This is a genomic window from Acidithiobacillus sp. YTS05, assembly GCF_024396695.1.
In the GTDB taxonomy this organism is placed as follows: domain Bacteria; phylum Pseudomonadota; class Gammaproteobacteria; order Acidithiobacillales; family Acidithiobacillaceae; genus Igneacidithiobacillus; species Igneacidithiobacillus copahuensis.
In genome coordinates this window covers 2,466,740-2,576,882 of record NZ_CP094359.1, presented here as the reverse complement: position 1 = coordinate 2,576,882, position 110,143 = coordinate 2,466,740, and the positions used below count along the sequence as shown (strand labels likewise).

Here is a 110,143-nt window from a genome sequence, read left to right as displayed (position 1 = left end):
TTCAATGATCCTGTGCTACCCGACAATGGCCATGCTGGCCACAACTGGCGCGACGATTTCCAGATGGCGCTGCACATCCAGGACGACGTGCGCATCGTCCGCCCGACCGGCAACCTGTTTCTGACAAACATTCATCGCGTCTATCTCGCCGAGGTGACCGAGCCTTCGCTGGAGGATGATGATCTGCGCGACTATTTCCTCGCACCGTTCGGGGCCAAGCCGGTGGGCAAGACCACTGACAGCAACACCGACCTGGGCGAGATGGTGCGCGAGATCGATGAACTCGCCGTGTTCAATGACGAGGCGCACCACATCCACGACAGCCGCCTGGCGTGGTTCCAGTGCATCCAGGACATCCACCACAAGCTGTTGCAAAAGGACCTGCAGCTATCCATTCAGGTGGACGTGACGGCCACGCCCCGTCACGACAACGGTGCGATCTTCGTGCAGACCGTCAGCGACTATCCGCTGGTCGAGGCCATCGCCCAGAACGTGGTCAAACATCCGGTATTACCGGATGCCGCCAGCCGCGCCAAGCTTGCCGAGCACCAAAGCCCGATCATCTCCGAGAAATACGCCGATTACCTCAATCTGGGCGTCGAGGAATGGCGCAAGAGCTACGCCGAACACGAGAAGCTGGGCAAGAAGGCGGTGTTGTTCGTCATGGTGGACGACACCAAAAACTGCGACGAGGTGGGCAGCCACCTGGCAAGGATTTGCCCCGAACTGCAAGGGGCGGTGCTGGTGATCCACACCAAGAACAACGGCGAGATTTCCGAGGCAGCCTCCGGCAAGAGCAAGGAGGAACTGGAGCTGTTGCGCAAGCAGTCGAATGAAATCGACACCTGGAAATCGCCCTACAAGGCGATTGTCTCGGTACTGATGCTCAAGGAGGGCTGGGACGTGCGCAACGTCACCACCATCGTCGGCCTGCGCGCCTATGCCGCCAAGAGCAACATCCTGCCGGAGCAAACCCTCGGGCGCGGCCTGCGCCGCATGTATTTTGGCAGTGACCAGCGCGAAACCGTCTCGGTCATGGGCACGCCAGCCTTCATGGATTTCGTGGAATCCATCCAGAACGAAGGCGTCACGTTCGACCGTGTACCGATGGGCGGCATCGGTGGGCGCGAGCGCCAGGATTCTCTGGTCGTCGAAGTCGAAACCGAATCCCCAGACAAAAACATCGACGAACTCGACATCGCGGTGCCGCGTCTGACCCGGCGCTACAACCGGGAATTCAAAGACCTGACCGAGCTGGAGCCCGAACACTTCGGCAACAAGAAGCTGCCGATCAAGGCCTTTTCCCCGGAAGAGACCCGCGAGATTGTCTTCAAGACCATGCTCGAAGGAGAGGTCGATCACACCATGCAACTTGATGGTGTGGGGCTGGGCGATTACCGCTCCGTGGTGGCGTTTTTTGCGCGTCAGTTGCTCAAGGATTTGCGGCTCGTCGGTGGCTACGACCAGCTCTACCCAAAGGTCAAGACCTTTCTCCGCGACCATCTCTTCACCAGCCCCGTCGATCTGGAAGACCCGGTAATCCTGCGCAACCTGTCCGAGCCGGAAGTCGGCAAGGTGGTGTTTGACCACTTCCGTGCCGCGATCAACGCGCTGACGATCTACGAAGGCGGCAGCTCGCGGATCGATGGGCACATCAGGCTGCGCGACACCCGGCCATTCCGAACCGAGCCACGCGGCTTTGTCCAAGCGAAAAAATCGGTGTTCAACCGCATCGTCGGCGAGGCCAATGCCGACAGCCTGGAACTGGCTTTTGCTGCCTTCCTGGAGGCCGCGCCCGACGTGCAGGCTTTCGGCAAGAACTACATGGCCGTGGGCTTCAAGATCGAATACGTCAAAGCCAACGGCGATCTGTCCACCTACACGCCGGATTTCATCGTGCGCACCACGGACGGCAAGGTCTGGATTGTCGAGACCAAGGGCCGCGAGGAGATCGACTTGCCGCAGAAAATGGCCCGGCTGCGCCAATGGTGCGAGGACGCCACCGAGGCAACCAAGGACGATGGGGGGCCGAGTTACCACTTCGTCTATGTCGATCAGGAGGGATTCGAGCAGCACAAGCCATCGTCGTTCGCGGGCCTTGTCAGTGCATTCCGCGAATACCAAGAGGGCTGATCATGGCACGCCAAGAGAAAAAATCCTACGAGTTAAGCGAGGCGGAACAACGTGACCTGGTCACCTTGATCCAGCAAGGCAAGGCCTTACCGGAGAAATACCGCTTCATCCTGTTCGAGGACAAGCGCGAGGTCGAGCTGATCTGGAACGGCAAGACGCGGGACGTGTGCACCACGGTGCTTCCTTTCCAGACTCTGGAGCACGTGGACGAACCGCGCGCCGAGACCAAGACCCAGGGGGAGCTGTTTGATCCGCGTGGGCGGCAGGTCCGGGGGTGGACCAATAAGCTGATCTGGGGTGACAACAAGCTGATCCTGTCGTCACTCAAAGCCGGTGCCCTGCGTCAGCAAATCGAGGACGCCGGCGGCCTCAAGCTGATCTACATCGACCCGCCCTTCGATGTGGGTGCCGATTTCAGCATGGATGTCGAGATCGGTGGCGAGACCTTCCACAAGGAAGCGAACCTGTTGGAGCAGATTGCCTACCGCGACACCTGGGGGCGGGGGGCGGACAGCTTCATTGCGATGATGTACGAGCGGCTATTCCTGATGCGTGACTTACTCGCAGATGATGGGAGCTTTTTTCTCCATTGTGACTGGCGTGTTTCTCCATATTTGCGATTGGCCTTAGATGAGACATTCGGCAGAGAAAATTTCCGCAACGAGCTTTATTGGTATTACTACAACAAGATGCCAGACACGCGAAAAGGTGTTTTTCCCCGCTCGACTGACACCATTCTCTGGTACGTAAAGGATAGAAACAAAGGATATTGCTTTCACCCGCTTGAGGAACCCAGAGAAAAGGCAGTCAAGCAGCTACAACGTGTCAAGGTTGGTGGCCGTATGATCAACGCGCGAGACAGCGATGGGAATGTGCTCTACACAGATCGTACTGAGCGGGTCGTTGACAATGTTTGGCGGCTCTCGATGCTTCAACCCGCAGACAAGACCCAGAACCTATTTTTCCCTACTCAAAAGCCTGAGTCTCTACTTGAGCGCATCATCAACGCCAGCAGCAACCCCGGTGATCTGGTCGCCGACTTCTTCTGCGGTTCCGGCACCACAGCGGCGGTCGCGGAAAAGCTCGGCCGCAAGTGGATCGCCTCCGACCTGGGCAAGTTCGGCATCCACACCACCCGCAAGCGACTGATCGGCGTGCAGCGCGAGCTGAAGGCTGCAGAGAAAGACTTCCGCGCCTTCGAGGTGCTGAACCTGGGCCGTTACGAGCGCCAAGCTTATCTAAACGTCGGCGGACGCCTGACCGGCAAGCAGAAGGAACAGGCGCTGGCCCAGAGGGAAAACGAGTTCCGCGACCTGATTTTGCGCGCTTACAAGGCCACCGGTCTTGGCGGCAACGAAGGCGCACAGCCGCAGGACGGTTTCTTTCACGGGGCGCGCAACGGGCGGCTTGTGGTCATTGGCCCGATCAACCTGCCCGTGGGCCGACTATTCGTCGAGGAGGTCATCACGGAGTGCCGCAAGCGCGGCGCGTCCCGTGTGGATGTGCTGGCCTTTGAATTCGAGATGGGGCTGTTCCCGGCCGTGCTGGAAGAAGCACGCAGCAAGGGCATCGACCTTGCCCCGAAATACATCCCCGCCGAGGTGTTCGACAAGCGGGCGGTGGACAAGGGGCAGGTCGTGTTCCACGACATCAGCTTCGTCGAAGCGACGCCCCGCTACGACAAGAAGAACAAGCTCGCGGTTACGATCGAGTTGACGGACTTCTCTGTCTATTACACCCAGGGGGCCGCCGAGGCTGCGATTGCCGCCATGAAGGAGGGCAAGAGCGAAGTCATGTGCGAACAGGGGCAACTCTACAAGGTGATCAAAAACAAGGACGGGATCGTCACGAAGGATCGCCTGACTAGGCACTGGACGGACTGGGTGGACTACTGGGCCGTGGATTTCGACTACATGTCGCGCCGCGAGATCATCAAGGTGCCTGTCGGCACCGGCTTGAGCGGGGTCGCTTCACTGCCGGGCCTTGAGGCGCCACAGGGTGAAATGGCCTTGCCGCAGTTCGAGGAGCGCTGGACCGGCGGCTACATCTTCGAGAACGAATGGCAGAGCTTCCGCACCCGCCAGAATCGTGACCTGGAGCTGGCGACTGCCGTGCACACCTACGACCGGCCAGGCCGCTACACCGTGGCGGTCAAGGTGATAGATATCTTCGGCAACGACACGATGACGCTCGTGCCGGTGAATGTTGGTTAACGCGACCCCGGAGTGAAAATAGATGAATGACGGACAGGAGACAGGGATGACGCAAAACAACATGACACGATCCCAGGCGCTCAACGAGGCGTTGAAACAGCCGAATGGCGCGCGGTTCTACCGGTGCGCTCTTCAGGTTAATCCGTTCGCTTATCACGGCCGCCATGCAAAGCAGTCCGCTTTTCAAAACGAGGCGGATTACAACGCCGCGATCATCGCGGCTTGTCATGCCAACAGCATCGAGGCCATCGCGGTTACCGATCACTATCGGGTCAGTGACTCATGGGGTTTGATAAAGGCTGCTCGTGCTGCGGATATTTTCGTCTTCGGTGGCTTCGAGGCGGCGTCCAGTGACGGTGTCCATTTCCTGTGCCTCTATGATCCTGACAAAGACAACAGCCTGGAACGTTTCATCGGCGAATTTGGGGTGCGCGATCACGCAGCGCTCTCCCCACTCGGCGACAAGAATTGTCTTGAGCTGCTGAAATGTGTTCACGACCAGGGCGGCATCCCGATCGCTGCTCACGTTGCCGCCGATAACGGCTTATTGACGACACTTGAGGGGCAGCCGCGCATGAATGCGTGGAGGTCCAGTGATCTGTACGCTTGCGCACTGCCGGGGCCGATTGGCGACGCTCCACAAAATGTGCGCGCAATCCTGGAGAATAAAGACGCTGCGCATAAGCGGGAACGGCGTGTTGCCGTCATCAATGCGTCCGATGTGAACAGTCCAGAGGATTTAGCTGAGCCACGGTCAAGCTGCTGCATCAAAATGTCGGCACTGTCGGTAGAAGGCCTACGCCAAGCGTTTCTCGATCCAGAGTCTCGGATACGCCTGCATAGCGATCCGCATCCAGAGCCCCATGCCGAGTTCATCGCCATGGCCTGGGAAGGCGGCTTCCTTGACGGAACGCGATTGCACTTCAACGGCAACCTGAATGTGCTGGTGGGGGGCCGGGGGACCGGGAAATCGACCATCATCGAGAGCCTTCGCTACTCCCTTGCGATCGATCCCATTGGAGAAGAGGCAAACAAGGCCCACCAGGGCGTTCTGAAATGCGTCCTAAAGAGTGGCACCAAGATTTCGCTGCTCGTGCGGTCACACCATCCCGCCAAGCATGATTACACGATCGAGCGGACGATACCCAACCCGCCTGTTGTCAAGGACGAGCTCGGTAACGTTCTAACTCTGGCGCCCCTTGACGTAGCGCCGGGCGTCGAGATATTTGGCCAACACGAAATCTCTGAACTAACCAAGAGTCGCGAGAAGTTGACGCTCCTGCTGGAGCGGTTCGTCGAACGTGATCCGAATGCCGGTGCCCAGAAGGCAAAATTGCGCCTTGAGTTGGAGCGCTCGCGCGGCCGGATCGCTGATGTGCAACGAGAAATCAAGCTGATCGAGGAGCGCCTTAGCCTTTTGCCGAGCCTGGAAGAAACGCAGAAGCGATTTCAGGATGCAGGTCTGGAGGAACGCCTGAAAGAGAAGAGCCTCCTGGTGCGGGAAGAACAAATTTTGGCGACCATCAAGGAAAGGCTGGCTCCAGTTTCGACGTTGCGCCAGGAGCTGGCCGGGCTCCTGCCGATCGATACTGCTTTCCTATCCGCCAAGGCGTTGGAAGGTCTCCCGAACAGCGCGATGCTGATCGAGGGTGCAGCCATTCTCGATCAAGTAACTGCGCAACTTCAAGCAATCGCCGGCCAGATTGAGCAGACACTTTCCGTGTCCGATGCTGGCCTGTCGGCCTTGCGCGGCCGTTGGGACGAACGCAGGCAAGCAGTAGAAACCACCTATCAGGCCCTCTTGCGCGAACTTCAGAAATCCAAGATTGACGGCGAGGAGTTCATCCGCCTGCGCCGACAGATCGAGGAATTGAGGCCACTTCGGGAGAAAAAAGAAATCCTCACTCGTGACTTGGCTGCATACCTGCAGAATCGGCGCAACTTGCTTGATGAGTGGTTCAATCTTCAATCCGCCGAGTACCGTGCCTTAGAGAAGGCAGCCAAGCGCGTCTCCAAAAAACTGGCTGGTCGGGTGCGGGCCATGGTCACGATGGGGGGCAATCGTGAGCCATTGGAAAAGCTCTTGCGTGATGAAATTGGCGGCAACCTTGCGGCGCTGCTGGAGCGTTTGAAAAGCCGCGACACCCTGTCGCTGCTGGACTTCGCTCAACGCTGCCGTGAGGGTAAAGATTCGCTCGTCAGTAATTACAGTCTCCCGCCCGCAGCCGCCGAGCGGCTGGCCCAGGCTGGGCCTGATATCTTCATGAGGCTGGAAGAGTTGGAGTTGCCCGCGACCACCAAGATCGAACTGAATACATCGGCAGAAGACGAGCAAGAAGCGTGGCAAACGATCGAAGCCCTCTCGACCGGCCAAAAGGCAACGGCGGTTCTCTTGCTGCTGCTGCTGGAGTCGAAAGCCCCTCTCGTCGTAGATCAGCCTGAGGACGATCTCGACAATCGCTTCATCACGGAAGGCGTCGTGCCGACGATGAAGGGTGAAAAGCGTAAACGACAGTTTGTCTTCTCGACACACAATGCCAATATCCCAGTCCTTGGTGACGCTGAGCTGATTATCGGCCTTTCGACGGGCGTTCAGAATGAGACTGTTCAAGGGCGCATCAACAAACAGCATATGGGCTCGATTGATATGGAGCCCGTGCGCGAAATGGTCGAGGAAATTCTTGAGGGCGGTAAAGCCGCTTTTGAGATGCGCCGCCAAAAGTATGGCTTCTAATAGCGAGAAGCTCGTACAATAACCTAGAATAGCTTCCAGGTCGGCGAGCGGTAAGAGTGCCGCCGTAGAACAATACAAGGTGCTGATGGAACCGCGCCATTAATTGTCCGGCCAAGCGTAGCTACACGCCCCGCACCGCCGCTACCAGAGCCCTTGGCGAGATATGCGTGTACCGCTTCAGCATCTGCGTGGACTTATGACCGGTTATAGCCTGTACCGTCATGATCGGCAAGCCGCGCTCGCAGAGGCGGCTGGTGGCCTCATGGCGCAGGTCGTGAAAGGTCAGACCCTCGACGCCAGCTTTCTTGAGCACCTTGAAGTAGCTGGCCCGCATGCCGTCGGTGGTATAGCTCCAGACCCTGCCCTTGGGATCCGTACCGCGCCGCTCCCGCTGCCGCTTGAGACACTCTTCCGCAGCGATGGACAGCGGTACCAGACGGGTCTCCCCGTTCTTCGTATCTTGCAGAAAAACTGTGTGATTGCGGAAATCCAACCGATCCCAGGTCAGGCCCATGATTTCGGACTGGCGCATGGCAGTCTCGATGGCAAAGCGCACGATATCCGCGAGTTCAGGATTCGTTCCTTCACACACCGCCAACAACCGCTCTTCTTCATCGCCGACAAGCCTTCGGTCCCGTCCCCGGGGGAGTTTGGGCTTGCGCACCAGGGGCACCGGATTGATGAGATCGGCCATACCCCATTCCGACCGGGCAATGGTGTAGAGATGCGAGATCAGAGCCAGGTATAGCCGGATGGAGTGCGGACCCAATCCCTTGGGGTGCGCTTCGCTGGGCCGCTCCCAGTGCTTCACCATCAGGGCCAGCCGCTGGCCGCTGATCTCCGCCAAAGCCAGATCCCCGAACGTGCCCTTGAGATCGGCCATGATGCCCAATTCCCGTTTCTGGGTGGTGGGTTTCTTGTCCGGGAGAACGTCCATCTCATAGCGCAACAGCGCGTCGGCAAGGCGGTATTGCCGAGCCTCCAGGCGCTGACAAACCTCTGCGGGGGTCTGCCGGTCGAGTTCCGCTTCCTTTTTGAACGCCCAGGCCGTGGCCTCGGCTTTGGTGTCGAAGGTAGCCGAGAGGTAAGGATAACCCTGCCTGCGGATCTGCACCCGCCAATACTTGCCGCGACGATTGATGCTTGCCATGCTCACTCGCCTCCCGCCCTGTCCCGTTTATGTCAGACAAGGTATTCGGCTAGCGTGCCAAAATCAATAGGCTGTGAAGACTGTATCTATTGGGCTTTCGGCAGGAGCAGAGGATTTTTTATCCGCCTGTCGGGCGAGCAGTTACTGTGCCAACTCTGTGCCAATTGGTGGTTTTCTTGCCCAAATATATTGAGCAACATATTGTTTTATATGGTGCCCAGGGGCGGAATCGAACCACCGACACGAGGATTTTCAGTCCTCTGCTCTACCGACTGAGCTACCTGGGCTGTGAGAGTCGCGATTTAATCCGACTCCGCTGCGGAAGTCAAGGCAAGGGCGCGCTGATAGAGGCGCCGGTGGGGGGCGCCGCTTTGGGCCTCGGCAAGTCGCACGGCTTGCGCCAGGGGGAGTTCCTGCAACAATGGGCGGAGCAGGCGATCGAGGTCTGCCTCGCCGCTTTCGCGTTCTGGCGCGCCAGCGAGCACCAGGCACATCTCGCCGCGTTGGCGCTCCGGGGAGGCAGTCAGGGAGGCATGGATTGCTGCCAGGCTCTCGCCTATGGCTTCTTCGTGCAACTTGGTGATTTCACGGGCCAAAATGGCGCCGCGAGCGCCAGACAGCAGCGCAATCATGTCCTCCAGGGTCGCCAAAATGCGGTGTGGTGCTTCGTAGAAGATCATGCTGCGAGTTTCCGCCTCGAGTTCGCGCAGGCGCTGCTGCCGTGCCGCGCTTTTGGCTGGCAAAAAGCCCTCAAAGCAGAAGCGGTCCGTAGGCAGGCCGGCCAGGGCCAGGGCGGCCAGGGCCGCAGAGGGGCCGGGGACGACGGTGATCGCAACTCCGGCACGGCGCAGTTCGCGGACCAGCGGGTAGCCGGGGTCGGAGATCAGCGGCATGCCGGCATCCGAAATCAAGGCAAGGCGCTCGCCGGCCTGCAGGTAGCCGAGGATGCGGGGGATCTGGCTGCGCTCGTTGTGCTCGTGGAGCGGTTCGGTGCGCGGCTGGATACCGATGCTTTGAAAAAGGCGCTGGGCATGGCGGCGGTCCTCGACGAGGATCCGGTCGGCCTCGCTGAGCACTCGCCGTGCCCGGGGTGAGAGATCCTCCAGATTGCCGATGGGCGTACCGACGATTGCCAAGCGGCCGGGATAGTTTTCTCGTCCAATTGACATCTCCATCCTCTCATTGCGCACCTGCGGTCTTCTCCCTACACTTTGCCCCATGCAGCAGCTCTCCAGACTCTTCGCGCCCGCATCGTGGCGCCTCGGAAGCACGGCGCTTCTCACCGTGTTGTTGAGCGCTTGCGCCAGTATGCCACATTCACCGTCGCCAACCCCCACTCCCGCGCCGGTGGCGGTGACGCCGGCGGCAACGGAAATCAGTCAGGCACAAGAGGCTGACCGCCTGCTGGCGGAAGGAAAGGACCTTGCGGCTGCCAAGGAGTACATCCAGGCCGCTGCCGCGAGCGGGGCCGATAAACAACTCGAGTACCTGCTCAAGGCAGCGCAGGCTTCTTTGGATGGCAATCGCGCGCAGGTGGCGAGTCTGCTCAGTGCCGAGGTGCTGCGCCTGAGTCAGGATCCGTCCCAACGTGCCAAGGCACTGTGGATTCAGGCACAGGCTTATCAGCGCGATGGGCAGGACAAGCTGGCGCGCGGCGCCCTTGCCGAGCTCCTCAGCATCAGTGCTGTCTCTCCCGAGCAACGGGCCATCGCGATGAAAGAGCTGGCGGATATCTATCAGCGCGAAAACCACGATCTCACGGCCCTCGATTTTCTGGTGAAGCGGGATGCACTTCTCTCTGGTGCCGCCAAGGCGGAAAACCGGCAGCATATTCATTCGCTATTGGATGCGCAAAGCTCGGCAAAACTGAAAAACTGGCAGGGGCGCAGCGGCGATCCGATCGTACAGGAATGGCTGGCCTTTGCCTTGATCGCTCGGGAACATGTCGACCCCGCGAGCCGTGCGGCAGCGTTTGCCGCTTGGCTGCAGGCGCACCCGGGTCATCCCAACATTCATTACGAACATGCAGCGGCAACCCCAGCGAGTGGAGCCAAGGGTGCGATTTGCACCCTGCTTCCCACCACGGGCCGCTTTGCCGACGATACCCTGGCCTTCACGGCGGGTCTGCAAGTGGCGGCGCGGCAGGCCTCGGGGTCAGCCATTCACGAACTAAGTGACAGCAGCGACCCGGCACTGAATGCTACCCAGTATGCTGCGGGGGTTCAGGCCGGCTGCGCGGCTTTTGTCGGTCCCGCTTTGCCACAGGATATCAATGCCGTGCTCGGTGCGCGCCACCCGCAGGATCCGCCCATCCTGCTGCTTGGCGACGTCGCCAGCGATCCTGGCAAAGGCATCTACGACTTTGACATCAGTTTGCAGGTGGTTGCCCGACGCGTCGCGGAAGATGCGTTTCAGGCCGGCTATCGCCAGGCCGCGGTACTGTATCCTTTGGATGCCCAGGGGGCCGCCATGCAGGCGGCCTTTCTGGAAAACTGGAAGCGGCTTGGTGGCGACGTTGCGGGCGTCGCCCACTACCGAGTGGGAAATGGCGATACTGCAGGCGCTGTGCGGGAGGCGTTGGGCTCTGTCAGTGGACAAAGGGCTTTCTTTTTCCTAGTCGCGCCAGAGCAAAATCTAGCGACGATCGTTGGCGATATCCGCGCGCAGAGTTCCGGTCCGATCCTTTTGGCGGGCATTCCCACTTTTACCAGTGAGAATTCTGGCGGACTGAGTGGCGCCAAGATCTATGCCCTGGGCATGCCCTGGGTGTTCGACCCGCAGATGGCCAATGGTCCTGCCGCCGAAGCAGTCAAGCAGAGTCTGCCGCAGGCAACGGCGCAACAGTGGCGTATGGCGGGGCTCGGGGTGGAGGCCTATGGCTTGCTGGCGAAGATCCTTGGCTCGACGGCATCGGCCCAGCAGGAGAACAGGCAGTTGATGGGGATTGCCGCAGATCCGGTGCGACACGGCCAACGCCATCTGCAATGGGTAACCTGGCAGAATGGTACCCTGCAGGTCTTGCCGCAGTTGCCGAGGCCCTGACGATGCCTTCTCCCACGCAGCGCATTGGCCAGTGGCATGAAGATCGCGCGCAGGGGCTGTTGCGTGAACGAGGAATGCGCGTGCTGGAGCGCAACTTTCGCTGCCGCCTTGGCGAGATCGACCTCATTGCCCAGGACCGGGACAGTCTCGTCTTTATCGAGGTCCGCAGCCGCAGCCACGACCGCCAGGGGAACGCTGCCGCCAGCATCGGACCGCGCAAACAACAACGGATCATCCGCGCCGCCCAATTTTTTCTGTTGCGCCATGTCCAATATCAGTCCTGGCCCTGTCGCTTCGATGTCGTGAGCTTTGATGGCGAGGAAGAGGGCGAGTGGATTCGTGATGCCTTTCAGGTGCCCAGCCCATGAATGATTCGCTATTTTGGCCAGTGCAACTGGCTGAGCATCGCACCCTTTTGCGTGCGCTGGAGGAGCTGGCAGGGCCCTGTCGGCACGCAGAGGAGAGCATCCTGCGCAGCCTGCGGCGCGGCGGCAAGCTCTTGAGCTGTGGCAATGGCGGCTCCGCCGGAGATGCCGCCCATATTGCCTCGGAACTGGTCAATCGCTTCGAGGGTTGGCGCCGACCCTTGCCGGCTATCGCCCTCAGTACCGACGGGGCGGTGTTGACCTCCATTGCCAATGATCTCGACTACGAGCAGGTTTTCGCTCGCCAGGTGGCGGCCTTGGGCAACGCCGGAGATGGCCTGCTCGTATTCAGCACCTCCGGCAATTCCGCCAACATTCTCGCTGCGGTGCGTGCGGCGCAGGCTCGGGGTCTGTGGGTGCTTGCCTTTACCGGCCGGGACGGCGGCGCCCTGGCGCGGGAGCTGCGTCCCGGAGATATCGAGTTGCGCGTACCCCATGAACGCACGGCCCGTATTCAGGAAGTCCACCTGCTGCTGATTCATAGCCTCTGTGCTGCCGTCGATGCCCACGCGGCGGAGTTGGAACAGCCGCAAACCCTGGACGATAAAATCATCAACGATTGGGGCGAGCTGGCGGTGCGGATACAGGGCCAGCGTCCGCTGGTGTTCACCAACGGCGTTTTCGACATTCTCCACCGTGGCCATGTGCAGTACCTCGCGGAGGCGAAAGCCGAAGGCGCTACTCTGGTGCTGGCGGTGAACAGTGATGCTTCAGTGCGGCGCCTGGGCAAGGGTGCCGATCGCCCGATCAATCCCCTCGCCGATCGCCAAGGGGTCCTTGCCGGCCTGGCCGCGGTGGACTATGTCACGGCTTTCGATGATGACACCCCTCTGCGACTGATTCAAAGGCTGCGGCCCGAAATCCTGGTCAAGGGGGGCGACTGGCCCGTCGAAAAAATTGTTGGCGCGACCGAGGTACAGGGCTGGGGCGGCCGGGTGTTGAGCATTTCCTTTCGTCATCAGCGCAGTACCACCGGCCTGTTGCAGAAAATTCGGGACACCCGGTCATGAGCCAGGGGGCCATTGCCGGATTCAAGGCCAGCCTGGGTGCCGAGCGTGCCCGCGATGATCAGTACACGCGCGAGCTGTATAGCCGTGATGATACCCCCGAGGCACGGCTGCCCGCCATCGTGCTCTTCCCCCACAGCCATGAAGAGGTACAGGCCATCGTCCGTCTGGCAGGGCGTCATCGCATTCCTCTAACGGCGCGCGGGGCGGGCTCCGGCAACGTCGGCGGCGCCTTGCCGGTGGAGGGCGGGGCGGTGCTCTCATTCGAGTGCATGACGCAGGTGCTGGAATATGCCCCGCAGGAACGCCTCATCCGCGTGCAAAGCGGCTGCATCACCGGCGAGATCGATCGCATCGCCAGCCGCGATGGACTGGCGTATCTCCCGGATCCCGGTAGCAGTCCCTACTGCCGCATCGGCGGCAATCTGGCGATGAATGCCGGGGGGCCGCATGCCGTCAAATACGGTGTGACCCGAGACTATGTTCTGGGCCTGCGGGCCGTGACCGGGCGTGGCGAAACCCTGGAAACCGGCGTGCGCACCAGCAAGGGCGTGGTGGGCTATGATCTCACCCGGCTGTTGGTGGGCAGTGAAGGTACCCTGGCCCTGATTACCGAGGCGACGCTGCGGCTGGCACCGCGTCCTGCCGCGCGAGCCTTGTTGCGCGCCGCCTATGCGCAGAGCAAAGATGCCTGTGCCGCGGTGAATCGGGTCATGCAGCAGGGTTTTCTGCCCAGCGCGGTGGAGTTCATGGACGCCCACGCCCTGGCGGCGGTGCGCGGCATGGGCGCCGCGAACAGCCTGCCCGACAGCAGTCGCGCTCTGCTTATGGTCGAGGTGGATGGTGAAGCGGCGGATCTCCCGCGTCAGTTGGAGTTGATGGCTGTCGCGCTCTCCGGGGCGGGGCTGCTGCAGATCGAACACGGTCAGGACGAGGCGGCCATTGCTGCCCTGTGGGCGGCGCGCAAGTCGCTGTCTCCGGCGACCAAGGCCATGGCCCCGCGCAAGATCAATGAAGATGTGGTGGTGCCGGTGCCGCGCCTTTGTGATCTTCTGGCCGAGATCGAAGACATCGCCAGCGCCGAACGCTTGCGGATCGTCAGCTTTGGTCATGCCGGCAATGGCAATCTCCACGTCAATTTCCTCGTCGACCCCGCCAACCCGGACGAGATGCGACGCGCCGAGCGGGGTCTGGATCGTCTGTTCAGCAGCGTGCTGGCGCTGGGCGGTACGCTTTCCGGAGAACATGGCATCGGCAGCGTCAAGCGCGCCTTCGTGGGCCGCGAACTGGACCCCGTCAGCCTGCACCTGCAGCGGCAAATCAAAGGGCTCTTCGATCCCCTGGGCGTCCTCAACCCTGGCAAGCTGTTTCCCGACGACTAAGCCCCCATGCAGCCCCTTCTCCATGCCATTCAACCGGTGCGCCAGATCCAGCTCAAGACCTGGAGCGAATGCTTTGACATGGAGCGCGTCTTCGAGGGACCAGCGCACCGCATGCTGCGCGATGGCGAGACCCGGGTGGTCTTGTTTCGCTCGGGGGTGATCTGCTTCTATGAAGCGGGGCCGGCCTTGCAAGCGCGGATCATGGCGGGTGTACAGGCGGCGTTTCCGGCGGTCAGTAAGGTGAACGTGGAAGAACTCCAGCTCCGTCTGAGTGATCGCGATGGTGTCGGCAAAGAAGCGGTACAGCTTCGCCAGATGGATGATGAGCGCCTCTTTCTGGTGGCCCTGCGTCTGGCCCAGAGTCTGGCTTTGGAACTCCATGAGGAGGCGGTCGAAAGCCTCCTCGAAACTACCCTGAATCTGCTTTCCGAGGTCACCAGAAGCGGACGTTTGCCAGGGCGTAGAGGTGGATACCTGCGTTTTCTGGCGTCGACCTCGGCTACCCGCACCGAGATCCTCTCGCGGCTGGCGGTACTCGACAACCCGGATATCGTCTGGGAAACCCCGGGCCTTGAGCTCCTGTCCCGGGAGCTGTCTGCCGATCTCGAACTCACCAGCCGCTTTCGCGCCCTCGACGAAAAACTCGACGCCATCCGCGAGGGTCTGGAGGTCATCGTCGTCGCCAGCCGCCACGAGCGCGAGACCATTCTGGAATGGATCATCATCGTACTGATTGCCGTGGAACTGGTGGTCATGCTGCTGGGAAACCTGTGGTAGCCGACGCGCAGGGCGCGGAGCTTTTGCCGCGGGTACAGCGCATGACACGCCTGGCGCGCAGTAACGATCCGGCGCAGGTGTTGGTCATCGGTCCATCCTGGGTGGGGGACATGGTGATGGCACAGGTCCTGTTTCAAGTAATGCGCCGGCGTTGGCCGCAGGTGCAGATCGATCTTCTGGCACCGCCGGCCAGTGCGCCCGTGGGGTTGCGCATGGCCGAGCTGCGGCGGGTGATCTCGCTGGAAATTCCGCATGGGAGGCTAGCAATCAAGGCGCGGCGTGGCCTCGCCCGGGAGCTCCAGCCCACCGACTACGACTGGGCCATCTGCCTGCCCAACAGTTTCAAATCGGCGTTGATTCCGTATTGGATGAAGGTTCCGGTGCGCAGTGGTTTTCGTCGCGAGATGCGTGCGTGGCTACTTTCTGATCCCCATCGATTGAATCGCCGCAAACTCCCACGTACCGTGGATCAGTACGTCGCTCTCGGCCTGCCCCCACGTCTGCCGCAGCCGCACAGCTTGCCCGCGCCGCGCTTGCAGATCGACGCAGCGGCCCGATCCCTGGCCTGGCAGGAATTTGGTCTTGATCCCGGGACGCGCGTGGTTGCCCTGGCCCCGGGCGCCGAATTTGGGCCGGCCAAACGCTGGCCGGTCGGTCACTGGACGCGTCTGGCCCAGGCCCTCCTGCAAAGTGGTCACGCGGTCTGGCTCTTTGGTAGTCCCAAGGATGCCGCCATTACCCAAGAAATCGCTGCCCAGGCACCCGGGGCTATCGATCTGGGCGGTCGTACCACCCTGCTGCAGGCCATCGATCTGCTTTCTCTGGCGCCGATCACCGTCAGCAATGACTCCGGCCTGATGCATGTCGCTGGTGCCGTGGGCAGTCGCGTCATTGCCATCTACGGCCCGACTTCGCTGGCAATGACGCCGCCACTGTCGGAAAATGCCCAGGTATTGCGTCGGGATCTACCCTGCAGTCCCTGCGGCAAGCGGGTCTGTCCGCTCAAGCATCACCGTTGTATGGAGGAGATCGAGGTCAGTCAGGTACTGGCAAAGGTATTGGAAAACGCATAGAGGGAGCCTGAAGAGCGATGAACGAGCCGGAGATCCTGTCCGCAACCCCGCATGCTGTCGCTGCCGATAGCGTACTGAGACAACTGGCCAGCCGCTCCGAAGGACTGGGCCACGAGGAAATCGCGGCGCGGCGACAACAGTATGGTGCCAATCGTCTCCCCACCCAGGCTCCCCCAAACTGGGCCCAGCGCTTTCTGCGACAGTTTCGCGATCCCCTCATCTATGTCCTGCTTGCCGCCTTCGTGGTCACTTTGCTCCTCGGGCACCTGCTCGATAGTGCCGTGATCCTGGCGGTGCTGTTGATCAACGCCCTGATCGGTACCCTGCAAGAGGGTAAGGCCGAGAACGCCCTGGCGGCGATCCGCAAGATCCTGCGCCTGCAGGCCAAGGTGCGGCGGGCGGGGGAATGGCAGAACGTCGACGCCGAGAAGCTCGTCCCCGGCGATATCGTGCAGCTGCGCTCCGGCGACCGGGTGCCCGCCGATCTGCGCATCCTCTCGGCCCAGGGGCTGCGCGTCGATGAATCGCTGCTCACCGGCGAATCGTTGCCCAGCGACAAATCGCCGGTGCCGGTAGAAGCCGACGCTGCCCTTGGTGATCGCCACAGCATGCTGTACGCCGGTACCTTTGTGCAGGCGGGACGCGCCGTGGCGGTGGTCACGGCCATCGCCGCGCAGACGGAGCTTGGCAAGATTCAGGGCCTGTTGCAGGAGACGAATACCCTGCAGACGCCGTTGATCCGCCAGATGCAACGCTTCAGCAAAACCCTGGCGCTGCTGGTGCTGGTACTCAGTACGGTGATGGCGGGTATCGGCCTGGCACGACAACTGCTGCCCCCCTTTGAGGTTTTTTTGGCGGTCATCAGTTTTGCCGTGGCGGCCATCCCCGAGGGCTTGCCTGCCATCCTCAGCATCACCCTGGCGATTGGCGTGGAGCGCATGGCGCGCCGGCAGGTCATCGCCCGCCATCTCCACGCTATTGAGACCTTGGGTGCGGTAACTGTCATCTGCACCGATAAAACGGGCACGCTGACCCGCAATGAGATGTTTGCCCGTGGGCTGCGCACCCACGCATCCTGGTATGAGGCTAGCGGTACGGGATATGCGCCGCAGGGCGAGCTTGCCGGCGCAGAGGCGGGCGACAAGGCGCGTTTCGCTGCCCTGGAAGTCGCCAGCGTCGCCAACGATACGCAGCTACGGCAAGAAGGTGGAAATTGGCAGATCATTGGTGAGCCAACAGAGGGTGCCCTGCGTGCCCTGAGCGCCAAGGCCGGTTTTCCCGGCGAGGGGTATCGGCGTCTGGCCAGTATTCCCTTTGAATCGGCGCACAAGCTCATGGCGGTGCTGACAGAGCGGCCCGATGGGCAGCGGCGGATCTTGCTGAAAGGTGCCCCTGACCGGGTTCTGGCGCGTTGTGGGAGCATGCTGGATGCCGATGGCAGCTCGCTGCCCATCGACATCCCTTTCTGGGAACGGGAAAATCAATACTTGGCCAGTCAGGGCTTGCGGGTTTTGGCCTTGGCGCGACGTGATGTCGATGGACAGCAACAGGAAAGCCTGGATCTCGATAGTCTGGGGCAGAACTTCACGCTGCTGGCCTTGGTCGGCATTGTTGATCCGCCTCGTCCGGAGGCCATCACTGCCATCAGCGACTGTCGTCGCGCCGGCATCCAGGTAAAGATGATCACCGGCGATCATGCCGGTACCGCGTTGGCCATTGCCCGGGAAATGGGCCTTGTTGCAGGTGGAGAGTCACAGGTACTTACCGGCACGGAGCTCGATCGCATCGCCCCCGACGATCTCCCGGCGGTAGCCCTGCGGACGCAGGTCTTCGCCCGCACCAGCCCGGAACATAAATTGCGTCTGGTCGAGGCATTGCAGACGCGCGGTCAGGTGGTGGCGATGACTGGAGATGGGGTCAACGACGCCCCGGCTCTGAAACGTGCTGATGTTGGTATCGCCATGGGGGCGCGCGGCAGTGAAGCCGCCAAGGAGGCTGCCGACCTCGTGCTCGTGGATGACAACTTTGCCAGTATTGCCCGAGCGGTCGCTGAGGGTAGGGCGATTTATGACAATCTGCGCAAGGCCATCCTCTTCATCCTGCCCACCAATGGTGCGCAGGGTCTGGTGCTGCTCGCAGCGATCATCGCCGGCCTGCAACTGCCGCTCACGCCGCTGCAAATCCTGTGGGTCAATCTGGTCATCGCCGTCACCCTGGCCCTCGCGCTGGCCTTCGAGCCGGCGGAGCCCGCAATCATGGAGCGTCCGCCGCGTAACCCGGCGGAGAGTTTCCTCGATTGGCGTTTTCTGCTCCGGGTCGCCCTCGTATCCGTAAGTATCGGCGGCGCTACCATGGCCACCTTTTACGCGGAACTGTCCGCGGGAATGCCTGCAGAGTTGGCACGCAGCATGGCGGTGACCACCCTGGTGCTGAGTCAAGCGCTATATCTTTTCAATGTGCGTCACCTGCAGGGCTCGGCGTGGCGGAGATCGACACTGTTCAGCAACCCCATCGCGTGGATTGCCTTGGGAGTGCTGTTGCTGCTGCAGCTCGCCCTTCTCTACTTGCCCCCCCTGCAGCGGGTGTTTCAGACCGTGCCACTGCAACCTCGTCACTGGGGCCTGGCCCTGCTCATTGCCGTAGCGGTGTTTTTCCTGGTGGAGCTGGAAAAGCGCCTGCTCCGCAAGGTGGCATAAAAAAGCCCCGACGAAGCGGGGCGAGGCAGAGGAGGAGCAATGCCGAAGCACTGCAGGGTTGAAATCGTTTGCGCTGGTGCGCGAATTACTCGGTAACGGTCTTTTCCACCTTGATCGTGGAATTGATCTCCACGCGTTGGTTCTGGAAGCGACCCTGCGGCGTGGTATTGCTGGCGATGGGGTCCTCGTAGGAGTGTCCCTTGAGCACCATGCGATCGCGGGCCACGCCATGCTGCTCCAGGTACTGTGCCACACTCTCGGCACGCTGCTGCGAGAGTTTCAGGTTGTAGGCGTAGGAGCCAACCTTGCTGCAGTAGCCATTGACGTTCAGAACCGCATCCGGATGCTTTTCGGCAAAGGCGGCCACTTCATCCAGAACCTGGATGTCATGGCTGAGCAATTTGTAGGAGTTGAGTTTGAAGTTGATGCCGGTGATGGTGATCGGCTTGCTCTCCAGAATTGTTTTCTGCACCGGCGCAATGGGGGCCGGCATCGGAGCAGGAGTGGGTGCGGGCGCCGGTGCGGGGGTGGCGACCGGCGCCGTCTTCGCCGGACAGCCAGAGAAGGGGGCCTCGGCACAGCCGGCGGCAGAAACGAGGACGGCAGCGAGTAGCAGGGTATGGGTAATGCGCATGGTTCTTTTCTCCCGGTAAGCCCTGCGACCACGGTCGCAGGGCATAAAGTCTTAGAAGTCGTAGGTCAGCATGACGCGGTTATAGATGAAATAACCCGTCGACAGATCTCCGTGCGCCACTTCCACGCGATCGCGGATGGACAGACCCTTGATCCAGCCCTGCGGGAAGTAGGTGAGGTCGCCGTAGATGTCGTTGGCGTAGCCTGCCGTCTGCAGGTGATATTGGGCATAGGCGGTCATGAAGAGAAACTGGTTGCTCAGGAAGTGCTGCGTCCACTTGATCTTGAAGCCGTGCCCGGGCCCCATTTCCACCAGACCGCGGATCATGGAAGTGGTGTAGAGCGGATCGGTGGCGTAACCGACGGTGTAAGGCGAGACGATAGCGCCACCACCCACGGCTCCCTGATGGTAGAGGATTTCATTATAGGCAGCGGAGAGCTGACCCTTGCCGAGCAGCGCACTGCCACCGTCGTAGTCGATACCGCCGATCACACCCCAGGCGGTGCTGTTGACCCCATTGCCCTTGAAGCCGTCGATGGGCTTGGTTCCGGGGGCATAGCTGTTGTTCAGCAGACTATTACTTTCCCACTCGCGGTTGATCTGTGCGCCCAGGAAGGGATCCACGCCGCTGCCGGTCTTCAGCGTATATTGGGCATCACCATAAACCGTCTGGGTGAACTGATAGAAGTTGTAGTACCAAGCCTGGGCATCGATGCCATAGCGCTTGTAGCTGGTGCCGAAGGCGAGAATGCCATTGGCGGCAGTATCGGTATTGGGAACGACAGCTGATCCACCGTAAATGGGATCACCGTCAAAGCCCGTGTTGTAGTAGAGGTTATCCCGGTAGTAGTCGGCGGAGGTACGGCTCTTCCAGCGGAAGATGCGCATGCCATAGAGATTCCATCCGCAGTAGGGAGAGACCTGGGCAAAGACGCCTTGGTAAGTGGCGGGAATGACGCGCGAGTCGGAGCCGTTCACCCAAGGGGTGTTAACGATTTGGTTCCCGGCGCGAATCAGCAGGGCGTGCGGAATTTCGTATTGCAGGTAGGCCTGGCCCAGGGCATTGATGGACGTACCCTTACCCATCAGGGTGACATCGGGGTTCACCCGGTTGGCGCCGAGGCTGTTGGCGGTGTAGAAACCCACATCGGCACTGAAACCGGCGAGGGAGGCGGTGTGGGCATTGATATAGCCGCCCAGCGAGAAGGCGCTGAGATTGGTGGCGTTCTTGCCAAAGAAGCGATCGAAGTAGTAGGCGCGGACCTGGCCATCGACCTTGCTATCCATGATGAAGCTTTTCAGAGAGTCATGGCTGCTGGCAGCGTGGGCGACAGCGCTGAAGCCGGTCAGGGCCATCAGCACTGCCAGGGTGTTGGCGCGGTGCTTGAACAACATGGGCATTCTCCTCTTCGGTGTGTTTACTACAACGGCATGATAACAACGGAATGTGACAGCATGATGACAGTTCCGTGAATCTTTTGTGACGTTGTATCCGAAAAGACATTTCGATGCCAGAGGAGAGCTTCGCCCCGCGGTCTCAGTGCAATAGACGCTGGGCCTCGTCGCTCAGGGGATATTCCCAGACCGTGCTTTTTTCGCCCGTGATGCCAAAGTCATTATCGCTGATGAAGAGCAGACTCTTGCCGTCCACTAGGCTCATGCCTTCGACCTTGCCCAGACCCTTGCCAAAGGCATCGTCGCTTTCCCAGAGCAGCTGCAGGGCAAGCGGCTGGATACCGACTTTGGCCAGATCATTTTGCTCTTCCAGGCTGGGGTGGGTATCCGGCCGGGCCCAAGCGGTGCCGATCAGCCGAGTGGCACCGTCAAGGTTGGCTAGGTAGACCGCGACCTTGTTGCCAGCGCGCAGCATCAGCAGCACGCGATGATCATCCACCGCACTCATGGCCGAGAGTTTGAGATCTTTCTGCTTTTCCCCTGGAGCAAAATCTTCAATCCTGGGAAATTCCACGGCATAGCCACCGGCCATTCCGGCAAAGTTGCCCTCGGCATCGAGATGCAGGGTAATCAGCCGATCGATCCGGGAGTTTTTCGCCGTATCGTCATCGGGATTAGCCAGGGGACTTTGCAGGGCCACGAAGAGCAGCTTCTGGTCCGGCGCCAGGGCCATCCCTTCAAAACCGCGGTTGAGCTTGCGCCGGGCCAGTAACGGCGGCAGGACAGCGCGCACCGGGACACTGCTCCCCTGATAGTAGGCTGCCGTGCCCTTGGGTACCAAACGTTCCAGTACGACGCCATTGGCTGCTACCCGCAGCAGGCTGGGCCCATATTCCTCGCCGATCCAGAAACCGCCCTGGGCCAGCGCGGAAATACATTCGGTATCGACCCCGTTGGGGGAGAATGGCAGGGGCTGGAGTTGCCCATTCAGCGGCTTCTCGCCCTTAGGGAGCTCCGGCGGCAGGCCGCTGAAGTTCTGGCCATTAGCCGCGTGCAGCGGAATCGGCTCGCCGCGCAGGGTTACCTGACCTGCTTGCACCAGCAGGGGATAGATGCTGGGAGTATAACCGGGAATGGGGAAGATCACCTCAGATTTGCTACAGACTTCTTTGCCGAGCACCTTGCCACTCTCGTCACAGGGGATGTTCGGACCCCGATCGCTGACGGCATAGAAGTCAGTCCACGCTGAGCCGTGGGCATGGGTCAGTCCACTGCCTGGACCGATGCTCAGATGCAGCTCCCGACCAGCCACGGTGACGGTATCGAGGGGCGCGCGCAGGGCTTCGCCCGCGAGCTCCTGGGCGCTGGCGTGCATGCCATACAGGGCGAGGCAGGCCGCAAACAGGGAAGATTTACGCATGAATTCTCCTTCGGGGAGGGATCCCCCTCCCCATGCACGGCATCAGAACAGGAACTGCCCGCGGAACTGCAGAATGTTCAGGTCGCTGTTATAGCGCGGATCGTTCCACCAGGTGGCGCCAACCGGCTGGGTGCTGGGGATACCGTCCACATGACCGTGGCTGTAGTCGAGCATCAGCCGGACGTGCTCGTTGGCATACCAGTTGATGCCGGCGGTGATGGCATCCCCTCGGCCACCATAGATGCCGGCATTGGCATCATTGAGGTTGAGGCGGTCATAGCGCAGAGCGACTTCCCAGGCACCACCAGGGCCGATGTCCTTCAGATAATGGAACTCGCCGAGCTTCGGCTTGAAATTGCGCGGCTGGCCGGTGAGGGTGTAGCTCGCCTGCACGTAGTAGCCATTGAAGCTGGCGGTGGGCAGCCCGAGGCTGCGGGAGACATTCATGCCGACATAGGCGCCTTCGAGCGAGAAGGGACCGGCCACGGCCGCAGTTTCCAGGGTATAGTTGAACTGGCTGCTGGGATTGCTGACGTAGGCTTCCAGGAGCTTGGTGCCGGCCACGCTGGTTTCCGGGCGGGTGCCGTAGAAGGCGGCGGCGTTTTTGTCACCAAAGCCGGTATAGTTCAGGTTGGCGCCAAAATAGAGGTCGTTGCCGTAGCTGTGCAACGGGGCATAGGTGGCACGCCCGGAGATGGTGTAGATGCCACTCTGGTTGCTGGTGCTGTTGCTGATGCTGGCGACGGTCTCCGTTTTGGTATAGGCAGTTCGGGCGACACCACTGTATTTGGTGTAGACCTTTTCATCCAGGGCGTTCATGAAGCCGCCCAGACCCAACATCCAGTTCTCGCCACTCTGAGTGATCTTGAGGCCCATGCGCCGGTCGCCGTAGGTATCGAGGCCTTCCAGCAGCGGCCGCTCCATGAAGACGTTGTCGTTGGAGCTGTTCAACTGGTCCATGGTGAAGAAGGTCTTGGCCTGGCCTAGGGTGATGGTGTTGCCGGGCATCAGGCCGGTGTAGGCAAAGTAGGCATCCCGGAAACCTGCCGCACCGCCCCCCGTCTGGGTGAATTCGTACTGGAACTTGAATTTCCAGTCTTCGCCGATCTTGCCGGCGGTAAAGATGCGCGCCCGGCGCAGAATGGCGCCGGCGGCGCCCATGTCGGTGACCGAACCATTTGGGGCAAGGAAGGACTTGTTGAAGTAGGTGGCGTAATCGGCCTGGATACGCCCGCCCAACATCAGGCTGTAATCGTCGTTTTTGGCGTGCAGAACCGTGGATTCATCGGCCTGGGCCAGGACGGGAATGGCAGAAATGGTGGCGATTGCCACCAGAATGAAGCGCTTCTTCATGGTTAACTCCCTCTACAGTTGGTGGATACTGCAAAGAGGTCCATCGAATCCCCTCTCCGACAGGAGAAGGTATTCTTGATAGTTGCATACGCTCTTTACACTATCGACTTGTGCATCGAATCATAGCAGGGAATTGTGACACTTTTATGAACCTTTGATGACACTTTTGTGACAGCGGTCGGTGGCTGCCCTCCTGCGACAAGCTGGCGTATGATCTGCAAATAGCTTGACCAAAAGGTCGTCCATGCCCATCGAGATTCGCCAGCTGCGTACCATCGAAGCCGTTCTGCAACACGGCAGCATTGCCGCGGCGGCGCAGCGCCTGCACCTGACCCAGTCGGCCCTCTCGCACCAGCTCCGGGGCCTGGAAAATGAATTCGAGATCAAGATCTTTGACCGCGACAGTGGCAACAACCTGCGTCTCAGCCCGGCAGGGGAACGGCTTTATGCCCTGGCGCGGGAGGTCCTGCCAGCCCTGCGGCGGACCCAGGAGGAGCTGCGCCGGCTCGCCTCGGGGCGGGGGGGACGATTGCGTATCGCCGTGGAGTGCCATACCTGTTTCGACTGGCTGACCCCCGCGATGGACCAGTTTCGTGCCAGTTGGCCCGACGTGGAGATGGATATCGCCTCCGGATTCCAGCAGGATCCGGTGCAACTGCTGCGCGCTTATCAGGCCGACCTGGCCATTCTCAGTGCCCCCGAGGCCCTGCCTGGCGAAATCGAGCGCCATGCCCTGTTCAGTTACGAGGTGGTGGCGCTGCTGAGCCCGCGTCATCCCCTGGCCGAACGCCCCTTTCTGCTGCCCGAGGATTTCCTCGAGGAGACTGTCATCACCTACCCGGTGGAAGACCGGCGCCTGGACTTGTTTCGGGAATTTTTGCACCCCGCCGGTGTACAGCCGTGGCGACGGCGGCAGGCGGAATTGACGGTCATCATCCTGCAGCTGGTGGCCTCCGGGCAGGGGATTGCCGCCTTGCCTGCCTGGGCGGTGAGCAGCTACGGTGATCGCGGTTATGTACGAGCCCTGCCCCTGGGTCCGCGGGGACTCTGGCAGAATCTGGAAGCAGCCACTTTGCAGGGGCAAAGTGAACAGCCCCATCTACAGGCCTTTCTGAGCGAGATTCGCGCCAGTGCGAGCAGCGAACTGCGCGGCATTCGCCGCTTGTAGGACAGGGGCGCCAGTAGAGGAGAAAAAGGGATGGGCACGGAAACGGTACTTTTCGATATCGATCTGATCCAACGCTATGACCGGCCAGGGCCGCGCTATACCTCCTATCCTACGGCACCGCAATTCGCCGCGGAGTTCGATGAAAGCGCCTTGCGGGCGGAGCTGCGCGCGAGTAATGCCAGCGGCAAACCCTTGTCATTGTATTTTCACATTCCCTTTTGCGAGCATCTGTGTTTTTACTGCGCCTGTACCAAGGTGGTGACGCGGCATCGGGAATGGGGTCAGCCTTACGTGGAGCGCCTGCTGCGGGAAATGGCGCTGATCCGGCGCGATATCGATGCGCAGCGCCCGGTCACCCAACTGCATTTTGGTGGTGGTACCCCCACCTTTCTCTTGCGTGCGGACCTGGAGCGTCTGGTGAACGGCATCCAGGCGCAGTTCCGTCTGCTCGATGATGATACCGGCGAGTATGGGATCGAGGTCGACCCGCGCGCCATCGAACCGGGAGTACTGGCCCTGTTGCGTAACCGCGGCTGGAATCGTCTGAGCATGGGGGTGCAGGATCTCGATCCGGCGGTGCAGAAGGCGGTACATCGTGAGCAAAGCCTGGATCTGCTGGCAGAGCTGATACAGGAGGCGCGCAGCCTGGGCTATCGCTCTATCAGTCTCGATCTGATCTACGGACTGCCCTTGCAAAGCCCGCAGAGTTTTGCCGAAACCCTGGCGCAAATCATCTCCTTGCGCCCGGATCGTCTGTCTCTGTTCAATTATGCCCATCTGCCCGAGCGCTTCCCGCCGCAGCGGCGCATTCGTGCCGAGGAGCTGCCCAGCCCGGCGCAGAAACTGGAGATTCTGCAGCAGAGCATCGGCGCTCTGGAGGCTGCCGGGTACGTCTATATCGGTATGGATCATTTTGCTCTGCCCGAGGACGAGCTCACCCGGGCGCAACTACAAGGCCATCTCTACCGGAATTTTCAGGGGTATTCTACCCACTCCAATGCCGACCTGCTGGCCTTTGGCATGAGCGCCATTGCCATGGTTGGCCCGAGTTACAGCCAAAACCGCAAGGATCTGGAGGCCTGGGGAGCGGCAGTGGATGCCGGACGGCTGCCGGTGGAGCGGGGGCTACGCCTGACGGCTGACGACCTGCTGCGCCGGGAGGTGATCACCCGCCTGATCTGTGATTTTCGCCTTGATGTCGCGGTTGTCGAGGCGCGGCATGGTATCGATTTCTGGCGCTATTTTGCCGAGAGTCGCGGGACCCTGGAGGCTCTGGCACGGGATGGGCTGATTACCCTGAACGAAGGTGGCGTCACTGTACTTCCGGCAGGACGTCTGCTGGTGCGCCACGTGTGCATGGCCTTCGATGCCTACCTGGGGCGCAGCCAGACGCAGTTCTCGCGGGTGATTTAGCGGCCTTGTAGGCGTGCCGCCCACTCTTCGGGGTCGAAGCCGAGCAAGAGATCGTCATCCCTCTGTACGATGGGGCGACGAATCAGACTGGGGTTGGCGAGCATCAGGGCGATCGCGGCATCCGCATCGGCGACCGCGCGCTGTGCTTCGCTCAGGCGACGCCAGGTAGTGCCGCGGCGATTGATCAACGCCTCCCAGCCGCGTTCCGCCGCCCAATGCCGCAGGGCCGTTTCTGGTACCCCAGCCTTCTTATAGTCGTGGAATACATAGGCCACCCCGTGCTCATGCAACCAGGCGAAGGCCTTTTTCATGGTGCTGCAGTTGGCAATGCCATAGACGGTAATGCTCATGCTGGCGCTCCTTTCTCGAGAATCAATACCTGAAAACGCTCTCCCATCTCCTGCGGCAGGGTGAGGATCTTGACTTCGTTGTTCAACGCAAGGCGCTGCTCCGGGCTGGCCTGGGCCTCGAGCCCGGAATAGACCTCCGGCAGGCCGTGGGTGACGAGAAAGCGTGCCAGGGGGCCATACCAAGCAATTTGCAGACCTGCTGCCACGGCCGCTGCCATGAGGGCGGAAAAATTGACGTCGGCGGTCAGATCGCAAAGCCCCGGCCAGTAGAAGGGATCCTCCAGCAGGTGATGACGATGGTAGGCGCGCAGGCTGCCCAGGTAGCGCTGCGGCTGGTAACAGGCCGCCGCCTCCTGGCCGTAGTCGATGAGGAGAATGCGGCCCTGCTGTAGGCGCGCGGCCAGACTGTGCAGCCACGCCGTTGCTGCCGGACAGACTTCGCTGCGGTAGCCGACGGGCCAATGGGCGACATACGGGCGAATGGGCTCCAGCAAGGGCCTGGGGAGAGGCTGAGACGCGGGAGCCCAGGCAAAGCCGTTGGCATCTGCTGCCACTCCCATCTCGCGCAGGGTACCATCGGCCATCTTTTCGACGACGGCGACGGGCATGGCGTCGAGCACCTCGTTGGCGAGGAAGACGCCATGCCACTCGGCTGGGAGCCGCTGCAGATGCTGCACCGCCGGACAGCGGGCGCGCTGCTGCGCCTGCAGGTCGGGACTGAGTTCCAGGATATGGTACGGGACTTGCGGCAGAACCTCATGGATCTGTGCCGCGAGGGCGCCACTCCCGCCACCCAGTTCGAGGATGCCGTCGCGCCCGGCATGGGGCGCAAGGGTGCGGGCGAGGACGCGTCCCAGCACCGCACCCAGCTCGGGCGCGGTGACGAAGTCTCCGGCCGGGCCAAAGCGCCGTTGACCGGCCATGTAATAGCCTTTCCCCGGGGCATAGAGGGCCATTTCCATATACTCGGCGAAGGAAATCCATCCCCCAGCAGCGGCGATGCGAGCGCGAATTTCCTTTTGCAGGGTCAGGCTGTGGGCCTGGGCGGCGGGATCCGGTGCCGGCAAGGTAGATGCCTTGCGCGCTGCAGGCGATTGGGTTACAACCCCATTTCGTTTTGGTTGCATGGAACTCCTGGTGCAGGCTTCGGGAAAGGTGGTTCTCCTCACGGGTGGCGCACGTCGCGTGGGGGCGGCCATTGCCCGCGAACTCGCCGTGCAAGGCTGCCAGTTGGCCCTTCACTATAGACGATCGCGGCCGGAGGCCGAAGCCTTGGCGAGCGCCTTGCGGCAGGAATTCGCGACAACTGTGGAACTGTTCTGCGCTGATCTCAGCGCAGAGAATGCCCCTGACTGTCTGCTGCAGCAGGTGCACGACCGCTTCGGCCGCCTCGACGGATTGGTCAACAACGCCTCTCTGTATCGTCCGGCGCCCTTCTCCGGATTGCGCCTGGAGGACTGGCAGGAGATGGAGGCGATCCACATTCGTGCGCCGCTGTTCTTGACTCGGGCCGCTTGGCCCCTGCTGCGTGCGCAAGCCGGCGCCATCGTCAATATTGGCGATGTGCATGGCGAGATTCCCCTGCGTGGCTATCTTCCCTACAGCGTCAGCAAGGCCGGTCTCTTGGCGCTGACGCGCGCCCTGGCCAAGGAGCTGGGGCCAGAGGTACGCGTCAACAGTGTCTCCCCGGGAGTGGTTCTTTGGGCGGAGGGCAAAGATCCGCCGGATGGTGACCGCGCCGGACTTCTCGCCCGTACCGCCCTGAAGCGTGAGGGAGAACCTGCCGACATTGCCCGGGCAGTCGCCTGGCTGCTCTTCGATGCGCCCTATGTAACGGGGCAGAACATCGTCGTGGACGGCGGGCGTATGTTATATTGAGACGATGAGCCCTATGGAAAGAACCCCCGTTCGCTTTTACACCGAAGAGGAACTGGACATCCTCGAGGAAAGCGATCCCGTCGCCGCGGCCAAGATCGCCCACGCCCAGGCGATGGCACAGCGCCTGATCGGCCGCAAGCGCGAATTTGCTCCCAACGATCCCCTGCCGGACCCGCAAGCAGTGGAAGAAGCGGTCGCTGCGGTGCGGCGCATTCTCAACCGCGATGGCGGCGATATCGAGCTGGTGGAAATTGCCGGGCGTGACGTGCGGGTGCGCATGAAAGGAGCCTGTGCCGGTTGCCCCAACGCCGTCATCGACCTGCAACAGGTGGTGGAGAAGATTGTCGGGGCGGTCCCCGGGGTCGCCAGCGTGAGTAACACCTTTTGACAGCGAAGGCGGTCCCTAAAATCGGCTTTGTCAGCCTTGGTTGTCCGAAAGCAACGGTGGACAGCGAGCGCATCCTTACCCAATTGCGTGCCGAGGGCTATCAGATGGTCGGCGACTATGCCGGCGCCGATCTCGTGGTGGTCAACACCTGCGGCTTTATCGACGCGGCGGTGGAGGAGTCCCTGGAGGCGATTGCTGAGGCCCTGCAGGAGAATGGCCGGGTGGTCGTCACCGGCTGTCTGGGGGCAAAGGACCAGGGCGAATTCGTGCGCAAGGTCCATCCCAGGGTGCTGGCGGTCACCGGGCCGCAGGAGAACAGCGCAGTGCTGGAGGCGATCCACGAAGCGCTGCCGCCGGCCCACGATCCTTTCGATGACTTGGTGCCACCCCAGGGGCTGCGCCTCACCCCGCCCCATTATGCTTATCTGAAGATCTCCGAGGGCTGCAATCAGTCCTGCAGCTTCTGCATCATTCCCAGCATGCGCGGCAAACTCGTCAGTCGTGATCCCGATGCCATCCTGCGGGAGGCGGAGGCCCTGGTGGCGGGTGGAGTGCAGGAGTTGCTGGTGATCTCCCAGGACACCGGCGCCTATGGCGTGGACCGCAAATACCGCACGGCCTTTCACCAGGGGCGCCCGCTCAAGACCCGGATCACGGAGCTCTGTGCCGCTCTCGGTGAACTGGGGGCCTGGGTACGGCTGCACTACGTCTATCCCTATCCGCACATCGACGAGCTGCTCCCCCTCATGGCATCGGGCAAGATCCTTCCTTACCTGGATGTGCCCCTGCAGCATGGTAGCCCGCGCATCCTCAAGGCCATGCGGCGGCCGGCGGCGGCCGAGCGTACCCTGGAGCGGATTCAGGGCTGGCGCGCCGCTGTGCCGGACTTGACTATCCGCAGTACCTTCATTGTCGGATTTCCCGGCGAGACGGAAACAGAGTTTGCGGAACTGCTCGATTTTCTGCGCGCTGCGCAACTCGACCGGGTTGGCTGCTTTGCCTATTCCCCGGTGGAGGGCGCTGCTGCGAATGCCTTGCCGGATTCCGTTCCCGAGTCCGTGCGTGAGGAACGTCGCGCCCGCTTCATGGCGGTACAACAGGAGATCAGCGCTGCCCGTCTGCGCCAGCAGGTGGGCCAGCTGCGCGAAGTGCTCATCGACGCGACCCGACCCGACGGCAGCGCCGTGGCCCGCAGTCATGCCGACGCCCCGGAAATCGACGGCGTGGTGCATCTACAGAACGCCCAGGGGCGACGGGTGGGGGAGCGCCTGCAGGTGCGCATCTGCGCTGCCGATGAATATGACCTGTTTGCCGTCATCGATTGAGCTCGAGTTGAGAGGCGTTGCAAGAACGATTCTCATTTAATACAATCGCACGCAGAGGGATTTGACTGGGAGCGATCATGGAGCAAAGGGAGTATACGCAGGAACTGCGAACCTTGGGACAACTGTCGCGGGGGGCGCGCGGCATCATCCACGCCGTTCGTGGTACCAGCAACGAGGGCAAGCGCTTGCTGGTGATGGGTCTGCGTCCCGGCACGGCTTTTACCCTGCTGTTGGGACCAGACCGTCGCGGCGTGGTACTTGATAGCGCCGGCACCCGCATTGCCCTGGGCCGTGAGTGGCTGGAGCAGGTCCAGGTCCGCCCCCTGTCGTCCTCCGGGGAGGGCTGATCCATGGCCAGGCACTGTCAAGCAAGCGCCGGCACCAGGCGCGCAGAGGGCCTGCCGCGCATTGCTCTGGTTGGCAATCCCAATTGTGGCAAGACGACCATTTACAATCTGCTCACGGGCACCCATCAGACGGTGGGCAACTGGCCCGGGGTCACCGTCGAGCGCCGCTCTGGCAGCGCGCGCCTGGGGGACGAGAAGATCGAAGTGATCGATCTGCCGGGTATTTACAGCCTGCTGGGTGGAGGTGGCGAGGATCAGGCGGTTGCGCGCCACTTTCTGCGCGACGAGGAGGTCGAGCTCATTGTCCAGGTCCTCGATGCCAGTACCCTGGAGCGACAACTCCTGCTCACCGCCGAGCTGGTGGAGCTGCAGCGGCCTTTGCTCCTCATTCTGAACATGGTGGACGAGGCCGAGGATCGTGGTCAGCGGGTGGACCCCCAGGCCCTGTCGCTGCAGCTTGGGGTGCCGGTGGTCCCCATGGTGGCGCGCAAGGGCAAGGGCCTGCGCGAGCTGCGCATGGCCTTGCGCAGCGCGTTGCGTAGCCCGTCTCTGCCGCAGCGGCCGGCCTGGCCTGCCGATCTGGAAGCTGCCCTGCACGACTTTGCCGCCCAGATTGACGGAGCGCGCGGCCGCTTTCTCGCCTGGCAGTACCTGGAACTGCCCGAGAACACACCGCAGGCGCTGCTTGCCGCGCGCGCCGCAGCGGCGCAGCATCTGCAGGCAGACAGTGCCGAGGATCTTGCCGATCTGTTGCCTGCCGCGCGTTTCACCTGGGCTGCGCAGCTTGCTGCGCAGGTGATCGCGTCCGGTGGCAAGGCGGGCTGGCGTCAGCACCTGACCCGTCATCTCGATCGCTGGATCCTGCATGACTGGCTCGGCGTGCCGATTTTTCTTGCGGTACTGTATCTGGTTTTTGTGGTCAGCTTCAGCGGTGGCAATGTCTTCCTGGACTTCTTCGATCAGGCTTCTGCTGCCCTGCTGATGCATGGTTTCGGTCACCTGCTGCTTCTCTCCGGCGCCCCGGACTGGATCGTGAGCTCCCTGGCCGGCGGTATTGGCGGTGGACTGAATCTGGTGATCAGCTTCATCCCTCCCATCGGACTCACCTTTCTCTTCCTCGCCTTTCTCGAAGATTCCGGCTACATGGCGCGGGCGGCCTATGTGATGGATCGGCTGATGCGCCGGGTGGGGTTGCCCGGCAATGCCTTGGTGCCGATGGTCATCGGCTTTGGTTGCAATGTGCCGGCGATCATGGGAGCACGAATCATCGACGATCCTCGTGGTCGGGTGCTCACGGTGTTGATGCAACCTTTCATGTCCTGCTCGGCCCGGCTGACCATTTACATGGCCTTTGCCGTGGTCTTTTTCCGCGGCAACGGTGGGCAGGTGGTTTTTCTGTTGTATCTGACGGGCATTGTCATGGCCCTGTTCACCGCCTGGCTGCTGGGAAAAACCGCGCTACGGGGAGAGGCCCGACCCTTCGTCATGGAACTGCCGCCCTATCGTTTGCCCAGCCTGCGCAGCGTAGTGCTGCAGGCCTGGCAGCGCCTGCGCATCTTTATCCTGCGCGTCGGTAAGGTGATTGCCGCCATCGGCTTCATCCTCTTCCTCTTGCCCGGAATTGGCTGGACCAGTCAGGGCCTGCGCGCCACCGACATCGACCACTCCCTGCTGGCGCAGGGCAGCGAGGCGCTGGTTCCCGTTTTTGCGCCCATGGGCATCGAGCGGGACAACTGGCCCGCCGTTGCTGGACTGGTGGCGGGTGCGGCCGCCAAGGAGGTTGTCATCGGTACCCTCAACGGCATCTATCAGCGGCAGGCGGGTGGGGATCTGATGGCACAGTATCGGCAGGTGGATCTGCTGCAGGAGCTTCGCGACGCCCTGGCCACCATCCCGGAGAATGCCGGCAAGCTGTTCAGCAGCCTGGGAGATCCTTTGGGACTGGGCGATCTGGCCAACCGGGACGCGAGTATCGCCGCCTCGGGAGCGAGTTCTGAGACCCTTGGCTCCCTGGCACAAAGTTTTACACCGCTAACGGCCCTGGCATATCTCCTCTTTGTGCTGCTCTATGTGCCCTGTGCCAGCACCATGGGGGCCCTGCGGCGCGAGGTTGGCTGGGGTTGGATGCTCTTCTCCGTCGGCTATGGTATTGGCATGGCCTGGGCGGTGGCAACGCTGGTCTATCAGTGGGGGACCTATGCCGCCCATCCGCAGGCAACCTGGCTGTGGACCGCCGGTATTGCCGTGGCCCTTGGCATCTTGCTCTTGGCTTTGCGCCGACAAGGGCGGCACCAGCAAAACCAGTTGCGTTTTCAGGAACAGGGATGATGCAGAGCCCCCTTTTTCGGATTCGCGATCTGTTGCGCGACGGGGAAAGCCTGAGCGCCGCAGAGATCGCCCAGCGCCTGGACTTGCCGCAGGATCTGGTGGATGCCGGCCTGCAGCATTGGCAGAGGCGTGGAATGATCACTCGGGTGCAGACCTTGGTGCAAGCCCAAGTCTCAGGCAGCAGCTGTCAGAGTGCTTGCGCCGGCGCCTGCGCCGCTTGTGTGCGACCGCAGCTGCCAGCCTCGGTGGGTACACGCTATCGGTGGCGCGCCAGAGCAACCGCCGCCTGAGAACTGAAAAGAACAGTTGCGGTTGTGGAGGCAACGATCTCCTGCTGCGCGAGTGAGACCGTTCGCGGGATTGTGGCGACTCCGTCTAGATACGGACATATCTGGGTTTGGGGACGGGATCCAGATGGACCCATTTCCATTCTGAGGCTCGAGCAATGCAGAATCCGTCTGTCCAGATGCTCATGGGATGTTCGTACTGATCATACCCAAGTTCCAGATTCTTGGTGGCTCCCCGCCCCAGCCAGGCGGTTACCGGAAAGTATTCATACGAACCAGCGTCGCTGCGATTGTAGGAGGGGGCGTGGGGATCGGGTAAGTACTCGCGCAGGTACTGGAGTATGGTGGGGATTTCGGCACACCATACCCGAGACAGGCCATCCTCCCCCTCAAACCAGCCTGATTGATCCTCTGGGGTGCCGAAGACCAGGCGCTTTTCGCGCAGCAGGCGCTCGATGATGGTGATATAGAGCTCAAAGTGCTCTATATTGCTCATTTCGACGTTGGTGAGAGAATCCCATATATGATGCGTTTGCACTCCCCAACTTGCATCACAAAATTCTTCCCAGCTTTCATAATAGGGTGAACGGAAAAGAAACTCTTCAATCTCCATGGCTAGTTCTGCTCCTGTGGCACTCTCTCAATTTTGATTTCTTTGAATTTGCATAGGGTCTCATCTCCTCTGGGATGTCAATTGTCCAGGCCGGGCCGGATCTGTTGATGGAGCTTCCAAAGTTCCGAAGCTCAATGACATACCCGTCCTCTGTTGGGATCTTGTAAACAATTTTTTCTCCTCTGGAATTCCGGTACTTGTTTTGGGATCCACCTTTGCCGGCTCGGCTTTTGGCAGTTCCTTGGCTCCCGCCAGCTCCAGGGCCATTTTCCTGGCAATTGCCTCGGAGTCCCGCATTTGCTCTCCGGGACGATTCAGGATGCGAAGTACCAACTGATTGTTCTCCTTATAGTGCGCGCAGCATTTGGCGCGCAATAAGATCGAGAACGTTTCCCGGCACCGAGAAACTGGACACGAGGCTCCCTCCCACTCTTTTCTGCGAGTATAATTCTCTATAGAAAAATTTCAATAACATGATTTTATTATTTATTTTTAAAATCTTCTGTAAACTGAAGAGAGGGAGGATGCGATGTCTGGCTATTTACTGGGAAATCTTCTGGGGCGCTTGCTGGTCTCCTGGCTGGTAGTGTTTGTGGTAAGTCTGCTCATGAAAAGGGGGCAACTGAAGATCGCTTTGCGTGCGAGTGTTTGGCCTTGGGGATGGTTGTGGGTGCTCGTCCTGTTTGGCATGGGGCTACTGGGGGCCGTCATTCGCCTAAGGCAGGGAGGCTGAAGATGAGCCTCGTATCCACCTGGTGGGAGCGGTAGCTATAGCGGTTGTGGATCACCCTTGCCTGAGAACTGAAAAGAACAATTGCGGTCATAGAGGTATACCGACAAGTGAAGGAATATTCTCATGCCGCAATGTCTGTCTTCTGCTTCGCCCAAGGGTGTCTTGGGTTTTGTCGCCGTATTGTCTGCTTCCCTGCTTCTTGGCGCCTGTGCGCAACAGGTTTCTCCTACCAGTCATGCGCAGCTGGAGCCCAGTAGTGCGGTCCCCAGTTCGAGTGCCAATACCCAGGCGCTGAACCAGGCCGAGGAACGGGAGAAAAACCTGAATTACGGTCCCCTCGGTGGCCAGAACGAAAACCTTTCCAATGCCGAGCTTGCGGCCCTGCCCCGGCACCTGCGCGTGCATTTTGCTCAGAACAGCTTCCATGTGAGTGCCCGTGCCCGCCATATCACCGCCGAGAATGCGCGTTTTCTGCTGCGCTTCCCGAACCTGCATGTGCGCCTGGAGGGGAACTGCTCACAACCAGGCACGCAGGAATACAATCTCGCCCTTGGGGAATGGCGTGCCCATGCCATCAAGGAGTTGCTGGAGGCGGATGGTGTCCCCGCCAGTCGCATCAGCACGGTTTCCTTCGGCAAGGATAATCTCCTTTGTAATCAGAACACTGCTGCCTGCTGGCAGAAAAACCAGCGGGTCGATTTCGTCTATCACGCCGTGACTGGCGGAGAATGAAGCCGCCCGGCCGACCCTTTCGTCAATTGCCTCGCTCGCGGCCCCTTTGGCTTGCGGGCGTCTTTGTGCTTGGCTTTCTGGCGGTGCTTGGCCGCGATATCCAGGTGCAGTATCTGCAGACCGGCCAACTGCGCGCGCAGGGACAGATGCGGTATCTGCACAATCAGCGTCTGCCCGCGCAACGCGGGGTGATTTTTGGGGACAACGGCTTGCCGCTGGCGGTCAACACCGCGGCCAGCACCATCTGGGGCGATCCCAAGGTCCTCGGCAAACACCAGGATCAATGGCCGCAACTGGCCCAGGCATTGCACCTCTCCGTAATCGAACTCGGCCAGCGTCTGGCCAGCGGTGGTGCCGATTTTGCCTACTTGGCACGGCAACGACCACCGAGCGTGGGCAAAGCGGTGCGCGCTTTGGGAATCCCGGGGGTTGGGGTACTGCCGAGTTCGCGCAGCTATTTTCCTCTGGGTGCGGCGACGACCCCGCTGATTGGATTGGTAGATCAGGCCCATCAGGGGGCGACGGGCATGGAACTGAGCTATAACCAGTGGTTGGACGCGCATCCCGGCTCCGAGGAAGCTCTGTACGATGGTCATGGGCAGATCGTGCAGGTGCTCAAGGTAGCGCGACTTTCGCATCCGGGGCACGCCATTCACCTGACCATCAACCCACAGATGCAGTATTGGGCCTATATGGCCCTGTTGCGCTCCCTGCATCAATTTCATGCGAGGGTCGGCTCGGCAGTGCTGATGAATGTGCACACCGGCGCCATCCTTGCGATGGTCAGCGCGCCGAGCTGCAACCCCAATCAGAAGGGTTCCTGTACGGCGCCTGCAGATTACGTCAACAATGCCGTACATCAGGCCTTTGAGCCCGGCTCGGTGATGAAGCCCTTTGCCATTGCCGCGGCCTTGGCGAGTCACAGTGTTTCTCCTAGCCAGAAGTTCAATGTGTATCACCCGCTTTGGGTAGGAGGCTACCCCATCACCGATGATGTGCGCCATCATATCCTCAACATCGAGCATATTCTCAAGTATTCCAGCTGTATCGGCACTGCCAAGATTGCCCTGCTGACCCCCAAACGTACGCTATACAATATGTACCAGGCCGTCGGCTTTGGTCGGGAGCCGCCTCTGGGCCTGCCGGGAGAGACGGCGGGTGTTTTGCCCCCCTGGCAGTCGTGGGGCGTTGCCCGGCATGCGACGATTTCCATTGGCTATGGCGTCTCGGTGACGACGCTGCAGTTGGCAGCGGCCTATGCCAGCATTGCCAATGGCGGCTGGTATGTGCGCCCGCATCTGTTTGCCGGGGAAAAAAGCCAGCGCCATCGGGTGATGCCTGCCTGGGTGGCCAATGATCTGCGGCGCTGGCTGCAGTCGGTGGCGCGCCCCGGCGGTACGGGCATTCTGGCGGCGATTCCCGGCTACGCGGTGGCGGGGAAGACCGGGACCTCGAATATGGCCAATGGCAAGGATGGTTTCTACCATCACCGCACCAATGCCACCTTCGTCGGTTTTGCGCCGGGCCCGCGTCCGGACCTGGTGATGGCGGTGAACCTGCGCGGCAGTCACTATTCCTGGAATTTTGGTGGGATCGAAGCGGCGCCGGTGTTCCGTTACACCATGCGGCGCGCCCTGCGCACCCTCGATGTTGCGCCGCGCTGCAACATCGGCGGCAAGTTCCTCGACATTCGTGTGCCTGCCGGTTCCGACCTGCACGAGCTAGCGCTCAAGTATCACAGCACCAGTCGTTATCTGGAGCAGATCAACCATCTGCCGAGCCCGCAGGCCTTGCAGGCCGGGGCCTTTTTCCAGGTGCCCATGCCACTGGGGGAGAAAGACTTTTGTCGGGTACAAACGCCGGCGGTCAGTCGTGCCCAGGCCGAAATCTGGAGCGAAGGCGGCGGCTGAGCGAATGCTTCGCGGAGCAACGGAAAGGTACTTGCTGTGGGCAACGGTGGCGACGGTTTCGGATCCTCCGCGGGAGCATAGGCGAGGGTAGCGCGCAATGGTACCCTTGGCAACGTGCGAAAGATTGGGGGCTTCCGGGGTGAAATCGACAGAGGTAGAAGAAATCCGCATCCTGCGGCCAGACGACTGGCATCTGCATCTACGGGATGGGGCCATGTTGCGCAGCGTATTACCCGACACTGCCGCGCGTTTTGGTCGCGCCATCGTCATGCCCAATCTAAACCCCCCGATCACCACGGTTGCGGCTGCCGCAGCCTATCGCCAGCGGATTCTGGCGGCCTTGCCAGAGGGGATGCGCTTCACGCCGCTGATGACCCTGTACCTGACCGAGGCGACACCGGTTGCAGAGATACGGGCAGCGAAGGAAAGCGGCTTGGTGCACGCGGTCAAATACTATCCGGCGGGAGCGACCACCAATTCGGAAAATGGCGTGCGCGATCTGCGCCAGGTGCTTCCCGTCCTTGCCGCGATGGAGGAGCTGGATTTGCCCTTGCTAATGCATGGCGAAGTGACGGACCCGGCGGTGGATGTGTTCGATCGGGAGGCGGTATTCATTGATCGCCATCTGGCGCCCCTGCGTCGCGATTTCCCGGAACTGCGCATGGTGCTGGAGCACGTCACTACCAGCACTGCGGTGGATTTTGTGCAAGCTGCGGGGCCGCGCACCGCCGCCACCATCACCGCGCACCATTTGCTGCTCAATCGCAATGCCCTGTTCCAGGGCGGGATTCGCCCCCATCATTACTGTCTGCCTGTCCTCAAGCGGGAGCAGCACCGGCAGGCACTGATAGCCGCCGCCACCAGTGGGAGTCCTCAGTTTTTTCTCGGTACCGACAGCGCCCCGCATCCGCGCTCAGCCAAGGAGTCGAGCTGCGGTTGCGCCGGTATCTACACCGCACATGCGGCCATCGAGCTCTATGCCGAGGCCTTCGCCCAGGCCAATGCCCTGGACCGGCTGGAGGATTTTGCCAGTCGCCATGGCCCGGCCTTCTACGGACTGCCCTGTAATCCTGAGCAGGTAACGTTGCGTCGGGAAACATGGCCGGTGCCAGAGCGTTTGGGTTGCGGAGACGAGACGGTCGTACCGCTGCGGGCGGGTGAGCAGGTTTTCTGGCGTCTGCTGCCATTCTGAGGTTTTTGCATGCTCTATATCGAACCCCAAGCCGGACCGGCTCCTTTAGTGCAGATCGTTGATCAGGCCAAACACCAAGTGGATGTGGGTGTCTATTACCTTAGCGATCGCAAGTTGCTGGACGCTCTGACGGCTGCCGCGCTTCGTGGCGTGCAGGTGCGGGTGATCATCGATAGCAAGCCCTACCATATGCGGCCCTGGCAGGTACATAAGGAAGAGCGGGAGATTCGCGCTACGGGTGCCGAACTGCACTGGGCTCCCTATCGTTTTACCAGCCACGGCGACCAATACGCCTTTTATCACGCGAAATATCTCTGTAATGATACCGAGTGTGAGATCGGCACGGCCAATTTCAGCTGGTCCGCATTTCACCACAACCGGGAGTATCTCTGGGTGACGCACGATCCGGTGCTGGTCCGCGCCGTGCATGCGGTCTTTGCGGCGGATTGGGAGCAACGGCGCGCGCCAGCCTTCACCCATCGCGATCTCGTCCTATCGCCGGGAACGTCGGTGCAGCAGTTGCTGGAGATTATCCAGCAGCCCGGGCCTCTGGATGTCGAGAGTGAGGAGCTGGGTAAATATTCTCCCGTTCTTGATGCCCTGGCGGCGAAGGGTGCGGATCTGCGTCTGATTTTGCCCGCCACGCTCAGCGCTGAGGATCGGGAAAATGTCGCTTTTCTCCGTGCACATGCTTGCCAGGTGCGTTTCTTGCCCGAAAAACCCGTATATCTTCATGCAAAGATGATGGTCGGCGCACGATTGGCCTTCGTTGGTTCGGAAAATGTCTCGGAAACCAGCCTGCAGAAGAACCGTGAGATGGGGGTAGTGCTGCGCGATGAGGCATTATCCGTGCTACGCGCCCAGTTTGTTGCAGACTGGGCGCAGGCCAGTACCGAGATGCCCAAAGGCGGCAGCGCTTAGTCGAGGGGGCAGTCCTCTTCCGGGCTGAGCAGATCGGCAAGGGTTTCGCGGCGTCGAATACAGCGACTTTCCGCTCCCTGTACCAAGACTTCCGGAGCGCGTGGGCGCGTATTGTACTGGCTGCTCATGGCAAAGCCGTAGGCGCCGGCACCGAGGATGGCGAGGTTCTCCCCGACGGGGACGGCAGGGAGAGAACGGTTCTTGGCGAAGAAATCACCACTCTCGCAGACCGGCCCCACCACATCGCATTCCTGCAGCGGCGCTGCGCTTTGTCGCAGCGGCAGGATCTCGTGCCAGGCACCGTAGAGGCTGGGGCGCAACAGGTCGTTCATGGCCGCATCGACCACGCAGAAATGCTTGCCCTCGTTCTCTTTCCAGTATTCGACACGGGTGAGCAGGGTCCCGGCATTGCCGACCAAGGCGCGCCCTAACTCCACCACTCGATGGACCTCCAGACCGGCAAGGGCATCATCGAGAATGGCGGCATAGTCGGCTGGGCTCGGGGGTACTTCGTCGTGGTAGCGGATACCGACTCCGCCGCCCAAATCGATATGCGCCAGCTCTATGCCGTGGCGGCGCAGGCGTTCGTACAGATCCCGCAGACGCCGGGCAGCGGCACCCAGGGGTTGCAGATCGATGAGCTGGGAGCCGATGTGAGCCGCTACACCAATGAACTCGATACTTGGCCACTCTGCCGCGCGCCGGTAGAGATCTTCGGCAGCGGCGATGGGAATGCCGAACTTGCTCTCCTTCAGGCCGGTGGCGATGTACTGGTGGGTGCCGGCGTCGACATCCGGATTAACGCGCAGGGCAACCGGTGCCCGTCCGCCCATCTCGGTCGCCACTTCGGCAATGCGCTCGAGCTCGGCGGCAGATTCCACATTCAGGCAGAAAATCCCTGCATCCAGGGCGGCGCGAATCTCCTCGCGACTTTTTCCTACCCCGGAAAAGACGATCTTTTTTGGATCGCCGCCGGCCCGCAGCACCCGCGCCAGTTCCCCGCCGGAGACGATATCGAAGCCCGCACCCCATTGTGCCAGAAGGCGCAATAGATGCAGGTTACTGTTGGCTTTTACCGCGTAGCAGGTCAGGGTCTGCGCGCCCAGCGCATGCGCGAAGGCGTGGTAACGCTCGCGCAGATGCAGTTCGGAGTAGACATAGCAGGGCGTGCCATAGCGCGCCACGATTTCGTGCAGCGGGCAGTCATCCACGTACAGCTGCCCGTTTTGATAATGAAAGGGGTGCATCAGTGGCTACTCGTTGGGGCGCTGACGGGGGTGGGGGCCTTGGGAAGGGTGAGCGGCGTTTTGCGTCCGCAACCGGCCAAGGCCAGACTGCCAAGCAAGAGCAGCAGGACCCAGGGGCGTAATGGCGTCATGCACCTTCTCCCGCCAATCGCTGCCGAGCGCGGGCAATGGCGGCGCGCACCTGTTCGGGCGCGGTGCCGCCGAGGTGCTTGCGCGCTGCGACCGATCCTTCCAGGGTGAGCACCTGGAAGACGTCATCGGCGATTGCTGGTGACAGGGCCTGCAGTTCGGCCAGTGGCAAGGCTTCCAGGCCGATACCGCGCTCCTGCGCCAGGCGGACGGCGCGACCGACCACCGCATGGGCATCGCGGAAGGGCACCCCTTTGCGTACCAGGTAGTCGGCGAGATCGGTGGCGGTGGCAAAGCCCTTTTCCGCTTCTGCCCGCATCCGCGCCGGACGGGTCTGCAGGCCGGGCAGCATGCGGGTCAGGAGCTGGAGGCTGGCCTCGATTTCGTCCAGCGCGGTGAAGAAAATACTCTTGTCTTCTTGATTGTCGCGGTTGTAGGCGAGGGCCTGCCCTTTCATGAGGACGAGCAACGCCGTGAGTTGCCCCATGACCTTGCCACTCTTGCCGCGGATGAGTTCAGCCACATCGGGGTTTTTCTTTTGCGGCATGATGCTTGAGCCGGTACAGAAGGCGTCCGGCAGGTCGATGAAGGCGAGGGCCGCCGACATCCAATAGATCAGCTCTTCTGCCAGACGCGACAGATGCATCGCGATGAGGGAGAGGGCCGCCAGGGTCTCGAGCAGAAAATCGCGATCGGAAACGGCGTCGAGACTGTTTTCCGCGACATGATCGAAGCCGAGTTCGCGCGCCACATCCCAGCGGTCAATGGGGAAGGTGGTCCCGGCCAGGGCCGCAGCGCCGAGGGGCAAGACGTTGACCCGCTTGCGGGCATCGCGCAAACGCTCGGCATCGCGGCGGAACATCTCGACATAGGCCATACAGTGGTGGCCGAAGGTGACGGGCTGGGCCACCTGTAAATGGGTGAGGCCAGGCAGGATGGTGTCGACTTCGCGCTCGGCAAGATCCACGAAGACCCCCTGCAGCGCGCGCAGAAGAGCGAGCAGGTGGTCGATGGCGCCGCGGGTGTACAGACGCATGTCGGTAGCCACCTGGTCGTTGCGCGAGCGGCCGGTGTGCAGTTTTTTGCCGGTATCGCCAATGAGCGCAATCAGACGGCTCTCGATGTGCATGTGGATGTCTTCGAGGCTGTCCGAATAGGCGAATTGACCGTCGGCAATCTCTTGGCCGATTCTCTGCAGCCCGCTGCAGATCGTCTCCACCTCGGCCGCTGTCAGCACGCCCACCCGCCCCAGCATGCGCGCGTGCGCCATCGAGCCGCGAATATCCTCGGCATAGAGGCGTCGATCCACGGCAATGGACGAGGTAAAACGCTCGACCAGAGAATCGGTACCGGCGGTAAAGCGCCCGCCCCACATTTTTTCACTCATCACAGACCTCCTCGCTTGCCGCGACTATACCCAAAGCGCTCGTGACGGACCAGGTCGACGACATCCCTGCCCCATAGCTTGGTCTACATCGGCACCGTCACCGAGTGCCCCGTTGCGCCACCTTGGAACCGGAGCGAGAAGTTCTTCTTCGTTAACGAGTTAGGCACTTCGAACATGATCAGCATCTTTTTTGTGATGCCTGGGTTGAGGTCAGCCAGTAGCGGGAAAGCGTGCCTCAGATAAATGGTGTTGGATGACGCCTCGTACTTCGAGCCATCTGGGCCGAATACCGTGACCTCCGAAGTCTCAAGGCTTATGGGACTCCTTTGGAGATTCTTCACTGCAATCTCAATGATCAAAAAATGCGCACCCGTCGGCGCGGTGAACGTCTGATCAACATTGTTCATGTACACAGAGTGAAGCACGCTCATTCCTAGCACCGCGAACTTTACGCGGCTCACCTCCAAGGCTGGCCAGGATGTCCCATCGACCATAAGCGTGGTCCCTTTGGCGGGAGATGCGTGGGCGGCTTCCTGGCTTGGTGCGGCCGCGCTCTGAGACGGGGTATGATGGTGAGAAGCTGAGTTGCCTTGGACCGCCAGCCAGGTAATCCCGATCGTGGCAAGAATTACAAATACCCCCAGTTTGAGAGTCTTTACTAAGCAGCCATCGGGCTGCTTTTTGTTTTGCGCTGGCTGCACCTTGGGCTCTTCTGCCCACCCTCCCTCCGGCCTCTTCAGGCCGCAGTGCGGGCACGCCTCGGCGGCGCTGGAAACGTTTCCCCGGCACTCTGGGCATGTAGTAAGCATGTTAGCGCGTCCTTTTCCGCAGAAGCTCCCCCACTAATTAGGCCATCGGCACCGTGGATGCAACTTATAACCTCTGCTCATAGCCAGTTCTCCGATGCCGCAGCACGACCTGGCTGTACTGAAGTCCGGGCCGTTATGTCACCTATAGTCAACGAGTTCTCCATTCGCATTCATAGCCGGCTTGGGTTCCAGCTCTTGGCCGGTAATGGCAATGTCAATGGTTACCCGATATGCTTAGATGGTGATGGTCCTGGCCATCATCACGTCCTCTTCTCCCGGCAACTCACAGAGGTCGCATGAAATGCAGGTGCCCAACCAATCATCCCACCGGACCTGCGCGAAAAGCCGCGCAGGCTGGTGAATTCAGACGTTAGCCCACAGAAAGGAATCTTCACTTGAGTGACTACAAAAAACTGTTCCAAGAAGTATCCGAATTCCTTACGGAAAAGGGCTACGGGATATTGGTAGAACAGGTGCGCGATGAACTCGCAACGGGACGATTGTCAGAAGAGAAGATTCAAACCCTAAAGGAAGTGGAAGGACGTTCGATTGGCCTCTTAAGTGAAACCGAGTTCAAGAGAAGTCAATCCGCCGACTTTGTTCGACGGCAAGACTACTCTGACGCCGAATCCGTGGTGCTGCTTCTTGAAGCATCAAAGCGCGCCATCATTGACGGCACGGCGATGGCTTCGCAAATCAAAGGTGCTCTTGAAAACTTGCAGATTCAAGGCCTTACTTTTGCCTCAGAAGAAGATGAAAAAGACAGTTATGAGCTGCCGATGGATAACATCCCAAACTTGGCTGAGGCCAATAGGCGAGTATCAGAAATTGAAGAACTAATACGTCAAATACGGAACCAATAATGATAAGCGCAATTTCTTCTGTTCTGGGCGCTGCCATTTCCTCAGCCCCTGTTGCTGCTTCAGCTTTGCCAGACGTATTCGAAGCCTATGTTCTAACCCTTCTAATCCGCGCAGCCCGAGACGAAGGGGCCTCGGTGAGTTTCAAGGATCGCGCTGGCAATCCTGCAACTTCACTCACACTTCGAACGACTCCGGGATACATATACTCCACAGCGAAGAATTACACTCACGGCCTAATCGAATTCAATGGCAGACCCGCTCTTGAGGCTCACACAGGTATTAAAGTCGCAGGGAAATCCGGTGTCCTCCACGAATTCGATGTAGCCCTTCTTGATCGCGCCGAAGCAGAGAACTGCAGACTCAATTCGGTTTCTCCGCGCTCTTCACGCATCTTGGTCGGTATCGAATGTAAGTTCTACACGTCTGCGTTGCAGTTGCATCTTGCTCGCGGCTTTGTTGGCTTGGTCGCGGATATATCGACAAAAAGCCCATTTTTTGTATCGAACACATCATCAACAAGCGTGGATAAGTTGCTCAGCCACAGAGTTAAAAATGGATGGGAAAGGGATATCTCCCCCACGTGCAAGAACTCTGAAGTTGAGAGGTTGGTGCATGCATTCCGTAACTCATTTAAGAACTACAAGGCGCAGTAGGCTATCCACCGGACCTGTGCGAAAAGCCGCACAGGCCGGTGAATTCAGACGTTAGGCATCAGCACACAAAGTAAGGAAGGGGACAATTTATGCAACAAGCTAGCAGCGTCGAAATAACAGCGCGAGCACTTCAGTTGTTAAGCGCTATATCTACACCCGTGTCGGTTGAAGATTTCATTCGCCTTGAACTTACAGGCGACCCAACTGCTGACATCTTTCTATCAAAAATTTCGCGAATGATGCTTGAGCAGCTCAGGAGCGATGGAATGATAATTTCTGATGACTTGACGGCCCCCAGTCCACAAATTTACGGGCTTACTCCTCAAGGAATTAAAATGCATCAATTTTTTCTCACACTTACGAATGCCTAACCCTACGGTCAAGTTCGCCCTTCGGGCTGGGACTGCGCTAAAGCGCAGCCCCTTACCTCCACGTTAGAACTCAGCCATGAGCTACAGCCCAGAAGATGCAGCATGGGACGAAGCTTACGAGAGCATGTCTCGTGAGCTGTATCCCGAACACAAAGAACAAGCGATCTCCGAATTCACCAGCGAACGCCTGCGCTCTTACTATGTTGCACATCCGGAAGTTCTCGTGCCAGCTGCCCGAGCGTTCAAAGAAGCGAAGATGCTTCACGCGAATGGACAACACAGTGCCGCATTGGTATTCGCCGCATCGGCTACCGAGTTGTTTCTCAAGTCATCCTTGCTCAGACCGGTCGTCTACGGGCTCGTCCATAACGAATCTCTAGCTGAACTTGTGGTTGCGGCCGCGCTCTCGCAAACTGGATTTATGCGATATGAAAAACTTCTTGCGAAATTGTTTGTAGAACTGGCAGGCGTTGAACTGACCACGCTACGTCGACAACCAGAAGCAAAGCCATTACTTCGAGAGGCAGCTGATATTCAGGAGCTCAGAAACGCTGTAATTCATCAAGGCCAAGCAATTACCCTTGAGCAAGCACAGCACGGAATAGACGTTTCTACAGAAGTTTTCAACCAAATGCTCGCCGCCGTACTGAGCAACCTCGGACTTTCACTTGAGAAAGGCGGGCGTCTTGTCACCAAAGAGTTCTAACCCGGCGCTCAACCCCGTTCGCTTCGCTCTCTGGACGCTGCGCGATAAAGCCGCGCAGCGCCGGTTAGCTCTACGTTAGGCCCCAACTGGATGCATTCGCATGACCATAAAGATCATTGACTGCCACATCCAAGGCTGCGGCACTGGCATCAGTGCACCGAAGGATGCGCCGCTTGAAGTGAGCGGCACAACCATTATTGATTGCCGCAAAGCGATCGAACTCCGCGACCAACCTTCGTTTCTGAGCGCACTGGGGTTGTCCGCTGACACTCCACCTGCGGTCCTGCGAGAGGTCTTTGAGTTCTTGTCTCAAAGCGGTTCTGACCTGCAGGCCATTCATGGCAAAGCGGAATCTTCTGGCTTGTTCCGGTGGCTTTCGGCCGGAGCGGATGCATCCACGTTGGTTGGCGCTTTGGTAAGCGTCGCCCAGTCCGGGCTCGTGCAAAGCATGCTCGCGATGTTGCCTCGGTAGGGGCCTAACAATTCATTCAAGCCGAAGCCGCTTCGCGGCACGGCTTAATTCAGGCGTTGGGCATCACAGGAACAGTCGCGATGAGTAACTTCACCACTATCGCTCCGAAGTATTAGCAGACAGCCACGCTTCAGAAATCCGCGAGCGAGCGTCTGTTCGAGATGTTGCAAATTTCACGAACCGATGATGTTCTGGATCTCGGCTGTGGAACAGGCCACCTCACACAAACTATCCGTTCGAAAACCGATGGAATCGTTGTCGGCACTAATCCGACCGATGAAATGATTGCCGAGGCGACACACCATTACGGCAAGAATATCGAGTTTTATGTCGGATTCGCAGAAACGCTCGATATGCCTTCGCGCTTTGACGTAATCTTTTGCAATTCCGCATTTCAGTGGTTTCGCGACCCATCTCGCGCCGTCCTAAATTGCCACAATGCTCTGCGGCCCTCCGGGCGTATCGCCATACAAGCACCGGCACAAGCAAACTACTGCCCGAATTTCGTGCTCGCCACGGATTTCCTGAAACATGATCGCGAGACACAGGACGTGTTCAGCCGTTTTCGCTCTCCTTGCAGGTGAGAGTCCTGTGGCCAAGTATACGCAGAGCCGAAGGCAAGGAGAAGGGCAAGGGTGTCGTCGCGAGGCGGGGTCTGGAGGAAGCCCAATCCGAAGCTGCGGGGCGATGAACAAAAACCGGATATGAGGCGTGATGCATCCGGGGCGAGCGGGCACGTGACCGCGAAGCCCTCCATCTGCGAATGGGGTGCATTTTGTAAATCCGGCGTCTATGCAGTGAAGGTAACGTGTCTTATCCCGGGAGATCTCCCCAGTGCTTCGGAAGCTCGAAGCTGGGCGTTTGGAAACGAACGCTGAATACTGTGGAGAAGTCAGCAGAGGGCATAGTAAGCGGCGCCCCCGCCGAAGGCCCGAACGATGAAAGACGAAGGACCATGATGGAGAGAGACGGGAACGCATCTGACCACCTGCCAAGGCAGGCTGCGGGCATACCGCAGGATGAACTCGTCGCTGGACCGTCAGGACAACCGGGGTCGATTCACCCCCAAGCGTTGCTGGCCCAGGTGTTGGAACGGGCCAATCTGCAACGCGCATTGAAGCAAATGCGCCAGAACAAAGGCGCGCCCGGCATTGACGGCATGAGCGTCGATGAATTGCCGGGCTACCTTCGCCACCACTGGCCGGGAATTCGCGCGCAATTGGAGGCGGGGCAGTACCGCCCGCAACCGGTCAAGCGCGTGGACATCCCGAAAGCGGACGGCAAGACCCGGTCGCTGGGCATCCCTACGGTGTTGGACCGCTTCATCCAGCAAGCCATTGCGCAAGTTATATCGGCCCAATGGGAACCGCATTTTCATTGCCACAGCTACGGATTCCGCCCTGAACGTTCGGCCCATCAGGCCGTGCGCGAAGTACAGGGGACAATCCGCGCAGGTTACGGCTGGGTGGTGGACATGGACTTGCAAGCCTTCTTTGAGCGGGTCAACCATGACCGGCTGATGGCGCGACTGAATAGCCGTTGCCTTGATACCGGCCTGCTGCGCCTGGTCAATCGCTTCCTGAAGGCGGGCGTGAGCGTCGGTGGACACATCGAGCCGACGACGATGGGCGCGCCGCAAGGCGGCCCACTCTCGCCAGTACTGGCCAATGTGGTGTTGGATGAACTGGATTGGGAACTGGACCGGCGTGGCCACCGCTTCGCCCGTTATGCCGACGACTGCAATATTCTGGTCCGAAGCAAACGTGCGGGAGAGCGGGTGATGGGCAGCGTGACACGCTACGTCAGCGACACACTGAGGCTCACAGTGAATCCGCTGAAAAGCGCGGTGGACAGGCCCAAGAACCGCAAGTTTCTGGGCTTCACGGTCAGCCGCAACGGAGCTAGGCTGAAGGTAGCCGACAAGGCTATCACAAAGCTGAAGGACCGGGTGCGGGAACTGACCCGTCGTCCGCGAGGCAACAACATTGGCGTTATCGTGGCAGAGCTGAGGAAAGCCCTGCTTGGTTGGAAAGCGTACTTCGGCATCGCCGAGGTGCTGAGCCCTCTGCGCGATATCGACAAGTGGGTACGACGCAAGCTACGCTGCTACGTCTGGAAACAATGGGGATCGGCCGGTTACCGGCAACTGCGCAAGCGTGGCGTGTCTGTGCGCGAAGCGTGGAACACCAGTAAGTCGGCGCATGGGCCGTGGCGGCAGTCGAAGACACCGGCGCTGACCATTGGCCTTCTTCAAGAACCTGGGAGTGCCGAGCCTTGCGGCCCGGTAAGAATGCAATTCATCGAACCGCCGGATACGTGATCCGTACGTCCGGTGGTGTGGGAGGGGGGAGCCGTGAGGCTTCCTCCTATCCTGATTGGCCTTCCTGTGACGCTCGCATAGCCACTTGACAAACGTACGTAATGGCGTACCATCAAGACTTCTTTGAAGGAGCGTGAAATGAATACACTTACCGCCAGCGAAGCTCGCGCAAATCTGTACCGACTCATTGATCAAACAGTAGAGTCTCATGAGCCAATCATCATTTCTGGAAAACGCAGCAGTGCCGTGTTGCTTTCTGCGGAAGACTGGAGCGCAATTCAAGAAACCTTGTATCTACTGGCCGTACCCGGCATGCGCGAGTCCATCAAGGCTGGTATGGCCGAACCCCTTGCAAAAAGCTCGAAGGCGCTTAAGTGGTGAGTTGGGAAGTTGTTTATGCCAAGCAAGCAATGAAGGACGCAAAGAAGCTTGCTGCAAGTGGCCTTAAAGCAAAGGCACAAGAACTGCTCGAGGTTCTTGCCAACGACCCATTTCAAAATCCACCACCCTTCGAGAAGTTGGTCGGTGATCTTGCCGGCGCATACTCTCGCCGCATCAATATTCAGCACCGCATAGTTTATGAAGTCTTTACCAAAGAGAAAACGGTTCGTGTCCTGCGTATGTGGACACACTATGAGTGAGCAGAGGCCCAACCAATCCATCAACACGGACTGGCGCGATAAGGCCGCGCCAGCCGGTTATGTCAGACGTTGGGAGTCACAAGTGGAATCGGATCGTTACAAGCGCGGTTGGGAAAACCTCAAGGAAATCGATGGTCACGCTGGCGAATTGAAGTCACAAACTACCGCCAAGAGCGCCATGACAATTGGTAATCTGAGAGCTATAACCCGGCAGTCGAGCGGACCGGCGCATAAAGCCGCCCAGCGCCGGTGACCTCCACCTTATGCCTCGGACATTAAACTGGGGAGTGAGTTTTGAGCCAGTCGCGCAGAGCCGCATTCATGCGCGTCTGCCAACCCGGACCGCCTGCACGGAAGGCCGCGAGAACGTCGCGGTCAAAGCGAATGGTGGTCGATTCTTTGTCGCTTCCTGCTGGGCGCCCGCGCTGTCTCCGGTATGCTTCAATCCCGGCCTGCATCTCCTCGCGCGACATCGGTCGCTCGTCCTCGTTCTTGCCGTCCCATACATACGGTGCCTTTCCGCGCACTTTCGCCGCGTCGGTCTTGCTTTCACCGCGCTTGAGGGCGGCGCGCATCTTATTAGGTTCATTTGAAGTCATCTTCGAGCCAGCCATGGTAACCGCTCCTTTCCTCTTCACTCGCCGGCCGAAAGCTAACAATCCGCAGCGCCTCTTCCCGCGCCACATGCACCACCGTCAGCACCGCCAGCACATCAAACACGTAAGCGAACGACTGTGTGCGCTGTTCGCCGCCTCGCACGCTCTCGACGTCCAAGTGGTAAGGGCTCTCCAGCACCATCACGGCATCGAGGAAATCTAGCCCATGCTTGTTGAGGTTGGCTTCCCGCTTGGCTTCATCCCAGAGAATGTGCCTGTTTATTGATTTTATTTTGATAACGGTAATTCGAGAAGTCAAGAATTTTTGTTACTACACCACCGAGGCATAACGCTGCGGTCAACCGGACCTGCACGAAAAGCCGCGCAAGCCGGTTATCTTCACGTTGGGCCTCTCAGGCTACACATGGAGCATGAGTAGTTGCGCAGTAGTATCCGTACGGATACACTAAGCTCATGAACACCTTTCTTCGGACGGACGAATTCGATGCTTGACTCTCAGCCTTGAAGGACAAGGTTGATCGTGCGCGCATCGCTCATCGTATTCGCTCTGCCGAACATGGCAATTTCGGCGACTGCGAGCCGGTCGGTGAGGGCGTCTCCGAAATGCGCGTACATGTCGGCCCCGGCTATCGTGTCTATTACACACGCCGAGGAGTGGTGGTCTATTTGCTTCTGCTGGCTGGCGATAAGTCTTCCCAGAAGCGCGACATCAAACGCGCCATTGAGATGGCGCGCTCTTTGGACAAGGAGTGAACCATGGCCAAACTTGCCCCTTTTGACGCTGCTGACTACCTCGACGACGAAGAAACCATCGCGGAGTTCTTGACCGCGGCACTGGAAGATCAAAACCCCGACGTGTTTCTTTCCGCCGTTCGTGACGTTGCCCGAGCCCGCGGCATGGCACAACTCGCCAAGGACGCTGGCCTTGGCCGCGAGAGTCTCTACAAAGCCCTCACACCGGGCGCCAAACCACGTTATGACACTATGCTAAAGTTGCTTCATGCCCTGGGTGTCAAGCTTTCTGCGACGCCGCTGATTCATTCATGAGGTCCACCGAGGCTCAATCAATCATTCCAAATGACGATTCTCGTAGAGGCAAAGTGAACCACCCCGGGTTTTGAGGAGGCTTCGATTCGAGAGAGAATGAAGCCATGAACAGAGCCAAGAAGTACTCCCCCGAAGTGCGTGAACGGGCGGTACGTCTGGTGCAGGAGCATCGTAGCGAATATCCGTCCCTGAGATCTGCGCCTTGGTCCTTGCCATGACCACAGCTCAGAGCTCGAACAGACGGAAGATGTTCCAGATGCCATCGCGGCGCAGCGCGTGCAGCAGGGTAAAGGCGACATGACCGATCCAGTAGGCCCAGACGAGATTGGCCAGTGCCTTATGCAGGGGGATGAGGGCCTGCAGGATGGCGCCGGGCGGGGTACCGCCCTGGGGTAGAAAGAAGAAGATGGCGGTACCGGTGAGCGCCATCCAACTGACCAGTAGGAGCCCGAGACCATGTACGATCGCAGCGAGTCCTGGTGCCGGTCCACTGGGCCGTAAGCGGCCGCGTAGCAGGGCACGCAGATCGTCCCAGATGGGTCGCCAGGGTCCGCGCAGGGGGAATAGCTGGGCGCGAATAGCAGGGGTGGTGAAGATCCACAACCATTCCCAGAGCAGAAAGAGCGCCGTCGTCAGGCCGATCCAGGCATGGGTACTGAAAAGTAGCTGGGTAATACTGCCGTAGTCGGCATGCTGAAAATCCGGCGTCATCCATAAGGAGCTGAAGAGCTGCCAGGTGACACCAAAGGCGATACCGGCATGCAGCCAGCGTGCCTCGCGTGGCCAGGGATTGTCGCGGGAATCGTCGGACATCTTTCCTCCCAGATGGATTACGCCCAGTATATCGTGATTTTCAGGCTTTCCCATAAAGGGACGAAAAAGTATGATGATAGCAAAGAGGGGGGCGTCTGATGATCATACTCTATCTGTTGAACACCCTGTTTGTGCTGGGTATTGTGTTGGCGTTGTGGTTTCCCGCAGAAACGCGGCGGATTCTGACGCGCCTGGGCCTGTGGGACTGGATACAGGGGATCGATCGCGAGGTCTTCAGTCGCTGGGTGGAGCGGGCGGGCATCTTTTTGATGATTGCCGCGCTGGCGCTCTTCGCTTCCATTGCCATGGGTGGGCATCCTTGGGACTGGATCTTGCCTGCGGGAGAGGGGCTTTTCTTTGGTGTCGCCCTTTGGCTGGCGGGCTTTTGGTCGCGACCTAAGTCTTGAAGCATGCAGCGATCAACAAAACTCGCGGCGCCGCTCCAAAATGCGCTGATATTCCTCCGGATCACGTAGCTCGGTGAGCTGGCCGCCGCGGGGGAAATGCTTGGCCTCCAGACGCAGGAGCCAGAAGCGCAAGGCGGCGGCACGCATGTAGGGAAACCACAGGCCATGCTCGCGCCGTTCGAAAGGGCGGACGCTTTCGTAGGCTTGCCAGAGAATGGCGGCAAGGTTTTTGTCGAGACTGCCATCGGGGAAGGAGCACCAGGCATTGGCGACGATGGCCAGATCATAGAGCCAGGCATCGTCACCCGCGTAGTAGTAGTCGATGGTACCGGTGATGGTGTTGCCCTGAAAGAGGACGTTATCGGGGAAGAGATCGGCGTGAATCACCCCGCCGGGCAGCTTATCGCGGGGCCATTGCTTCTGCGTTTCCCGTTCATCGGCAAGCAGCTCTCTTTCGGCCGGGCTCAACTTGGGGAACAGCCGTCTGCCGGTTTCCTGGCACCAGCCGAGCCCGGCGGGGTTCGGATGCTCCTCGGGAAAGCCGCGACCAGCGAGATGCATGCGTGCGAGCAGCTGCCCGAGGGCGCTGATCTCGGCCTCGTTGGGCACGCGGCCCTCGATGGACTGCCCGGCCAGGCGTTGCACGATGGCGGCCGGTTTACCGCAGAGAGTACCGAGGATCTCGCCAGCGCGCGAATGCACTGGCGCCGGGCAGGGAATGCCGTGCTGACTCAGCCACTCCGTAACGTGCAGGTAATAAGGGATGCTCTCTCGCGGCAGACGTTCAAAAATGGTCAGAACGAAGCGGCCGCCTTGGGTATCGAGAAAAAAGTTGCTGTTCTCGGTACCCGCGCAGATGCCGGTAATCTGTTCCAGGCTGCCAAGGTCATAGGCGGCCAGAAAGCTTGCCAACTCGGCATCGGGGAGTTCGGTGTAGACAGCCATGCGTTTACCAGCGGAAGAGAGTCCACTGCGGGACATCCATTTTTTCCGCATCGGAATTGGGTACACGGGTGAAGCCATGGCCGCTGCGGTTGACGAGATAGTACGGAGGGAAGGGCTTGGGCGGGATGACCTTGACCATGTAGACCTCGCCATCGGCCTTGTATTCTTCGATCCGGGAGCCCTTGGGCACATGGAGTTGGGCCTCGGGCACACTGTTTTTGGGCGGTGCCAGGCGTGGCAGATGATAGGGGTATTTCTCGGGGCCGCTCTCGGCCAGCACAACGCCAGCGCAGAGAAATGCCCCCAGACCCAGAAAGATTGCAAGAGTACGCGGCATGACGAGGTTCCTCCCTTGTTACAGGTTGAGCAGGGCTTCGGTTTCTGCCGACGAGGGGGCAAAACCGCGTTTTTCGTAATGATCAAAGATAGCAGCAACAACGGCATCGGGATCGTCGAGTACGGTGACCAGATCCAGGTCGGCCTCGTTGATGGTGCCGTGCGCCAGCATGGTGCTTTTCCACCAGTCGATCAATCCATTCCAAAAGCCGGAGTCGAAAAGAATGATGGGCATGCGGCGGGTCTTGCCGGTCTGCACCAGGGTGAGGCATTCCGCGAGTTCATCGAGGGTACCAAAGCCGCCGGGCATGACCACATAGGCGGCAGCGTACTTCATGAACATCACCTTGCGCGAATAAAAATGTTCGAAGGACAGGGAGATGTCCTGATAGGGATTGCTGTGTTGCTCATGCGGCAGTTCGATGTTGAGACCGATGCTGTAGCCGGTGCCGCGATAGGCACCGCGATTGGCCGCCTCCATGACGCCCGGACCACCGCCACTGATCACCGAAAAACCGGCGTTGGAGAGTTTCTCGGCAATGCTCAAGGTCTGCTGATACCAGCGGTGCTCCTCGGGCAGCCGCGCCGAGCCGAAGATACTGACACAGGGCTCAACGGCGGCCAGCTTTTCATAGCCGCGCACAAACTCCGCCATGATCTGAAAGATTTTCCAGGCTTCGCGGGTGAGGCGACTCTCGCCGCCGTCAAGAAGACGTTCCGTGTCCAGGGGTGCGCGCATTGCAGGCCTACCGTAGCTGCTCAAATTTTCCGTATTATGGGGGAAAGCTGCCGAAAAGTCCTGCTCATGACCGAAAATTCTCGTATCCTGGTTGATGCCTCCAGTTTTCTCTACCGCGCCTTTCATGCCCTCCCGGACCTGCGCGCCCCCGATGGCCTGCCAACCGGCGCCATCTATGGGGTGGTCAACATGTTGCGACGGTTGCGGCGCGAGTATCCGCAGGGCGAGATCTTCGTCGTTTTCGACGCCGCCGGGCCGACCTTTCGGGATGCGATCTACCCCGAATACAAGGCACAACGTCCGCCCATGCCACAGGAACTGCGCGTGCAGATCGAGCCTCTGCTGCAGTGGATAGCGGCCATGGGCCTGCCCCTGCTGCGTGAGGCGGGCGTCGAGGCCGATGATGTCATCGGCACCCTCGCCTGCGCCACGCCTGCCGATCGCCCCCTCCTGATCATTAGCGGCGATAAGGATCTTGCGCAGCTCATCGATGCGCGTACGCAAATCGTCGATACCATGAAAAACACCGTGCTCGATGGGCAGGGAGTGCGCGACAAGTTTGGCGTCCCGCCGGAACAGATGGTGGACTACCTTGCCTTGGTGGGCGACAAGGTGGACAACATTCCGGGCGTGCCGGGCGCCGGACCCAAGACGGTGGCCAAATGGCTGGGACAATACGGCACCCTGGACAATCTTCTTGCGCATGCCGATGAAATTGGCGGCAAGATTGGTGATGCCCTGCGTGCCAGTCGTGACTTTCTACCACGCAGCCGGGACTTGGCCAGGATTCGCTGTGATCTGGAGCTCCCCGCCGCCGCGCTCGTGCAACAGCCGGCCAATACGGCGGCGCTTCTTGCCCTGGCGGAACGTCTGGGCTTCAATAGCTGGCGCCGCGAGTTGCAGACCGAGTTGGCAGCGACAGGGGATCCTGCGGGATTTTCCCCTCTCTCAGGAGATCCCATCGACCGCAGTCGCTACCTACTGATCGATACGGAAGACGCCCTGCAAGATCTCCTGGCGCGGATAACGGCGGCAGAGCGGGTGGCCATCGATACCGAAACCACCTCTCTCAATCCCCATGATGCCGAGCTGGTGGGGATTTCCTTTGCTTGGCGGGAGGGCGACGAGATAGAGGCAGCCTACCTGCCCCTCGGACACCGCGAGGGGCGGCAGTTGCCGCGCGAGCAAGTCCTTGCAGAACTACGATCTTGGCTGGAATCGGACGCGGCGAAGATTGCCCAGAATGCCAAGTTCGACTGGCAGATCTTTTGGGGTCAGGGCATAGAGCCGCAGGGCCTGCTGCGCGATACCCTGCTCGAAAGTTATGTGCTGGACTCCAACGGGCCGCACGACCTGGATCATCTGGCGGAGCGCTTTCTGCAGCACCAGAACATCGCCTATGAGGACGTCGCTGGCAAAGGCAAAAAGCAACGCAGTTTCGCCGAGGTTCCGATCCGCGAGGCCCTGCCCTACGCGGCGGAAGACGCTGATGTCTGCCTGCGCCTAGATGCTCTGCTGTGGCCGCGGATCGACACGGAAGCGGGGCTGCGGCGGGTGTTTGTAGAGATCGAAATGCCCCTTGCGCTGGTATTGGCGCGTATGGAATGGGCAGGAGTGAAGATCGACCGGCAGCAGTTGGAGGCCCTCAGTAGTGAGCTGGCTGCGGCCATGCAGCAGGTCGAGCGGGAGGCGCAGGAATTGGCTGGGCAGCCCTTCAATTTATCTTCCCCCAAGCAGATTCAGGAAATCCTCTTCGACAAGATGCAGTTGCCAAGCCAGAAGAAGACCAAGGGCGGGCAGGCCTCGACCGACGAGGATAGTCTCGCGCAACTGGCCAGCCATTCACCCCTACCGGGCCTGATTCTCGAATATCGCAGCCTCGCCAAGCTGCGGAACACCTACGCCGATGCCTTGCCGCAGATGATCCATCCGCGTACCGGGCGTGTGCACACCCACTATCGCCAGGCAGTGGCGGCTACGGGACGACTTTCCTCCAGCGATCCGAATCTCCAGAACATCCCGGTGCGCACGGAGCAGGGGCGACGGATCCGTGCCGCCTTCATCGCCGAGCCGGGGCACCTGCTGCTGAGCGCCGATTACTCACAGATCGAACTTCGTCTCATGGCGCATTTTTCCCACGATGAGGGTCTGCTCGCTGCCTTTGCGGCGGGGGAAGACGTCCACCGGGCAACCGCCGCTGAGGTCTTCCAGATTCCGCTGGAGGACGTCGATGCGGAGCAACGACGGGCCGCCAAGGCGATCAATTTTGGTCTGATCTACGGCCAGACTGCCTTTGGCCTGGCGCAGCAGCTGGGGGTCGATCAGGCCAGTGCACGGGCGTACATGCAGCGCTATTTCGAGCGCTATCCCGGGGTCCGGGCGTATATGGAGGAAAGCCGCAAACGGGCGCGAGAGCAAGGTTTTGTCGAAACCCTCTATGGCCGCCGTCTCTATGTGCCTGAGATTCAATCGCGCAATCCGGCGCGCCGGGCGTACGCCGAGCGTGCCGCCATCAATGCCCCGTTGCAGGGCAGCGCCGCCGATCTAATCAAATTGGCGATGATCGCCGTCGACTCCTGGTTACAGGAAGACCGGTCGCGGGGGCGAATGATCCTGCAGGTACACGACGAATTGATTCTGGAGGTCGCGGAGGAGCGTCTGCAGGAGGCCAGTCAGGCCCTGCGGGCACGTATGGAAGGGGTGGCGCAGCTCGCCGTCCCCCTGGAGGTGAGTATGGGCTGGGGCGCTTCCTGGGCGGAAGCGCACTCCTGATGTTTAGCGTTGATTGTTGCCTTGAAACATCTTCAGGATGGCGTCGCTGCTGAGCTCTTCACCGTTCAGTGCCATGGCGAGGACCTCGCCGCCAATGACCTGGGGGGCGATGATCATATCCGGCTGCACCCGTTGCACGCGCTTGAGATTTTTACTGTCGTTGACCGCGGCCACGGTCTTCGCAGAGCCTTGTAGTTCGCGCGTAGCAAGGATGATGAAGGCGTTTTCCGAGTCATCGGCACGCAGGGCGAGGACCGCGGCAGCGACATTGGCCTGCACTTGGTTGAGGACGTCGGTGTCGCTGGCGTCGCCGATGATCACATCCTCGGCTTGAAAATAGGTGTCGTCGGGCTGGCGCAGCAGAATGACCCGCACGACCTGTCCGCGGTCTTTCAACTGACGATAGCTGTTGCGTGCCAGCGGCGTGTCACCAACGATAATGTAATGATCTTTCAATGGCATGAGAGATTCCTTGGGCCGCTTCGCAAAAAAAATTGAACTTTACTTCAGTCTTTAGATTCTAAGGGGAGTGGTTTTTCCCGGACTTCACCTCCCTGTCCGGGATGGGAGTCCTCTCCTCCCTTTGAGGACTCATGTTTGTTCCCCGCCGGCGGCGGGGGACTTTTTTCCAGCCAAGCGCTCAGCCTGCTCTGTAACTCTGGGAGCCCTTCGCCCTCTTTCGCGGAAAACAGCTGTGCCGTACTCCCTGCCATTTCTCCCGCACGCAGCACCCGCTGCAGGGTCTGCCTTGCTGCCCCACGCGACAGTTTGTCGGCCTTGTTGAGGAGGACGTGCACGGGTCGCTGGCAATGCGCGGCAAAGCGTAGCAGATCGCAGTCGAAAGGCATCAGCGGATGGCGAATGTCCATCACCAGAATCAGCCCCTTCAGACTCTGGCGACTGCGCAGATACTGGCTGAGAAGCTCCCCCCATTGGGCGCGCATGGCCTCCGGAACCTTGGCGTAGCCATAGCCCGGCAGATCGACGAGTCGCTGCTCCGGGCTGCCCAGGATGAAGAAATTCAGTGCCTGGGTACGACCCGGAGTGCGGCTGACGCGGGCCAAGGCGCGTTGTTGGCAGACGCGGTTGAGGACCGAGGATTTGCCCACGTTGGAGCGTCCGGCCATGGCCACTTCGGCACCGCTATCGGCGGGGAGTTGGCCTAGGCGGGTCACGCTCAGCAGGTACTCGGCCTGCTGCAGACCAATAGTGCGCGCTTTCTCCGGCCTCGGAGTTTCCTTGGTATGTTCCATGCTAGGAGCATAGCCGTGCCACGCGGCTACTGGCAATTCTTTCCTGAAGCGCTAGACTGCGGGCAGACAACAGAATGGGGAGGTGGTCTTGCAGACCATGAGTCGTGTTCACTCTGCGCAGTCTTCGCGATTGCGTCTACTGCTGCAATTTTTGGGCTCGATGCGCTTGGCGGTGAGCCTGCTTGTCCTGCTCGCCATCGCTTCCGTCATCGGTACGGTACTGAGCCAGCAACAGCCCTACGACAACTACCAGCTCCAGTTCGGTAGCTTCTGGTTTCAGGTTTATCGCGAGCTGGGGCTCTACAACGTCTACCGAACCCTGTGGTACACCGGGATCGTCGCCTTTCTGGTCCTCTCTACTGCTACCTGTGTCACGCGTAATGGCCCGCGCATGCTGCGCGACATGCGCGCCCTGCCCGTCCGGCAGCGCCACGCGGCAATCCGCGCACAGGAACATTTTTTCTCGACCGATGCGGAGCTGTCGGCCGAAGGCATGGCCAACCGCCTTGCGGCATTGCTACGCCAGGCCGGTTTCCGCCCGCGCCTGGAGCGTGAGGGTAGTGAGTTCTATGTAGCCGCGCGCAAGGGGCGCTTTCACCGGCTGGGATATTTCCTTACCCATCTGGCCATCATCCTCATCTGCGCGGCGGCCCTCTACAATGCCGATATTCCGGTGAAATGGGCAGAGTGGACGGGTACTCTCCAGCCCGCCAAGAACTTCGATCTGCCCCTCAGCGAAATCCCCCGTTCGGCCTGGATGCCGCTGCACAATCCTGCGTACCGCGGCATCATCACCCTGCCGGAGGGACAGACGGCGGATGCCGTCTTCGAGCTGGCCGGCGATGGTTACCTCGTGCAGCCCCTGCCGTTCCGCATTCATCTGCGCTCGTTTCACGTCAGTTATTACTCTACCGGTATGCCCAGCGATTTCGTTTCCGATGTCGTGCTCTACAGTCCGTCGGGCAAGGTACTGAAAAGTGGCATTATTCGCGTCAATCATCCGATGTCCTACGATGGCGTGGAAATTTATCAGTCGAGCTTCAGTGACGGTGGCTCCCTCCTGCACCTGCAAAGTTACGTATTGGGAATGCCAGCGTTGCAGCCGGGGCAGCTCACGGGACGGGTCGGGCAGACCCTGCAGGCGGGGGGTTCCGGTTATTCAGTGCAATTGAAGAACTTCTCCCTCTACAATGTCATGCCGCGCACGGCGGTAGGCGACAAGCCCGACCCGAAAAACCCCATGATCAACCTGGGCCCGAGTTACACCTACGTGGTGCATGACCCGCACGGTGGCGCGGCGGAATTCAAAACCTACTTCAGCCCCATCAGCCGCAATGGACAAGGCTATTTCGTGCAGGGATATCGGCAGGCGCTCGGTGATCCTTATCACTACGTCTATCTGCCCGTCGGGCCCAACGGCGGCATCTCCCTGTTTCTGAATTATCTGGCTGCCCTGCAGGTGGCGGCGCGCGGCGGTGCACAGGCATCTCCGGCGGTCTTTCAGCAGATTTTTGCGATGCTTGCCGCGCGTGTGGCACCCAATATGTCTACTGCCGAGCAGGGTCGTTTCGTGCAGGCGAGCCTGAATGCCTTGGCGCAGATGCGGGATTATCCCGCCCCCTTCATTCTCCGCCTGCAGTCCTTCGACCATCGCTGGGCGGCCGGTCTGCAGGTTACCAAGTGGCCCGGTACGGTGCCCATCTACTGGGGTTGTGTGGCCCTGGTACTGGGAATTTTCATTCTCTTTTACCTGCCGCAACGGCGGATTTGGGCGCGGGTAGAGGATCGGGAAGGCGGCAGTCATCTGGAACTGGGCGCCAGCGCTGATCGGAACAAGCGGGAGTTCGCCCGCGAGTTCGCTGCCTGGGAGCGTGCCTTGCGGACGTCGCCTAGAAAAGAAGATACTACTTTGAATTGTTGACTTATTTAGAGAGAGGAGCGGAACACATGGCAAAGAGCATGGAATCCTGGGCAGAAGAACTGCCCGCGGAGTTTCGGCACCGGACCCTGGCGGAGATCCTGCGTCAGGAGGCCGCCTGGATCCTGGGCCTGACGGCGGTGGCGGCATTCATTCTCGCCCGCTGGGGCGCGCAGTTCGACTATTGGCAATATGTGGTACTGGCGTCCTGGTATGTGGGTCTCTTGCTGGCTGGCGTTGCCTGGCGCCCGCTGCAGTGGGCGACGGTAGCCAGTGTCCTGCCGGCATTGGGCGCGGTCTGGCTCTATGCCCACGGTCAGACGGCAGAAAACAATTTCCTCTTGCACTACGTGTTACAGGGTGTCGCTGCTGCAATGTGGATGTCGGTACTCCTCCTCCTCGCTACTGCGGCCTACCTGCTGCATTTTTTCTCGGGGCGTGAGGCGGTGGGGCGCTGGGCGACGCGCCTGACCTGGGGGGGCGTGATCTTCGGCTTCATTGGTCTGGGCGTGCGTTGGCGCGAGACCTACCTCGGACACCCGAGCTGGGGACACATCCCCGTCAGTAATCTGTGGGAAGTCTTTGTGCTTTTTTGCGCGACGACTCCGCTGTTTTACCTGTATTACGAGAAAAAGGCGCAAAATCGCAGCCTGGGCGCCTTCATCATGCCCTTAGTGGCGGCGGCGGTAGGCTTTTTGTTGTGGTTGACTCTGGCGCAACACATGGATCGCGTCGAGCCCTTGATCCCCGCCTTGCAGAGTTTCTGGATGAAGCTGCATGTGCCGATGATGTTTGTCGGCTACGCCAATTTCACCATCGCCAGCCTGATTGGGGCGGCATATCTGCTGCGTGAGGGATCTGTCCGACGCCGCGGGATCTTGGCCGCCCGCCTGCCCGACGCCGACCTGATGGACGAGGTCATGTACCGCGCCATTGCCCTGGGCTTCCTGTTTTTTACCGTGGCTACCATCCTTGGTGCGGTCTGGGCGGCGCGGGCCTGGGGTGGCTTCTGGTCCTGGGACCCCAAGGAAACCTGGGCCCTGATCGTCTGGCTCAATTACGCAGGCTTCCTGCACGCCCGGGTGGTCAAGGGCTGGCGCGGTCGCAGCATGGCCTGGTGGTCTTTCCTGAGCCTCTGGGTAGTCAGCTTCTGCTTCCTGGGTGTCAACATGTTCCTGTCGGGCCTGCATTCCTACGGCAAGCTCTGAGCTCAGGCATCGGGTTTCTTCCTCGCCGCTTCGGCATTGCCGAAAAAGCGATGGAAGAAAAGCAGATACAGCGCCTGTAGCCCGGCGCCGAGGTAGAAGGGCCAGCTGAGCAGGCCAGCGGCGAAGAAGAGCCCGGCGATGACCGGGCCGATGGCGCGCGGTGCCTGGATGCTCAGGCTATTGATGGTGGCCGCGAGACCCCGGTGGCGCTGGTCGACAATGCCGAGAAAGAGGGCCTGCCGGGAACCGATGCTGCCCTGATTCATGGCCGAGCGCAGGATGTAGGCGAGCATCGCCAGCCAGAAGTTCGGCGCCAGAGGGATCATCAGTAACATTAACAAACCGACCAAGCGCAGGCGCACCACTGTACCTACCATGCCAAAGCGTCGGTTCAGGCGAATGCTGAACAGTGAGCTGGCCGCCGCCACCAGAAAGGCAATGGCCATACCGGGGCCGATCAGCGCCGGGCCCGCATGAAAACGCAGGTGCATCCAGTAGGCCATCAGCGGGCCGATCAAGCCGATGCCGAGGCCGTTGAGGCTGTTGATGGCGCCAAAGCTGAGCAGCGGACGCCAGCGAAAGCTGGTCGGTGCCGAGGCCGTCTCCTCCGCGACCGCTGCGGATGCCGCCCGGGGTCCGGGTTCGCGGGCACGGTACAGTAGCCACAGACTGGCCAATGCGCCGAGGAGGACCAGAGCAAAGAGACTGCGGTACCCCAGGAGTTCGGGAAAAGCGGGGGCAAACTGGCCTGGCAGAGCGGCAAGCGCTGCCCCCAGACCCATTCCCGCTAGTCCAATGGCGGTATTGATCGGTAAAACCCGGCCCCAGATTTCCTGCGCCAGGCTGCGCGACAGCCACGCCTGTTCTGCGGGCGCAAAGGGGCCGGCGCCGCCATTGGCGCCACGTCCAAAGGCACCGAGCAGGGCGGCAATGCTGAGGATGGCGGGATTACTGCTGAGCAACGCCAGAACGGCGGCAAGGACCTGGGTGCCTTCGTAGCCCAACAAAAAACGTCGTGCGCCATAGCGGTCACTGGCGGGCCCCACCAGCAGAGTCGCAAGTCCGCCCAGCAGAAGACTGGCGGAGTAAAGAGCGCCGATCGCCACCGCCGTCCAGTGCAGGGCGTGCAGATACAGCGCAAAATCGACCACCAGGGCACCCTGCCCCACACTGCGCGCCGCGCGCGCCGCCAGCAGTCGGCGCGCGCTTGCAGGTACGTTGGTGAGCAGCAAAACGCTTCAGACAGCGAGGGTGGGACGAATTTCCCGATTTTGTGTATCGACGTGGACCACTTTGGGTCGCCAGCCTTGCGCCTCCTGGGGACTGATTTGGAGATAGCTCGCGATAATGAGCAGGTCGCCCAGGGCCACGCGTCGGGCAGCGGCACCATTCACCGAAATGCAGCCACTGCCGGGCGCGGCACTGATGGCGTAGGTGGTGAAGCGCTCGCCGTTGTGCACGTCATAGATCTGAATCTGCTCGAAGGGAAGGATGCCCGCCGCCGCCAACAGCTCGGCATCGATGGCGCAAGAACCCTCATAATCGAGCTCTACCGCCGTGACCCGCACCCGGTGCAGCTTGCTTTTCAGCATCGTGATCAGCATCAGTGTTCCTTGTGCTCGTCGGAATGACGGCGAGCGAGGCGATTGACGCCCAGGGCGACGAGCAAGAGCAGGACGGGCGTCCCCACCAGGATCACGATTTCACCCCACATGCTGAGCATCTCTTTGCCCCTCCACTAAGCAAACCGTGGGTATTGTAACTGCTTGCCCGAGGGCGGGGAATCGCGCCCGCGTTTTTGCTACACTGGCGCCCGACCAGATCGCAGCAAGGATTTCCGATGGCCCAATACGTCTTCACCATGAATCGTCTGAGCAAGGTAGTGCCGCCCAAACGCGCTTTGCTCAAAGACATCTCCCTGTCCTTCTTCCCCGGCGCAAAAATTGGCGTGTTGGGCCTCAATGGGGCCGGAAAATCGACTCTGCTCAAGATCATGGCGGGGGTCGACAAGCAGTATGAGGGCGAAGCCACACCGATGCCCGATCTGAAGATTGGCTATCTGCCGCAGGAACCGCACGTCGATCCGGAAAAGACCGTGCGCGAGGCCGTAGAAGAAGGTTTGGGCGAGATCCTCACGGCGCGTGCCGAGCTCGACGCCATTTATGCCGCCTACGCCGAGCCGGATGCCGATTTTGACCACCTGGCCAGCGAGCAGGCGCGCCTGGAGGCGATTCTGGCGGCAGGTGACGGACATCAGGCCGAGCAACAGATGGAGGTTGCCGCCGATGCCCTGCGCCTTGCCCCCTGGGACGCCAAGGTGGGTAGTCTCTCGGGTGGCGAGAAGCGACGGATTGCGCTGTGTCGCCTGCTCATCAGTCGCCCCGACATGCTCCTTCTGGATGAACCTACCAACCACCTCGATGCCGAATCGGTGGAGTGGCTGGAGCAATATCTGGCGCGCTTTCCGGGTACCGTGGTGGCGGTCACCCACGATCGCTATTTTCTCGACAACGCCGCCGAGTGGATCCTGGAGCTCGATCGTGGCCAAGGGATTCCTTGGAAGGGAAATTACTCCACCTGGCTGGAGCAGAAAGAGAAGCGCTTGGAGCAGGAGGCGCGTACCGAGGCCTCGCGTATCAAGGCGATGAAACAGGAGCTGGAATGGGTACGGCAGAGTGCTCGCGGACGGCAAAGTAAGAGCAAGGCACGTCTGGCACGTTTCGAAGAACTGAGCTCCTACGAGTATCAGGCGCGCAACGAAACCCAGGAAATCTTCATTCCGGTGGCCGAACGCCTGGGCAATGAGGTGATCGAATTCGAGAATGTGACCAAGGGCTTTGGTGATCGTCTCCTGTTCGAAAACTTGAGCTTCAAGGTCCCGCCAGGTGCCATCGTTGGCATTATCGGCCCCAACGGCGCCGGCAAGTCGACCTTTTTCAAGCTCATCACCGGCCAGGAGCAGCCCGATAGCGGCACGGTAAAGATCGGCCCCACCGTGCAGCTCGCCTACGTCGATCAGTCGCGCGATGCCCTTGCCGCCAAAAACAACGTCTGGGAGGAGATCTCCGGCGGTCTGGATATCCTGCAGATCGGCAAGTTCGAGATTCCCTCGCGCGCCTATTGCGGGCGTTTCAATTTCAAGGGCGCGGATCAGCAAAAGCTGGTGGGACAGCTCTCTGGCGGTGAGCGTGGCCGACTGCATCTCTCCAAGACCCTGTTGACCGGTGGGAATGTGCTGTTGCTGGACGAGCCTTCCAACGACCTCGATGTGGAAACCCTGCGCGCCCTGGAGGATGCCCTACTCGAATTCGCCGGTACGGTGATGGTGATCTCGCACGACCGTTGGTTTCTCGATCGCATCGCCACCCACATCATCGCCTTCGAGGGCGATGCCCATGTGGAGTTCTTTACTGGCAACTACCGCGAATACGAGGAAGACAAGCGCCGTCGTCTCGGAGAAGAGGCTGCACGCCCGCACCGGCTTCGCTTCAAGCCGATCAGCCGCTAGCCTTTGCCATTATACAGACTGGTTGGTATGATTCTTCCACATTGCCTATAGGGGAGAAAATCGTATAGATGTCACTACCGCCGTTCAAAAGCGCCGCGCTGCCAAGAGTTTTGATCCGCAGCATCAAATGTCCGCGGAGACGCGCCGTGTGCTGCTCGAAAATGCCGCCCTCGCGCCCAGTGCCTATAACATCCAGCATTGGCGGGTGGTCGATGTGCAGGATTCGCAGTTGCGCCAGGCTATACGGGAAGTGGCCTGGGGACAGGCGCAGGTCACCGACGCTTCGCTGCTTCTCGTTCTCTGTGCCGATCTGGATGCGTGGCAGGAAGAGCCGCAGCGCTACTGGGCGACCTCGCCGCAACCGGTGCAGGACTTTTTGCTGCCCAAGCTCGACGAATATTACCGGGGAAAGCCACAAGTGGCGCGCGATGAGGCCATGCGCAGCCTGGGGATCTTTGGTATGACCGTGATGTTGCTGGCGCAGGATCTGGGCTACGACAGCTGCCCGATGGATGGCTTTGACTTCGATGCCGTGGCGCGTCTCATCCATCTGCCCAAGAACTATGTGATTGGGTATATGGTGGCCGTTGGCAAGGGCATGGACAATGCTTGGGAGCGCAATCGCCTGCCGAGCAGCGATTGGTTGATCAAAGATCATTTCTGAGGGAAAACGTTCCATTATCTGGATTTGTGGGACACTTTGCGGCAGACTCTGGGCCATGTATCGAACGACCCCAGACGCAAGGTTGCCCGAGTGCCCCACATACTGACCCTACACGGACCCAACCTCAATCTCCTCGGCCGACGCGAGCCGCAGCACTACGGTCAAAGCACGCTGGCGCAGATCGATGCTGCCCTGCAGGCGCAGGCCCAAACCTGGGGCTGGAAACTACGCTGTCTACAAAGCAACGCCGAGCATGAACTGGTCGATGCGGTGCAAGCCGCGGCGGAACAGGGGGTCGATTACCTCATCATCAACCCCGCAGCCTTTACCCATACCAGTGTCGCCTTACGCGACGCCCTGAGTGCCGTCGCCATCCCCTTCATCGAAGTACACCTCTCCAATATTCACGCGCGAGAGCCCTTCCGCCGCCATTCCTATTTCTCCGATCTAGCCCAGGGAAGCATCGTCGGCCTCGGGCCGGATGGCTATACCCTGGCCCTCGAGGCGATTCGCCGTCGTCTGTCCGCCTGAACGACATCAAAAGGAAAGCATATGGACATACAATTCATTCGCCGCCTGGCCGACCTTCTCGAAAAGAGCTCCATCGATGAAATCGAGGTGGTCGAGGGAGAGAGCAAGGTACGCCTCTCCCGGCATCGGGAGGTCCCCGTCGCCGCCGTGTCCTACGCTGTGCCCCCTGCCGCGCCCAGCGCTGGCCCCGCAACCATGCCGGTGGCAGAGACCCCGCCCAGTGCGGTGAAGGCGGAGCCGCCGCAGCCGGAAGGTTACATGATCAAATCGCCCATGGTCGGAACCTTTTACCGTGCCCCGTCACCAGAGGCGAAGCCTTTTGTGGACGAGGGAAGTGTCGTGAAGGCCGGTCAGACCCTCTGCATCATCGAGGCGATGAAGCTCTTGAACGAGATCGAGGCGGATGTGAGTGGCAAGATCCTCAAGATCCTCGTCGCCAATGGGCAGCCGGTGGAATACGGCGAACCCCTCTTCATCATTGCGCCCGAGTCCTGAAATGTTCGGCAAGATCCTGATTGCCAACCGTGGTGAAATTGCCCTGCGGGTGCAACGTGCCTGCCGCGAGATGGGAATTCGCACGGTGGCGGTGCATTCGGAGCCCGATCGTGACCTGATGCACGTCAAGCTGGCCGATGAGTCGGTCTGTATCGGCCCGGCGGCTTCGGACAAAAGTTACCTCAATATTCCGGCGGTGATTGCCGCGGCGGAGGTGACCGATGCCGAGGCGATCCATCCCGGCTTTGGTTTCCTCTCCGAGAACGCCGATTTTGCCGAGCGCGTCGAACGCAGCGGCTTTGCCTTTATTGGCCCGCGTCCCGAAAGCATTCGCATGATGGGGGACAAGATTGCCGCCAAGGTTGCCATGCGTAAGGCGGGTGTTCCCTGTGTGCCGGGTTCCGATGGTCCTCTGCCCGAGGATCCCGCTGAGATTCATCGACTGGCCCGAGAGATTGGCTATCCGGTGATTCTCAAGGCGGCCGGTGGTGGCGGTGGGCGGGGTATGCGCGTGGTGCATACCGAGGCGCACTTGCTCAATGCCGTCAGTCTGACCACTGCCGAGGCAGCGCGGGCCTTTGGCAACCCCGCCCTGTACATGGAGAAATTCCTCGAAACGCCGCGTCACATCGAGTTTCAGGTGCTTTGTGACGGCCATGGCAACTGTGTTCACCTGGGCGAGCGCGATTGTTCGGTGCAACGCCGCCATCAAAAGGTCATCGAAGAGGCCCCAGCACCGGGAATCAGCGCCGAGCAACGGCGAACCATGGGCGCTAGAGTCGCGCAGGCGTGTCAGGATATTGGCTATCGCGGCGTAGGGACCATAGAATTTCTCTATGATGCGGTCGCCCAGACCTTCTTCTTCATCGAGATGAACACCCGCATACAGGTCGAACATCCGGTAACGGAACTCATTACCGGCATCGACATCGTCAAGGCGCAGATTCGTGTCGCCGCCGGAGAAAGGCTCTGGCTCAGCCAGGACGACGTGCAACTCCGTGGGCATGCCATCGAGTGCCGCCTCAATGCCGAAGACCCCGAGCGCTTTGTTCCCTCTCCGGGGCAGATCACCGCTTGGCATCCTCCCGGAGGACCTGGGATTCGGGTCGACAGCCATATCTATGCCGGTTACCGGGTGCCGCCGTACTACGATTCGATGATCGGCAAGCTGATCGCCTTTGGTAGCGACCGGGACGAGGCCTTGGCGAGAATGCGCAGTGCCCTGCGCGAGATCAACATCGAAGGTATCCACAGCAATATCGCCTTGCATCGGCGGATTGTTGACGATGCCCAGTTTGCTGCCGGCGGGGTGCATATCCACTACCTGGAGGCATTGCTCGACCTATGAGTCCCGCATGGTGGCAGCTCCATCTGCGCGTGCCGGGGCAGGATTTAGCGGAAGTCGAGGAGCAGCTGCTGGCGGCGGGTGCCGAGGCGGTGAGCTGGCTGGAGGATGATGCGGCGGCCCCCGTCTTCGTCGATGGCGAAACCTGGCCGGTCAATCAGGGCGAGGCACTCTTTGCCGGTACCCAGGAGGGGCGCGAGGCCATCGCTGGACTGCTGGCGCAGCCAGACTGGCAGCGCTATCAGCCACGCGTCGAGGCGCTAGCCGAACAGGACTGGGTGGCGCAAACCCAGGCAGCATTTCCTGCTCAAGCATTTGGACGACTCTGGGTGGCGCCCCATTGGGCAGAGGTTCCCGCCGATGCCCTGCTGTTGCGCCTGGACCCCGGACGTGCCTTTGGCACCGGCTCGCACGCGACGACGGCACTGTGTCTAGAGTTTCTGAGCGAGACCATTGTGGGGGGCGAGACGGTACTCGACTATGGCTGTGGGTCGGGAATTCTGGCCATTGGCGCTCTGTTGTTGGGTGCGGAATCTGCGCTGGGGGTAGATACCGATCCGGTTGCCCTGGAGGTAGCGCGGGAAAATGCCATGGAAAATGGTGTGGCCGAGCGGCTGTCGCTGTGCTTGCCGAAGGAGGAGAAAGCGCGGCAATATGCGCTTGTCGTCGCCAATATCCTTGCCGCGCCGCTCATCGAGCTCGCCCCCCTTCTAGCGCAGCGAGTGTTGCCTGGGGGGCGAATTGCGCTTTCCGGGCTGCTCCATGCACAGGAGGACTCGGTGCGGGCAGCCTACGCCCCGTATTTTGCCTTTGCTCTGGGCAAGCGGCGCGAGGATTGGTCGCTGCTGATTGGAACACGTTTGCCAGGAGGGCAAGATGGAAGTCCAGTGCCCGCGTTGTGAATCGACTTTTGCGGTAGAGCCCCTTTCTCTACGACAGCATCAGGGATTGCTGCAGTGCAGTGTCTGTGGTGAGGTATTTCGCGTGCCGATCGCCGCACCTGCGGTAGCCAAGGCTATGGAAGCCGAATCTGCCCGTCGCCGCGGCATCGGTAGCTGGTTTTTGCTGGCGATCATTGTCTTTCTGCTTTTGGTATTGGTCGTGCAGATTCTCTGGTGGACCCGTAGTTATGCCTATCTGGCGAGTTCTCCCGCCATCCGCACAGTGGTTTTACAGTCCGCGAATGCCCTGGGAGTAGAGATGCCGTGGCCCGGTCCCAACCGGGAGATCCACATCGTCCAGAGTACTGTGACGCCGTTGCCCAATCAGCTCGCGTTGATTCGTGGTCAGCTGGAAAATACCTCGAGGATGGTACAAGCGTATCCGCAACTTCAGGTGGTGCTCAGTAATGCCTACGGCTCGACGATTCGTACCCTGACCTTCGCCCCCAGTACGTACCTTCCAGGAAATGTACTGCCACGTGATGGATTCTCCCCCGGGCAGAAGGTGCCCTTCACCTTGCAGGGACCCCAACTCGAAGCGGCGCCTGGCTATCAGGTCACGATCCTGAGTCTGCCGTGACGGATGTTCCGGCCCCTGGCAAGGAGATGCCGAGCCTACACGACTGCGTTTTGCACCAGGTTGGGCGCTATTTTGCCGATTTGGGATCGGAAGCGCCGCAAAACCTGCACCAAAAAGTCATGGAAGAGGTCGAGCGCGCCCTTCTGGAGAAAGTGTTGCAACAGCATGCCGGGCAGCGCGGCATCGCCGCGCAGTGCCTGGGAATCAACCGCAATACCTTGAGCAAAAAGATTCAGTACTACGGGCTGGAGATCTGAATCACCGGTTTTATCCAGCGCGTGCCAGTCTCCTGAGGCGGCGTACCGTCGGCAAACTGTTGGTAATAATCCATCACCTTGGGCACGTAGTTTTGTGTCTCCTGGAAGGGTGGGATGTGGTAGCCCGCCTGGATCACCGCCTGACTGCCGGCGTTGTACGCTGCGAGAACCAGACGTAGATCGCCGCCAAATTTGCGCATCAGATCGGCCAGATAGGCGGCGCCGCCGCGGATATTTTCCGCGGCATCAAAGGGGTTTTGCACCCCAAAACGACTCGCCGTGGACGGCATCAACTGCATCAAACCCATCGCCCCCTTGCTGGAGACCGCGCCGGGGTTGAATCCGGACTCGACGCGAATCACCGCATTGAGCAGCGCGGCGCTCAGTCCATATTGTTTCGCTGCCGCCTTGACGAGGGGTTGCACTTCGCTGCGAGCGATGGAATTGACGTTTTGCCGGGCGATATGCGTCGCCATCTTCGGCGTACGCATGACTAAGCGATATGGTTCTTTGTGTTGGGGCAGGTTGGTGAGATGGATGACACCATCGCTTCCGGTATAGGCATAAATATCCGCTTGCGCCGAAGTGCTCAGCAGTGCAAGCCAGACGACCGCCAGTATCCGCCGTCGGGTCATTTGATGACTCGCAAACCCGGTCGTTGTGCCACCGGCTTGTCGCTTTTCTGTGCCGGTTCTGGCGCGGAAGGGGGCGTGACTGGCTCGGGAAAACCCATCCCCTCCTGGGTTTCTGCGGCGTAAATGGCTACCACTGCGGCCATCGGCACAGCAATGCGACGGGCAACGCCACCAAAGCGCGCCTGAAACTGAATCCAGGAATCGGCCATCTGCAGGCCCACTACCGCCGCAGGGGAGATATCGAGAACGATGCGACCGTCACGATCGTAACCTGCGGGCACTTCGACGCCGGGATAATCGATCTTCACGACGATGAAAGGGGAGAAGCCCTGCTCCACACACCAGGTATGAATGGCGTTCAGTAAAAAGGGCTTGGCGGATTCTGGTAGCAACTGCATCCCTCGGTTCACGATTGGCTCCCTGGATAAATTAGAACAGATGCCAAGTATGACAAGCTTGCTACCAACTTGCAGCCGGTAGATGGTCACGGCGTAACCGCCTGTCCAGTTCAGCGATGGCTTCATTACAAGGATATTGGAGGCACACAAGGTGTCTTGCCAGAAAATGTAAACTCAGGATAGACTCCAATCAATAATTTTAATTGCCGCAAAATCTGGGAGATTCCATGCGCTGCCCCGAATGTGGTGCGGAAAACGCTGAAGGGAAGAAGTTCTGTATCCAATGTGGTCACCCGCTGTTGACTGCAGAGCCGGCGGTAGAGACGCCCAGACGAAAATTTTGTCGCTATTGTGGGGCAGATTTGCAGGGTAAGACATTTTGCACCCGCTGCGGGAAAAGCAATGATGCTGAACCCGTCGCACCCGTCGCACCCGTCGCACCCGTCGCACCCGTCGCACCCGTCGCACCCGTCGCACCCGCGACATCCTTGCCGGCGTCGGGGATGCCTCTGGCAGCAGCGGCAGCACAGAGTCCATCGGAGTTTTGCAAAATTTGCGGAGCGACCTATGGTGCCGGCGCATTTTGCACGTCTTGTGGTAAATCCATCGTTCCCGGGACGGCAAAGATCGAGCCAGACGAGGAAGTTGCGACCGGTAGCGAGCGGAAGTCCCAGAAGTCTCTGTGGATTGTGTTGGCGCTAGTCGTTCTGGCAGCCATTGCTGCTGGTGCGTATTTTTTCCTGTTTGCCGGTAAATCCAGTCCGAAAACAAGTCTCCCTGGCATGACGACCAGCAGTACGGCGTCCGTTGCACCGACGGCCAGTGCGCGAAGTGCTGAACTTCCTGCGGCTACGACGAAATCACCTTCCATTTCTTCGGGGGTGACGTCTCCAACGGTGTCCGTCCCGGTTGCCGTTGCGCCAAAGTCCAGTCATGAAGCTGCCTCTGTCGTGACGACGAAACGCCAGCCCGTGCCGGCGGAGGCCGTGCCGCAGTCGACGACGCCGGTGCTAAAGCCCAAAACAGCCTCTGCGGCGCCGGTTCGGCCTGCGGAGCATCACCCCGCGATGGCTCCGAGCTATGCTCCGCAGCCCCCGGTGGAGCCGAAGCGGCAAGGTATGTCTCCCGAACAGATGCAAAAATTGCTCTCCCCGTTTGGGGGTAACGACTGATGTGGGAATTATGGAGGATTTGACAATGAGTCTGTTGCAGAAAACTTGGTATGGTGCCTTTGCCCTCTCCCTTGGCGCGACGCTGCTGTCTGGCTGTGCTGCCAAATACGGTACCCAGGCGCCAGCCATGCCAATCTCGATGAATCAGGCCCAGGCCCAAGCCAATATCAAGCAGGCAGGGGTCAACGTGTCACGACAGTTCGTTACCCAGTGGGAAGCGGCCAAAAGTGATATGAAAAATTCTTTGGAGCAGTGTTCTCTGGCCGCTGGATCGGGTTACGGGACGCAGAGCCATTGTTGGGACCAGATGCAGAATCAGGCGGCCAATTATGCAGGAGAGTTTGCCGGGCTGACGGTTTCGGGACTGACCGTGGCACAAATGCAGAGTTTTGGTCTGGCCAAGCAGGCAGCGGTCAACTTCTTCCACCTGAGCGGACAGTATGCGCAGGAATGCAGCATCAGTGCCGAAAGGTGCTTGCATAACCAGGACTTGCGCATGCAGATGAATAGCGAGCGAAAAGCGGTGGACAACTACCTCATGCATGCCACTACGGGCAACCAGAGTGGTCTGCAATATGAGAACCAGGCCGTAGATGGCAGCCTGGAGAGTATGCGGACTCCAGACATGGTTCCTCCAGCGGCCAATCAACCGCAAATTGATAGTAGCGGCAATTGAGGATTGGCGGTTAGCGGTCGAGATCACTCGCTTTGGAGAGTAACTGAAATGAATATTGCTGCCCGGACCTCAGTGTCTGCCGCGATTTATGGCTTGGCTAAATGGCTGTCTCTGATTATTGCAGTCATTGCTCTGGTTTTTGCAGTTTTCCTTGGGGCGAGTTCGGCCTTCCCGTCTTCGTCCTTTCATGTTCCCAGTTTTGACGCAGTCGCCAAGGCCGCGTTCGTCGGTAATCTGCCTAGTGAGCAGGCAAGCATTGCGCAACAGAAGCTCGAGCTGCGGACAACGAATAGATACGGATCCAGCATCATTTCCGTGATCGCCAAGTACAATATTACCGCAGTGAAGGATCAGCAGGTGATTACAACCATCGATCAACTGCCGAGAGAATATCGTGACAGTTTTGTGCCGGGCTGGCGGGCTTATCTGGAAAGTGGCATCGCCTACGCTAAAGAAAAAGGCGTATATCGGGCCACTACTGCGCCAGCACAGGGATTGTTTGGCAACTCTCAGCTATCGACAGCAGACCAGCTGACCGTATCTTACTTTCATGAATATGATCGTGCCATTTCGGCAGCTGAAGAGAAGAAAACCCAAAACAAAGTGGCTGATCTTGCGAAAATTGGCATGGCGATTTCGGCATTGGTGATTTTTATTGTAGCAGTCATCGTTCCGATTCTCGTGCAGGTGGAAAAGAACACTCGACTGCTTGCCATGGGACAGCTTGCGGCGCCGGCCACGGCCCGCACGGGAGCCGCAGTTTCACCGCAGGCAAGCGCTGCCGCGAGTGTGACGGCCAAGCGCGATGAATGTCCCCAGTGTCACGCGCCGATCGCGTCTGACGATTTATTTTGTGGTGTCTGCGGCTATCACTTGAAGGACGGGAAATAGGGCCATGTCTAACTCACAGGAAATGCAACAAAAGCAAATTGCTGGTGGTTTGGACCTGTCTATCCTGACAAAGGCGTTAGCTGGCTTGACCTATTGGCGGCCACTGGCGATTTTCGCTCTGGCCAATTTCGTTGGTCTCGCCTGTCTGGTGCTGTTATCGGCGGCGAAATCTGTCCCACTGACACTCTTGGGCGGCCTGGTCTGGCTGGTGTTGTCCGGGGCCGGTTATCTGGGTGCCGGACACAGCATGGTGGCTGTAGTCGAAGAGCGCTCCCCTCCGGCGATCCTGGAGAGTCTGCTCTTCGGGATTTTTACCCTGCCGAGATTTATTGGTTTGGTGATCATCGAGTTCCTGTTGATCTTGGCAGTGTTGATCATCGAAATTATTTTGCTGGAAATTTGCCGAATTCCAGCGCTGGGTGGACTCTTGTCCCTCGGTATTTTGCCAGCGCTTTTTCTCGTGAACGTGGGGCTGGTGGTGGGCGTCATGGTGATGTTCGGTTTGACGGGGCCGGCATTATGGTTTGGCGAAACCGTGTCCGGTGCGCTGAGTCATCTCCTGGCGGTTGCCCGCGGACGGCCGGGGGCAACCCTTTTTTTGCTGCTGTTGCTGGGAATCCTCGGGGTGCTGCTCGGGGCGCTGCTGCTGGCAATCGGCGGCTACGCGCTGTCGCTAACCGCCACCTTTGCTGGAGGTATCTTGAATACCTCTTCGGTATTGCTGTCTGACCTGCTGGGCGTGTTTCCTTGGTTCCCTGGGAGTTCGCTCGATGCAATGAGTGGGTGGTCATCCGGCGGGGGGGCATACGTGTTGCAGCCATCCTTCAATGACCATGTTTATGTGTTGAGTGGCCTGCTAACGGCGGCCACCTTTGGAATATTGGTAGCTGCGATCCCCAACAATGTGATGATGCTGGGCCTTGCCTACGTGTACCAGCGAAGCGTGCAGGAGGTAGATCGCTCGGCAGGTGACAGAATTATCGGCGGTGTAGTAAGCAAGGTATCGGAAATGCGCGAAAAAACTCAACAAGCGGCGGCGAGCGTACGCAAGCCCAAGCCGTCTGGGGAGGAGACAGAGTCGCCGACACATGCCGTTGATACGGCTGCGGCTCAGCCTGGTGCCTCTTTCTGCAAGGGCTGTGGGGCGAAGTTGCAGGAGGGAGATCAATTCTGTGGAGAATGTGGCAGGCCGGTTTCCTGAGAGCCTTGCACACTTATAATTATCTTCTAAAATACCTGAATGTTACAGTTGTATTCATACCACCGCATCGACCGCAAGGTCCTCTTAACCTGGAGGAAACATGTCTGTTTTGCAGAAGTCGTCATTCCGTGTACTCGGCTATAGCCTGCTCGCGGGAACTGTCGTTGCGCTTTCGGGCTGCGCTGCTACCCAAGTAGCCTTGGAGCACAAGAATCTCGATGTGCAGACCAAGATGTCCAATACCATCTTTCTGAATCCGGTGCCACCTTCAGAGCAGACGGTCTATGTGCAGTTCAAGAACACCTCGGACAAAACTCTGAATGTGGCAGCGTTGGAACAGGAGATCGACGCCAACCTGACTAATCAGGGTTATCGTATCGTACCCTATAATCAAGCGCATTACATGCTGCAGATCAATGTGCTGTCGGTGGGCAAGATGTCGGAAGCGGCGGCCCAGAAATCACTGACCAACGGGTATGGTGGCGCCGCTTTTGGTGCTCTGGCTGGCGGTGTAATTGGTCAGAGTTGGACGGGAGCGGGCGCTGGAGGACTGGTTGGTGGTGCCATCGGCTTGGTTGCCGACTCTTTGGTGAAAGATGTGACCTACGCCATGATCACCGACGTGCAGGTGGCCGAGCGCAGCAAGGAAGCAGTGCAGCAGCAAACCAATGCCAACCTGCAGCAGGGAACCAGCACCACCACCACCCAGCAGGTTTCCGGGGAGGGCCACTGGATTTATTACCGTACCCGTATCGTCTCTACAGCCAATCGGGTCAATCTGGATTTCAAGGACGCCGTGCCGCCGTTGCAGGGACAACTCGTGCACAGTATCTCCGGCATTCTATAAGGACGCTGGATGCAACAGAAAAGGCCGCCCGTCGGGCGGCCTTTTTCGTCAGCTGCTCTATTTGTTTCAGGACTGGTGATACTGCGTCACCCGCTCGACCTCATTTTTGGCACCGAGAATCACTGGCACGCGCTGATGCAGGCCCTCGGGCTGGATGTCGAGGATGCGCTCCCTGCCGGTGCTTGCCGCGCCGCCCGCCTGCTCGATCAGAAAGCCCATGGGATTGGCCTCATAGAGCAGGCGTAGTTTGCCCGGCTTTTTGGGATCCTTGGTGTCGAAGGGGTAGAGGAAGATGCCACCGCGGCACAGGATACGGTGCACGTCGGCTACCATGGAGCCTACCCAGCGCATATTGAAATCCCGTTCGCGGGGACCTTCCTTGCCGGCATTCAGCTCATCGATATAGCGCCGGACGGGTGCCTCCCAGTGCCGATGGTTGCTCATGTTGATGGCATATTCGCTGGTATCTTCCGGAATCCGCATCTGCGGATGGGTGAGCACGTACTCGCCCACCTCGGGCAAGAGGGTGAAGCCATTGACCCCGAAACCCGTGCTGTACACCAGCATATTGCTGGAGCCGTAGAGGGCATAACCGGCGCAGACCTGCTGCGCACCGGGCTGCAAAAAGTCCTCCAACTTGGCGTTTTCGCCGGCGGTCGGGGCCTTGAGGATGCTGAAAATGGTGCCAACGCTGATACCGACATCGATGTTGCTGGAGCCATCGAGGGGATCGAAGAGCAGAAGGTACTTGCCACGTGGTATCCCTGCCGGGATCTCGTAGGGGCCATCCTCTTCCTCGGAGACCATGCCCGCTAGATGTCCGGTCCAATCCATGGACTTGAGAATGGCGTTATTGGCAATGACGTCCAGCTTCTTTTGCACTTCGCCCTGCACATTACCGGTATCGGCACTGCCGAGGGCGCCGACCAGCGCACCACGGTAGACCTGGGAGCCGATGAATTTACAGGCGACCATCAGATCGTTGAGCAATGCCGCAAAATCTCCGGAGGCCTCCGGATACAAACGGGTTTCTTCGATGATGAATTGGCTGAGGGTGGTACCGATCTGCATGTTGGGAGATCCTTTGGCAGGGTTCAACAGGCGCTGAGCGCCAGACGAAATGGGATGGTGGATTCTAGCGCGCGGCTTGGTCCGGGGTCCATCCATTGCAGAAATTGAATGTGCAAGCGATGCATGCCACCGCTGATTTTGGGATAGATTTCGGGTGTCTGCACTTCGATCTGCAGGAGGGAAACGGGTTGTCTCGGGTTGAGTGGTGTTCCAAAGCGTCCATGTTCCGCGCTTTGGAAACTCCAATCGAGGGATTCCCGCAGAAAAAGCAGGATGACTGCGGCACTGTCTTCTAGCAGGTCGAAGTGGGCACGCCAGCGTTGCATCTGTGCGACGCGAAAGGCCGGCTCCTGTTGCTCCCAAAAAGCCAGCAAGGGTAGATCGGCGCCGCTGAGGCCGCCAGCCACGGCCTGGCGTCCCCGCGCCAGTTGCAACAGTTCTTGGTGTCGCAAGCCCTCGGCGAAGTTTTGCGGGCCACTACGCAAGGCCTGCTGCTGTGCGTGCAGCCGATCTTCCCAGGCGCTCAGCGCGCCTTGATCGACCAGCTGCGACTCCTTCCATGCATGCAAGGCCTGGATCATGCGGTCCAGCTCGAGAAGCAGATCCACGCGCAACTCGGGTCGCTGGCAAAAATCGAGGAGTTCCAGAAAGGTCCGTAGCAGGGCGCGCAGGCTCTCTGGCGCTGAAAAATCCTGATCCAGACAGTGGAACAGAGTTTCCAGGCGTAGCAAAGACCTTGTCCTCTCTTGTAGAGCAGTCTCGTATCGTGCCATCACAATTTTCTTTCCAAATTTCTTGTTCGAGAGTGCCACAAGCCTCGTCCCGAAGCAAAAAGCCTTATGGGTGCAGGGCTTGCCACCAGCGTTGCAAATCGAGTTGTAAATCGGCTGGTGATTTCCCGTTGGGAAGGATCCAGGTAGCAACCAGACGGCGTTCTTCGGGATGGATCTGTTGCGCGATCGCGGCCTGCGCCGTCTTCAGATCCCAACCCCGCTGCGCCAAGCGTTCGATCTGCAGCGAGACGGGGCAATCGATCAGCAACACTCCGTCTAGAAGCTCTGCGTAACGGTTCTCCACCAAGAGGGGTACGACCCAGAGAATGGTCGCCGCGGGGTCCTGGTTGCCAATCGCGGTGCTTTCCGCCAGAAAGCGTTCCCGGATTTTCGGGTGTAATAGTTCTTCGAGCCACTGTTTGGCTTGGATGTCGGAGAAAATGATTTGACGCAGCTGCGCGCGATCCAGACTGCCATCCGCATGCAGGATGCGCGCACCAAAATGCTTGGCAATCCGTTCGAGATTGGGATGACCAGGAGCCACCAGCTCGCGCGCAAACAAATCAGCATCCAGAATTTTCGCCCCCAGCAACTGGAGAAAATCCGCAGCGAGGCTCTTACCGCAGGCAATACCGCCCGTCACGCCGATACGACGGCTCATCCCGGAGCGGCCAGATGCAGGAATTGCTCGATCACGGCTTGCGGCCAGAGCAGCAGGATCGCTCCACCCAGAGCGAGGTAGGGACCAAAGGGAATGGCGTAATCGCGGCCCTTGCCGATGCCAAGGAAGACGATCGCCACCAGTCCCCCGCTCAGGGCGGCGATGAACAGCGCCAGAAACATATCCTGCCAGCCCAGCCAGGCGCCAATCATGCCCAGCAGCTTGAAATCGCCATGCCCCATGCCCTCCCGTCCGCTCAGACGCAGATAGATTTCTGCCAGACCGCGCAGCAGTCCGTAGCCAAGCAGTAGGCCGAGGAGGGCGTCGAGGGGGCGGGTCAGTGCGAAATCCGGACTGAAAAAGGCCGTGGCGTTGACGAGCAGGCCGAGGAGCATGCCCGGTTTGGTGATGCGATCAGGGAGAAGGTGGGTCTCGAGGTCGATGAGCGTCAGGGCGAGCAAGGCCCAGAGCAGAATCAGTGCGGGCAGGAGTTGTCCACGCCAGCCGAGGACCGCTGCGGCGAGGAGCGCCAGCAACGCGGCAGCAAGCTCGACCAGGGGATAGCGCCAGGAGATGCGGGCCTGACAGTAGCGACAATGACCACGCAGGAGCAGCCAGCTGAGCAGGGGGATATTGTCCCAGGGACGCAACGCATGCCCACAGCTCGGGCAATGGGAGCCGGGGAATGCGATCGACTCCTGCCGCGGCAGGCGATGGATGACCACGTTCAGAAAACTGCCGACCAGAAGGCCGATGATGGCGACGAGTGTCCAGGCCAGAGGCTCAAGTATTGTCGGCATGTGGGCCTCTCTTTTCGCAGAGTTGCAGACGCAGGGCCAGCGAGCGTTGGCCGATGCCCAGGTTTTGGGCGCAGATCGTCACATCGTTCCGGGCAGCCGCGAGCTGCGCGCGCAGAAATTCCTGCTCGGCGCTCTGCAGTCGCTCTGCCAGGGGGGAAAGACGCGCCATGCTGGGCATCTGCGCGGGACGGATCGTGCCCTCCGCGCTCAGATCCTGCAGCGTAATCTCCGCCCCTGCATGGAGGGCGAAGGCGCGTTCCAGGAGGTTTTCCAGCTCCCGTACATTCCCGGGAAAGGGTTGTTGCGCAAGCCAGTGGAGAGCACCTGCTTCCATACTCGGTGGGGCCTTCCCCTGGCGTTGGGCGATTTTGCGCAAGAGGGCAGCGACAAGCAGAGGAATATCTCCCTGGCGCTGCCGTAGAGGGGGAATCTGCAGGGGTACCACATGAATGCGGTAGTAGAGGTCCGCGCGGAAGGTGCCAGCATGGACCATCTCTTGCAGATTCCGATGGGTGGCGGTGATCAGACGGATATCGACAGGAACTTCGCTGCTCGCACCGATCGGTCGAATACTGCGCTCCTGCAGGGCGCGTAACAGCTTCACCTGCATCGCCATAGGGACGTCACCGATTTCGTCGAGAAACAGGGTGCCGCTATCGGCGGCAAGAAAGAGGCCTTCGCGCTTCTGGTTGGCGCCGGTGAATGCCCCCTTCTCGCTGCCGAACAACTCGCTTTCCAGCAGTCCTTCCGGAATGGCCGCGCAGTTCACCGCAATAAAGGGTTTGTCGCGGCGTGGCCCCGCGTCGTGTATGGCGCGCGCACTGAGCTCTTTGCCAGTACCTGATTCGCCCGTCAGGAAGACCGGTGCATTACTGCGGGCCAAGAGTTGGATCTGCTGGCGCAAGGCGCGCATCGCTTCGCTGTCGCCTACCAGGCGTTCGATCCCGTTGTTGGCTCCGTCGGGCGTCAGCACGGCCAGCGCCCGTGCCTGTTCGACCAGGCGGCGCAGACGTTTGAGGTCGATAGGCTTGGTCATGAAGTCGAAGGCGCCGGCCTGCATGGCTTCCACCGCACCCTCCGTGGAGGAATAGGCGGTGATGACGGCAACGGGAACTTGCGGTGCATGGCGGTGAATATGCCGGACGAAGTCCAGCCCACTGCCGTCCGGTAAACGCAGGTCAGTCAGGCACAACGCGTAGCTATGCAGTTCGAGGGCCTCGCGTGCGCCGCGCAGATCGTGCGCAACCTGCACGGAAAAGCCCATCTCCGCGAGGGTGATATCGAGTAGTTCTGTAATCGTCTGTTCATCATCCAGGACTAGCGCCCAGGAAGCGGCCTTCTCATTCATAACGGTGTACCCAGATTCCACTCCCGCAGCCGGAACCAGAATTCCGCACCACCGTTACGATGATTCTGGACGCCAATATCCCCGTGGTTGGCACGGAGCAATTCGCGCACCAAAGGCAGGCCCAGTCCTGTGCCTTGGGATTCCGTCGTGAAAAAGGGTTCAAAAATACGCTCCAGGTTTTCTTCGGGAATACCCGGGCCGTGATCGCGCACGCGGATTTCCAGTTCTTCCGGGTCACGGAAAGCCGCAACCGAAATATCCACTTGCCGGATATGGTTTTCGCCTTGCCCGTAGCGCGCCGCATTCACCAGCAAATTGGCGAAAATTTGCTGAAGTTGCTCTGAATCACAGCTGGCCAGGGGAAGACTATTGGGGATATCGAGTTTCACCTGAAGATCTCTTAGCAACGGATCCTCGCGTAGTTGATTCAGGACTACCGGCAACCAGGCGCTGAGAGCAATGGGTTCCGGGTGGGCCGCCCGCGGGCGCGCCATTTCCAGCACGGAGTCGACGATGCGGTTCAGACGCTGCGACTCACGATCGATGATGCTCAGCAGGCGGCTTTCACTCTCCTTCAGTGCCCGTTCCCCCAACAGTTGTGCGGCATGGCGAATGGCGCTGAGCGGATTGCGAATCTCATGCGCAATGTTCGCCGCGAGCCGCCCCAGTGCCGCCATCTGTATTTCCCGTTGTCGTTCCCAAAGAATCGTTGCATCGCGTAATGTTAGGATCGTATATGGGGTATTCGGAAGTGGAATACTCTGCACCCAAAAACTCCGTTTGCCGCCATCCGCTGCGGAAAGAACCAGTTCCTTCTCGCTCTGCGGCGCTTTGGCGTAGAGGAAGTCTGCCAGCTCCGGGCGCAACAGATCGAGCGCTTCCGGGAATCCAGAATCCTGCGGCAGGTTGATCATGGCGCGGGCAACGGGATTGCTGAATAACGTGCGATGCTGCCGGTCGAGGACCAGAATCCCGACATCACTTTGTTGAATGATTTCTTGATTCAGAGCGTTTAAATCGAGAATTTCCTGTTCTCTGGCGGCATTCCAGATGGCCGCACGCTCGCGATTACGCACGAGGTTGTCGGCAAGAAAGGCAACGGTGAGCAGAGCAACCAGATACATCAGCGTGCGGCTAGAAAACCATTCAATCTCCTGCCAGCCGCTGAGCAAAAAAATGAACAGGATCAGGATCCAGACAAAGGCGAGGGCCGCTTTGCCGCGCAACTGATAGGCATTGGCAATGAGCAGCAACAGAGGAAGTATAACGAGGGTTCCGGATAACCCGCCAGTGAGGGCAAAAAGGGTCAGAACCAACGCCATATCGATGCTGCTGATAAAAAGCTTCTTTCTTTCCTGCCAGAAACCTGGCCACAACTGCAATGTGAAGAGAATACCCAGACTCCAGAGGAGGGCGATGACGCTGGTATCGCGAACCGCAGCGCTTGGCCCGGCAGGCTCGAGGATCAGGGTCTTGCTGGATAGCGTACTGATCAGGACGAGAGCGGTACTTACCAGAAGGCGCGAAAGGGCGAGGCCCCAAACCCCCATCGTGAGGCGATGCTGGTTGTCAGCTTGCATGGTACCGTCAGAGGTTGGTGACGCGAAGGACTTCTTCAAGACTGGTTATGCCTTCTTTGACCCGCAATAGTCCGGATTGGCGCATGCTGAGAATGCCTTCCGCCGCGGCCTGGCGGGACAGGTCCATTGCCGATCCCCCTCGCAGAATGACCTCGCGCATGGCCTCGCTGATAGGCATGACCTGATACAGGCCCATACGGCCGCGATAGCCGCCGTTGCACTGCTCGCAGCCGACCGGCCCCATGGGTTGCAGACCGGGGAGATCCTCGGCGGTGAAGCCGGCTTCCAACAGCGCGGCCTCCGGGACTTTTTCGGGCTTTTTACAGGCGACACAAAGCTTCCGCACCAGGCGCTGTGCCATGACCAGATGCACGCTGCCAGCGATGTTGTAGGTCGGAATCCCCATGTTTTCCAGTCGGGTGAGGCTTTGCGGCGCGTCATTGGTGTGCAGGGTGGCGAGCACCAGGTGTCCGGTCTGGGCCGCCTTTACCGCAGTCTCGGCGGTTTCCAGATCGCGGACTTCACCGACCATGATCACATCGGGGTCCTGACGCAGAAACGAGCGCAGCGCCGCGGCAAAGTTGAGCCCGATGCGTTCGTTGATGTTCACCTGGTTGATGCCGTAGACGGGGATTTCTACCGGGTCCTCCGCCGTGCTGATGTTGACATCGCCGGTGTTGAGAATGTTGAGCGCAGTGTACAGGGTCGTGGTTTTGCCGGATCCGGTCGGACCGGTAACGAGGATCATCCCGTAGGGCCGGTGGATGGCATCGTCGAAGGCACGCAATTGTTGCGGCAGGAAACCCAGCGCTTCGATGGGCACCTTGGAGCTGGCCGGATCGAGCAGACGCAGGACAATGGTCTCGCCGAAATTGGTCGGCAGGAAAGAGACGCGGAAATCGATGATTCTTGCCGGGGGAACGCGAACCCGCAGGCGTCCGTCCTGGGGCAGGCGCCGCTCGGAAATGTCGAGACGACAAAGGATCTTCAAGCGAGAGGTGATGCCATCGCGCAGGCCGATCGGGGGGTGGAGCATGTCCTGCAGCACGCCATCGAGGCGATAGCGCACACGAATATCCCGTTCGTAGGGCTCGATGTGAATATCCGATACGCCCTTTTGGATTGCATCGAGGAGGAGCTGCTGGACAAAGCGCACAACGGGGGCATCCTCTCCGCGGGCATCGCCGGCCAGATCAAATTCATCCTGCTCTTGCTGAGCGTCATCGGGGGCGAAGAATTCTTCCAGCTGATTCTTGAATCCGCCGGAGAATTCCGCAACCGCCTTGGCCAGCTTGTCGGCCTCGACCAGGATGGGATTGATCTGCAGGCCGCCAGCGTTGAAGCGGATGTCTTCGGTCGCCTTGACATCGGTGGGGTCGGCCATCGCCAGATACAGCGTATCGCGATGCAGAGAAATGGGAAGGACCTGATGGCGCTCCAGAAGCGCGCGGTCGATGCGATGAATGACGGTTTCGTCCAGTTGTATGGCCGCCAGATCGAGCATCGGCATCTTGTAGCGTTCGGCGAGATATTCCACCAAGGCGCTTGCCGAGATAGCTTTCTTTTCGACCAGAAAAGGAAGCAACGGCTGCTTGCCGCGCGCGGGATCGTTCAGCAGGGCACGGAGAGCGCTCTCATCCGCCAGGCCTGCCCCCACCAGTCCACGCAAAAGGGGGGTCAAGGTTATCGCTTCGGGGTTTGCAGCCATGTCCGCAGGATTTCCTCCACAGCTCCGGCGTTTGGCAACTGACCGGTCCAGATACGAAAACTTTCCGCCCCCTGCTCCACCAGCATGCCCAGGCCGTCCACACAACGCAGCCCATGAACCTTGGCCGCCACCAGCAAGGGGGTCTGCAAGGGTTTATAGACGATATCACAAACAATGCCGGATGCAGGCATCTGCTGCAGATCGATTTCCGGGTGACCTTCGCCACGCAGACCCCGACTACTGGTATTCACCAGTAGTTGGATGCTGCGCAAGTGTGGTTGGATGGCCGTGCGGGAAAGAGCCAGCGGACGGATGGGTAGGGTCGGAAACTCGGTTGCCAGGGCCTCGGCGCGGGCCAGAGTGCGGTTGGCCAGGTAGATGGGAGTGGCGCCTTCCCCCGCCAGGGCGTGGAGAATGGCCCGCGCCGCCCCGCCCGCCCCAATCACCAGGCTGGGGCCGCTGATCGTGCCGGCATGGCGGCGCAGGGAGCGGGCAAAACCGGTGACATCGGTGTTTTCGCCGAGAATGCGCCCGTGCTCGAAGAGCAGGGTGTTGACGGCACCGATGGCAGCAGCCCGCGGCGAGAGCTCATCGACGAATGGCAGCAGCGCCTCTTTGTGCGGAATAGTGACATTGATGCCGCGCACTCCGAGCGCCTGTAGCCCGCGAAGGGCAGTGGGCAGATGCTCTGTAGCGACGGGAAAAGGCGCGTACAGAAAATCCAATCCCAGTTGTTCGGCAAACTGCCGCTGCATCCAGGGGGACAGACTGTGCTGCACGGGATCGCCAATAATGCCGCAGACCATGGCTCCACCACTGGGCGTCAGCATAGTTGCTCCCGCAAGTGCAGAACCTGGGACCAGTTTCTCCCTGGATACAAGCTACCGAGAACGACCGCCTCCCGTTGCCCGGTAACCCCGTGCAGATCAATCGGACGGCCGAGCAGACACTGTCCGCCCAGCCAGGCGAAGGCCAGGGCTTCCATGGCAGCACTGGGGATTCCACTCGCCTGTTCACCCATTTCCACCGCCACATCCGGCAGCGCGGTCTGCAAGTTCGCAAGCAGGGTACGGTTGCAGGCGCCACCGCCAAAAACCAGCATCCGTGCCGCCGACGGCAGCCAGCGCTGCGCCGCCTGGGCGATGCTGCGGGCGGTCAAGGCGCAGAGGCTCGCGAGAAAGTCCGCTTTCCCGCTTTGCCAAACCGACCATTGTGCCTCTATCCAGCGGGCATTGAAGAGCTCCCGTCCGGTGCTCTTGGGTGGTGGCCGTTGAAAGTAGTCGAGGGCAAGCCACTCCCGTAGCATGTTCTCCTGCACTCGACCCTGTGCCGCCCAGGCGCCGTCGGCGTCATAGCGCAGTTTTCCGTCGCTCAGGAGTTGCACTGCGGCATCGATCAGGACATTGCCGGGACCAGTATCGAAGGCGCGGATCCTCCCTTCACTGCCCCGTGCAGGAATCCAGGTCAGGTTGGCCATGCCTCCGAGATTCAGGACCAGCAGGGGCCGCTCCGTGGCGAGCAGCGCGCCATGAAAGGGGGGTACCAGGGGCGCGCCCTGTCCACCGGCTGCGAGGTCGGCACGGCGAAAGTCATGGGCCACGCTGCAGCCGGTTGCCTGTGCGAGCTCATAGGCAGAGCCGATCTGCCAGGTGTAGCCGTCGGGTCCATCGGGCTGGTGGGCGACGGTTTGCCCATGCAGGGCAAGCAGATCGAATTGCACCCCAGAGGCAAGAATTTGCTGCGCAAATTCGCCATGCAATCGCCCAATCTCCCGATCAATGGCTAGGAGCGGGCGCGCGGCGTCACCCTCCTGCAGGCGAAACAGGCGCTCCTGCAATGCTGGCGGATAGGGGGAGTGCCAATGACCGCGGAACTCCCCCGCACTCAGGGCCGAAAATTCCAGGAGAGCGGCGTCGATGCCATCGGCACTGGTGCCGGACATCATCCCCAGGATCCGCAAGAGCGCTCCCTGATCAGTCGTGCTCGTGTCCGTGCGGACCATGCACGTGGCCGTGCGCGAGCTCCTCGGCGCTGGCGGCGCGTACATCGAGCACCTTGACGGCAAAATGCAGGTTCATGCCGGCCAGGGGATGATTGAGGTCTACGGTGATGTCTTCCCCCTCCATCTCGATCACTGTGGCGATCCGTACGCCCTCGTCGGTGTCGACCTCGAACTGCGCGCCGACCTCGAGTTCTTCGGGATCGTCAAAATCTTCCTTGCCCACGACGTCGACCAGGTCTTCGTCCCAATCGCCGTAGCCATCTTCCGGGCTCACGTCCGCCTCGACCTGATCGCCAACCTGATGACCATTGAGGGCGCGTTCCAGCCCCGGCACGATGTCGCCATGGCCATGCAGGTAGACCAAAGGCTCGTCGCCTTCGGAGCTATCGAGGATTTCACCGTCCTCGTCGGTCAGGGTGTAGTCCAGGGTGACAACGCAGTCCTTGGCGATCTTCATGGCGCAGCTTCCTTCGTGGGTGGATTTTCCAACGGCAGTGTAGCCGTTGCCGCTGGGCTGCGCAAAAGCTTGTCATCCCAGGGAATACGTTCATCGAGGATGGCGCGAAAATCCGCGATCCACGCAGTATCGGCATTGAGACAGGAGATATAATGCAGTTGTTCGCCCCCCGCATGGAGAAAGATCTCCTTGCCGCCGATGGCGATCTCTTCCAGCGTTTCCAGGCAGTCGGTCACAAATCCGGGGCAGAGGCAGTCCACCCGGCCGACGCCGGCCTTGCCCAGTTCCTGCAGCGTGACCGAGGTGTAGGGTTCGAGCCAGCGCGCCGGACCAAAACGGCTTTGAAAGGTCTGTATCCATTGCTCTGGTTGCAGTCCCAAGGCGTTAATCAGCAGTTCCGTGGTCCTTTCGCATTCCGCGCGATAGGGGTCGCCGAGGGCGACATTACGCGCCGGCAGGCCATGGAAGGACAGCAGCAGACGATCTGGACGGCCGTTCTGTTCCCAGTGCGCGCGCACTGAGCGGGCAAGGGCATCGATATAGCGGGGATGCTGGTGCCAGTCGCGCAGAAAGACCAGTTCGGGAAGATTGCGCCAGTTGCGCAGTTCGGCGCTTACGGCATCGAAGATCGCTGCCGTGGTGGTGGCGGAATACTGTGGGTACAGCGGCACCACGACGATCTTTTCGCAGCCGGCATCGCGCAGGGCACGCAGTCCCGTGGCCACGGAAGGTTGCCCATAGCGCATGGCCAGACGCACCAGGACAGTGCCCGGCTGGCGGGAATCATATTGTTGCTGCAAGCCCGCGGCCAGATTCTGGCTATGCACGAGCAGTGGCGAACCTTCATCCAGCCAGATACTGCGGTAGGCGCGCGCCGAGCGGGCCGGTCGCGTCAACAGGATGGGGCCGTTGAGGATGGGCCACCAGAGGATGCGCGGGATCTCCACCACCCGGGGGTCGCTGAGAAACTCGCGGAGGTAGCGTCGTACGGCCGGGGTAGTGGGCGCCTCAGGGGTACCCAGATTGACCAAGAGAATACCAATCATACGGATTCCTTCAGAGTGAGGCAGACCGGGGCATGGTCCGAGGGGCGTTCTGCCGCCCGCGCGGCGCGGTCGATGTGCACTTCCTGCAGACGGGGTAAGAGGGTTTTGCTGCCCAGGAGCAGATCGATGCGTAGACCAATGTCACGGCGAAAGCCGGCAGCGCGATAATCCCACCAGCTCCAGGCGCGCGTTTCTGGATGCTGGTGGCGAAAGAGGTCGATGAGTCCCAGATCGAAAAGTCGCTGCAGGGCGGTGCGTTCGGCCGGCGAGCAGAGGATGTCCTCGCCCCAGGCAACGGGATCGTGGACGTCCAGGTCAGTGGGGGCGATGTTGAAGTCACCGAGCAGCAGCAGATTGGGCGATTGCTGCAACTCCTCGCGCAGCAGCCCTTCCAGGCGCGCGAGCCAGGCGAGTTTGTAGCGATATTTGTCGCTGTCGACGGCCTGGCCATTGGGCACGTAGACATCGATGATGCGCAAATCGCCGATGCTGGCAGCACAGATGCGTGCCTGGCCGTCACTGCCATCCGGCCAATCGCAACGCGGATCCTGCAGCGGCAAACGACTGAGGATGGCGACGCCATTGTAGGTGCTTTGTCCGTGGTACAGGCTCTGATAGCCGATCTCCTGCAGCGCTAGCACGGGAAACCGTTCATCGGTGAGTTTGGTTTCCTGCAGGCAAAGTACGTCTGCTTCTTCCGCCTGTAGCCAGTCGAGCACCTGCGGCAGGCGTACCTTCAGGGAGTTGACGTTCCAGCTGGCAATTTTCACGCGGACAGGCTCATTGTGGGGTGGTTTCGGCGACACTGGGGCGGTCGCGCAGGGATTGATACCAGCGGTGCAGGTCGGCATAGGGGACGAGCAGCTCGGGGGCGCGCAGATCGACGTAGCCAATGGCAGCAATCGCCGCGATTCGGCCCAGATCGAGAGGGCTGTCCGGGCTCCAATCCCGGCTTTGCGTCTGCAGAAAGGCGAGACCATCCTGTACCTTGCCGCGCTGCTTCTTCAGTAGACCCGGATCCTGACAATCCTTGCTGCGACGATGCTCCTGCACCCAGGCAATGGTCGCGTCCATGATACCGTCGGCCAGGGCCTCCAGGCGCAGGCAGCGGATCTTCTCCATGGGATCGCTGGGGAGCAGGGGCGGTTGCGGATGCAATAGCTCCAAGTACTGCAGAATGACCGCGGAATCATAGATCGCCTCGCCGTCGTTGCAGAGCAGGATGGGGATCTTGCCCAGCGGATTTTGTTCCTTGCCGGCATGTTCCGGATCGCGCAGATCGACAATTTCGATCTCGCATGGGAGATTCTTTTCCCGCAGGGCGATGTGGACCTTGCGGGCGTAGGGGCTGGTGGGCGTGCTGAGGAGTCGCATGGCAGGGTTCCTTTGCGCAATGGGCTTGACCCTATGATGACCAATGCCCGCCAGCAAGCCAAGTGCGCGGCCCTTCCCACGCGTACAGGAATGTCGCACCATCCGTCAGTATGAACTATAGACATCAATTTCATGCGGGCAATGCTGCCGATTGTATGAAGCATCTGGCCCTGGTGCTGGCCTTGACGCAGCTGCTGCGGAAAGATCGGCCCCTGTATTTTGTCGATACCCATGCTGGTGCTGGTCGCTATGCCGTGTCTGCGGAGGGCGAGGCCAAGGACGGCATCCACCGGCTTTGGCCGCAGCGGCGGGAGCTGGCGGAGTTGCGTCCCTGGCTCGATCTCCTGCTGCCAGACAATCCCGGCAAGGAGTTGCAGCACTATCTCGGCTCGCCGCTCCTCGCCGCCCGCCTGCTGCGTCCCCAGGACCCTCTCTTCCTGCTCGAAAAGGTGCCGGAAATCGCGCAGGAGCTGCGCGAGGCGCTGGTCGGTCGGGGACAGACGAGCATTCTCCAGGAGGACGCCTATCAGTTCCTGCGTCGGCCGGCGCCGCCGGCGGCGGGGCGGGGTCTGGTCCTCGTCGATCCCGCCTTCGAGGCGGCAAAGGAATGGGAGTTATTGGCGGAAGCCTTGATTGCGGCGCTGCAGCACTGGCCGCTGGCGAGTTTTCTGGTGTGGTACCCTATCAAGATCCGCGGTAAGATTTCGCGTTTGCTGTTGCAGTTGCAGGCACAGACGGCACTACAGAGCGTAGAGCTGCTCTGGGAAGCGGACGCCGGGCAGGAGCGCCTGCGCGGTTCCGGGCTCCTGATCCTGCGGCCGGTGTGGGGTTTCGTTGAGCCCCTGGCTGCGGCCTTGAGTCGTATGGGGCCCTTGCTTGCCCTGCAGGGGGAGTGGTCGGTACAGCTGCGTGGCTTGCCGCAGGTCGCCCGTCGTCTGCACGCCCCAGGTGAAAGCACAGGAAAGAAAAGGACATGAATCCGTTGCCCCCAGTCGATCAGATCCACACCCTGCATTTTTATGGCGGACCCAAGGCAGAGTTACAATTGTCTCTGCCGCAGCGGCCCGGTAACCGCTTGTCCATCCAGGTGCTCTATCAGCTCGCCCTCCGTCATGGTGTCATCAGTCCCAGCGGCGCACGCGAAACGTTGGCAGAATTGCCGGCGGTGGCAGAGGCCACAGACGCCCGGGCGTTGCTACAGGGCGTGCTGGAGCGCGGAGAATTTCTCGCCGTGCGGGTACAGCGCTGAATGCGCCTGTATAGCTGGAACGTCAACGGCTGGCGGGCGGCCTTGCGTAAAGGCTTGCGGGACTGGGTCGCGGAAAGCCAACCCGATCTTCTCTGTGTGCAGGAGACCAAGGCAGATCCAGAACGACTCACGGAAAACGAGCGTGAGTTGCCGGGGTATCGGGGTGACTGGGCTGTCGCCGAGCGTGCCGGCTACAGCGGTGTTGCCACCTTCGCCCGCGCCGACTTCCCCTTGCTGCAGCGCGGCTTGGGGAATCCCCGCTATGACCGGGAAGGGCGCGTTTTGGTCCATGACTGCGGCGACTTCGATCTCTACAACATATATTTCCCCAATGGCAAAAAAGACGCCGAACGGTTGGCCTACAAGCTCGATTTTTACGCCGACTTCCTCGCCCAGATAGAGGCACGGGTGGCAGCTGGGCGTCCGGTGGTATTTTGCGGTGATGTGAACACTGCCCATAACCCCATCGATCTCGCCCGGCCCGCCGAGAATGCCAAAATTTCCGGTTTCTTGCCGCAGGAGCGGGCCTGGCTCGATCGCTGGGAGGCCGCCGGGTGGGTGGACAGTTTTCGCTACCTGCATCCGGAAACGCAGTGCTACTCCTGGTGGAGTCAGCGTACCGCGGCGCGGGAGCGGAATGTCGGCTGGCGCCTGGACTACTTTTGGGTACATCGCAGCCTGTTGCCGCGCATGCGCGGCGCTGGAATCGCTGCGGAGGTCCTGGGTTCGGACCACTGCCCGGTCTGGCTGGAAATCGACTAGGAGAACGCCATGCGTTGGCAGCAATATCGGGAACTCGCAGCAGGGTTGGAGAGTATCGAGGATTTCTGGCGCTATGGGCAGAGCCGCTTCTCGCGGGCGGGCATCGATTGCAGTCAGGGGTACCAGACCCCGCAGGCCGAGGCCGCTGCCCTGGTCGCCCGGCGCCTGGCCCTGGAGCCGGAGGAGCTCCCGGAGATGCGGGCAGCCAGGCTCACCGCCAGCGAGCGCGACGCGGTACTCGATGCCCTCTATCAGCGGGAGATCCTGCGCCGGCCCACGGCGTACATCCTGCAGGAGGCCTGGTTTGCCGGTCTGCGCTTTTTTGTCGATGAACGGGTCCTGATCCCGCGCAGCCTGCTCGAACCGTTTATCGAGGAAGGCTTTGCTCCCTGGCTGCAGGCGGAGCGGGTAGGGCGGATTCTGGAGATCGGCACCGGCTCCGGCTGCATGGCCGTTGCCCTGGCGCAGCGCTTTCCCGAGGCACAAGTCGATGCCGTCGATATTTCCCCCGCTGCCCTGGAGGTGGCCAGGCACAATGTCGCGTTGCATGGTCTGTCCGCGCGGGTACAGCTGCAGCAGTCCGATCTTTTTAGCGCGCTGGCGGAGCGGCGCTACGACCTGATCGTCAGCAATCCACCCTATGTCGATGCCGCGGCCATGGCAGAACTGCCGCCGGAATATCGCCATGAGCCCCGGCTGGCCCTGGCCGCTGGCGACGACGGTCTGGATTGCCTGTTGCCCATACTGCGAGAAGCGCCAGCCCATCTGCGCCCCGGCGGGATTCTGGCCCTGGAGACCGGCGATGCGGAGGAGGCTTTGCTGAGCCAATATCCGGATCTTCCCCTGATTTGGCTGGAACATCCGGCGGGCGGCTACGGCGCCTGCCTGCTCCTCGTCGACGAAGCGTCGCAGTGAGCGACGCCCGCCGGCGCAAGCAGCTGGAGAAAGGCGCGCAGGGCATGCGAGGCAAAGACCAGCTGCGGATGTACCAGATACAAGGTCCAGAATAACCCGCGCGGAGGTTCCAGACGCAGGGAGGCCAAGGGCCAACGTACCTTATCCAGGGCCTCGACCGAGGCAAAACCAATGCCGAGACCGGCGGCTACGGCCTCGCGCAGCGCCTCCACCCCCGTGACCTCGACCGTGTACGTGGGTTTGAGCCCAGCGGCGCGCAACGCCGCCGCAACGCGCCGGCGAATGCCGGAATGTGGCTCGCGCCAGACAATGGGTTCCTGCAAGATCTCGGTCCAGGTGGCACTTTGTTTTCCCGCCAGCACCCAAGGGTGTTGCAAGGGTAGGATCGCCACCAGTTCGTCCTCGCGCCAGGGACTCTGGCAGAAGTCTTCGGGTAGCTGCTCTGGTGCTATGGCCTCTTCGGTAAAGAGCAGATCCCAATCCTTCCAGTTCCAGTCTTCCCAGGCCAGGGATCCGGTCTGCAGACGGAGCTCGACACCGGGGTAGAGACTGCGAAAGCGCGCCAGGTGTTCCATCAAAAAATAGTTGGCGACGGTACTGCTGGCAGCAATGCGGAGCTGGCCTTCCTGCTGTTGTTGGCGGCGGCTGACCCAGTCCTCGATACGCTGCAGGTCGCCGCGCAGACTGCGCAGGAGGGGAACCAGCGCCTCACCCGCGGGGCTGAGGCGAATGCCCCGTCCCTCACGCAGATACAGGGGCTCACCGACAATGTGCTGGAGCCGTTGCAGGCGGCCGGAGATGGTCGGTTGACTGCGATGTAGTCGCTCGCTGGCTTGCGCAACACCGCCTTGTTCTGCTACCTCGAGAAAACTCAGCAGATCTTCTGGGGATATTTTCATTGAAAATCCCGATCAATAACGCAAAACAATTCCATTGGACCAATATAAGACGCAGCGCTACCGTTGCCTAGACCAGTTTTGGGGAGAGCGATGACGCAGCGCAGCGAGACAATGCCGTGGATGTTGTTTCTCGGTGTGGGCCTGGGGCTTGCAATGGGGTCTTTCGACGGCGCTGCGGTGCAAGGCATCTTTCCCTATATTGCCGGCGGTGTTGCTACCAGCAGCGACCACGCGCTGTGGGCGCTGACGTATTTCATTGTCAACTGGTCGGTGGGCATTACCCTGATGCCGTGGACCCATGCCCGTTTTGGCGCGCGGCAGGTATTTCTGGGCGCTTGTTCTCTGGCCACCCTGGGCAGCGTGATCAGCGCCAGTACCGGCAACCTCTGGATTTTGCTCCTCAGCCGCGCGATGGAAGGGATGGCGGCGGGTTTGCTGGTGCCCCTCAGCCAAAGCTTGTTTCTGCGGGCCAGCCCGGCAACGCAGCACGGGCTGGTTATGGTGTTGTGGAGTAACGCCATGCTGGTGCCCTTTTTTATCGGGCCGGCCCTTGGCGGTTATTTCGCGGTCACCTCGGGTTATCGTTGGATCTTTGCTCTGTCGGTCCCCTTTTGGCTCCTCGCCGCCTGGATCGGCAGTGGACAGATTCGCGAAGAGCGCGGACCACGACCGCCAGGCTTCGATCTTCCCGGCTTTCTCCTTCTCTATGCCGGTCTGATGGCCTTGCAGATCGTTCTCGACAATGGCGAGCAATACGGCTGGTGGCATTCGCGTTTCATCTTGCGCACCAGTCTGATGGCTATTGCCTTCCTTTCTCTCTTCGCCTGGCGCGAAGCGACTGCTCGCCATCCCCTCCTGCGTTTTCACTATCTGCGCCAGCGTAATTATTGGCTTGGCCTGCTTTTGCTCTGCCTCGGTTGGGCACTGTTCATGGGCTGGGCATCCTTGCTGCCGCTCTGGGCGGAGGAAAACCTCGGCTTCAATGGCTGGTGGGGCAGTAGTATCCTCATTCCCATCGGTCTCGCCGCGGTACCCCTCTCGATCCTGATGGATCGCTTGCATGGGCTGTTGGGGCTGCGGCGTCTGGCCAGCGCCTGTTTTCTGCTTTTTGCCCTTGCCTACGGCACCGCCTATCTCAGTCCGATGATGAGTCTGGGTGATCTCTTCTGGCCCGTCTTTCTGCTCGGCCTGGGCGTTGGCGCGCTTTTCGTGCCCCTCACTCTCCTCATTCTCTCTGGAGTGGAAAAAGAAGAAATTCCCGCCGCCAGCACCACTAGCAACTTCATTCGCGTCTTCAGTGCCAATATCGGCGTGACCCTGCTGGAGGTCTTTTGGACCCGTGGCACGGCCCTGGCACAGTCCAATATGCGCGCCGACGTGCAGCCCTTGCCGGGCCTGCCCTTGCCAGTGCTCGTTCAGCATTTACAGAGCCTGACTGCCACCTTGAGTCTCGACAATCTGCTGCGCCTGTCGATGTGGATCGCCCTGGCCGCTGCGGCAGTGGCCTACCTCTTCCTCATCTCCCCACGGCGGCTGGCAGCTACCGCCGCAAACAGCTATGTCGAAGAAGTGGAGCGGGAAAGCTCTTCGGCGTAGACCTTGGCAGTATCAGATCGAGCAAAGCTGATCTCCTGACGCGGACGTGGAATCTCGATGCCTGCCTTCTCCAGTGCCTCGGCCAGTAACCAATGGTATTCGGCGCGGGTGCCGCCGGGGCGCATCAGGGCATTGCGCGCGACCCAAACGATCATCTCGCAATCATAGCCTGCCTCACCAAAGGCGCTGATCCATAGATTCGGCTTTTTACCGTCCACATCCAGGGTATGCTCCGACTGGTGCGCGGCAGCAATGACCAGTTCGCGCAGCGCCTCGCGGTTGGTGCCATAGGGGACGCGGAAGGGGATGTGCAGGCGCATGGTATTGTCGCTGAGGCTCCAATTGATGACCTCGCCGTTGATGAACTGGGAATTGGGTACCAGAATATCGACGTTGTCATTGGTACGCACCTGGGTGTAGCGCACCCCCAGATGGACCACCGCGCCGTGTAGGCCATTTTCCTTGAGCTGGATGTAATCGCCGACCTTGATGCTCTGCTCGATGAGGATAATGAGGCCGGAGGCGAAATTGCTGAAGATATTTTGCAGACCGAAACCCAGCCCGACGCCGACCACGCCGCCCAGGATCGATAGGCTGCTCAGGTTGACACCCATGCTCTGCAGGGCAATCAGGACGCCGAAGGCGAGAACGAAGTAGTAGCCGATGCGGGAGATGGCATAGGCCAAAGAGGGATCGAGACGCCGACTGAGCAGAATACGGGTCGCTTTGCGCAACCAACGCGCACCCCACCACAGGAAGATCAGAACGATGATGAGTTCAACAATCCGCACCGGTTCGATGGCAATGCCGCCCGGGAAATGGATTGGCGAGAGGAACCAGGTCCAGATGCCTTCCAGTTGTTTCACAGGTACGTTCTCACAGCATTCCCCAAATAGCCCGTAGCCCCTGACGAAAGGGGCAGCTTGGAGTACACTGCAGCAAAAATTCCTTTTGCTCAAGGTTTGTTTTGTGAAAAACTTCGTTGCCGAACCCCTTTTGCTGGCCTTGCAGGCCCTGCAGCAGCAAGGCTTGCTACAGGATGTCCCTACCCAATTGGACTTCGACCGTCCGCGCCAGGCGGAGCATGGTCACCTAGCCAGCAATGTCGCGCTGCTCCTTGCCAAGGGCGTGGGCAAAAAGCCCCGCGATCTCGCCACTAGTATTCTCGGCGCCCTACCCGAGTCGCCCTGGATCGAGCGGGTGGAGATTGCGGGCCCGGGCTTCCTCAATTTTTTTCTGCGGCCAGCTGCTTTCCACGCCGTAATTGCTGAGGTACTGGAGCAGGGGCGGGATTTCGGGCGACAGAATCTGGGTAGCGGCCAGCGCTTACATCTGGAATTCGTCTCCGCCAATCCTACCGGCCCTTTGCACGTCGGGCACGGTCGGGGCGCCGCCTACGGAGCCAGTTTGGCAGAGATCCTGCGTTTTTGCGGTTATGACGTCTTTTGCGAGTACTACGTCAACGACGCCGGACGGCAGATGGATATCCTTGCCGCCAGTGTCTATCTGCGTTACCTCGAGGCTGCAGGTCATGGCCTGCCCTGGGATTTCCCGCAGAGTGCCTACCGGGGCGACTATGTCCGCGAGATCGCCGCGCATCTTTTGGCGAGGGAGGGCGGTGCCTTGGCATTTGCGTCCAAGAACATGCCCGATCTGTCCGCCATTACCGATGGCGACGCGGCCATCGACCAGCTGATTGCCCATTTGAAGGATGTTTTGGGGGCTGCAGCCTATGGAAGATTGCATGCTGCAGGCCTGCAGGAAATCCTCGCGGACATTCGCGACGATCTCGCCGAGTTCGGTGTCGTCTACCAGAATTGGTATTCCGAGCGTTCCCTCATGGAGCAGGGCGCGGTGGAGCGCGCGATTGCGCGGCTGGAAGAGGGTGGACACTGCTACCGTGCCGAGGGCGCCCTGTGGTTTCGTTCTACCGATTTCGGTGATGACAAGGACCGGGTACTGCAACGGGAAAATGGCGCTTATACTTATTTTGCCTCCGATGTTGCCTATCACTTTGAAAAGGGCACGCGCGGTTTCTCCCAGCTCATCGATATGTGGGGTGCCGACCACCACGGCTATATCCCGCGTGTGCGAGCGAGTTTGCAGGCCCTCGGCGCGGATGCGAACGCCCTCGAAGTATTGTTGGTACAGTTCGCCATTCTCTATCGCGGTACGGAAAAGGTATCGATGTCCACCCGCGCTGGCGAGTTCGTCACCCTGCGCCAGTTGCGCGAAGAAGTGGGAAATGATGCGGCACGGTTTTTCTACGTACTGCGGCGCGCCGATCAGCACCTGGATTTCGATCTGGAGCTGGCGACCAAGCACTCCGAGGAAAATCCGGTTTTTTACATTCAGTATGCCCATGCGCGGGTACATTCCTTGCGGCGCCAGGCGCTGGAACGAGGGCTGTCTTTGCCCACCCAGTGTCCCGATCTGGCCTGTCTTGCGGACCCACGCGAACTGGAGCTTGCGGATCGGCTCTGGCGTTTTCCCGAGCAGGTGGCCGCTGCGGCCCGGGCTCGCGAGCCGCATCAGATCGCTTTCTATCTCAAAGAGTTAGCGGCAAGTTTTCATACCTACTACAACGCTACCCGCGTCCTGGTGGAAGAGGATGCGCTGCGGTTCGCGCGCCTGAGTCTTGCCGACGCGGTCGCACAGACCCTCGCAAATGGTCTGGCCCTGCTCGGGGTTTCGGCGCCGGAGAAGATGTAATCGACAATGCGTGACTACAAGGGCCATAGCAGCCGCCAGCCGCCAGCAGAAGAGCATCGCCCTCCCATTCCGCGCGCGCAGCCCGCTCCGCTAGCGGCAGAAACGGATGACGATGTCGACATCGCCCCCGTCCCGCGCCGATCTGGTCATGGCTGGATCTGGTTGCTGCTGATCGCCTTCCTGCTGCTTAGTGGTGCGGTCTGGTGGTGGGTGGCCAGCCTGCCCATGGCCAGTGGCCAACTGGGCCTGCTCCCCAGCGTTGCCAAGCGCCCGACGAGCTCTGCCAACTCCCCTGCGACACGGCCGGCATTCTCCGTGAGTAGCACCATTGCGGCAGCGAAATCTTCGAACAACACAGCGGCTGCGCAGAACAACGCCGTCGCCGCCCCCGTCAGCAGTGCGACCGCTTCCACGCAGAGTACCGTGCACTTCAACTTTTACCGCATACTGCCACAAATGAAGGTGGATATTCCCGCGGATATTCTCGGCAGTGGGCCGGGCATCCCCAGCGCGCCGACCAGCAGCGCAGCTGCCGGAGTGCCAGTGCGCATACAGGTGGGGGCGCTGAATAATCTGGCTGGCGCACAAGTGATCCGGGAACGTCTGGAACTGCTCGGCATCCCCAGCTATCTGCAAAAGCTGCGCGGCAATGACGGTGCCAGCTACTACCTGGTATTCACCCGCCGCTACGCCTCTCCCGCCGATGCACAGGCGGCTCTGACAAAGATTCGCGGCATGGGGGTAACCCCCCTGTTGCAGCCCGTCAGCCCTGCCCTCAGTGTGCCGTCGGCACCTCCAGCGCCTTGATCGCCGCCGCGGCGCTCTGCTTGCCTTCGGCCACTGCCCGCAGGCCGGGAAGGTAGTGATTGCAGGTCTCCACCGCCGACAGAAGGTACCCCTGCAGTAATCCGGCGTTGACGCAGGACTCCGGGACCTGCACGCTGCTCTTGCAGTTCAGTTCCAGATCTTCCCAGTCGAGCTCGAAATTCCCCAGCGGGAGTCCATAGTTGGCCCGGGTCAAAAATTCGGCGACGGCTGGTAGGCGTGCCGCGGGAAGCTCCAGACCCTGCGGTCGCACATAGAACAGGATTCGCTCCAGCTCGGCATGGACATGACAGAATACGTCCAGGGTACCGTTGGGTACCGCCACGGCACAGGTGATGACCGGATAGTCCTGTAGGGTCTTGGCGTTCCAGCCAAGATGACGAAACAAGGCCTCAGCGGCCTCCAGATGCTTCACGATGTCGCTCCTTTCTGCGCGAGTGCCTCGGCGAGGCGAACAAAAGTTGCAAAATCCAGGGTCTCGGCGCGGGCCGAGGGGGCAATGGCCAAGGCCTCCAGCATAGCGCCATCGAGAACGCCCTTGAAGTTATTGGCTAGCGTCTTGCGTCGTTGCGCAAAGGCAAGGCTGACGACCCGGCTGAAATGCGGCAAGAGCTCTGGCAACAAACGAGAGGGGCGGTAGGGGCTGAGGCGGACAAAGGCGGAGTCTACTTTGGGCACCGGACGGAAATTGCCGGGGGCTACGGGAAACAGCAGCTCTACTCGGGCTTGCGCCTGGACCATCAGCGACAGGCGGCCATAGGCGGAACTACCGGGGCCGGCGGCCAGACGATCGGCTACCTCTTTTTGCAGCATGAAATGCATGTCGACAATCGCGTCCTTCTGCGCCAGCAAATGAAACAGCAGAGGTGTAGAGACATTATAGGGCAGATTGCCGACCACCCGCAGGGGCTCGCCTGCCTCCGCGGCAAGACGGGCAAAATCGACCTGCAGGGCATCGCCGGCAATCACCTGCAGGCGCTCGGCAGGGGCCAAGGCGTGCAGATTGGGCAGAAGATCGCGGTCGAGCTCGATGACCCGCAAAGGGCGCGTAGCAGCCGCTTGTGCTGCCAGCAGTGCTTGGGTCAGAGCGCCCGGTCCGGGTCCGATCTCGACGAGAGCGTCGCCTGGGCGCGGCGCGATAACCGCCACGATGCGGGTGACGATCGCCGGCTGCACCAGAAAATTCTGACCAAAACGCTTTTTTGCCTGGGGCAGTTTTGCTACTTGCAATTCTTGCCGTCCTTCATGGTATATTGGCTTGACGCCCCCAGTGGGCGCTAAGCAACGGAAAGCCAATGCATCTCGTGCTTCGTCTCGACGTCAGCGGCCGCCCCATGGCTTGGGAAACCTGGGAAGAAGCTGCTGCCCATTATGCCCGCGGCAATGTTGCCTGGACATTGGGAGATCCTTTTTTCACCGCACATGGTGGCACGTCGCGGCACAGTGGGGAAATCTCCCTGCTCGATATCCACCCGCTGATCGCAGTGCGTGGGCGGCATCAGGGTAAGATTCGTCCCCCGGCCCTCAATAACCCTACCCTGTTTCATCGCGACCGCCATCTTTGCCTCTACTGTGGCGGCAGCTTTCCGCAACGAGATCTCACCCGTGATCATGTCGTACCTCTGTCGCGCAAGGGGCGGGATGTCTGGACCAACGTCGTCACCGCCTGCCGCTGGTGCAACAGTCGCAAGGACAACCGCACGCCGGAGGAGGCCAACATGCCTCTGCTGGCCGTACCTTTCACTCCTACCTGGGCGGAGTACCTGCTGCTCAGTAATCGCCGGATTCTCGCCGACCAGATGGAATTCCTGCTGGCGCAGGTACCGGTCTCGCGGCAGCACGTCTTCTAGGCCTCCGGCGTCCTGTTCAGGCGGCGCTGGCGCACGATTTCCGCGGCTACCTGAATGGCATGCAGCAGGCTGTGGATCTCGGCCCGGCCCGTGCCCGCCAATTCCAAGGCAGTACCATGATCGACGCTGGTACGCACGATCGGCAAGCCAAGGGTGATGTTTACGGCCTCGCCGAAGGCATGATATTTCAGCACTGGCAGGCCCTGGTCATGGTACATCGCCAGTACGGCGTCGGTGTCCTCCAGAAAGCGCGGTGTGAAAAGCGTATCGGCGGGCCAGGGTCCAGTGATGGCCCAACCTTCGCTCTGCAGTTTGTTGATCACCGGTGCGATGACCTCGATCTCCTCGCGTCCCAGGTGACCACTCTCGCCCGCATGGGGGTTGAGTCCCGTAACACGGATGCGTGGCTCTGCCAGGCCAAAATCCTGCTGCAAACCCTGCTGCAAAAGGCGCAGGCTGCGTTCCAGAGCGTCGGCATTGATGGCGGCGGCAACGTCCCGCAGAGGGAGGTGAGTGGTCGCCAGGGCGACGCGCAGTCCGCGCCCCGCCAACAGCATCAATACCTCGCTTTGCCCACAGCGGGCGGCCAGATATTCGGTGTGGCCGCTGAAGGGGATGCCCGCGTCATTGATCACGCCCTTATGCACCGGGCCAGTAACCAGCGCGTCGGCCAGTCCGGCTTGCAGCAGGGATACGGCGCGTTCCAGTCCCTCCAGAACGGCAGGCGCATTGGCCGGATCAAGCTGTCCGGCGCGACAGGGGCGTGCGAGTGGGACCGGCCAAACGGCCAGTACATGCCGGTCCGCGGGCCAGGGCATGTCGGGATCCCAGGGCTCCAGTGCCACTGGAATCCCGAGTTGCAGGGCGCGGTGGCGCAGGCAATCGATGTCGCCAATCAACACCAGAGGCGGCAACGCATGCTGCGCGAGGGCAACGCAAAGATCCGGTCCGATACCCGCGGGTTCGCCGACGTTGAGCAGGAGTCGCGGTTGACTCATGTGGATTCCGCTGTGCTCAGGATGCTGACCACCCCATCCGGCCCTTCCACCCGCATGGGCAGGCGCACTACCTCCACCTGAACCATACCTTGCGGTAGGTCCAGGCGCAGGCGATTGCCCGCTTGCACCAATGATCCCGCCTTGGCAGTGCGCCCGTTGATCTGCACCCGTCCGGCATCGCAGAGGGCTTTGGCGACGCTGCGTCGTTTGATCAGACGCGACATCTTCAAAAACAGGTCGAGGCGCTGGCCCTCAGCCATGGCTACGGGCCTCTTGCAAGAGGTCGGTAAAGACCTCCTCCAGACGGGGCTCCTGCAGGTGCAGATCGATGATCTGGGCGGGCAGTCCCTGCAGGATGTGCAGCACTTCGCTCATCGGGTGCAATACTTCGTCGACCTGCAGGACCCGAGTATTGCCATTGGCTCCCAACAGCACCTCATTGAGGCCACTGGGCAACTCCCCGGGGTCGCGATCAAATTCGAGGGTCAGCGTGCGTTTGCGTCGATTTTTGGCGAGCAGACGCTCCTTTCGGTCGAGGGCAATGATCTGCCCATGTTGCAGGATGGCGATACGTTCACAGAGCTCTTCCGCCTCCTCCAGATAATGGGTTGTCAGAATGACGGTATGGCCAAGACTGTTGTACCGTCGCACGAAACGCCAAAGACTCTGGCGCAGCTCCACGTCGACCCCTGCCGTCGGCTCATCGAGAACGACGACTGGCGGCTGGTGTACCAGCGCCTGGGCGATGAGCACGCGGCGTTTCATACCGCCGGAGAGTGCGCGCAGGTTGGTATCGGCCTTGTCCGTCAGGTCCAGCTCGGCCATCAGTTCATCGATCCAGTCGTCATTGCGGCGCAGGCCAAAGTATCCCGATTGCCAGCGCAGAAACTCGCGAACGGTAAAGAAGGGATCGTAGGCCAGCTCCTGGGGTACCACCCCCAGCAGTTGCCGACTCTGGCGATACTGGCGTTCGACATCATAGCCGAATACTTCCGCGACGCCGCTGGAACGGTGCACGACGCCGGAGAGGATATTGATGAGGGTGGACTTGCCCGCTCCGTTGGGACCGAGAAGGCCAAAAAACTCTCCTGGCGCGACGTCCAGGTCGATGCCGGCAAGGGCAAGGAAACCAGTGCCATAGGTCTTGCGTAGACTGCGAATGTGGACGGCCGTCGCCTCAGGCATGGATATTTTCCTGCCAGAGTTGCGTCAGGCCATACAACTTTGCCAGATCGAGAAGCGTCTGCGGCGGGTCGCGGAGTTCCGCCGGGCTGCCCAGGGCGCGCTGGGCACTTTGCCAATCCAGAACAAAGGCCAGCGTGGCACTATCCAGCGCCGTGACCTTGGTGAAGGACAGATACTCCCAGCGTTGCCGAAGAAGGCTCCCGGCACCGCGTCTCAGCACCTGATCGAGGGGGCGCAGGCGCCAGTCTCCGCATAGCAGCAACCCGCCGCCACTGTCCCGCTCCCAGGTTGCCTCAGCTGGCATGGGCGTTGCTGCTTCCCGCATCCGCTACCTTGTGTTTCAGTTCCTGCAGAAGGGCGGGAATGCCCCGTTGTCCGGCGATATTGCCGAAGGCCTGACGATAGTTGAGGACCAAGCTCACCCCATCCACGTAAATATTGTAGATCTTCCATTGGTTCTGGTTCTCGATCAGGGCGTAGATGACCGGGATGGTTTTGCCCTGGCTCTGCTCGATGTCCATGTTGACCTGCGCGACCGGAGGATTCTGCGAAATTTGCTGGCTGCCCTCCACCCGGACCTCCTGCCCGTGGTACTGGTTCAGCGCATTGCTGTAGGTCTTGACCAACAATTCCTGGAAGAGCTCAGTGAATTCCTTTTTCTGGGCAGCGTCCATCTGGCGCCAGTAGCTCGCCATCACGTAGGCCGACATGGTGTTGAAATCGATATGCGGAATGATCGCCGCGGCTACCTCTTTCTTGAGTGCGGGAGTGACGGGTTTTCCTTCATTCTTCTGCAGAATCTGCAGAACGCTATGGGTCATGTTCTGGACGACGCCTGCAGCCGCCTGTGCGTCGCTTGTCGCGGCAAAGGAGGTCTGTCCCAGCAGGAACGAGAACAGAAACACCGCCAGAAACCAGAATGGTTGCGCCCGCTGAATCTTGTGCATGGTAATCTCCGGAATCAATGTGTGCTGGAGCCAGAGGAGCTGCCACTGGCCTTGTCAAAAACCATCTGTCCAATGAGCTGATCGATATTGACGGCTCCCTGGGTCAAGGTGATGGTGGCGCCTGGCTTGAGGTTTTGCGGCATGCCGCCAGGCTGAATGGCGACGTACTGCTCACCGAGCAGTCCCTGCGTGTAGATCGATGCGCCGGTGTCGATGGGGAGCTTGATGCTGGGCTCGATGCGCATCGTTACCTCGGCGCGAAAGGTCTGCGGATTCATGCCGATGTGGGTGACCTCGCCAATGGTCACACCCCCGAGCTTGACCGGGCTACGATCCTTGAGGCTGCCAACATTGTTGAAATCGGCGTGCAGCACATAGCCGTTACCGTAGGCAAAACCCGAGAGATTGCCGACGCGCAGGGCCAGTACTGCCAGAGCCGCGATCCCCAAAAGAACGAAGATGCCCACCCACCAGTCGATTGCCCGTTGACTCATAATTTCTTCCTCAAAACAGTAGCGCGGTCAAAATGAAATCCAGGCCCAGAACGGCCAGTGATGCCATGACCACACTGCGCGTAGTGGCGGCACCGACTCCCTCCGCCGTTGGCTTAGCGGAAAAGCCCTGCCAAACCGCGATCCAGGTCACGATCAGACCAAAACAGAGGGCCTTGAGCAAGCCGTTGAGAATATCTCCGCTGAGGGTGACATTGGACTGCATCTGTGCCCAAAAGGTGCCCCCGTCGACGCCCAGCACCGGCACCGAAACCAGATAGCCGCCGAATATTCCCACCAGATCGAAAATGACACACAAAATCGGTACGGCGAAAATCCCCCCCCAAAGCCGCGGTGCTACCACCCAGGCAAGCGGATTCACTGCCATCATCTCCATTGCCGCGAGCTGCTCGGTCGCCTTCATCGAGCCGATCTCGGCGGTCAGGGCCGAGCCGGCGCGGCCGGCGAAGAGCAGGGCAGTGAGTACCGGCCCCAACTCGCGCAGCAGGGAAAGAGCGATCAAGGTTCCCAAGGCCGAAGTGGCACCAAAGCGGACCAAGGCGTAATAGCCCTGAAAGCCCAGCACCATTCCCGTGAACAATGCCGCGACGATCATCAGCGCCAAGGACAGGACACCAAGCCCGTATACTTCCCGGAGCCATTGACGGAAGCTGAAATGACGGTTGCCAACTGCGCCCAGGCCACCCAGCAAGAGACGGGTGGCGGCACCAAGACGCGGTACGCTCTCCCAGACCACGTGGCCGAGACGAGGGATGAAAAACTCGTTCATTTGTTCACCTGCAATCCCAGATCCTGGGCAAAGGTCGTCGCCGCTGGATAATGAAAGGGCACCGGTCCTTCCGGACTCCCCTGCAGAAACTGCTGTGCCATGGGAGATTTGCTGCTGCGCAAGGCATCGGGGCTGCCTTCGGCAATCACCTTGCCGCCCCCCAGGATGTAGCCATAATCGGCAATTGCGAAAGTCTCCTTGACATCGTGGCTGACCAAGATGCTGCTGGCCCCGAGGGCGTCATTGAGTCGGCGAATCAGACTCGCGATGATTCCGACGCTGATCGGATCGAGACCGGTGAAAGGCTCATCATAGAGGATGAGCAGAGGATCCATGATCACCGCGCGAGCGAGGGCAACGCGGCGCGCCATGCCGCCGGAAAGCTCCGCTGGCATCAGCTGCGCGGCGCCGCGCAGGCCCACCGCCTCGAGTTTCATCAGCACGAGCTTTTGCAGCAGGGACTCGGGCAGGCGAAAATGGCGACGCAGCGGGAAGGCGACGTTCTCGAAGGCGCTGAGATCGGTAAACAGGGCGCTGTGCTGAAACAGCATCCCCATCTGTTGCCGCAGGCGGTACAGTTCGGCGCGGGTAAGGCTGGTGGTGTCCTTGCCGGCCACGAGCACCTGGCCGCGTTGACCCTGCAGGCTGCCGGCGACGAGATTGAGCAGCGTGGTCTTGCCCCCCCCGCTGGCACCCATGACGGCAACGACGGCCCCGCGCGGAACATGCAGATCGATCCCATCGAGGACGACATGCTCTCCCCGCGCAAAGTGCAGGCCGCGTATCTCTACCAGGTTTTCCTCTGCCAAAATTCCTCTTCCACTCCGCCACTCATCCGCCAATTATACGGGGTCGAGGCACTTCTAGGCCAATCGCGGATGTTACAGGATTTTTCGTCATGGAAATTCGTAGCAGTTGCTGATAAACCTTCTTTTTCTTGAGGAGGTTGCGATATTTTTGGGAGCCCTTGCATCGCCGCGCAAAACCTGTATAGTTGCGAACCTGTTTCCACGGCACCGAAAGCAGTTACGGAGGGGTCAGTCCTTAAGAGACTCGGAGCGCGGCACTGCCGGTTCCAGCAAGGTAGGGCATAAAACCAAGTACTGTCTGGGGGTGCACGGGAGCTACTTCTTAACCTTTATGCTAGTTAGGGGGGGCACCTATGCGCTCATTGGGACATCAAATCGTCGCAGACTTTTACGGATGCGACAGCAGTACCTTGTCGGATGTAGATTTTGTTACCGATGCTATGCTCGAGGCCGCTCGTCGTGCCAACTGCACCATCGTCACCCAGACCTTCCATCACTTTTCTCCGTATGGAGTCAGTGGGGCGGTCATTGTCGCTGAATCCCATCTGGCCATTCATACTTGGCCGGAATATGGCTACGCTGCGGTGGATGTCTTCACTTGCGGCGACGTCATCCAGCCGGAAGATGCCCTGAGTTTCCTGCGGGAGGCTTTTGGCGCGGCGCAGGTCTCCACCATGGAGATGAAGCGCGGGCAGGTAGAAATGATGGGCGTGCCCAGCCATGAGCTGCGCGTTAAGCCCGCACTCTGCGCCTAGGGATTCGCAACGCAAACGCAGGCACCTCGTCGAGGTGCCTTTTTTTATTGGCGCCGTCGGAACGCTCGTTCCTCTCCACTGCGCAGACGCTGAATGTTGCTGCGATGACGCCAGAGTACCCAAAGCGCCAGCACCAAAACGAGCCCGCGTAGGCTGGGCTGTGGCAGCAGGAACCAGGCATAGGCCGGTGCCGCAACTGTGGCGCTGAGTGCGGCAAGCGAGGACACCCGGCTGACGGCAAATACCAGTAACCAGGTGGCTAGGGTGGCGAGGCCCAACAGCGGAGCGATGGCCAACAGAATGCCCAGGGTCGTGGCTACACCCTTGCCGCCGCGAAAACCGAAATAGAGGGGATAGAGGTGGCCGAGGAAGGTCGCCAAGGCCACCAGGGCCACGGCCCATGCCGGCAATCCTGCCAGACGAGCCGCCAGGACCGGCAGCAAGCCTTTGCACAGATCCCCGAGCAAGGTCAATGCCGCCGCCTTCCTCCCGCCCAGGCGCAGTACATTAGTCGCCCCAGGATTGTGCGAACCAGCCTGTCGCGGATCAGGCAGTCCCAAGGCACGGCTGACAAAGATGGCCGTGGCGAGGGAACCGACAAGATACGCGGCCAGACACCACAACAGGACTAGCCAGGAAGAGAAAAATAGCAAAACTGGGTCTCTCAGTGCATGGCAGCCGCCGGAGAAAGCGGTATCATAAAGCATTCGCTGGCGAAGAACAGGCTTTGCCCGGCAACAGAATGGAGAGTCCATGGATATCCTTTTCGTGCGCGAACTCAAGGTCCAGACCCGAATTGGTATCTACGACTGGGAGCGTGAGGTGCCGCAGACGGTCCTGATCGACCTGGAAATTGCCGCAGACGCAGCGCGGGCTGCCGCGAGTGACAGGGTGAACGCCACCATCAACTACCAAACTGTTTGTGACCGTATTGTCGAATATCTGGAAGCAACGGAAACACAGTTGGTGGAGACCGTGGCGGAAACCCTTGCGCGTATGGTGCGCGAGGACTTCGGCGCGTCCTGGGTGCGGGTAAGTGTGCACAAACCGGCGGCGGTACGCGGTACCCGCGACGTGGGCGTACGCATCGAGCGGGGAACGCTACAGACTGTCAGTTGACTGCCAGCGGAGCTGGGGTCAAGCGATCTCACCCGCGTGCTTGCAATCCCCCTGCTGAGGGGGTAGGGTGTTGTCAAGAGTATCGGAAAACTAACGTAACTTGCTGATATACCGGTTTATTATTGTTACTGTTTGGGAGGAGAAAGCAGATGCAGAATGTATCCATTTCGTCGCTACGCGCGGGCATCCTTGGCGTCGTATTCCTGGGCCTTGCTGGCCTTGTCAGTGTTCCCGCGTTAGCCGCTACAGCCGGGCAGGTTCAGGACTTTGCCCGGGCCGCAGAGCAGATCAAGCCATTGAACGAACAGGTCCATGCCGCGATCAACAAGCCTGGGGTCACAGACGCGCAGAAGCAGGCGATGAAGAAATCCTACATGGACAAGGTGAATGGCATTTTGGCGAGTCATCACCTGACGGCGGAACAATATTCCAGCATGTTGCAGGAGACACAGAAAAATCCTGCCTTTGCCAAGGAAGTCGAAGCCGCTATGCGCTGAGGGCGCTTCCTCGCTGTGGGCAGATTTTTATTGACAGGGGCGGTGCTTCACTTTATCCTCTCGCGCCTTGACGTACAGGTAGAGCGGAGTGCTGCATGAAAACCTATTCTGCCAAATCTCATGAAGTACAAGGGGATTGGTTTGTTGTCGATGCCACGGACAAGGTCCTTGGCCGTCTTTCCGCGGAAATTGCCAAGCGCCTGCGCGGCAAGCACAAGCCGGAGTACACTCCACATGCCGACATCGGCGATTACATTGTCGTCATCAATGCCGACAAAATCGCGGTGACTGGCAACAAGGCCAAGGATAAGATGTATTATCGACACACCGGTTACGTCGGCAACCTGAAGAGCGCGTCTTTTGAGAAAATGATGGAGACGCACCCAGAGCGAGTCATCGAGATCGCCGTCAAGGGCATGCTTCCCAAGAATCCCTTGGGGCGAGCGATGTATCGTAAACTCAAGGTCTACACCGGCGCGCAGCACCCGCACGCGGCGCAGCAGCCCCAACCCCTGCAATTCTAAGGCGGATTTCGTATGGAACAGTATTACGGTACCGGTCGTCGCAAGAGTGCTACCGCGCGTGTCTACCTGCGGCGCGGCAGTGGTAAGATCAGCATCAACAAGCGCAGTCTGGAAGAGTATTTTGGTCGCGAAACCTCGCGCATGATCGTGCTGCAGCCCCTGGAGTTGACCGGTAACGGCAGCCAGTTCGATATCCTTGTCAACGTCAGCGGCGGTGGCGCCAGTGGTCAGGCGGGTGCGATTCGTCATGGCATCACCCGTGCCCTGATGGCTTACGATGAGACCCTGCGGCGTCCTCTGCGTAGTGCGGGTTTCGTGACCCGTGACGCACGCGAGGTGGAGCGTAAGAAGGTTGGCAAGCACAAGGCGCGGCGCAGCCACCAGTTCTCCAAGCGCTGAGGGATATCGCGCTCGGTCCAGCCGCCTTCGGGCGGCTTTTCTATTTGTTCGGGGGACGACATCATGATTCGCGTCGGTATAGTAGGTGGTACCGGGTACACGGGCGTCGAGCTCCTGCGCTTACTGTTGCCGCATCCGGAAGTCGAAGTCGCTGTTATTACCTCCCGAGGCGAAGCAGGGCAGCGGGTCGATGGTCTGTTCCCCAGTTTGCGTGGGCATACCGATCTAAAATTTTCCGCGGTTTCCGGCAAGGATCTCCAGGGTCTGGATGTGATATTCTTTGCCACTCCCCATGGTGTGGCCATGGAAATGGCGCCTGAGCTTCTGGCAGCGGGGGTCAGACTGATCGACCTTAGCGCCGATTTCCGTCTTTCCGATGCTGCACTCTTTGCGGAGTGGTACCATCAGGAGCACTCCAGTCCCGCGCTTCTGCCGCAGGCCAGTTACGGCTTGCCAGAGCTCTTTCGCGACGAAATCCGCGGTAGTCGCCTGGTCGCCAATCCTGGCTGCTACCCGACGGCGGTTACCTTGGGCTTTGCCCCGCTGCTGGAGGCGGGCCTGCTGGAAGCAGGCGGCTTGATTGCCGATTGCAAGTCCGGGGTGAGTGGCGCTGGCCGCACGGCCCGTCTGGGCCTGATCTTGCCGGAAAGCGCCGATAGCGTAACTGCTTATGGCGTGAGTGGGCACCGCCACCGTCCCGAAATCGAGGAGACTCTGAGCCGGATCGCGGGCGCAGATATCCAAGTCCAGTTCACGCCGCATCTGATGCCGATGATCCGCGGTATTCACGCGACCCTCTATGGCCGGTTGCACAAGCCGATGAGCAACGAAGCATTGCAGGACCTCTTTGCGCAGCGTTATGCGCAAGAACCCTTTGTCGACGTGCTGCCCTTCGGCGAGCATCCCAGTACCCGGACGGTGCGCGGCGCCAATGTTTGCCGCATTGCCCTGCACCAGCCACGCCCGGGGCAAGTGGTGGTCCTCTCGGCTATCGATAATTTGGTGAAGGGTGCCGCCGGGCAGGCGGTGCAAAACCTGAATGTACTCTTTGCCTGGCCAGAAAACCTGGGATTAGCGCAAATCCCGCTCTTACCATAGCCGTAAATTATCAAAAAAGTTACGCCATGTACCATCTATTTTAAAAGCGTGATGTAAGCTTGCTGAATCACGTTTTTCGACTATAGTAATTGGTATGGGGGAGCTGGCTCTGCGTTCTGGGGTCTGGCGACTGATATCATACTGGGAAGAGTGGCGCTTCTAAATGTTTAATGACTGTAGTGTTTTTTCAGGCGTTACTCCGGTTTGCAAGGGATCCAATCAGGCCTGCAGTAATCAGATTCTGGAGGCCGTATTTTTGCTTCCGGGGGGGAGCTGCAACTGGCGATTTCCCGAAGACGTGCTGGCCTATTTTCAGCCGATCTACTCCGTGTATCAGGAACGTATCGTTGGCGTCGAGGCGCTGGCGCGCGTGCGAGCGAGCAGCGGAGAAATCTTGTCGCCCATGCAATTTCTCCCTTCTCTTTCTCTGGCGCAACGGCGGGAGCTCAGCCGGCAGATGCTCCTGGCTGGCATCACCCTGCTGGAAACGCTGGATGCCAAGGGTATCTCTCTCGACTTGTCCTTCAATGTAGATCCCGACTTCATGGAGGATCAGGACTGCGTGCCCTGTTTTCTGGGGGTGCTTGGCGGCACCTCGATCACTCCGCAGCGGATTACGCTGGAACTCCTGGAGAGCGGCGACTTTTTGCAGGGTGATATCGCAGTACGTCGTTTACAGGCGCTGCGCGATACGGGGGCAAACATTGCCCTGGATGATATTGGTAGTGCCTATTCTTCTTTGCTGCGCCTGAAAAACCTGCCCATCCAGAAAATCAAGCTCGACCAGGAACTGGTTCGCGACCTTGAGCGGGAGCCGAAAATCATGGCCTTTTTGCAAAGTATGAAGTTTCTGGCCGACGGGTTGGGCGCCACCCTGATTGTCGAGGGAGTAGAGACCGCCACGATCCTTGATGCGGTAGCGCAACTGCAGCAGGATCTTGTGCAGGGCTATGCCATTTCCCGTCCCATGCCGGCCGAGGCGTTTGTGGCCTTCGCCCGAGACCACGCGCGGCCCTCTCACAGCGCCACCCCCGGCTCACTTTTGGGGGCCTACGCGGCCCATGTACTCCGCCGTCCCCTGATGTACAGCCTGCAAAACAACCACGATGTCTCATCCCTGATCAAGTATCTGGACGAGTGCCCCCTATTGGATTACCTCCGTGCCCATCCGTGCCAGGCCAGCGCCCCGGTGCTGGATGCCTATGCGGCATTGCTGAACGGGGTCCGGAATCGTCAGCACAGTATGTCGGTCCATCAACAGATATCGGAAACCGAGGGGCGACTACAGGCAATACTCTATGATGCCATTCGGGCAGAGCGCCGCGATGCCCCCGGAGGTTGAGGCTTCTATCCAGCGGACTGCAGGAACTCTCGCCTTGAAGGCGGACTCCGATGCAGCTTTGCTCACGGAAATTCGCCTACCGGTCGCGGATTCTTCGATCTCCGCGCGGCGACTGTGGTGGATAAACGTCTGGCTGTTTTTGGCAACCGTTCTGGCGGGAGCGTTTGCCGGCTTGCTTTTTCACGACGTCTTGTCAAGCCAATACTGGCCCATATGGCCCGCCGAGGGGGTGATCGCCTACGGCATTCTGGCCTGGGGACCGCGGGTGATTCCCGGGCTGCTGCTGGCGCGCATTTGCCTCAATTTGATCTCTTTGCATTATCCCATGCCCATTGCCCTATGGGCCGACCTGGGCGGTATCCTGGCCCCGTGGCTGGGGCGCTGGCTGCTATATCGCGCCAGCCCCGATTGGCGGGGTTTCGGCAATGTTCGCCAGGCGCTCAGCTTTCTACTGCTCTTCTGCCTGGTCCCTGCTTTCCTCGGCGCCGCCTGGTTGCTTGCCGGCAGCAAACTTCTGACCCTTGTGGCTGGGTTGTCCTCGTGGCACATGCTTATTTACTGGACCCTCGCCCAAACGGCAACCTTTCTGAATATCGTTGGGGTAGCGTTGGTGGTATTGCACGGGCACAGCCAGGTGCCATGGCGCTTTCCGCGTAGTTTTCTGTTGCTTGCCCTGCCGACGCTGGCCATTGCGGTTGCGCTCTTTTTTCAGCATTTTTCCGCCAATAGTCTGCCGGAGGCAGGCGTG

119 protein-coding genes and 1 tRNA gene (2 of these 120 cut by a window edge) are annotated in these 110,143 nt (G+C 60.2%); 68 read left to right on the top strand and 52 right to left on the bottom strand.

Annotated elements, in window-relative coordinates; all coding sequences use genetic code 11:
* The 3 genes in view from MQE22_RS12795 to MQE22_RS12785 are tightly spaced (at most 46 nt apart) and all read left to right on the top strand, a layout consistent with a single transcriptional unit that may run on beyond the window.
* Positions 1-2,133 carry the 3' portion of a DEAD/DEAH box helicase gene (locus MQE22_RS12795; protein ID WP_215873653.1) on the top strand. 588 nt of this gene lie to the left of the window's left edge, so 2,133 of the gene's 2,721 nt are visible here — the last part of the coding sequence; its start codon lies beyond the left edge, outside the window; it ends in the stop codon at positions 2,131-2,133.
* 2 nt (positions 2,134-2,135) lie between these two features.
* On the top strand, positions 2,136-4,346 hold the full coding sequence (locus tag MQE22_RS12790; protein WP_215873652.1) for a DNA methyltransferase: 2,211 nt from the start codon (positions 2,136-2,138) through the stop codon (positions 4,344-4,346).
* Positions 4,347-4,392: 46 nt separating this feature from the next.
* A complete protein-coding gene (locus MQE22_RS12785; RefSeq protein ID WP_226838457.1) occupies positions 4,393-7,080 on the top strand; it encodes a TrlF family AAA-like ATPase in 2,688 nt (895 codons plus the stop codon).
* Between the two features lie 121 nt (positions 7,081-7,201).
* On the opposite strand, the gene MQE22_RS12780 is transcribed toward MQE22_RS12785, so the two are convergent.
* The 3 genes from MQE22_RS12780 to rsmI all read right to left on the bottom strand — a co-directional run bounded on the left by MQE22_RS12780 (position 7,202) and on the right by rsmI (position 9,399).
* Positions 7,202-8,230: an integrase gene (locus MQE22_RS12780; protein ID WP_215873651.1), complete on the bottom strand. Its 1,029-nt coding sequence runs from the start codon at positions 8,228-8,230 to the stop codon at positions 7,202-7,204.
* 211 nt (positions 8,231-8,441) lie between these two features.
* A tRNA-Phe gene (locus MQE22_RS12775) sits at positions 8,442-8,517 on the bottom strand.
* A gap of 15 nt (positions 8,518-8,532) precedes the next feature.
* Positions 8,533-9,399 (bottom strand): 16S rRNA (cytidine(1402)-2'-O)-methyltransferase, encoded by an 867-nt coding sequence (rsmI, locus tag MQE22_RS12770; RefSeq protein ID WP_226827300.1) that lies wholly within the window; start codon positions 9,397-9,399, stop codon positions 8,533-8,535.
* Positions 9,400-9,538: 139 nt separating this feature from the next.
* On the opposite strand from rsmI, the gene MQE22_RS12765 reads away from it, so the two are divergent.
* The 7 genes from MQE22_RS12765 to MQE22_RS12735 are packed head-to-tail and all read left to right on the top strand — an operon-like array spanning position 9,539 to position 18,632.
* A complete protein-coding gene (locus MQE22_RS12765) occupies positions 9,539-11,272 on the top strand; it encodes a penicillin-binding protein activator (RefSeq protein ID WP_215872195.1) in 1,734 nt (577 codons plus the stop codon).
* 2 nt (positions 11,273-11,274) lie between these two features.
* Positions 11,275-11,640 carry a YraN family protein gene (locus tag MQE22_RS12760; protein WP_215872196.1) on the top strand — a complete coding sequence of 122 codons (366 nt, stop codon included), beginning with the start codon at positions 11,275-11,277 and terminating at the stop codon, positions 11,638-11,640.
* A complete protein-coding gene (rfaE2, locus tag MQE22_RS12755) occupies positions 11,637-12,707 on the top strand; it encodes a D-glycero-beta-D-manno-heptose 1-phosphate adenylyltransferase (protein ID WP_215872197.1) in 1,071 nt (356 codons plus the stop codon). The genes MQE22_RS12760 and rfaE2 overlap by 4 nt, the downstream gene beginning before the upstream one ends.
* Positions 12,704-14,086 carry an FAD-binding oxidoreductase gene (locus tag MQE22_RS12750; protein ID WP_215872198.1) on the top strand — a complete coding sequence of 461 codons (1,383 nt, stop codon included), beginning with the start codon at positions 12,704-12,706 and terminating at the stop codon, positions 14,084-14,086. The genes rfaE2 and MQE22_RS12750 overlap by 4 nt, the downstream gene beginning before the upstream one ends.
* Positions 14,087-14,092: 6 nt before the next feature.
* Positions 14,093-14,863 (top strand): RMD1 family protein, encoded by a 771-nt coding sequence (locus tag MQE22_RS12745; RefSeq protein ID WP_215872199.1) that lies wholly within the window; start codon positions 14,093-14,095, stop codon positions 14,861-14,863.
* Positions 14,857-15,936, top strand: a complete 1,080-nt coding sequence (gene waaF, locus MQE22_RS12740) for a lipopolysaccharide heptosyltransferase II (protein ID WP_255789778.1) — start codon at positions 14,857-14,859, stop codon at positions 15,934-15,936. Before MQE22_RS12745 ends, waaF begins: the two co-directional genes overlap by 7 nt.
* Positions 15,937-15,953: 17 nt before the next feature.
* Positions 15,954-18,632, top strand: coding sequence for a cation-translocating P-type ATPase (locus MQE22_RS12735; protein ID WP_215872200.1), 2,679 nt, complete (start codon positions 15,954-15,956; stop codon positions 18,630-18,632).
* 85 nt (positions 18,633-18,717) lie between these two features.
* Here MQE22_RS12735 and MQE22_RS12730 read toward each other — a convergent pair whose 3' ends face one another.
* The 4 genes from MQE22_RS12730 to MQE22_RS12715 form a co-directional block, all read right to left on the bottom strand.
* Complete coding sequence (locus MQE22_RS12730; protein ID WP_215872201.1) at positions 18,718-19,266, bottom strand: OmpA family protein; 549 nt, start codon at positions 19,264-19,266, stop codon at positions 18,718-18,720.
* Between the two features lie 51 nt (positions 19,267-19,317).
* The gene (locus MQE22_RS12725) at positions 19,318-20,661 is read right to left on the bottom strand and encodes an OprD family outer membrane porin (protein WP_215872202.1); all 1,344 of its coding nucleotides are present in this window, start codon (positions 20,659-20,661) and stop codon (positions 19,318-19,320) included.
* Positions 20,662-20,803: 142 nt separating this feature from the next.
* Complete coding sequence (locus MQE22_RS12720) at positions 20,804-22,081, bottom strand: esterase-like activity of phytase family protein (RefSeq protein WP_215872203.1); 1,278 nt, start codon at positions 22,079-22,081, stop codon at positions 20,804-20,806.
* A gap of 42 nt (positions 22,082-22,123) precedes the next feature.
* Positions 22,124-23,434 carry an OprO/OprP family phosphate-selective porin gene (locus MQE22_RS12715; protein WP_215872204.1) on the bottom strand — a complete coding sequence of 437 codons (1,311 nt, stop codon included), beginning with the start codon at positions 23,432-23,434 and terminating at the stop codon, positions 22,124-22,126.
* 244 nt (positions 23,435-23,678) lie between these two features.
* On the opposite strand from MQE22_RS12715, the gene MQE22_RS12710 reads away from it, so the two are divergent.
* Together MQE22_RS12710 and hemN are read left to right on the top strand one after the other, a co-directional pair.
* Positions 23,679-24,602: a LysR family transcriptional regulator gene (locus MQE22_RS12710; RefSeq protein ID WP_215872205.1), complete on the top strand. Its 924-nt coding sequence runs from the start codon at positions 23,679-23,681 to the stop codon at positions 24,600-24,602.
* Between the two features lie 30 nt (positions 24,603-24,632).
* Entirely contained in the window at positions 24,633-26,015 is a 1,383-nt protein-coding gene (hemN, locus tag MQE22_RS12705) for an oxygen-independent coproporphyrinogen III oxidase (protein ID WP_215872206.1), read from the top strand.
* On the opposite strand, the gene MQE22_RS12700 is transcribed toward hemN, so the two are convergent.
* Both MQE22_RS12700 and MQE22_RS12695 read right to left on the bottom strand, forming a co-directional pair.
* The gene (locus MQE22_RS12700) at positions 26,012-26,365 is read right to left on the bottom strand and encodes an ArsC family reductase (protein WP_255789777.1); all 354 of its coding nucleotides are present in this window, start codon (positions 26,363-26,365) and stop codon (positions 26,012-26,014) included. The genes hemN and MQE22_RS12700 overlap by 4 nt on opposite strands.
* The gene (locus MQE22_RS12695) at positions 26,362-27,492 is read right to left on the bottom strand and encodes a class I SAM-dependent methyltransferase (RefSeq protein ID WP_255789776.1); all 1,131 of its coding nucleotides are present in this window, start codon (positions 27,490-27,492) and stop codon (positions 26,362-26,364) included. The genes MQE22_RS12700 and MQE22_RS12695 overlap by 4 nt, the downstream gene beginning before the upstream one ends.
* A 10-nt stretch (positions 27,493-27,502) precedes the next feature.
* Between MQE22_RS12695 and MQE22_RS12690 the strand changes: the two genes are divergently transcribed.
* The 6 genes from MQE22_RS12690 to MQE22_RS12665 all read left to right on the top strand — a co-directional run bounded on the left by MQE22_RS12690 (position 27,503) and on the right by MQE22_RS12665 (position 32,921).
* Positions 27,503-28,243, top strand: a complete 741-nt coding sequence (locus tag MQE22_RS12690; RefSeq protein ID WP_255789775.1) for an SDR family oxidoreductase — start codon at positions 27,503-27,505, stop codon at positions 28,241-28,243.
* 13 nt (positions 28,244-28,256) lie between these two features.
* A complete protein-coding gene (locus MQE22_RS12685; RefSeq protein WP_255789774.1) occupies positions 28,257-28,631 on the top strand; it encodes a NifU family protein in 375 nt (124 codons plus the stop codon).
* Complete coding sequence (gene rimO / locus MQE22_RS12680; RefSeq protein ID WP_255789773.1) at positions 28,628-29,956, top strand: 30S ribosomal protein S12 methylthiotransferase RimO; 1,329 nt, start codon at positions 28,628-28,630, stop codon at positions 29,954-29,956. The genes MQE22_RS12685 and rimO overlap by 4 nt, the downstream gene beginning before the upstream one ends.
* A 77-nt stretch (positions 29,957-30,033) precedes the next feature.
* A complete protein-coding gene (locus tag MQE22_RS12675; protein WP_255789772.1) occupies positions 30,034-30,303 on the top strand; it encodes a FeoA family protein in 270 nt (89 codons plus the stop codon).
* A 3-nt stretch (positions 30,304-30,306) separates the two neighbouring features.
* Positions 30,307-32,631, top strand: coding sequence for a Fe(2+) transporter permease subunit FeoB (gene feoB, locus MQE22_RS12670; protein ID WP_255789771.1), 2,325 nt, complete (start codon positions 30,307-30,309; stop codon positions 32,629-32,631).
* Complete coding sequence (locus MQE22_RS12665; RefSeq protein WP_255789770.1) at positions 32,628-32,921, top strand: FeoC-like transcriptional regulator; 294 nt, start codon at positions 32,628-32,630, stop codon at positions 32,919-32,921. Before feoB ends, MQE22_RS12665 begins: the two co-directional genes overlap by 4 nt.
* Before the next feature lie 85 nt (positions 32,922-33,006).
* Here MQE22_RS12665 and MQE22_RS12660 read toward each other — a convergent pair whose 3' ends face one another.
* Entirely contained in the window at positions 33,007-33,531 is a 525-nt protein-coding gene (locus MQE22_RS12660; protein WP_255789769.1) for a hypothetical protein, read from the bottom strand.
* Between the two features lie 529 nt (positions 33,532-34,060).
* Here MQE22_RS12660 and MQE22_RS12655 point away from each other — a divergent pair.
* From MQE22_RS12655 to MQE22_RS12635, 5 genes are all read left to right on the top strand, one after another.
* Positions 34,061-34,264: a hypothetical protein gene (locus tag MQE22_RS12655; RefSeq protein WP_255789768.1), complete on the top strand. Its 204-nt coding sequence runs from the start codon at positions 34,061-34,063 to the stop codon at positions 34,262-34,264.
* Between the two features lie 123 nt (positions 34,265-34,387).
* On the top strand, positions 34,388-34,996 hold the full coding sequence (locus MQE22_RS12650; RefSeq protein WP_255789767.1) for an OmpA family protein: 609 nt from the start codon (positions 34,388-34,390) through the stop codon (positions 34,994-34,996).
* Positions 34,993-36,906 carry a peptidoglycan D,D-transpeptidase FtsI family protein gene (locus tag MQE22_RS12645; RefSeq protein WP_255789766.1) on the top strand — a complete coding sequence of 638 codons (1,914 nt, stop codon included), beginning with the start codon at positions 34,993-34,995 and terminating at the stop codon, positions 36,904-36,906. The genes MQE22_RS12650 and MQE22_RS12645 overlap by 4 nt, the downstream gene beginning before the upstream one ends.
* Positions 36,907-37,045: 139 nt before the next feature.
* The gene (gene pyrC, locus MQE22_RS12640) at positions 37,046-38,098 is read left to right on the top strand and encodes a dihydroorotase (RefSeq protein WP_255789765.1); all 1,053 of its coding nucleotides are present in this window, start codon (positions 37,046-37,048) and stop codon (positions 38,096-38,098) included.
* Between the two features lie 9 nt (positions 38,099-38,107).
* Positions 38,108-39,019, top strand: coding sequence for a phospholipase D-like domain-containing protein (locus tag MQE22_RS12635; protein ID WP_215871042.1), 912 nt, complete (start codon positions 38,108-38,110; stop codon positions 39,017-39,019).
* Here the strand turns inward: MQE22_RS12635 and lysA are convergent.
* The 4 genes from lysA to MQE22_RS12615 all read right to left on the bottom strand — a co-directional run bounded on the left by lysA (position 39,016) and on the right by MQE22_RS12615 (position 42,483).
* The gene (gene lysA / locus MQE22_RS12630) at positions 39,016-40,266 is read right to left on the bottom strand and encodes a diaminopimelate decarboxylase (RefSeq protein ID WP_215871041.1); all 1,251 of its coding nucleotides are present in this window, start codon (positions 40,264-40,266) and stop codon (positions 39,016-39,018) included. The two genes, MQE22_RS12635 and lysA, sit on opposite strands and share 4 nt — an antisense overlap.
* Positions 40,266-40,397, bottom strand: a complete 132-nt coding sequence (gene lptM, locus MQE22_RS12625; RefSeq protein ID WP_215871040.1) for an LPS translocon maturation chaperone LptM — start codon at positions 40,395-40,397, stop codon at positions 40,266-40,268. Before lptM ends, lysA begins: the two co-directional genes overlap by 1 nt.
* Entirely contained in the window at positions 40,394-41,782 is a 1,389-nt protein-coding gene (argH, locus tag MQE22_RS12620; RefSeq protein WP_215871039.1) for an argininosuccinate lyase, read from the bottom strand. The genes lptM and argH overlap by 4 nt, the downstream gene beginning before the upstream one ends.
* Before the next feature lie 83 nt (positions 41,783-41,865).
* Positions 41,866-42,483: a DUF4352 domain-containing protein gene (locus MQE22_RS12615; RefSeq protein ID WP_215871038.1), complete on the bottom strand. Its 618-nt coding sequence runs from the start codon at positions 42,481-42,483 to the stop codon at positions 41,866-41,868.
* A gap of 503 nt (positions 42,484-42,986) precedes the next feature.
* Here MQE22_RS12615 and MQE22_RS12610 point away from each other — a divergent pair.
* From MQE22_RS12610 to MQE22_RS12565, 10 genes are all read left to right on the top strand, one after another.
* A complete protein-coding gene (locus MQE22_RS12610) occupies positions 42,987-43,454 on the top strand; it encodes a hypothetical protein (protein WP_215885414.1) in 468 nt (155 codons plus the stop codon).
* Complete coding sequence (locus tag MQE22_RS12605; RefSeq protein ID WP_215872081.1) at positions 43,454-44,107, top strand: hypothetical protein; 654 nt, start codon at positions 43,454-43,456, stop codon at positions 44,105-44,107. Before MQE22_RS12610 ends, MQE22_RS12605 begins: the two co-directional genes overlap by 1 nt.
* An 89-nt stretch (positions 44,108-44,196) precedes the next feature.
* A complete protein-coding gene (locus MQE22_RS12600; protein WP_215872080.1) occupies positions 44,197-44,478 on the top strand; it encodes a hypothetical protein in 282 nt (93 codons plus the stop codon).
* A gap of 76 nt (positions 44,479-44,554) precedes the next feature.
* Entirely contained in the window at positions 44,555-45,184 is a 630-nt protein-coding gene (locus MQE22_RS12595; RefSeq protein WP_215872079.1) for a hypothetical protein, read from the top strand.
* A gap of 100 nt (positions 45,185-45,284) precedes the next feature.
* Positions 45,285-45,656, top strand: a complete 372-nt coding sequence (locus MQE22_RS12590) for a hypothetical protein (protein WP_215872078.1) — start codon at positions 45,285-45,287, stop codon at positions 45,654-45,656.
* A 152-nt stretch (positions 45,657-45,808) separates the two neighbouring features.
* Positions 45,809-46,240, top strand: coding sequence for a class I SAM-dependent methyltransferase (locus MQE22_RS12585; protein WP_226827737.1), 432 nt, complete (start codon positions 45,809-45,811; stop codon positions 46,238-46,240).
* Positions 46,241-46,611: 371 nt separating this feature from the next.
* Positions 46,612-47,976, top strand: a complete 1,365-nt coding sequence (gene ltrA, locus MQE22_RS12580; protein ID WP_226827711.1) for a group II intron reverse transcriptase/maturase — start codon at positions 46,612-46,614, stop codon at positions 47,974-47,976.
* Positions 47,977-48,114: 138 nt separating this feature from the next.
* Positions 48,115-48,357 (top strand): type II toxin-antitoxin system Phd/YefM family antitoxin, encoded by a 243-nt coding sequence (locus MQE22_RS12575; protein WP_215872077.1) that lies wholly within the window; start codon positions 48,115-48,117, stop codon positions 48,355-48,357.
* A complete protein-coding gene (locus MQE22_RS12570; RefSeq protein ID WP_215872076.1) occupies positions 48,354-48,617 on the top strand; it encodes a Txe/YoeB family addiction module toxin in 264 nt (87 codons plus the stop codon). Before MQE22_RS12575 ends, MQE22_RS12570 begins: the two co-directional genes overlap by 4 nt.
* Positions 48,610-48,870 carry a hypothetical protein gene (locus MQE22_RS12565; protein ID WP_226827707.1) on the top strand — a complete coding sequence of 87 codons (261 nt, stop codon included), beginning with the start codon at positions 48,610-48,612 and terminating at the stop codon, positions 48,868-48,870. Before MQE22_RS12570 ends, MQE22_RS12565 begins: the two co-directional genes overlap by 8 nt.
* A gap of 22 nt (positions 48,871-48,892) precedes the next feature.
* Here the strand turns inward: MQE22_RS12565 and MQE22_RS12560 are convergent, their stop codons facing one another.
* The gene (locus MQE22_RS12560; protein WP_226827704.1) at positions 48,893-49,231 is read right to left on the bottom strand and encodes a BrnA antitoxin family protein; all 339 of its coding nucleotides are present in this window, start codon (positions 49,229-49,231) and stop codon (positions 48,893-48,895) included.
* On the bottom strand, positions 49,203-49,532 hold the full coding sequence (locus MQE22_RS12555; protein ID WP_215872075.1) for a BrnT family toxin: 330 nt from the start codon (positions 49,530-49,532) through the stop codon (positions 49,203-49,205). Before MQE22_RS12555 ends, MQE22_RS12560 begins: the two co-directional genes overlap by 29 nt.
* Before the next feature lie 203 nt (positions 49,533-49,735).
* Here MQE22_RS12555 and MQE22_RS12550 point away from each other — a divergent pair, with 203 nt between their 5' ends.
* Together MQE22_RS12550 and MQE22_RS12545 are read left to right on the top strand one after the other, a co-directional pair.
* Positions 49,736-49,987 carry a type II toxin-antitoxin system RelE/ParE family toxin gene (locus MQE22_RS12550; RefSeq protein WP_226827702.1) on the top strand — a complete coding sequence of 84 codons (252 nt, stop codon included), beginning with the start codon at positions 49,736-49,738 and terminating at the stop codon, positions 49,985-49,987.
* 3 nt (positions 49,988-49,990) lie between these two features.
* Entirely contained in the window at positions 49,991-50,281 is a 291-nt protein-coding gene (locus tag MQE22_RS12545; protein ID WP_215872074.1) for an addiction module antidote protein, read from the top strand.
* 225 nt (positions 50,282-50,506) lie between these two features.
* Here the strand turns inward: MQE22_RS12545 and MQE22_RS12540 are convergent, their stop codons facing one another.
* Positions 50,507-51,094: a cytochrome b/b6 domain-containing protein gene (locus tag MQE22_RS12540; protein WP_215872073.1), complete on the bottom strand. Its 588-nt coding sequence runs from the start codon at positions 51,092-51,094 to the stop codon at positions 50,507-50,509.
* A 98-nt stretch (positions 51,095-51,192) separates the two neighbouring features.
* Between MQE22_RS12540 and MQE22_RS12535 the strand changes: the two genes are divergently transcribed.
* Complete coding sequence (locus MQE22_RS12535; protein ID WP_215872072.1) at positions 51,193-51,501, top strand: hypothetical protein; 309 nt, start codon at positions 51,193-51,195, stop codon at positions 51,499-51,501.
* 12 nt (positions 51,502-51,513) lie between these two features.
* Here the strand turns inward: MQE22_RS12535 and MQE22_RS12530 are convergent, their stop codons facing one another.
* From MQE22_RS12530 to MQE22_RS12520, 3 genes are read right to left on the bottom strand one after another with little or no spacing between them, the layout of a single operon-like run.
* A complete protein-coding gene (locus MQE22_RS12530; RefSeq protein WP_226827699.1) occupies positions 51,514-52,482 on the bottom strand; it encodes a homoserine kinase in 969 nt (322 codons plus the stop codon).
* Entirely contained in the window at positions 52,451-52,783 is a 333-nt protein-coding gene (locus MQE22_RS12525; RefSeq protein WP_215872071.1) for a DUF2782 domain-containing protein, read from the bottom strand. The genes MQE22_RS12530 and MQE22_RS12525 overlap by 32 nt, the downstream gene beginning before the upstream one ends.
* 18 nt (positions 52,784-52,801) lie before the next feature.
* Positions 52,802-53,521 (bottom strand): LOG family protein, encoded by a 720-nt coding sequence (locus MQE22_RS12520; RefSeq protein ID WP_215872070.1) that lies wholly within the window; start codon positions 53,519-53,521, stop codon positions 52,802-52,804.
* Positions 53,522-53,587: 66 nt separating this feature from the next.
* Here MQE22_RS12520 and polA point away from each other — a divergent pair, with 66 nt between their 5' ends.
* Positions 53,588-56,293: a DNA polymerase I gene (gene polA, locus MQE22_RS12515; RefSeq protein WP_215872069.1), complete on the top strand. Its 2,706-nt coding sequence runs from the start codon at positions 53,588-53,590 to the stop codon at positions 56,291-56,293.
* A gap of 3 nt (positions 56,294-56,296) precedes the next feature.
* Here the strand turns inward: polA and MQE22_RS12510 are convergent, their stop codons facing one another.
* Both MQE22_RS12510 and yihA read right to left on the bottom strand, forming a co-directional pair.
* Complete coding sequence (locus MQE22_RS12510; RefSeq protein WP_215872068.1) at positions 56,297-56,755, bottom strand: NAD-binding protein; 459 nt, start codon at positions 56,753-56,755, stop codon at positions 56,297-56,299.
* A gap of 44 nt (positions 56,756-56,799) precedes the next feature.
* Positions 56,800-57,582 carry a ribosome biogenesis GTP-binding protein YihA/YsxC gene (yihA, locus tag MQE22_RS12505; protein ID WP_226827696.1) on the bottom strand — a complete coding sequence of 261 codons (783 nt, stop codon included), beginning with the start codon at positions 57,580-57,582 and terminating at the stop codon, positions 56,800-56,802.
* Positions 57,583-57,643: 61 nt separating this feature from the next.
* Between yihA and MQE22_RS12500 the strand changes: the two genes are divergently transcribed.
* Together MQE22_RS12500 and ccsB are read left to right on the top strand one after the other, a co-directional pair.
* Positions 57,644-59,467, top strand: a complete 1,824-nt coding sequence (locus MQE22_RS12500; RefSeq protein ID WP_215872067.1) for a cytochrome c biogenesis protein ResB — start codon at positions 57,644-57,646, stop codon at positions 59,465-59,467.
* Between the two features lie 26 nt (positions 59,468-59,493).
* Complete coding sequence (gene ccsB, locus MQE22_RS12495; protein ID WP_215872066.1) at positions 59,494-60,672, top strand: c-type cytochrome biogenesis protein CcsB; 1,179 nt, start codon at positions 59,494-59,496, stop codon at positions 60,670-60,672.
* A 2-nt stretch (positions 60,673-60,674) separates the two neighbouring features.
* On the opposite strand, the gene MQE22_RS12490 is transcribed toward ccsB, so the two are convergent.
* Both MQE22_RS12490 and panD read right to left on the bottom strand, forming a co-directional pair.
* Positions 60,675-61,904: an MFS transporter gene (locus MQE22_RS12490; RefSeq protein WP_226827692.1), complete on the bottom strand. Its 1,230-nt coding sequence runs from the start codon at positions 61,902-61,904 to the stop codon at positions 60,675-60,677.
* Between the two features lie 6 nt (positions 61,905-61,910).
* The gene (gene panD / locus MQE22_RS12485; protein ID WP_215872065.1) at positions 61,911-62,276 is read right to left on the bottom strand and encodes an aspartate 1-decarboxylase; all 366 of its coding nucleotides are present in this window, start codon (positions 62,274-62,276) and stop codon (positions 61,911-61,913) included.
* A 236-nt stretch (positions 62,277-62,512) separates the two neighbouring features.
* Here panD and ettA point away from each other — a divergent pair, with 236 nt between their 5' ends.
* From ettA to MQE22_RS12445, 8 genes are all read left to right on the top strand, one after another.
* A complete protein-coding gene (ettA, locus tag MQE22_RS12480; RefSeq protein ID WP_215872064.1) occupies positions 62,513-64,180 on the top strand; it encodes an energy-dependent translational throttle protein EttA in 1,668 nt (555 codons plus the stop codon).
* 40 nt (positions 64,181-64,220) lie between these two features.
* The gene (locus tag MQE22_RS12475; RefSeq protein ID WP_483190463.1) at positions 64,221-64,844 is read left to right on the top strand and encodes a nitroreductase family protein; all 624 of its coding nucleotides are present in this window, start codon (positions 64,221-64,223) and stop codon (positions 64,842-64,844) included.
* A 90-nt stretch (positions 64,845-64,934) separates the two neighbouring features.
* The gene (aroQ, locus tag MQE22_RS12470) at positions 64,935-65,375 is read left to right on the top strand and encodes a type II 3-dehydroquinate dehydratase (RefSeq protein ID WP_215872062.1); all 441 of its coding nucleotides are present in this window, start codon (positions 64,935-64,937) and stop codon (positions 65,373-65,375) included.
* 21 nt (positions 65,376-65,396) lie between these two features.
* Positions 65,397-65,870: an acetyl-CoA carboxylase biotin carboxyl carrier protein gene (gene accB / locus MQE22_RS12465; RefSeq protein ID WP_215872061.1), complete on the top strand. Its 474-nt coding sequence runs from the start codon at positions 65,397-65,399 to the stop codon at positions 65,868-65,870.
* A 1-nt stretch (position 65,871) separates the two neighbouring features.
* The gene (accC, locus tag MQE22_RS12460) at positions 65,872-67,218 is read left to right on the top strand and encodes an acetyl-CoA carboxylase biotin carboxylase subunit (RefSeq protein ID WP_215872060.1); all 1,347 of its coding nucleotides are present in this window, start codon (positions 65,872-65,874) and stop codon (positions 67,216-67,218) included.
* A complete protein-coding gene (prmA, locus tag MQE22_RS12455) occupies positions 67,215-68,117 on the top strand; it encodes a 50S ribosomal protein L11 methyltransferase (protein ID WP_215872059.1) in 903 nt (300 codons plus the stop codon). Before accC ends, prmA begins: the two co-directional genes overlap by 4 nt.
* Positions 68,092-68,736 (top strand): zinc-ribbon and DUF3426 domain-containing protein, encoded by a 645-nt coding sequence (locus tag MQE22_RS12450; protein ID WP_215872058.1) that lies wholly within the window; start codon positions 68,092-68,094, stop codon positions 68,734-68,736. Before prmA ends, MQE22_RS12450 begins: the two co-directional genes overlap by 26 nt.
* Positions 68,733-68,993, top strand: a complete 261-nt coding sequence (locus MQE22_RS12445) for a helix-turn-helix domain-containing protein (RefSeq protein ID WP_255789764.1) — start codon at positions 68,733-68,735, stop codon at positions 68,991-68,993. The genes MQE22_RS12450 and MQE22_RS12445 overlap by 4 nt, the downstream gene beginning before the upstream one ends.
* On the opposite strand, the gene MQE22_RS12440 is transcribed toward MQE22_RS12445, so the two are convergent.
* Both MQE22_RS12440 and MQE22_RS12435 read right to left on the bottom strand, forming a co-directional pair.
* Positions 68,975-69,628: a lytic transglycosylase domain-containing protein gene (locus tag MQE22_RS12440; RefSeq protein ID WP_215872057.1), complete on the bottom strand. Its 654-nt coding sequence runs from the start codon at positions 69,626-69,628 to the stop codon at positions 68,975-68,977. The genes MQE22_RS12445 and MQE22_RS12440 overlap by 19 nt on opposite strands.
* A complete protein-coding gene (locus tag MQE22_RS12435; RefSeq protein WP_255789763.1) occupies positions 69,625-70,038 on the bottom strand; it encodes a ClpXP protease specificity-enhancing factor in 414 nt (137 codons plus the stop codon). Before MQE22_RS12435 ends, MQE22_RS12440 begins: the two co-directional genes overlap by 4 nt.
* 215 nt (positions 70,039-70,253) lie before the next feature.
* Between MQE22_RS12435 and MQE22_RS12430 the strand changes: the two genes are divergently transcribed.
* The 5 genes from MQE22_RS12430 to MQE22_RS12410 all read left to right on the top strand — a co-directional run bounded on the left by MQE22_RS12430 (position 70,254) and on the right by MQE22_RS12410 (position 74,813).
* Positions 70,254-71,198: a zinc ribbon domain-containing protein gene (locus MQE22_RS12430; RefSeq protein ID WP_255789762.1), complete on the top strand. Its 945-nt coding sequence runs from the start codon at positions 70,254-70,256 to the stop codon at positions 71,196-71,198.
* Positions 71,199-71,223: 25 nt separating this feature from the next.
* Positions 71,224-71,874: a hypothetical protein gene (locus MQE22_RS12425; protein WP_215872054.1), complete on the top strand. Its 651-nt coding sequence runs from the start codon at positions 71,224-71,226 to the stop codon at positions 71,872-71,874.
* 48 nt (positions 71,875-71,922) lie between these two features.
* Positions 71,923-72,765, top strand: coding sequence for a zinc ribbon domain-containing protein (locus MQE22_RS12420; RefSeq protein WP_215872053.1), 843 nt, complete (start codon positions 71,923-71,925; stop codon positions 72,763-72,765).
* Positions 72,766-72,769: 4 nt separating this feature from the next.
* Positions 72,770-73,966 (top strand): zinc ribbon domain-containing protein, encoded by a 1,197-nt coding sequence (locus MQE22_RS12415; RefSeq protein ID WP_226827689.1) that lies wholly within the window; start codon positions 72,770-72,772, stop codon positions 73,964-73,966.
* Between the two features lie 100 nt (positions 73,967-74,066).
* A complete protein-coding gene (locus MQE22_RS12410) occupies positions 74,067-74,813 on the top strand; it encodes a complement resistance protein TraT (protein ID WP_215872052.1) in 747 nt (248 codons plus the stop codon).
* 66 nt (positions 74,814-74,879) lie between these two features.
* On the opposite strand, the gene MQE22_RS12405 is transcribed toward MQE22_RS12410, so the two are convergent.
* The 13 genes from MQE22_RS12405 to MQE22_RS12345 form a co-directional block, all read right to left on the bottom strand.
* Positions 74,880-75,884, bottom strand: coding sequence for a class 1 fructose-bisphosphatase (locus MQE22_RS12405; protein ID WP_215872051.1), 1,005 nt, complete (start codon positions 75,882-75,884; stop codon positions 74,880-74,882).
* 23 nt (positions 75,885-75,907) lie between these two features.
* Positions 75,908-76,615 carry a cell division protein ZapD gene (gene zapD / locus MQE22_RS12400; protein WP_226827686.1) on the bottom strand — a complete coding sequence of 236 codons (708 nt, stop codon included), beginning with the start codon at positions 76,613-76,615 and terminating at the stop codon, positions 75,908-75,910.
* 106 nt (positions 76,616-76,721) lie between these two features.
* A complete protein-coding gene (gene coaE, locus MQE22_RS12395) occupies positions 76,722-77,318 on the bottom strand; it encodes a dephospho-CoA kinase (protein WP_215872049.1) in 597 nt (198 codons plus the stop codon).
* Complete coding sequence (locus MQE22_RS12390; RefSeq protein ID WP_215872048.1) at positions 77,315-78,118, bottom strand: prepilin peptidase; 804 nt, start codon at positions 78,116-78,118, stop codon at positions 77,315-77,317. Before MQE22_RS12390 ends, coaE begins: the two co-directional genes overlap by 4 nt.
* Entirely contained in the window at positions 78,102-79,466 is a 1,365-nt protein-coding gene (locus MQE22_RS12385) for a sigma-54-dependent transcriptional regulator (RefSeq protein ID WP_215872047.1), read from the bottom strand. The genes MQE22_RS12390 and MQE22_RS12385 overlap by 17 nt, the downstream gene beginning before the upstream one ends.
* Positions 79,463-81,046 carry a two-component system sensor histidine kinase NtrB gene (locus MQE22_RS12380; protein WP_215872046.1) on the bottom strand — a complete coding sequence of 528 codons (1,584 nt, stop codon included), beginning with the start codon at positions 81,044-81,046 and terminating at the stop codon, positions 79,463-79,465. Before MQE22_RS12380 ends, MQE22_RS12385 begins: the two co-directional genes overlap by 4 nt.
* Positions 81,047-81,053: 7 nt before the next feature.
* Positions 81,054-82,754, bottom strand: a complete 1,701-nt coding sequence (gene pilB, locus MQE22_RS12375; RefSeq protein WP_215885412.1) for a type IV-A pilus assembly ATPase PilB — start codon at positions 82,752-82,754, stop codon at positions 81,054-81,056.
* The gene (aroE, locus tag MQE22_RS12370; protein WP_215872044.1) at positions 82,730-83,584 is read right to left on the bottom strand and encodes a shikimate dehydrogenase; all 855 of its coding nucleotides are present in this window, start codon (positions 83,582-83,584) and stop codon (positions 82,730-82,732) included. Before aroE ends, pilB begins: the two co-directional genes overlap by 25 nt.
* Complete coding sequence (locus tag MQE22_RS12365; RefSeq protein ID WP_255789761.1) at positions 83,578-84,714, bottom strand: anhydro-N-acetylmuramic acid kinase; 1,137 nt, start codon at positions 84,712-84,714, stop codon at positions 83,578-83,580. The genes aroE and MQE22_RS12365 overlap by 7 nt, the downstream gene beginning before the upstream one ends.
* A 13-nt stretch (positions 84,715-84,727) precedes the next feature.
* Complete coding sequence (locus MQE22_RS12360; protein ID WP_215872043.1) at positions 84,728-85,213, bottom strand: FKBP-type peptidyl-prolyl cis-trans isomerase; 486 nt, start codon at positions 85,211-85,213, stop codon at positions 84,728-84,730.
* Positions 85,210-86,259 (bottom strand): ferrochelatase, encoded by a 1,050-nt coding sequence (hemH, locus tag MQE22_RS12355; protein ID WP_215872042.1) that lies wholly within the window; start codon positions 86,257-86,259, stop codon positions 85,210-85,212. The genes MQE22_RS12360 and hemH overlap by 4 nt, the downstream gene beginning before the upstream one ends.
* Positions 86,256-87,029 (bottom strand): exodeoxyribonuclease III, encoded by a 774-nt coding sequence (gene xth, locus MQE22_RS12350; RefSeq protein ID WP_215872041.1) that lies wholly within the window; start codon positions 87,027-87,029, stop codon positions 86,256-86,258. The genes hemH and xth overlap by 4 nt, the downstream gene beginning before the upstream one ends.
* A 10-nt stretch (positions 87,030-87,039) precedes the next feature.
* On the bottom strand, positions 87,040-87,633 hold the full coding sequence (locus MQE22_RS12345) for a glutathione S-transferase family protein (protein WP_215872040.1): 594 nt from the start codon (positions 87,631-87,633) through the stop codon (positions 87,040-87,042).
* A 155-nt stretch (positions 87,634-87,788) separates the two neighbouring features.
* Between MQE22_RS12345 and rlmJ the strand changes: the two genes are divergently transcribed.
* The 4 genes from rlmJ to prmB are packed head-to-tail and all read left to right on the top strand — an operon-like array spanning position 87,789 to position 90,559.
* Positions 87,789-88,610, top strand: a complete 822-nt coding sequence (rlmJ, locus tag MQE22_RS12340) for a 23S rRNA (adenine(2030)-N(6))-methyltransferase RlmJ (protein WP_226830623.1) — start codon at positions 87,789-87,791, stop codon at positions 88,608-88,610.
* Positions 88,607-88,882 (top strand): DUF2322 family protein, encoded by a 276-nt coding sequence (locus tag MQE22_RS12335; protein ID WP_215872038.1) that lies wholly within the window; start codon positions 88,607-88,609, stop codon positions 88,880-88,882. Before rlmJ ends, MQE22_RS12335 begins: the two co-directional genes overlap by 4 nt.
* Positions 88,883-89,644 carry an exodeoxyribonuclease III gene (locus tag MQE22_RS12330; protein WP_215872037.1) on the top strand — a complete coding sequence of 254 codons (762 nt, stop codon included), beginning with the start codon at positions 88,883-88,885 and terminating at the stop codon, positions 89,642-89,644. It abuts the gene before it with no gap.
* A gap of 9 nt (positions 89,645-89,653) precedes the next feature.
* On the top strand, positions 89,654-90,559 hold the full coding sequence (gene prmB, locus MQE22_RS12325; protein ID WP_215872036.1) for a 50S ribosomal protein L3 N(5)-glutamine methyltransferase: 906 nt from the start codon (positions 89,654-89,656) through the stop codon (positions 90,557-90,559).
* On the opposite strand, the gene MQE22_RS12320 is transcribed toward prmB, so the two are convergent.
* Positions 90,517-91,458 (bottom strand): LysR family transcriptional regulator, encoded by a 942-nt coding sequence (locus tag MQE22_RS12320; RefSeq protein ID WP_215885411.1) that lies wholly within the window; start codon positions 91,456-91,458, stop codon positions 90,517-90,519. The two genes, prmB and MQE22_RS12320, sit on opposite strands and share 43 nt — an antisense overlap.
* A gap of 90 nt (positions 91,459-91,548) precedes the next feature.
* Here MQE22_RS12320 and MQE22_RS12315 point away from each other — a divergent pair, with 90 nt between their 5' ends.
* Positions 91,549-93,054, top strand: a complete 1,506-nt coding sequence (locus MQE22_RS12315) for an MFS transporter (RefSeq protein WP_215885410.1) — start codon at positions 91,549-91,551, stop codon at positions 93,052-93,054.
* On the opposite strand, the gene MQE22_RS12310 is transcribed toward MQE22_RS12315, so the two are convergent.
* Positions 93,015-93,920, bottom strand: coding sequence for a mechanosensitive ion channel family protein (locus tag MQE22_RS12310; RefSeq protein ID WP_215885409.1), 906 nt, complete (start codon positions 93,918-93,920; stop codon positions 93,015-93,017). The two genes, MQE22_RS12315 and MQE22_RS12310, sit on opposite strands and share 40 nt — an antisense overlap.
* Before the next feature lie 103 nt (positions 93,921-94,023).
* On the opposite strand from MQE22_RS12310, the gene argS reads away from it, so the two are divergent.
* Positions 94,024-95,766: an arginine--tRNA ligase gene (gene argS, locus MQE22_RS12305; RefSeq protein ID WP_215872928.1), complete on the top strand. Its 1,743-nt coding sequence runs from the start codon at positions 94,024-94,026 to the stop codon at positions 95,764-95,766.
* 6 nt (positions 95,767-95,772) lie between these two features.
* Positions 95,773-96,573 carry an SPOR domain-containing protein gene (locus MQE22_RS12300; protein ID WP_215872929.1) on the top strand — a complete coding sequence of 267 codons (801 nt, stop codon included), beginning with the start codon at positions 95,773-95,775 and terminating at the stop codon, positions 96,571-96,573.
* Here the strand turns inward: MQE22_RS12300 and MQE22_RS12295 are convergent.
* Together MQE22_RS12295 and rsmA are read right to left on the bottom strand one after the other, a co-directional pair.
* Positions 96,542-97,006, bottom strand: coding sequence for a YbjN domain-containing protein (locus MQE22_RS12295; RefSeq protein WP_215872930.1), 465 nt, complete (start codon positions 97,004-97,006; stop codon positions 96,542-96,544). The genes MQE22_RS12300 and MQE22_RS12295 overlap by 32 nt on opposite strands.
* On the bottom strand, positions 97,003-97,821 hold the full coding sequence (gene rsmA, locus MQE22_RS12290) for a 16S rRNA (adenine(1518)-N(6)/adenine(1519)-N(6))-dimethyltransferase RsmA (RefSeq protein WP_215872931.1): 819 nt from the start codon (positions 97,819-97,821) through the stop codon (positions 97,003-97,005). The genes MQE22_RS12295 and rsmA overlap by 4 nt, the downstream gene beginning before the upstream one ends.
* 65 nt (positions 97,822-97,886) lie before the next feature.
* On the opposite strand from rsmA, the gene MQE22_RS12285 reads away from it, so the two are divergent.
* Positions 97,887-98,441, top strand: a complete 555-nt coding sequence (locus MQE22_RS12285; RefSeq protein ID WP_215872932.1) for an HNH endonuclease — start codon at positions 97,887-97,889, stop codon at positions 98,439-98,441.
* Here the strand turns inward: MQE22_RS12285 and pdxA are convergent.
* Genes pdxA through MQE22_RS12245 form a run of 8 tightly spaced genes read right to left on the bottom strand, consistent with a single transcriptional unit; the run spans position 98,438 to position 103,661 of the window.
* Positions 98,438-99,439 carry a 4-hydroxythreonine-4-phosphate dehydrogenase PdxA gene (gene pdxA / locus MQE22_RS12280; RefSeq protein ID WP_215872933.1) on the bottom strand — a complete coding sequence of 334 codons (1,002 nt, stop codon included), beginning with the start codon at positions 99,437-99,439 and terminating at the stop codon, positions 98,438-98,440. The genes MQE22_RS12285 and pdxA overlap by 4 nt on opposite strands.
* The gene (locus tag MQE22_RS12275) at positions 99,436-99,699 is read right to left on the bottom strand and encodes an RNA-binding S4 domain-containing protein (protein WP_215872934.1); all 264 of its coding nucleotides are present in this window, start codon (positions 99,697-99,699) and stop codon (positions 99,436-99,438) included. The genes pdxA and MQE22_RS12275 overlap by 4 nt, the downstream gene beginning before the upstream one ends.
* Positions 99,692-100,624, bottom strand: a complete 933-nt coding sequence (locus MQE22_RS12270) for an ABC transporter ATP-binding protein (protein ID WP_215872935.1) — start codon at positions 100,622-100,624, stop codon at positions 99,692-99,694. The genes MQE22_RS12275 and MQE22_RS12270 overlap by 8 nt, the downstream gene beginning before the upstream one ends.
* Entirely contained in the window at positions 100,617-100,928 is a 312-nt protein-coding gene (locus MQE22_RS12265) for an STAS domain-containing protein (protein ID WP_215872936.1), read from the bottom strand. Before MQE22_RS12265 ends, MQE22_RS12270 begins: the two co-directional genes overlap by 8 nt.
* A complete protein-coding gene (locus tag MQE22_RS12260; protein ID WP_215872937.1) occupies positions 100,918-101,571 on the bottom strand; it encodes an MlaC/ttg2D family ABC transporter substrate-binding protein in 654 nt (217 codons plus the stop codon). The genes MQE22_RS12265 and MQE22_RS12260 overlap by 11 nt, the downstream gene beginning before the upstream one ends.
* Before the next feature lie 14 nt (positions 101,572-101,585).
* Positions 101,586-102,065: an outer membrane lipid asymmetry maintenance protein MlaD gene (gene mlaD, locus MQE22_RS12255; protein WP_215872938.1), complete on the bottom strand. Its 480-nt coding sequence runs from the start codon at positions 102,063-102,065 to the stop codon at positions 101,586-101,588.
* Positions 102,066-102,075: 10 nt separating this feature from the next.
* A complete protein-coding gene (gene mlaE / locus MQE22_RS12250; RefSeq protein ID WP_215872939.1) occupies positions 102,076-102,852 on the bottom strand; it encodes a lipid asymmetry maintenance ABC transporter permease subunit MlaE in 777 nt (258 codons plus the stop codon).
* Positions 102,849-103,661: an ABC transporter ATP-binding protein gene (locus MQE22_RS12245; protein ID WP_215872940.1), complete on the bottom strand. Its 813-nt coding sequence runs from the start codon at positions 103,659-103,661 to the stop codon at positions 102,849-102,851. The genes mlaE and MQE22_RS12245 overlap by 4 nt, the downstream gene beginning before the upstream one ends.
* Positions 103,662-104,014: 353 nt before the next feature.
* On the opposite strand from MQE22_RS12245, the gene speD reads away from it, so the two are divergent.
* A complete protein-coding gene (speD, locus tag MQE22_RS12240; protein WP_215872941.1) occupies positions 104,015-104,416 on the top strand; it encodes an adenosylmethionine decarboxylase in 402 nt (133 codons plus the stop codon).
* 44 nt (positions 104,417-104,460) lie between these two features.
* Here speD and plsY read toward each other — a convergent pair whose 3' ends face one another.
* Positions 104,461-105,069: a glycerol-3-phosphate 1-O-acyltransferase PlsY gene (gene plsY / locus MQE22_RS12235; protein WP_226827680.1), complete on the bottom strand. Its 609-nt coding sequence runs from the start codon at positions 105,067-105,069 to the stop codon at positions 104,461-104,463.
* A gap of 100 nt (positions 105,070-105,169) precedes the next feature.
* Between plsY and folB the strand changes: the two genes are divergently transcribed.
* From folB to MQE22_RS12200, 7 genes are all read left to right on the top strand, one after another.
* Complete coding sequence (gene folB, locus MQE22_RS12230) at positions 105,170-105,535, top strand: dihydroneopterin aldolase (RefSeq protein ID WP_215872943.1); 366 nt, start codon at positions 105,170-105,172, stop codon at positions 105,533-105,535.
* Between the two features lie 149 nt (positions 105,536-105,684).
* Positions 105,685-106,032 carry a DUF4168 domain-containing protein gene (locus MQE22_RS12225; RefSeq protein WP_215872944.1) on the top strand — a complete coding sequence of 116 codons (348 nt, stop codon included), beginning with the start codon at positions 105,685-105,687 and terminating at the stop codon, positions 106,030-106,032.
* A 95-nt stretch (positions 106,033-106,127) separates the two neighbouring features.
* A complete protein-coding gene (gene rplM / locus MQE22_RS12220) occupies positions 106,128-106,556 on the top strand; it encodes a 50S ribosomal protein L13 (RefSeq protein WP_215872945.1) in 429 nt (142 codons plus the stop codon).
* Positions 106,557-106,568: 12 nt separating this feature from the next.
* On the top strand, positions 106,569-106,955 hold the full coding sequence (gene rpsI, locus MQE22_RS12215; RefSeq protein ID WP_215872946.1) for a 30S ribosomal protein S9: 387 nt from the start codon (positions 106,569-106,571) through the stop codon (positions 106,953-106,955).
* 63 nt (positions 106,956-107,018) lie between these two features.
* Positions 107,019-108,053 carry an N-acetyl-gamma-glutamyl-phosphate reductase gene (argC, locus tag MQE22_RS12210; RefSeq protein ID WP_215872947.1) on the top strand — a complete coding sequence of 345 codons (1,035 nt, stop codon included), beginning with the start codon at positions 107,019-107,021 and terminating at the stop codon, positions 108,051-108,053.
* Positions 108,054-108,216: 163 nt separating this feature from the next.
* Entirely contained in the window at positions 108,217-109,395 is a 1,179-nt protein-coding gene (locus tag MQE22_RS12205; protein ID WP_215872948.1) for an EAL domain-containing protein, read from the top strand.
* 34 nt (positions 109,396-109,429) lie between these two features.
* Positions 109,430-110,143, top strand: the start of a protein-coding gene (locus tag MQE22_RS12200) for a bifunctional diguanylate cyclase/phosphodiesterase (RefSeq protein ID WP_215872949.1). The gene runs 3,048 nt beyond the window's last position; 714 of the gene's 3,762 nt are visible here — the first part of the coding sequence; the start codon lies at positions 109,430-109,432; its stop codon lies beyond the right edge, outside the window.

Excerpts from the sequence above, each read along its gene's own strand:
- MQE22_RS12790 (WP_215873652.1), top strand. The coding sequence starts at position 2,136 with ATGGCACGCCAAGAGAAAAAATCCTACGAGTTAAGCGAGGCGGAACAA.
- MQE22_RS12785 (WP_226838457.1), top strand. The coding sequence starts at position 4,393 with ATGACGCAAAACAACATGACACGATCCCAGGCGCTCAACGAGGCGTTG.
- MQE22_RS12780 (WP_215873651.1), bottom strand. The coding sequence starts at position 8,230 with ATGGCAAGCATCAATCGTCGCGGCAAGTATTGGCGGGTGCAGATCCGC.
- rsmI (WP_226827300.1), bottom strand. The coding sequence starts at position 9,399 with ATGTCAATTGGACGAGAAAACTATCCCGGCCGCTTGGCAATCGTCGGT.
- MQE22_RS12765 (WP_215872195.1), top strand. The coding sequence starts at position 9,539 with ATGCCACATTCACCGTCGCCAACCCCCACTCCCGCGCCGGTGGCGGTG.
- MQE22_RS12760 (WP_215872196.1), top strand. The coding sequence starts at position 11,275 with ATGCCTTCTCCCACGCAGCGCATTGGCCAGTGGCATGAAGATCGCGCG.
- rfaE2 (WP_215872197.1), top strand. The coding sequence starts at position 11,637 with ATGAATGATTCGCTATTTTGGCCAGTGCAACTGGCTGAGCATCGCACC.
- MQE22_RS12750 (WP_215872198.1), top strand. The coding sequence starts at position 12,704 with ATGAGCCAGGGGGCCATTGCCGGATTCAAGGCCAGCCTGGGTGCCGAG.
- MQE22_RS12745 (WP_215872199.1), top strand. The coding sequence starts at position 14,093 with ATGCAGCCCCTTCTCCATGCCATTCAACCGGTGCGCCAGATCCAGCTC.
- MQE22_RS12735 (WP_215872200.1), top strand. The coding sequence starts at position 15,954 with ATGAACGAGCCGGAGATCCTGTCCGCAACCCCGCATGCTGTCGCTGCC.
- MQE22_RS12730 (WP_215872201.1), bottom strand. The coding sequence starts at position 19,266 with ATGCGCATTACCCATACCCTGCTACTCGCTGCCGTCCTCGTTTCTGCC.
- MQE22_RS12725 (WP_215872202.1), bottom strand. The coding sequence starts at position 20,661 with ATGTTGTTCAAGCACCGCGCCAACACCCTGGCAGTGCTGATGGCCCTG.
- MQE22_RS12720 (WP_215872203.1), bottom strand. The coding sequence starts at position 22,081 with ATGCGTAAATCTTCCCTGTTTGCGGCCTGCCTCGCCCTGTATGGCATG.
- MQE22_RS12715 (WP_215872204.1), bottom strand. The coding sequence starts at position 23,434 with ATGAAGAAGCGCTTCATTCTGGTGGCAATCGCCACCATTTCTGCCATT.
- MQE22_RS12710 (WP_215872205.1), top strand. The coding sequence starts at position 23,679 with ATGCCCATCGAGATTCGCCAGCTGCGTACCATCGAAGCCGTTCTGCAA.
- hemN (WP_215872206.1), top strand. The coding sequence starts at position 24,633 with ATGGGCACGGAAACGGTACTTTTCGATATCGATCTGATCCAACGCTAT.
- MQE22_RS12700 (WP_255789777.1), bottom strand. The coding sequence starts at position 26,365 with ATGAGCATTACCGTCTATGGCATTGCCAACTGCAGCACCATGAAAAAG.
- MQE22_RS12695 (WP_255789776.1), bottom strand. The coding sequence starts at position 27,492 with ATGCAACCAAAACGAAATGGGGTTGTAACCCAATCGCCTGCAGCGCGC.
- MQE22_RS12685 (WP_255789774.1), top strand. The coding sequence starts at position 28,257 with ATGGAAAGAACCCCCGTTCGCTTTTACACCGAAGAGGAACTGGACATC.
- MQE22_RS12675 (WP_255789772.1), top strand. The coding sequence starts at position 30,034 with ATGGAGCAAAGGGAGTATACGCAGGAACTGCGAACCTTGGGACAACTG.
- feoB (WP_255789771.1), top strand. The coding sequence starts at position 30,307 with ATGGCCAGGCACTGTCAAGCAAGCGCCGGCACCAGGCGCGCAGAGGGC.
- MQE22_RS12665 (WP_255789770.1), top strand. The coding sequence starts at position 32,628 with ATGATGCAGAGCCCCCTTTTTCGGATTCGCGATCTGTTGCGCGACGGG.
- MQE22_RS12660 (WP_255789769.1), bottom strand. The coding sequence starts at position 33,531 with ATGGAGATTGAAGAGTTTCTTTTCCGTTCACCCTATTATGAAAGCTGG.
- MQE22_RS12655 (WP_255789768.1), top strand. The coding sequence starts at position 34,061 with ATGTCTGGCTATTTACTGGGAAATCTTCTGGGGCGCTTGCTGGTCTCC.
- MQE22_RS12650 (WP_255789767.1), top strand. The coding sequence starts at position 34,388 with ATGCCGCAATGTCTGTCTTCTGCTTCGCCCAAGGGTGTCTTGGGTTTT.
- MQE22_RS12645 (WP_255789766.1), top strand. The coding sequence starts at position 34,993 with ATGAAGCCGCCCGGCCGACCCTTTCGTCAATTGCCTCGCTCGCGGCCC.
- MQE22_RS12635 (WP_215871042.1), top strand. The coding sequence starts at position 38,108 with ATGCTCTATATCGAACCCCAAGCCGGACCGGCTCCTTTAGTGCAGATC.
- lysA (WP_215871041.1), bottom strand. The coding sequence starts at position 40,266 with ATGCACCCCTTTCATTATCAAAACGGGCAGCTGTACGTGGATGACTGC.
- lptM (WP_215871040.1), bottom strand. The coding sequence starts at position 40,397 with ATGACGCCATTACGCCCCTGGGTCCTGCTGCTCTTGCTTGGCAGTCTG.
- argH (WP_215871039.1), bottom strand. The coding sequence starts at position 41,782 with ATGAGTGAAAAAATGTGGGGCGGGCGCTTTACCGCCGGTACCGATTCT.
- MQE22_RS12605 (WP_215872081.1), top strand. The coding sequence starts at position 43,454 with ATGATAAGCGCAATTTCTTCTGTTCTGGGCGCTGCCATTTCCTCAGCC.
- MQE22_RS12600 (WP_215872080.1), top strand. The coding sequence starts at position 44,197 with ATGCAACAAGCTAGCAGCGTCGAAATAACAGCGCGAGCACTTCAGTTG.
- MQE22_RS12595 (WP_215872079.1), top strand. The coding sequence starts at position 44,555 with ATGAGCTACAGCCCAGAAGATGCAGCATGGGACGAAGCTTACGAGAGC.
- MQE22_RS12590 (WP_215872078.1), top strand. The coding sequence starts at position 45,285 with ATGACCATAAAGATCATTGACTGCCACATCCAAGGCTGCGGCACTGGC.
- ltrA (WP_226827711.1), top strand. The coding sequence starts at position 46,612 with ATGATGGAGAGAGACGGGAACGCATCTGACCACCTGCCAAGGCAGGCT.
- MQE22_RS12575 (WP_215872077.1), top strand. The coding sequence starts at position 48,115 with ATGAATACACTTACCGCCAGCGAAGCTCGCGCAAATCTGTACCGACTC.
- MQE22_RS12565 (WP_226827707.1), top strand. The coding sequence starts at position 48,610 with ATGAGTGAGCAGAGGCCCAACCAATCCATCAACACGGACTGGCGCGAT.
- MQE22_RS12560 (WP_226827704.1), bottom strand. The coding sequence starts at position 49,231 with ATGGCTGGCTCGAAGATGACTTCAAATGAACCTAATAAGATGCGCGCC.
- MQE22_RS12545 (WP_215872074.1), top strand. The coding sequence starts at position 49,991 with ATGGCCAAACTTGCCCCTTTTGACGCTGCTGACTACCTCGACGACGAA.
- MQE22_RS12540 (WP_215872073.1), bottom strand. The coding sequence starts at position 51,094 with ATGTCCGACGATTCCCGCGACAATCCCTGGCCACGCGAGGCACGCTGG.
- MQE22_RS12535 (WP_215872072.1), top strand. The coding sequence starts at position 51,193 with ATGATCATACTCTATCTGTTGAACACCCTGTTTGTGCTGGGTATTGTG.
- MQE22_RS12530 (WP_226827699.1), bottom strand. The coding sequence starts at position 52,482 with ATGTCCCGCAGTGGACTCTCTTCCGCTGGTAAACGCATGGCTGTCTAC.
- MQE22_RS12525 (WP_215872071.1), bottom strand. The coding sequence starts at position 52,783 with ATGCCGCGTACTCTTGCAATCTTTCTGGGTCTGGGGGCATTTCTCTGC.
- MQE22_RS12520 (WP_215872070.1), bottom strand. The coding sequence starts at position 53,521 with ATGCGCGCACCCCTGGACACGGAACGTCTTCTTGACGGCGGCGAGAGT.
- polA (WP_215872069.1), top strand. The coding sequence starts at position 53,588 with ATGACCGAAAATTCTCGTATCCTGGTTGATGCCTCCAGTTTTCTCTAC.
- MQE22_RS12510 (WP_215872068.1), bottom strand. The coding sequence starts at position 56,755 with ATGCCATTGAAAGATCATTACATTATCGTTGGTGACACGCCGCTGGCA.
- MQE22_RS12500 (WP_215872067.1), top strand. The coding sequence starts at position 57,644 with ATGAGTCGTGTTCACTCTGCGCAGTCTTCGCGATTGCGTCTACTGCTG.
- ccsB (WP_215872066.1), top strand. The coding sequence starts at position 59,494 with ATGGCAAAGAGCATGGAATCCTGGGCAGAAGAACTGCCCGCGGAGTTT.
- panD (WP_215872065.1), bottom strand. The coding sequence starts at position 62,276 with ATGCTGATCACGATGCTGAAAAGCAAGCTGCACCGGGTGCGGGTCACG.
- ettA (WP_215872064.1), top strand. The coding sequence starts at position 62,513 with ATGGCCCAATACGTCTTCACCATGAATCGTCTGAGCAAGGTAGTGCCG.
- accB (WP_215872061.1), top strand. The coding sequence starts at position 65,397 with ATGGACATACAATTCATTCGCCGCCTGGCCGACCTTCTCGAAAAGAGC.
- accC (WP_215872060.1), top strand. The coding sequence starts at position 65,872 with ATGTTCGGCAAGATCCTGATTGCCAACCGTGGTGAAATTGCCCTGCGG.
- prmA (WP_215872059.1), top strand. The coding sequence starts at position 67,215 with ATGAGTCCCGCATGGTGGCAGCTCCATCTGCGCGTGCCGGGGCAGGAT.
- MQE22_RS12450 (WP_215872058.1), top strand. The coding sequence starts at position 68,092 with ATGGAAGTCCAGTGCCCGCGTTGTGAATCGACTTTTGCGGTAGAGCCC.
- MQE22_RS12440 (WP_215872057.1), bottom strand. The coding sequence starts at position 69,628 with ATGACCCGACGGCGGATACTGGCGGTCGTCTGGCTTGCACTGCTGAGC.
- MQE22_RS12430 (WP_255789762.1), top strand. The coding sequence starts at position 70,254 with ATGCGCTGCCCCGAATGTGGTGCGGAAAACGCTGAAGGGAAGAAGTTC.
- MQE22_RS12425 (WP_215872054.1), top strand. The coding sequence starts at position 71,224 with ATGAGTCTGTTGCAGAAAACTTGGTATGGTGCCTTTGCCCTCTCCCTT.
- MQE22_RS12420 (WP_215872053.1), top strand. The coding sequence starts at position 71,923 with ATGAATATTGCTGCCCGGACCTCAGTGTCTGCCGCGATTTATGGCTTG.
- MQE22_RS12415 (WP_226827689.1), top strand. The coding sequence starts at position 72,770 with ATGTCTAACTCACAGGAAATGCAACAAAAGCAAATTGCTGGTGGTTTG.
- MQE22_RS12410 (WP_215872052.1), top strand. The coding sequence starts at position 74,067 with ATGTCTGTTTTGCAGAAGTCGTCATTCCGTGTACTCGGCTATAGCCTG.
- MQE22_RS12405 (WP_215872051.1), bottom strand. The coding sequence starts at position 75,884 with ATGCAGATCGGTACCACCCTCAGCCAATTCATCATCGAAGAAACCCGT.
- coaE (WP_215872049.1), bottom strand. The coding sequence starts at position 77,318 with ATGAGCCGTCGTATCGGCGTGACGGGCGGTATTGCCTGCGGTAAGAGC.
- MQE22_RS12390 (WP_215872048.1), bottom strand. The coding sequence starts at position 78,118 with ATGCCGACAATACTTGAGCCTCTGGCCTGGACACTCGTCGCCATCATC.
- MQE22_RS12385 (WP_215872047.1), bottom strand. The coding sequence starts at position 79,466 with ATGAATGAGAAGGCCGCTTCCTGGGCGCTAGTCCTGGATGATGAACAG.
- MQE22_RS12380 (WP_215872046.1), bottom strand. The coding sequence starts at position 81,046 with ATGCAAGCTGACAACCAGCATCGCCTCACGATGGGGGTTTGGGGCCTC.
- pilB (WP_215885412.1), bottom strand. The coding sequence starts at position 82,754 with ATGGCTGCAAACCCCGAAGCGATAACCTTGACCCCCCTTTTGCGTGGA.
- aroE (WP_215872044.1), bottom strand. The coding sequence starts at position 83,584 with ATGCTGACGCCCAGTGGTGGAGCCATGGTCTGCGGCATTATTGGCGAT.
- MQE22_RS12360 (WP_215872043.1), bottom strand. The coding sequence starts at position 85,213 with ATGAAGATCGCCAAGGACTGCGTTGTCACCCTGGACTACACCCTGACC.
- hemH (WP_215872042.1), bottom strand. The coding sequence starts at position 86,259 with ATGATTGGTATTCTCTTGGTCAATCTGGGTACCCCTGAGGCGCCCACT.
- MQE22_RS12345 (WP_215872040.1), bottom strand. The coding sequence starts at position 87,633 with ATGCGACTCCTCAGCACGCCCACCAGCCCCTACGCCCGCAAGGTCCAC.
- rlmJ (WP_226830623.1), top strand. The coding sequence starts at position 87,789 with ATGAAGCATCTGGCCCTGGTGCTGGCCTTGACGCAGCTGCTGCGGAAA.
- MQE22_RS12335 (WP_215872038.1), top strand. The coding sequence starts at position 88,607 with ATGAATCCGTTGCCCCCAGTCGATCAGATCCACACCCTGCATTTTTAT.
- MQE22_RS12330 (WP_215872037.1), top strand. The coding sequence starts at position 88,883 with ATGCGCCTGTATAGCTGGAACGTCAACGGCTGGCGGGCGGCCTTGCGT.
- prmB (WP_215872036.1), top strand. The coding sequence starts at position 89,654 with ATGCGTTGGCAGCAATATCGGGAACTCGCAGCAGGGTTGGAGAGTATC.
- MQE22_RS12320 (WP_215885411.1), bottom strand. The coding sequence starts at position 91,458 with ATGAAAATATCCCCAGAAGATCTGCTGAGTTTTCTCGAGGTAGCAGAA.
- MQE22_RS12315 (WP_215885410.1), top strand. The coding sequence starts at position 91,549 with ATGACGCAGCGCAGCGAGACAATGCCGTGGATGTTGTTTCTCGGTGTG.
- MQE22_RS12300 (WP_215872929.1), top strand. The coding sequence starts at position 95,773 with ATGCGTGACTACAAGGGCCATAGCAGCCGCCAGCCGCCAGCAGAAGAG.
- MQE22_RS12285 (WP_215872932.1), top strand. The coding sequence starts at position 97,887 with ATGCATCTCGTGCTTCGTCTCGACGTCAGCGGCCGCCCCATGGCTTGG.
- pdxA (WP_215872933.1), bottom strand. The coding sequence starts at position 99,439 with ATGAGTCAACCGCGACTCCTGCTCAACGTCGGCGAACCCGCGGGTATC.
- MQE22_RS12275 (WP_215872934.1), bottom strand. The coding sequence starts at position 99,699 with ATGGCTGAGGGCCAGCGCCTCGACCTGTTTTTGAAGATGTCGCGTCTG.
- MQE22_RS12270 (WP_215872935.1), bottom strand. The coding sequence starts at position 100,624 with ATGCCTGAGGCGACGGCCGTCCACATTCGCAGTCTACGCAAGACCTAT.
- MQE22_RS12265 (WP_215872936.1), bottom strand. The coding sequence starts at position 100,928 with ATGCCAGCTGAGGCAACCTGGGAGCGGGACAGTGGCGGCGGGTTGCTG.
- MQE22_RS12260 (WP_215872937.1), bottom strand. The coding sequence starts at position 101,571 with ATGCACAAGATTCAGCGGGCGCAACCATTCTGGTTTCTGGCGGTGTTT.
- mlaD (WP_215872938.1), bottom strand. The coding sequence starts at position 102,065 with ATGAGTCAACGGGCAATCGACTGGTGGGTGGGCATCTTCGTTCTTTTG.
- mlaE (WP_215872939.1), bottom strand. The coding sequence starts at position 102,852 with ATGAACGAGTTTTTCATCCCTCGTCTCGGCCACGTGGTCTGGGAGAGC.
- speD (WP_215872941.1), top strand. The coding sequence starts at position 104,015 with ATGCGCTCATTGGGACATCAAATCGTCGCAGACTTTTACGGATGCGAC.
- folB (WP_215872943.1), top strand. The coding sequence starts at position 105,170 with ATGGATATCCTTTTCGTGCGCGAACTCAAGGTCCAGACCCGAATTGGT.
- MQE22_RS12225 (WP_215872944.1), top strand. The coding sequence starts at position 105,685 with ATGCAGAATGTATCCATTTCGTCGCTACGCGCGGGCATCCTTGGCGTC.
- rplM (WP_215872945.1), top strand. The coding sequence starts at position 106,128 with ATGAAAACCTATTCTGCCAAATCTCATGAAGTACAAGGGGATTGGTTT.
- rpsI (WP_215872946.1), top strand. The coding sequence starts at position 106,569 with ATGGAACAGTATTACGGTACCGGTCGTCGCAAGAGTGCTACCGCGCGT.
- argC (WP_215872947.1), top strand. The coding sequence starts at position 107,019 with ATGATTCGCGTCGGTATAGTAGGTGGTACCGGGTACACGGGCGTCGAG.
- MQE22_RS12205 (WP_215872948.1), top strand. The coding sequence starts at position 108,217 with ATGTTTAATGACTGTAGTGTTTTTTCAGGCGTTACTCCGGTTTGCAAG.